The sequence below is a fragment of the Mesorhizobium sp. M0088 genome (genome assembly GCF_040322895.1).
Classification (GTDB): Bacteria; Pseudomonadota; Alphaproteobacteria; order Rhizobiales; family Rhizobiaceae; genus Mesorhizobium.
The window spans coordinates 228,660-343,484 of the sequence record NZ_JAMYUI010000001.1 but is presented as its reverse complement, the minus strand read 5'-3'; the positions used below and the strand labels follow the sequence as shown (position 1 = coordinate 343,484).

The 114,825-nt window shown below is 62.8% G+C and carries 103 protein-coding genes and 1 pseudogene (2 of these 104 running past the window's edge); 48 read left to right on the top strand and 56 right to left on the bottom strand.

Annotation, left to right across the window (positions count from 1 at the left end; genetic code table 11):
* The 5 genes and pseudogenes from NKJ67_RS01565 to NKJ67_RS01545 form a co-directional block, all read left to right on the top strand.
* Window positions 1–595, top strand: a pseudogene (locus NKJ67_RS01565) (ABC transporter permease); it begins 384 nt to the left of the window's first position.
* The gene (locus tag NKJ67_RS01560; protein WP_127276927.1) at window positions 595–1,437 is read left to right on the top strand and encodes an ABC transporter permease; all 843 of its coding nucleotides are present in this window, start codon (window positions 595–597) and stop codon (window positions 1,435–1,437) included. Before NKJ67_RS01565 ends, NKJ67_RS01560 begins: the two are co-directional and overlap by 1 nt.
* 3 nt (window positions 1,438–1,440) lie before the next feature.
* Window positions 1,441–2,517 carry an ABC transporter ATP-binding protein gene (locus NKJ67_RS01555; RefSeq protein ID WP_127328824.1) on the top strand — a complete coding sequence of 359 codons (1,077 nt, stop codon included), beginning with the start codon at window positions 1,441–1,443 and terminating at the stop codon, window positions 2,515–2,517.
* On the top strand, window positions 2,514–3,545 hold the full coding sequence (locus NKJ67_RS01550; RefSeq protein ID WP_127272704.1) for an ABC transporter ATP-binding protein: 1,032 nt from the start codon (window positions 2,514–2,516) through the stop codon (window positions 3,543–3,545). Before NKJ67_RS01555 ends, NKJ67_RS01550 begins: the two co-directional genes overlap by 4 nt.
* A gap of 35 nt (window positions 3,546–3,580) precedes the next feature.
* Complete coding sequence (locus tag NKJ67_RS01545) at window positions 3,581–4,852, top strand: CaiB/BaiF CoA transferase family protein (protein WP_127808158.1); 1,272 nt, start codon at window positions 3,581–3,583, stop codon at window positions 4,850–4,852.
* A 105-nt stretch (window positions 4,853–4,957) separates the two neighbouring features.
* On the opposite strand, the gene NKJ67_RS01540 is transcribed toward NKJ67_RS01545, so the two are convergent.
* Together NKJ67_RS01540 and otnK are read right to left on the bottom strand one after the other, a co-directional pair.
* Complete coding sequence (locus NKJ67_RS01540; protein ID WP_127322881.1) at window positions 4,958–5,596, bottom strand: class II aldolase/adducin family protein; 639 nt, start codon at window positions 5,594–5,596, stop codon at window positions 4,958–4,960.
* Complete coding sequence (gene otnK, locus NKJ67_RS01535) at window positions 5,596–6,969, bottom strand: 3-oxo-tetronate kinase (protein WP_127273327.1); 1,374 nt, start codon at window positions 6,967–6,969, stop codon at window positions 5,596–5,598. Before otnK ends, NKJ67_RS01540 begins: the two co-directional genes overlap by 1 nt.
* Before the next feature lie 146 nt (window positions 6,970–7,115).
* Between otnK and NKJ67_RS01530 the strand changes: the two genes are divergently transcribed.
* Window positions 7,116–7,853, top strand: a complete 738-nt coding sequence (locus NKJ67_RS01530; protein WP_127267755.1) for a GntR family transcriptional regulator — start codon at window positions 7,116–7,118, stop codon at window positions 7,851–7,853.
* Window positions 7,854–7,886: 33 nt separating this feature from the next.
* Here NKJ67_RS01530 and NKJ67_RS01525 read toward each other — a convergent pair whose 3' ends face one another.
* The 3 genes from NKJ67_RS01525 to NKJ67_RS01515 all read right to left on the bottom strand — a co-directional run bounded on the left by NKJ67_RS01525 (window position 7,887) and on the right by NKJ67_RS01515 (window position 13,053).
* Window positions 7,887–9,116 carry an aminotransferase class III-fold pyridoxal phosphate-dependent enzyme gene (locus NKJ67_RS01525; protein WP_128287583.1) on the bottom strand — a complete coding sequence of 410 codons (1,230 nt, stop codon included), beginning with the start codon at window positions 9,114–9,116 and terminating at the stop codon, window positions 7,887–7,889.
* Window positions 9,117–9,234: 118 nt separating this feature from the next.
* Window positions 9,235–10,797: an ABC transporter substrate-binding protein gene (locus NKJ67_RS01520; protein WP_352580331.1), complete on the bottom strand. Its 1,563-nt coding sequence runs from the start codon at window positions 10,795–10,797 to the stop codon at window positions 9,235–9,237.
* 84 nt (window positions 10,798–10,881) lie between these two features.
* On the bottom strand, window positions 10,882–13,053 hold the full coding sequence (locus NKJ67_RS01515; RefSeq protein WP_352580198.1) for an alpha-ketoacid dehydrogenase subunit alpha/beta: 2,172 nt from the start codon (window positions 13,051–13,053) through the stop codon (window positions 10,882–10,884).
* A gap of 279 nt (window positions 13,054–13,332) precedes the next feature.
* Here NKJ67_RS01515 and NKJ67_RS01510 point away from each other — a divergent pair, with 279 nt between their 5' ends.
* The 3 genes from NKJ67_RS01510 to NKJ67_RS01500 are packed head-to-tail and all read left to right on the top strand — an operon-like array spanning window position 13,333 to window position 13,911.
* Complete coding sequence (locus tag NKJ67_RS01510; protein WP_023811572.1) at window positions 13,333–13,614, top strand: type II toxin-antitoxin system ParD family antitoxin; 282 nt, start codon at window positions 13,333–13,335, stop codon at window positions 13,612–13,614.
* Window positions 13,611–13,826 (top strand): type II toxin-antitoxin system RelE/ParE family toxin, encoded by a 216-nt coding sequence (locus tag NKJ67_RS01505; protein ID WP_352580197.1) that lies wholly within the window; start codon window positions 13,611–13,613, stop codon window positions 13,824–13,826. The genes NKJ67_RS01510 and NKJ67_RS01505 overlap by 4 nt, the downstream gene beginning before the upstream one ends.
* Window positions 13,777–13,911: a hypothetical protein gene (locus NKJ67_RS01500; protein WP_352580336.1), complete on the top strand. Its 135-nt coding sequence runs from the start codon at window positions 13,777–13,779 to the stop codon at window positions 13,909–13,911. Before NKJ67_RS01505 ends, NKJ67_RS01500 begins: the two co-directional genes overlap by 50 nt.
* A 45-nt stretch (window positions 13,912–13,956) precedes the next feature.
* On the opposite strand, the gene NKJ67_RS01495 is transcribed toward NKJ67_RS01500, so the two are convergent.
* Window positions 13,957–14,736, bottom strand: coding sequence for a helix-turn-helix transcriptional regulator (locus NKJ67_RS01495; protein ID WP_352580196.1), 780 nt, complete (start codon window positions 14,734–14,736; stop codon window positions 13,957–13,959).
* Between the two features lie 112 nt (window positions 14,737–14,848).
* On the opposite strand from NKJ67_RS01495, the gene NKJ67_RS01490 reads away from it, so the two are divergent.
* From NKJ67_RS01490 to NKJ67_RS01470, 5 genes are all read left to right on the top strand, one after another.
* Window positions 14,849–17,008 carry a hydantoinase/oxoprolinase family protein gene (locus NKJ67_RS01490; protein ID WP_128307123.1) on the top strand — a complete coding sequence of 720 codons (2,160 nt, stop codon included), beginning with the start codon at window positions 14,849–14,851 and terminating at the stop codon, window positions 17,006–17,008.
* Window positions 17,009–17,021: 13 nt separating this feature from the next.
* Window positions 17,022–19,226 (top strand): hydantoinase B/oxoprolinase family protein, encoded by a 2,205-nt coding sequence (locus NKJ67_RS01485; RefSeq protein WP_352580195.1) that lies wholly within the window; start codon window positions 17,022–17,024, stop codon window positions 19,224–19,226.
* Complete coding sequence (locus NKJ67_RS01480; RefSeq protein WP_128364530.1) at window positions 19,223–19,717, top strand: acetone carboxylase subunit gamma; 495 nt, start codon at window positions 19,223–19,225, stop codon at window positions 19,715–19,717. Before NKJ67_RS01485 ends, NKJ67_RS01480 begins: the two co-directional genes overlap by 4 nt.
* Window positions 19,718–19,805: 88 nt before the next feature.
* Complete coding sequence (locus tag NKJ67_RS01475; protein WP_352580194.1) at window positions 19,806–20,633, top strand: SDR family NAD(P)-dependent oxidoreductase; 828 nt, start codon at window positions 19,806–19,808, stop codon at window positions 20,631–20,633.
* A gap of 201 nt (window positions 20,634–20,834) precedes the next feature.
* On the top strand, window positions 20,835–22,148 hold the full coding sequence (locus NKJ67_RS01470) for an O-antigen ligase family protein (RefSeq protein WP_352580193.1): 1,314 nt from the start codon (window positions 20,835–20,837) through the stop codon (window positions 22,146–22,148).
* A gap of 191 nt (window positions 22,149–22,339) precedes the next feature.
* Here NKJ67_RS01470 and NKJ67_RS01465 read toward each other — a convergent pair whose 3' ends face one another.
* Together NKJ67_RS01465 and NKJ67_RS01460 are read right to left on the bottom strand one after the other, a co-directional pair.
* On the bottom strand, window positions 22,340–23,605 hold the full coding sequence (locus NKJ67_RS01465) for a polysaccharide biosynthesis/export family protein (protein ID WP_164761652.1): 1,266 nt from the start codon (window positions 23,603–23,605) through the stop codon (window positions 22,340–22,342).
* A gap of 100 nt (window positions 23,606–23,705) precedes the next feature.
* Complete coding sequence (locus NKJ67_RS01460) at window positions 23,706–24,383, bottom strand: sugar transferase (protein ID WP_023811581.1); 678 nt, start codon at window positions 24,381–24,383, stop codon at window positions 23,706–23,708.
* A gap of 601 nt (window positions 24,384–24,984) precedes the next feature.
* Here NKJ67_RS01460 and NKJ67_RS01455 point away from each other — a divergent pair.
* A complete protein-coding gene (locus NKJ67_RS01455) occupies window positions 24,985–25,260 on the top strand; it encodes an exopolysaccharide production repressor protein (RefSeq protein ID WP_023811582.1) in 276 nt (91 codons plus the stop codon).
* A 97-nt stretch (window positions 25,261–25,357) separates the two neighbouring features.
* Here NKJ67_RS01455 and NKJ67_RS01450 read toward each other — a convergent pair whose 3' ends face one another.
* From NKJ67_RS01450 to NKJ67_RS01425, 6 genes are all read right to left on the bottom strand, one after another.
* Window positions 25,358–27,202, bottom strand: a complete 1,845-nt coding sequence (locus NKJ67_RS01450; RefSeq protein ID WP_352580192.1) for an ABC transporter ATP-binding protein — start codon at window positions 27,200–27,202, stop codon at window positions 25,358–25,360.
* A gap of 8 nt (window positions 27,203–27,210) precedes the next feature.
* Window positions 27,211–28,197: a phosphoenolpyruvate carboxykinase (ATP) gene (locus NKJ67_RS01445; RefSeq protein WP_352580191.1), complete on the bottom strand. Its 987-nt coding sequence runs from the start codon at window positions 28,195–28,197 to the stop codon at window positions 27,211–27,213.
* The gene (locus NKJ67_RS01440; protein WP_352580190.1) at window positions 28,194–30,116 is read right to left on the bottom strand and encodes a lasso peptide isopeptide bond-forming cyclase; all 1,923 of its coding nucleotides are present in this window, start codon (window positions 30,114–30,116) and stop codon (window positions 28,194–28,196) included. The genes NKJ67_RS01445 and NKJ67_RS01440 overlap by 4 nt, the downstream gene beginning before the upstream one ends.
* A complete protein-coding gene (locus NKJ67_RS01435; RefSeq protein WP_352580189.1) occupies window positions 30,113–30,691 on the bottom strand; it encodes a lasso peptide biosynthesis B2 protein in 579 nt (192 codons plus the stop codon). Before NKJ67_RS01435 ends, NKJ67_RS01440 begins: the two co-directional genes overlap by 4 nt.
* Window positions 30,675–30,989 (bottom strand): PqqD family protein, encoded by a 315-nt coding sequence (locus NKJ67_RS01430; protein WP_023811587.1) that lies wholly within the window; start codon window positions 30,987–30,989, stop codon window positions 30,675–30,677. Before NKJ67_RS01430 ends, NKJ67_RS01435 begins: the two co-directional genes overlap by 17 nt.
* Window positions 30,990–31,126: 137 nt before the next feature.
* Window positions 31,127–31,279 (bottom strand): lasso peptide, encoded by a 153-nt coding sequence (locus NKJ67_RS01425; RefSeq protein WP_013891488.1) that lies wholly within the window; start codon window positions 31,277–31,279, stop codon window positions 31,127–31,129.
* Window positions 31,280–31,791: 512 nt separating this feature from the next.
* Between NKJ67_RS01425 and NKJ67_RS01420 the strand changes: the two genes are divergently transcribed.
* The 8 genes from NKJ67_RS01420 (at window position 31,792) to NKJ67_RS01385 (ending at window position 40,275) form a co-directional block, all read left to right on the top strand.
* Window positions 31,792–32,922: a nucleotidyltransferase family protein gene (locus NKJ67_RS01420; protein ID WP_352580188.1), complete on the top strand. Its 1,131-nt coding sequence runs from the start codon at window positions 31,792–31,794 to the stop codon at window positions 32,920–32,922.
* 95 nt (window positions 32,923–33,017) lie between these two features.
* Window positions 33,018–34,040: a glycosyltransferase family 2 protein gene (locus NKJ67_RS01415; RefSeq protein ID WP_023811589.1), complete on the top strand. Its 1,023-nt coding sequence runs from the start codon at window positions 33,018–33,020 to the stop codon at window positions 34,038–34,040.
* A 281-nt stretch (window positions 34,041–34,321) separates the two neighbouring features.
* The gene (locus NKJ67_RS01410; protein WP_023811590.1) at window positions 34,322–34,717 is read left to right on the top strand and encodes a single stranded DNA-binding domain-containing protein; all 396 of its coding nucleotides are present in this window, start codon (window positions 34,322–34,324) and stop codon (window positions 34,715–34,717) included.
* Window positions 34,718–34,865: 148 nt separating this feature from the next.
* Complete coding sequence (gene exoK / locus NKJ67_RS01405) at window positions 34,866–35,723, top strand: endo-1,3-1,4-beta-glycanase ExoK (protein WP_352439757.1); 858 nt, start codon at window positions 34,866–34,868, stop codon at window positions 35,721–35,723.
* A 67-nt stretch (window positions 35,724–35,790) separates the two neighbouring features.
* The gene (locus tag NKJ67_RS01400; protein WP_352439756.1) at window positions 35,791–37,122 is read left to right on the top strand and encodes a UDP-glucose dehydrogenase family protein; all 1,332 of its coding nucleotides are present in this window, start codon (window positions 35,791–35,793) and stop codon (window positions 37,120–37,122) included.
* Window positions 37,123–37,214: 92 nt separating this feature from the next.
* Complete coding sequence (locus NKJ67_RS01395; RefSeq protein WP_352439755.1) at window positions 37,215–38,657, top strand: GMC oxidoreductase; 1,443 nt, start codon at window positions 37,215–37,217, stop codon at window positions 38,655–38,657.
* A 13-nt stretch (window positions 38,658–38,670) separates the two neighbouring features.
* Window positions 38,671–39,120, top strand: a complete 450-nt coding sequence (locus NKJ67_RS01390; protein WP_023811594.1) for a hypothetical protein — start codon at window positions 38,671–38,673, stop codon at window positions 39,118–39,120.
* 75 nt (window positions 39,121–39,195) lie between these two features.
* A complete protein-coding gene (locus NKJ67_RS01385) occupies window positions 39,196–40,275 on the top strand; it encodes a glycosyltransferase (protein ID WP_023811595.1) in 1,080 nt (359 codons plus the stop codon).
* 142 nt (window positions 40,276–40,417) lie between these two features.
* Here NKJ67_RS01385 and NKJ67_RS01380 read toward each other — a convergent pair whose 3' ends face one another.
* Window positions 40,418–41,440, bottom strand: coding sequence for a phosphoribosyltransferase (locus NKJ67_RS01380; RefSeq protein WP_352439754.1), 1,023 nt, complete (start codon window positions 41,438–41,440; stop codon window positions 40,418–40,420).
* A gap of 52 nt (window positions 41,441–41,492) precedes the next feature.
* Window positions 41,493–42,989: a lipopolysaccharide biosynthesis protein gene (locus NKJ67_RS01375; protein WP_023811597.1), complete on the bottom strand. Its 1,497-nt coding sequence runs from the start codon at window positions 42,987–42,989 to the stop codon at window positions 41,493–41,495.
* Between the two features lie 184 nt (window positions 42,990–43,173).
* Between NKJ67_RS01375 and NKJ67_RS01370 the strand changes: the two genes are divergently transcribed.
* The 6 genes from NKJ67_RS01370 (at window position 43,174) to NKJ67_RS01345 (ending at window position 50,880) form a co-directional block, all read left to right on the top strand.
* A complete protein-coding gene (locus tag NKJ67_RS01370; protein ID WP_352439753.1) occupies window positions 43,174–44,346 on the top strand; it encodes a glycosyltransferase in 1,173 nt (390 codons plus the stop codon).
* Between the two features lie 40 nt (window positions 44,347–44,386).
* Complete coding sequence (locus NKJ67_RS01365; RefSeq protein ID WP_292563527.1) at window positions 44,387–45,382, top strand: glycosyltransferase family 2 protein; 996 nt, start codon at window positions 44,387–44,389, stop codon at window positions 45,380–45,382.
* Entirely contained in the window at window positions 45,382–46,332 is a 951-nt protein-coding gene (locus NKJ67_RS01360) for a glycosyltransferase family 2 protein (protein WP_127321007.1), read from the top strand. The genes NKJ67_RS01365 and NKJ67_RS01360 overlap by 1 nt, the downstream gene beginning before the upstream one ends.
* Window positions 46,322–47,290: a glycosyltransferase family 2 protein gene (locus tag NKJ67_RS01355; RefSeq protein WP_352580187.1), complete on the top strand. Its 969-nt coding sequence runs from the start codon at window positions 46,322–46,324 to the stop codon at window positions 47,288–47,290. The genes NKJ67_RS01360 and NKJ67_RS01355 overlap by 11 nt, the downstream gene beginning before the upstream one ends.
* A 74-nt stretch (window positions 47,291–47,364) precedes the next feature.
* The gene (locus NKJ67_RS01350; RefSeq protein ID WP_127328794.1) at window positions 47,365–48,261 is read left to right on the top strand and encodes a UTP--glucose-1-phosphate uridylyltransferase; all 897 of its coding nucleotides are present in this window, start codon (window positions 47,365–47,367) and stop codon (window positions 48,259–48,261) included.
* Window positions 48,262–48,492: 231 nt separating this feature from the next.
* Window positions 48,493–50,880, top strand: coding sequence for a polysaccharide biosynthesis tyrosine autokinase (locus NKJ67_RS01345; RefSeq protein ID WP_127328793.1), 2,388 nt, complete (start codon window positions 48,493–48,495; stop codon window positions 50,878–50,880).
* 76 nt (window positions 50,881–50,956) lie between these two features.
* Here the strand turns inward: NKJ67_RS01345 and NKJ67_RS01340 are convergent, their stop codons facing one another.
* From NKJ67_RS01340 to NKJ67_RS01330, 3 genes are all read right to left on the bottom strand, one after another.
* Window positions 50,957–51,715: a metallophosphoesterase family protein gene (locus tag NKJ67_RS01340; RefSeq protein WP_352580186.1), complete on the bottom strand. Its 759-nt coding sequence runs from the start codon at window positions 51,713–51,715 to the stop codon at window positions 50,957–50,959.
* A 247-nt stretch (window positions 51,716–51,962) separates the two neighbouring features.
* The gene (locus NKJ67_RS01335) at window positions 51,963–53,045 is read right to left on the bottom strand and encodes an acyltransferase family protein (RefSeq protein ID WP_352580184.1); all 1,083 of its coding nucleotides are present in this window, start codon (window positions 53,043–53,045) and stop codon (window positions 51,963–51,965) included.
* 112 nt (window positions 53,046–53,157) lie between these two features.
* On the bottom strand, window positions 53,158–55,065 hold the full coding sequence (locus tag NKJ67_RS01330; RefSeq protein ID WP_352580183.1) for a propionyl-CoA synthetase: 1,908 nt from the start codon (window positions 55,063–55,065) through the stop codon (window positions 53,158–53,160).
* A gap of 143 nt (window positions 55,066–55,208) precedes the next feature.
* Between NKJ67_RS01330 and NKJ67_RS01325 the strand changes: the two genes are divergently transcribed.
* The 4 genes from NKJ67_RS01325 to NKJ67_RS01310 all read left to right on the top strand — a co-directional run bounded on the left by NKJ67_RS01325 (window position 55,209) and on the right by NKJ67_RS01310 (window position 58,204).
* Window positions 55,209–56,057, top strand: a complete 849-nt coding sequence (locus NKJ67_RS01325; protein ID WP_352580182.1) for a DUF2259 domain-containing protein — start codon at window positions 55,209–55,211, stop codon at window positions 56,055–56,057.
* Between the two features lie 442 nt (window positions 56,058–56,499).
* Window positions 56,500–56,787, top strand: a complete 288-nt coding sequence (locus NKJ67_RS01320; RefSeq protein ID WP_032898709.1) for a PqqD family protein — start codon at window positions 56,500–56,502, stop codon at window positions 56,785–56,787.
* Window positions 56,787–57,221: a lasso peptide biosynthesis B2 protein gene (locus NKJ67_RS01315; RefSeq protein ID WP_352580181.1), complete on the top strand. Its 435-nt coding sequence runs from the start codon at window positions 56,787–56,789 to the stop codon at window positions 57,219–57,221. Before NKJ67_RS01320 ends, NKJ67_RS01315 begins: the two co-directional genes overlap by 1 nt.
* Window positions 57,218–58,204, top strand: coding sequence for a phosphoenolpyruvate carboxykinase (ATP) (locus NKJ67_RS01310; RefSeq protein WP_352580180.1), 987 nt, complete (start codon window positions 57,218–57,220; stop codon window positions 58,202–58,204). Before NKJ67_RS01315 ends, NKJ67_RS01310 begins: the two co-directional genes overlap by 4 nt.
* 217 nt (window positions 58,205–58,421) lie before the next feature.
* Here NKJ67_RS01310 and NKJ67_RS01305 read toward each other — a convergent pair whose 3' ends face one another.
* The 17 genes from NKJ67_RS01305 to NKJ67_RS01225 form a co-directional block, all read right to left on the bottom strand.
* On the bottom strand, window positions 58,422–59,381 hold the full coding sequence (locus NKJ67_RS01305) for a glycosyltransferase family 4 protein (protein ID WP_352580179.1): 960 nt from the start codon (window positions 59,379–59,381) through the stop codon (window positions 58,422–58,424).
* Window positions 59,378–60,235: a glycosyltransferase family 2 protein gene (locus NKJ67_RS01300; protein ID WP_236383302.1), complete on the bottom strand. Its 858-nt coding sequence runs from the start codon at window positions 60,233–60,235 to the stop codon at window positions 59,378–59,380. The genes NKJ67_RS01305 and NKJ67_RS01300 overlap by 4 nt, the downstream gene beginning before the upstream one ends.
* A 122-nt stretch (window positions 60,236–60,357) precedes the next feature.
* Window positions 60,358–61,383, bottom strand: a complete 1,026-nt coding sequence (locus NKJ67_RS01295) for a nucleotidyltransferase family protein (protein WP_256746725.1) — start codon at window positions 61,381–61,383, stop codon at window positions 60,358–60,360.
* Window positions 61,384–61,447: 64 nt separating this feature from the next.
* Entirely contained in the window at window positions 61,448–62,434 is a 987-nt protein-coding gene (gene dhaK, locus NKJ67_RS01290) for a dihydroxyacetone kinase subunit DhaK (protein ID WP_352580178.1), read from the bottom strand.
* A gap of 147 nt (window positions 62,435–62,581) precedes the next feature.
* Window positions 62,582–63,004: a hypothetical protein gene (locus NKJ67_RS01285; RefSeq protein ID WP_256746727.1), complete on the bottom strand. Its 423-nt coding sequence runs from the start codon at window positions 63,002–63,004 to the stop codon at window positions 62,582–62,584.
* Window positions 63,005–63,013: 9 nt separating this feature from the next.
* A complete protein-coding gene (gene ptsP / locus NKJ67_RS01280) occupies window positions 63,014–64,600 on the bottom strand; it encodes a phosphoenolpyruvate--protein phosphotransferase (RefSeq protein ID WP_352580177.1) in 1,587 nt (528 codons plus the stop codon).
* Window positions 64,584–64,886 (bottom strand): HPr family phosphocarrier protein, encoded by a 303-nt coding sequence (locus NKJ67_RS01275; RefSeq protein ID WP_256746729.1) that lies wholly within the window; start codon window positions 64,884–64,886, stop codon window positions 64,584–64,586. Before NKJ67_RS01275 ends, ptsP begins: the two co-directional genes overlap by 17 nt.
* Before the next feature lie 21 nt (window positions 64,887–64,907).
* Window positions 64,908–65,297: a dihydroxyacetone kinase phosphoryl donor subunit DhaM gene (dhaM, locus tag NKJ67_RS01270; protein WP_256746730.1), complete on the bottom strand. Its 390-nt coding sequence runs from the start codon at window positions 65,295–65,297 to the stop codon at window positions 64,908–64,910.
* Window positions 65,294–65,896: a dihydroxyacetone kinase subunit DhaL gene (gene dhaL, locus NKJ67_RS01265; protein ID WP_352580176.1), complete on the bottom strand. Its 603-nt coding sequence runs from the start codon at window positions 65,894–65,896 to the stop codon at window positions 65,294–65,296. The genes dhaM and dhaL overlap by 4 nt, the downstream gene beginning before the upstream one ends.
* A gap of 72 nt (window positions 65,897–65,968) precedes the next feature.
* The gene (locus NKJ67_RS01260; protein WP_256746731.1) at window positions 65,969–67,612 is read right to left on the bottom strand and encodes a dihydroxyacetone kinase subunit DhaK; all 1,644 of its coding nucleotides are present in this window, start codon (window positions 67,610–67,612) and stop codon (window positions 65,969–65,971) included.
* A 55-nt stretch (window positions 67,613–67,667) separates the two neighbouring features.
* Window positions 67,668–68,681 carry an ABC transporter ATP-binding protein gene (locus NKJ67_RS01255; RefSeq protein ID WP_352580175.1) on the bottom strand — a complete coding sequence of 338 codons (1,014 nt, stop codon included), beginning with the start codon at window positions 68,679–68,681 and terminating at the stop codon, window positions 67,668–67,670.
* Entirely contained in the window at window positions 68,674–69,786 is a 1,113-nt protein-coding gene (locus NKJ67_RS01250; protein ID WP_127320731.1) for an ABC transporter ATP-binding protein, read from the bottom strand. Before NKJ67_RS01250 ends, NKJ67_RS01255 begins: the two co-directional genes overlap by 8 nt.
* 2 nt (window positions 69,787–69,788) lie before the next feature.
* Window positions 69,789–69,995, bottom strand: a complete 207-nt coding sequence (locus NKJ67_RS01245; RefSeq protein WP_127320730.1) for a hypothetical protein — start codon at window positions 69,993–69,995, stop codon at window positions 69,789–69,791.
* Window positions 69,992–70,942 carry a carbohydrate ABC transporter permease gene (locus NKJ67_RS01240; protein WP_013528079.1) on the bottom strand — a complete coding sequence of 317 codons (951 nt, stop codon included), beginning with the start codon at window positions 70,940–70,942 and terminating at the stop codon, window positions 69,992–69,994. The genes NKJ67_RS01245 and NKJ67_RS01240 overlap by 4 nt, the downstream gene beginning before the upstream one ends.
* On the bottom strand, window positions 70,939–71,886 hold the full coding sequence (locus tag NKJ67_RS01235) for a carbohydrate ABC transporter permease (protein WP_032901495.1): 948 nt from the start codon (window positions 71,884–71,886) through the stop codon (window positions 70,939–70,941). The genes NKJ67_RS01240 and NKJ67_RS01235 overlap by 4 nt, the downstream gene beginning before the upstream one ends.
* Window positions 71,887–72,012: 126 nt before the next feature.
* The gene (locus tag NKJ67_RS01230; protein ID WP_127269189.1) at window positions 72,013–73,344 is read right to left on the bottom strand and encodes an ABC transporter substrate-binding protein; all 1,332 of its coding nucleotides are present in this window, start codon (window positions 73,342–73,344) and stop codon (window positions 72,013–72,015) included.
* Window positions 73,345–73,620: 276 nt separating this feature from the next.
* The gene (locus NKJ67_RS01225; RefSeq protein WP_127273168.1) at window positions 73,621–74,310 is read right to left on the bottom strand and encodes a PIG-L deacetylase family protein; all 690 of its coding nucleotides are present in this window, start codon (window positions 74,308–74,310) and stop codon (window positions 73,621–73,623) included.
* A gap of 28 nt (window positions 74,311–74,338) precedes the next feature.
* On the opposite strand from NKJ67_RS01225, the gene NKJ67_RS01220 reads away from it, so the two are divergent.
* The 5 genes from NKJ67_RS01220 (at window position 74,339) to nhaA (ending at window position 81,328) form a co-directional block, all read left to right on the top strand.
* The gene (locus NKJ67_RS01220; protein WP_127397038.1) at window positions 74,339–75,229 is read left to right on the top strand and encodes a DMT family transporter; all 891 of its coding nucleotides are present in this window, start codon (window positions 74,339–74,341) and stop codon (window positions 75,227–75,229) included.
* A 47-nt stretch (window positions 75,230–75,276) separates the two neighbouring features.
* Window positions 75,277–77,736, top strand: coding sequence for an ATP-dependent helicase HrpB (gene hrpB, locus NKJ67_RS01215; RefSeq protein WP_352580174.1), 2,460 nt, complete (start codon window positions 75,277–75,279; stop codon window positions 77,734–77,736).
* A 118-nt stretch (window positions 77,737–77,854) separates the two neighbouring features.
* Complete coding sequence (locus tag NKJ67_RS01210) at window positions 77,855–79,186, top strand: ActS/PrrB/RegB family redox-sensitive histidine kinase (RefSeq protein WP_127383477.1); 1,332 nt, start codon at window positions 77,855–77,857, stop codon at window positions 79,184–79,186.
* Window positions 79,187–79,271: 85 nt separating this feature from the next.
* Window positions 79,272–79,835: an ActR/PrrA/RegA family redox response regulator transcription factor gene (locus NKJ67_RS01205; protein ID WP_013528072.1), complete on the top strand. Its 564-nt coding sequence runs from the start codon at window positions 79,272–79,274 to the stop codon at window positions 79,833–79,835.
* Between the two features lie 296 nt (window positions 79,836–80,131).
* The gene (gene nhaA, locus NKJ67_RS01200; RefSeq protein WP_127271565.1) at window positions 80,132–81,328 is read left to right on the top strand and encodes a Na+/H+ antiporter NhaA; all 1,197 of its coding nucleotides are present in this window, start codon (window positions 80,132–80,134) and stop codon (window positions 81,326–81,328) included.
* Between the two features lie 29 nt (window positions 81,329–81,357).
* Here the strand turns inward: nhaA and NKJ67_RS01195 are convergent, their stop codons facing one another.
* Window positions 81,358–81,858 (bottom strand): MmcB family DNA repair protein, encoded by a 501-nt coding sequence (locus tag NKJ67_RS01195; protein ID WP_050596738.1) that lies wholly within the window; start codon window positions 81,856–81,858, stop codon window positions 81,358–81,360.
* 76 nt (window positions 81,859–81,934) lie between these two features.
* Window positions 81,935–82,468, bottom strand: a complete 534-nt coding sequence (locus tag NKJ67_RS01190) for a hypothetical protein (RefSeq protein ID WP_352580173.1) — start codon at window positions 82,466–82,468, stop codon at window positions 81,935–81,937.
* Window positions 82,469–82,626: 158 nt separating this feature from the next.
* Between NKJ67_RS01190 and NKJ67_RS01185 the strand changes: the two genes are divergently transcribed.
* On the top strand, window positions 82,627–82,830 hold the full coding sequence (locus NKJ67_RS01185; protein ID WP_352580172.1) for a hypothetical protein: 204 nt from the start codon (window positions 82,627–82,629) through the stop codon (window positions 82,828–82,830).
* 965 nt (window positions 82,831–83,795) lie between these two features.
* Here NKJ67_RS01185 and NKJ67_RS01180 read toward each other — a convergent pair.
* Window positions 83,796–84,227, bottom strand: coding sequence for an OsmC family protein (locus tag NKJ67_RS01180; RefSeq protein ID WP_127382669.1), 432 nt, complete (start codon window positions 84,225–84,227; stop codon window positions 83,796–83,798).
* A 55-nt stretch (window positions 84,228–84,282) separates the two neighbouring features.
* A complete protein-coding gene (gene cueR / locus NKJ67_RS01175; RefSeq protein WP_128307715.1) occupies window positions 84,283–84,708 on the bottom strand; it encodes a Cu(I)-responsive transcriptional regulator in 426 nt (141 codons plus the stop codon).
* Between the two features lie 226 nt (window positions 84,709–84,934).
* On the opposite strand from cueR, the gene NKJ67_RS01170 reads away from it, so the two are divergent.
* Window positions 84,935–85,552 (top strand): L,D-transpeptidase, encoded by a 618-nt coding sequence (locus NKJ67_RS01170; protein ID WP_013528066.1) that lies wholly within the window; start codon window positions 84,935–84,937, stop codon window positions 85,550–85,552.
* A 113-nt stretch (window positions 85,553–85,665) separates the two neighbouring features.
* On the opposite strand, the gene NKJ67_RS01165 is transcribed toward NKJ67_RS01170, so the two are convergent.
* The 6 genes from NKJ67_RS01165 to NKJ67_RS01140 form a co-directional block, all read right to left on the bottom strand.
* Window positions 85,666–86,235 carry a NifU family protein gene (locus NKJ67_RS01165; protein ID WP_023811631.1) on the bottom strand — a complete coding sequence of 190 codons (570 nt, stop codon included), beginning with the start codon at window positions 86,233–86,235 and terminating at the stop codon, window positions 85,666–85,668.
* A 155-nt stretch (window positions 86,236–86,390) separates the two neighbouring features.
* Window positions 86,391–86,882: a universal stress protein gene (locus tag NKJ67_RS01160; protein ID WP_013528063.1), complete on the bottom strand. Its 492-nt coding sequence runs from the start codon at window positions 86,880–86,882 to the stop codon at window positions 86,391–86,393.
* A gap of 93 nt (window positions 86,883–86,975) precedes the next feature.
* Complete coding sequence (trpS, locus tag NKJ67_RS01155; RefSeq protein WP_027039719.1) at window positions 86,976–88,043, bottom strand: tryptophan--tRNA ligase; 1,068 nt, start codon at window positions 88,041–88,043, stop codon at window positions 86,976–86,978.
* Window positions 88,044–88,215: 172 nt separating this feature from the next.
* On the bottom strand, window positions 88,216–89,823 hold the full coding sequence (gene murJ / locus NKJ67_RS01150; RefSeq protein ID WP_127271141.1) for a murein biosynthesis integral membrane protein MurJ: 1,608 nt from the start codon (window positions 89,821–89,823) through the stop codon (window positions 88,216–88,218).
* 46 nt (window positions 89,824–89,869) lie between these two features.
* Window positions 89,870–92,671: a [protein-PII] uridylyltransferase gene (locus tag NKJ67_RS01145; protein ID WP_352580171.1), complete on the bottom strand. Its 2,802-nt coding sequence runs from the start codon at window positions 92,669–92,671 to the stop codon at window positions 89,870–89,872.
* Between the two features lie 78 nt (window positions 92,672–92,749).
* A complete protein-coding gene (locus NKJ67_RS01140; RefSeq protein ID WP_352580330.1) occupies window positions 92,750–93,568 on the bottom strand; it encodes a glycosyltransferase family 25 protein in 819 nt (272 codons plus the stop codon).
* A 187-nt stretch (window positions 93,569–93,755) separates the two neighbouring features.
* On the opposite strand from NKJ67_RS01140, the gene NKJ67_RS01135 reads away from it, so the two are divergent.
* From NKJ67_RS01135 to NKJ67_RS01125, 3 genes are all read left to right on the top strand, one after another.
* Window positions 93,756–96,260 (top strand): heavy metal translocating P-type ATPase, encoded by a 2,505-nt coding sequence (locus NKJ67_RS01135; RefSeq protein WP_352580170.1) that lies wholly within the window; start codon window positions 93,756–93,758, stop codon window positions 96,258–96,260.
* A gap of 43 nt (window positions 96,261–96,303) precedes the next feature.
* Entirely contained in the window at window positions 96,304–96,696 is a 393-nt protein-coding gene (gene copM / locus NKJ67_RS01130) for a CopM family metallochaperone (protein WP_127321683.1), read from the top strand.
* 84 nt (window positions 96,697–96,780) lie between these two features.
* Window positions 96,781–97,626 carry an aldo/keto reductase gene (locus NKJ67_RS01125; RefSeq protein ID WP_352580169.1) on the top strand — a complete coding sequence of 282 codons (846 nt, stop codon included), beginning with the start codon at window positions 96,781–96,783 and terminating at the stop codon, window positions 97,624–97,626.
* On the opposite strand, the gene mutS is transcribed toward NKJ67_RS01125, so the two are convergent.
* Window positions 97,627–100,356: a DNA mismatch repair protein MutS gene (gene mutS, locus NKJ67_RS01120; RefSeq protein WP_352580168.1), complete on the bottom strand. Its 2,730-nt coding sequence runs from the start codon at window positions 100,354–100,356 to the stop codon at window positions 97,627–97,629.
* 213 nt (window positions 100,357–100,569) lie between these two features.
* On the opposite strand from mutS, the gene NKJ67_RS01115 reads away from it, so the two are divergent.
* Window positions 100,570–102,849 carry an NADP-dependent malic enzyme gene (locus NKJ67_RS01115; RefSeq protein ID WP_352580167.1) on the top strand — a complete coding sequence of 760 codons (2,280 nt, stop codon included), beginning with the start codon at window positions 100,570–100,572 and terminating at the stop codon, window positions 102,847–102,849.
* 150 nt (window positions 102,850–102,999) lie between these two features.
* Here NKJ67_RS01115 and NKJ67_RS01110 read toward each other — a convergent pair whose 3' ends face one another.
* Window positions 103,000–104,049, bottom strand: coding sequence for a DUF4062 domain-containing protein (locus NKJ67_RS01110; RefSeq protein ID WP_352580166.1), 1,050 nt, complete (start codon window positions 104,047–104,049; stop codon window positions 103,000–103,002).
* A gap of 49 nt (window positions 104,050–104,098) precedes the next feature.
* Here NKJ67_RS01110 and NKJ67_RS01105 point away from each other — a divergent pair, with 49 nt between their 5' ends.
* Window positions 104,099–104,428, top strand: coding sequence for a hypothetical protein (locus tag NKJ67_RS01105; RefSeq protein ID WP_352580165.1), 330 nt, complete (start codon window positions 104,099–104,101; stop codon window positions 104,426–104,428).
* 512 nt (window positions 104,429–104,940) lie between these two features.
* On the opposite strand, the gene NKJ67_RS01100 is transcribed toward NKJ67_RS01105, so the two are convergent.
* Complete coding sequence (locus NKJ67_RS01100) at window positions 104,941–105,558, bottom strand: hypothetical protein (protein ID WP_352580164.1); 618 nt, start codon at window positions 105,556–105,558, stop codon at window positions 104,941–104,943.
* Between the two features lie 594 nt (window positions 105,559–106,152).
* Here NKJ67_RS01100 and NKJ67_RS01095 point away from each other — a divergent pair.
* A complete protein-coding gene (locus NKJ67_RS01095) occupies window positions 106,153–107,217 on the top strand; it encodes a diguanylate cyclase domain-containing protein (RefSeq protein ID WP_352580163.1) in 1,065 nt (354 codons plus the stop codon).
* A 48-nt stretch (window positions 107,218–107,265) separates the two neighbouring features.
* Here the strand turns inward: NKJ67_RS01095 and NKJ67_RS01090 are convergent, their stop codons facing one another.
* Both NKJ67_RS01090 and NKJ67_RS01085 read right to left on the bottom strand, forming a co-directional pair.
* Window positions 107,266–107,967: an antitoxin Xre/MbcA/ParS-like domain-containing protein gene (locus tag NKJ67_RS01090; RefSeq protein WP_352580162.1), complete on the bottom strand. Its 702-nt coding sequence runs from the start codon at window positions 107,965–107,967 to the stop codon at window positions 107,266–107,268.
* A 392-nt stretch (window positions 107,968–108,359) separates the two neighbouring features.
* Entirely contained in the window at window positions 108,360–109,352 is a 993-nt protein-coding gene (locus NKJ67_RS01085) for an adenosine kinase (RefSeq protein WP_013528052.1), read from the bottom strand.
* Window positions 109,353–109,574: 222 nt separating this feature from the next.
* Here NKJ67_RS01085 and NKJ67_RS01080 point away from each other — a divergent pair, with 222 nt between their 5' ends.
* Together NKJ67_RS01080 and NKJ67_RS01075 are read left to right on the top strand one after the other, a co-directional pair.
* Window positions 109,575–110,492, top strand: a complete 918-nt coding sequence (locus NKJ67_RS01080; protein ID WP_352580161.1) for a DMT family transporter — start codon at window positions 109,575–109,577, stop codon at window positions 110,490–110,492.
* Between the two features lie 90 nt (window positions 110,493–110,582).
* Window positions 110,583–111,293 carry a sulfate transporter family protein gene (locus tag NKJ67_RS01075; RefSeq protein ID WP_352580160.1) on the top strand — a complete coding sequence of 237 codons (711 nt, stop codon included), beginning with the start codon at window positions 110,583–110,585 and terminating at the stop codon, window positions 111,291–111,293.
* Between the two features lie 7 nt (window positions 111,294–111,300).
* Here NKJ67_RS01075 and NKJ67_RS01070 read toward each other — a convergent pair whose 3' ends face one another.
* The 5 genes from NKJ67_RS01070 to dut all read right to left on the bottom strand — a co-directional run.
* Window positions 111,301–112,299: a proline racemase family protein gene (locus tag NKJ67_RS01070; protein ID WP_352580159.1), complete on the bottom strand. Its 999-nt coding sequence runs from the start codon at window positions 112,297–112,299 to the stop codon at window positions 111,301–111,303.
* Window positions 112,300–112,313: 14 nt separating this feature from the next.
* On the bottom strand, window positions 112,314–113,117 hold the full coding sequence (locus NKJ67_RS01065; protein WP_292133651.1) for an isocitrate lyase/PEP mutase family protein: 804 nt from the start codon (window positions 113,115–113,117) through the stop codon (window positions 112,314–112,316).
* A gap of 80 nt (window positions 113,118–113,197) precedes the next feature.
* Window positions 113,198–114,052 carry a hypothetical protein gene (locus tag NKJ67_RS01060; protein ID WP_127266630.1) on the bottom strand — a complete coding sequence of 285 codons (855 nt, stop codon included), beginning with the start codon at window positions 114,050–114,052 and terminating at the stop codon, window positions 113,198–113,200.
* Between the two features lie 72 nt (window positions 114,053–114,124).
* Complete coding sequence (locus tag NKJ67_RS01055) at window positions 114,125–114,787, bottom strand: HAD family hydrolase (protein ID WP_292693527.1); 663 nt, start codon at window positions 114,785–114,787, stop codon at window positions 114,125–114,127.
* Window positions 114,787–114,825, bottom strand: the 3' portion of a protein-coding gene (gene dut / locus NKJ67_RS01050) for a dUTP diphosphatase (protein ID WP_128309672.1). Its footprint extends 447 nt past the window's final position; only the last 39 of its 486 coding nucleotides appear in the window; its start codon lies beyond the right edge, outside the window — the gene reads right to left on this strand; it ends in the stop codon at window positions 114,787–114,789. The genes NKJ67_RS01055 and dut overlap by 1 nt, the downstream gene beginning before the upstream one ends.

Below are 114,825 nucleotides of genomic sequence, written 5' to 3'. Positions count from 1 at the left end.
CGGCTCTTCGCTGCCGGTGTTCTGGTCGGGGCTCGGCCTGTTGTTCATCTTCTCCGTCATGCTGAACTGGCTGCCGGGGCCGGGCAGGGTCGATGCCCGCCTGGCATTGCCGCCCGGCATCACCGGCTTCCTGACCATCGATTCGCTTCTGGCTGGCGACTGGACCGTCTTCAAGGACGCGCTCTGGCACCTGCTTCTGCCGGCCTTCGTCCTCGGCTGGACGGTTTCCGGCACCATATCGCGGCTGGTGCGCGCCAACATGCTTGATGTGATGAGCCGCGAGTTCGTCCTCACCGCGCGCGCCAAGGGGGCGAGCGAATTCCGCGTCGTCATCGTCCATGCGTTGCGCAACACCATGGTACCGACCCTGACCGTCATCGGCTATTCCTTCGCCTATCTGATCACCGGCGCGGTGCTGACAGAAACCATCTTTTCCTGGCCCGGCATGGGCTCTTATGCCGTCGAGGCGGCGCGCGCGCTCGACTTCCCGGCGATCATCGGCGTCACCATCGTCGGCGGCCTCGCCTTCCTGGTCACCAACCTCATCACGGACATCCTCTACGTGGTGGCCAATCCGCGCGTGAGGTTGAGCTGATGTCGGCGGTCACAACCAAATCCCATTCCGCCGCTGTTCCCGAATGGCTGACCGCGCCATTGGTCATCGGCACGGTCGTCATCCTGTTCTGGCTGTTCATGACCGTCTTCGCCGCCTTAATCGTACAGTTCGATCCGCTCGAAATGGTCGCGCGCCGCTTGCAGCCGCCGAGCTGGGCGCACTGGCTCGGCACCGATGCTCTCGGCCGCGATGTTCTCGCCCGCACCTTGCACGGGGCGGCGCATTCGCTGCCGATCGCGGTTCTGGTCGTCGTCTCGGCTGTGGTGATCGGCTCGCTGCTCGGTGCCATTTCCGGGTTCGTCGGCGGGCTGACCGGTGCGGCGATCATGCGGCTTGTCGACGTCACTCTGTCCTTCCCGCCGATGCTGCTGGCTATGGCCGTCGCGGCGTCGCTTGGGCCGGGCCTCGGCAATGCCGCCATCGCCATGGTTCTGGTCTGGTGGCCGGTCTATGCCCGGCTGATGCGGGCGCAGGTGCTGGAGGTGAAGGAGCGTGAGCATGTCGAGGCGGCGATCGCCGCCGGCGCCAGGCCGCGCCGCGTGCTGTTCACGCACATATTGCCGCTTTGCTGGACCCCGGTGCTGATCAGCGCGACCATGGATCTTGGCCAGGTCGTGCTGCTTGCCGCGTCGCTCAGCTTCATCGGACTCGGCGCCACGCCGCCGACCCCCGAATGGGGGTCGATGATCTCGGATGGCGCCGTCCATTTCTACCAATGGTGGATCGCCTTCGGTCCGGGCGTCGCCATCCTCACCATCGTGCTCGGCTTCAACTTCATCGGCGACGGCTTGCGCGACATTCTCGATCCAAGGTCGGATTAAGCGATGAGCGCACAGATATCTACAGCGCCGCCGGGTGCAGTCGACAAGGCGGGCAAAGGTGAGCCGCTGCTGTCCATACGCGGCCTGCGGGTAGGCTTCCGGCGGGCAGGCGATCAGTTCGAAGCGGTGCGCGGCATCGACCTCGAAGTCGCCAAGGGCGAAGTGGTCGGCATTGTCGGGGAGTCCGGCTCGGGCAAGTCCGTCGGCATGCTCGCCGCGCTCGGCCTGACGTCGAAGAACGCGGTCGTCACCGGTTCGGTCCGCTTCAACGGCGACGAACTGGTCGGCAAATCGTCACGCGAAATGCGCAAGATCAGGGGCGCGCGCATCGCCATGATTTTTCAGGACCCGCTGTCCTCACTAAACCCGGTGATGACCGTCGGCGCCCAGATCGCCGAGGCGGTCAGGCTGCATCAGCGCGTCACCCGCAAGCAGGCCATGGCGCGGGCGGTGGAATTGCTCAATCTGGTGGCGATCCCGCAGCCGGAGCGCCGGGTGAACCAGTATCCGCATGAATTCTCCGGCGGCATGCGCCAGCGCGCGGTCATCGCCATGGCCGTCGCCAACGATCCCGATTTGCTGATCGCCGACGAACCGACCACGGCGCTCGATGTGACGGTGCAGGCGCAGATATTGGCAGTGCTGCGTTCGTTGCAGGAGCGGCTCGGCCTTGGCCTGGTGCTGATTACCCATGACCTCGGCGTCGTCGCCGGTCATGCCGACCGCGTCGCGGTCGTCTATTCCGGCCGTGTCGTCGAACAGGCTGGCGTATCCGAGCTGTTCGCCGACCCGCGCCATCCCTATACGCGCGGCCTCATTGCCTCGATCCCCAATCTCGAGGAAAGCCGCGAGCGGCTGTTTTCGATCGATGGCTCGCCACCCGCACTTGGGCGCTTGCCGGGCGGCTGCGCCTTCCATCCGCGCTGCATCTATGCCGAGGCACGCTGCCGGACCGAGGATCCGCCTTTGCACGACATAGGCGGCCGCTTCTCGGCCTGCCATTTCGCGACGACCTTGCCGCCCTTCCATAGCGCCTCGCTGGCGGCGGCAGAACTGGACAGTGGAAGCATGGCCCCATGAGCGCAGTGGAGCAAACTCAAGTCGAAACCAAGCCGGCGGCGGCGCTTTCCGTGCGCCATCTTGTCAAGGATTTTCCGGTTCGCGGTGGCCTCGTCTTCGACCGCGCGGTTGCCCATGTGCGTGCGGTGGCCGATGTGTCCTTTGACTTGGCGCCGGGCGAAACGCTGGGCCTCGTCGGCGAATCCGGTTGCGGCAAGTCGACCCTCGGACGCTGCCTGATGCGGCTGATCGAGCCGACCAGCGGCGAAAGCTGGTTCCGGGGCCAGAACCTGCTCGCCCTCAACCACGAAGACATGCGCCTGATGCGGCGCTACATCCAGCTGGTCTTCCAGGACCCGTACGGGTCGCTGCATCCGCGCATGCGCATTGCCGACAACGTCGCCGAGCCGCTGCGCATGAGCGACATGTCGGCGGCCGACCGCCGCGCCCGCGTCGCCGAACTGCTCGAACTGGTGCGGCTCAATCCCGAGCATGGCAAGCGCTATCCGCACGAACTGTCAGGCGGCCAGCGCCAGCGTGTCGTCATCGCCCGGGCGCTTGCGCTGAACCCGCAAGTGGTGATCCTCGACGAACCGGTTTCGGCGCTCGATGTTTCGGTGCAGGCTGGCGTGCTCAATTTGCTCAGGGATATCCAGCAGTCTTTCGGCACATCCTATCTGTTCATCGCACATGATCTTTCGGTCGTGCGCCACATCTCGCACCAGGTCGCGGTGATGTATCTCGGCAAGATCGTCGAGATCGCACCCGCGGCCGAACTCTATTCGAGGGCGCTGCATCCCTACACGCAGGCGCTGCTGTCGGCGGTGCCGCTCGCCAATCCCGAGAAGGAGCGCAAGCGCGAGCGCATCGTACTGACCGGTGACGTGCCGAGCCCGCTCAACCCACCATCCGGCTGCCGCTTCCGCACGCGCTGCTTCAAGGCGCAGGCGATCTGCGCTGCCGTCGAACCACCGCTCGATCCGGCTGGCGGTTCGCATCGCGTCGCCTGTCATTTTCCGGAGCCGGTCAACACGTTCAAGACTGTGTGATTGGCCTGCCGAATTCACCCGAAGGAATCTTGATCGTGACTGAGGACCATTCCGAGAATGCCGGTACGGCAGGATCCGCGCGCCTGCCGCTCGAAGGCATCAAGGTTCTCGATCTTTCCCGCGTGCTCGCCGGTCCTTGGGCAACGATGAGCCTTGCCGATCTCGGCGCCGAGGTCTGGAAGATCGAGAACATAGATGGCGGCGACGACACCAGGGCGTGGTCGGTGCCGAGCTACAAGGGTGTCTCGACCTACTATCTCTGCGCCAATCGCGGCAAGCAGAGCATCGCGCTCGACATGAAAAGCCCGCAGGGGCTGGCCATCGTGCGCGAACTGGCGGCGAAGGCCGACATCGTCGTCGAGAATTTCCGCTCCGGCACCGCCGACCGCCTCGGCGTCGGTTTCAAGGAACTCAGCGCGCCAAACCCGCGGCTGATCTACTGCTCGATCTCCGGCTACGGCCAGACCGGACCCGATGCCGGACGGCCCGGCTATGATTTCGTCATGCAGGCCGAAAGCGGCCTGATGGCCATCACTGGCGAGAGCAATGGCGAGCCGATGCGCGTCGGCGTCGCCATCACCGACATCGTCTGCGGCATGGTCGCGACGCAGTCGATCCTGGCAGCGCTTTACGAGCGCGCGACGACCGGCAAGGGCCAGTTCCTCGACCTGTCGCTGATCGACTGCGCGCTCAGCCTGCTGATCAATGTCGGCAGCGGTTATCTCAACACCGGCCGCGAGGTCGCCCGCTACGGCAATGCGCATCCGACGGTTGTCCCCTATCAGATATTCGAGGCCTCCGATGGCGGCTTCGCGCTGGCCGTCGGCAATGACCGCCAGTTCGCGGCGCTGTGCGAGAAGGTCCTTGATCTGCCACATCTGGCTGGGGATGCGCGCTTCATCAAGGCAGGCGCGCGTGCCACCAACCGCGAGGCTTTGATCCCCGAATTGGCGGCTGCCTTCAAGACCAAGCCACGCGACCACTGGATGGCAACCTGTGCCGCCGCCAGCGTGCCGGCCGGCACGGTAAAATCGATACCGGAAGTCTTCGATAGCCCCAATGTGCGCGAACGTGGCCTCGTCCAGACCTTGCCGCATCCGCATCTCGGTTCCGTCGCCATGGTGCGCCCGGCACAGGGACTTGCCGCGCAGCTGACCGCCGACTTTACCGCGCCGCCGATGCTGGGCCAGGACACAGCTGCCGTGCTGGCCGACGTGCTCGGCTACAGTGCCGAGACCATCGACCAACTGATCGGCTCCGGGGCTGTCAGCGTCTATGCGCCTGCAGCCGAACCGATCCCCGCCTGATCTTCCACGGAACGTGGCAGCCCTCGTCTCGCATTTGCGGGTCGACGACTGAGTGGTTCTTCACTTCAAGAGCGCGAAGAGCCGTTCCCGGAATTGCTCGGCCGGCTACTTCTGCTGGCCGTAATTCTTGTACCGCCCCCGAATGGCGGCTATCTCGCTGCCCTCGATGAGCACCGGTGTACCGGCGCTGCGCGCCAAAAGGTATTGCCGCGCCAAGGTCTCGAGCTTGATGGTGCGGATGAGCGCCGTGTCGAGATCGCCGCCGAAAGCGATCATGCCATGATTGGCGAGCAGGCAGGCCGACCTGTCCTTGAGCGCGACGACGGCAACCTTGGCCAGTTCGCTTGACGCGAACAGCGCATAGTCCGAACAGCGCACATCATCGCCACCGAAACCAGCGACCATGTAATGGAACAGCGGCAGTCCCTCGCGCAGGCACGATAGCGCCACGCAATGGTCGGGATGGGCATGCACGACGGCACCGGCCTCGGGGAAAGCCTTGTAGATCTCGGCGTGCATTTCCCATTCGCTCGACGGCCGGAACGCCCCCTCCCAGCTGCCATCGAGTTGCATCGGCACCATCTGCTCCGGCCGAAGCGCGCTTGTAGCTATTCCCGTCGGCGTGATCATCATGCCGCTTGTCGTCCGCACGCTGATGTTGCCGGTGGTGCCGACATTCATCCCGCTGGCGTCCAGCGTCTGCGTCGCGGTGATCAGGCTGGCGCGTGCAGTCTCGGTGTCCATCACGATGCTTTTCCTGTGGTTGGCCGCATGACAGGTTTTGCCGGTGGCCATATATCGATCGCCGGCGCGACGGTGGTCGCCCGTGTCATGTCTTGCAGGACGTCGGCGAAAATATCCGGGCCGCCGAGCTTCCCCGATTTCAACATCAGCGCCAGCGGCTCGGATGGCAGGCCGGGGAGGTGGGCAGTGGCACGCGACAGTCCCGGCCCCTCATAGGCACCCATGGCGATGCGGTCGATGCCGAGCGCCTTGACCACCGAACCGGCGGTCTCGCCGCCGGCGACGACCAGCCGCCGCACACCGAGTTCGAGCACAAGAATGTGTGCAATCCCGGCCAGCATCTCTTCCGCCTTTGCCGCCACCGCGTTGCGGCCATGCGCCTGCTGCAGCGCTTCGACCGTCGCTTGCGGCGCCGTCGTGGCAATGGCGATCATCGTGCCGGGCAAATGCCGCTGGGCGAAGGCACGCGCTTCGGCCACTACATCGGCGCCGGCGAAGGCGCTGGCCAGATCGATCGTCAGCAGTGGATTGTTTTGCGCAAAGCGTTCGAGCTGTTCGATGGTGCGGTCGGCAACGCTGCCGGCCAGCACCGCCGCTGGGCCGTTTATGGCCGGCAGGCTGGCGGTAACGAGATCGACTGAATTCAGCAGCCCATGCGTGAGCCAGGCCGGTGGCAGATGCGCGGCGACCGAGGAATTGCCGGTCATCAGCGGCAGGTCGAAGGTCGCTTCCGCGATCGCAACCAGGTCGCGCTCGCGGATCGTGTCGGTGACCAGCAGCGTCTCGCCGCCCGCGCTGTGCTCTCGTATGGCGTTGCGGATGGCCTCCGCCCCGGCATCGACGACGAGATAGGGCACCAGCCCGACCTTGCCTTTGCTCTGCGCCTGCAGCACGCGAACCAGATTGGAATCGGTCATCGGCGTCAGCGGATCGAAGCGCTTGGGCGATTCACCCAGCAATTGGGCGCCGCCGAACATGTGTCCCTGATAGACGGTGCGGCCGGTCTCACACAGCGCCGGGGTGAACAGCGTGACGCCGCCGCCGAGCCGCTCGAGCAGCGCCTCGGCGCAAGGACCGATGTTGCCGGCAGGCGTCGAATCGAAAGTGGCGCAATATTTGAAGAAGATCTGCCGGGCACCAGCTTCAAGCAGCCGGTCCGCCGCCTCCAGAACCTGGCGCACCGCATCGCTGGCCGCGATGACGCGGGTCTTCAGCAGGATCACATGGGCAAGATTGCCTGGTGGGATCGGCGCACTCAGTCCGACCGTGCATCCCGTTGGAATGCCGCGCGCCACCAGCATCGACGCCAGCTCGGTGCCGCCGGTCAGATCGTCGGCTATGGCGCCGAACAGGAGTGAAGGCGTCGCGGTCATGCGCCCCGTCTCATGTCCGTCTGCACCATGGCTGCCCGTCTCGCAGTTGCCTGTCTCATGTCGGTGGTCAGGCCATTCGTGGTATCATATACACAGCCCACGCGACGCAGGCGACGCCGGCGCCGCTGCAAGAACGGAGAGCGGATGTGACTGCTTCTATCGCGCCGATCGCGCGCGACAATCTGACGACGCGCGTCTACGAGGAGCTTCGCCGCGCCATGATGGAGGGCCGCTTCTGGCCGGGCCATCGCTTCAAGATCCGCGACCTTGCCGCCAGCCTTCAGGTGTCTGAGACGCCAGTGCGCGAGGCGCTGATGCAGCTGGTCCGCGAAAAGGGTCTGGAGATGGAGGCCGGTCGTTCGATCACCGTCGCCCAGCTGTCGCTGGCCCAATATCTGGAACTGCGCAGCATCCGGCTGCATCTCGAAGGCATGGCGGGGGCGGCGGCAACAACGCGCATCGAGCCACGGGAGATCGACCGTCTGGCCGAGGTGCATGACAGGCTGATTGCCAACGAGGACAATGGCCATTGGTTCGAAGCCGTCCGCGACAATTGGGAATTCCATCACTCGATCTACCAGGCGGCGCAAATGCCGGAGTTGCTGGCCATCATCGAGGGCATCTGGCTGCGCAACGGACCACTGGTGAACTATCAATACCCGCACGCGAGGCCGACCTACGACGGCCGCCACCGGCACCTCGACATTCTCGACGCGTTGCGGGCGCGCGACGAGAACGGCGTGCGCAAGGGCATTCAGCAGGACATGATCGAAGGCGGCCGCCTGCTGGTCAAGGTGCTCGAACGGCTGAACGACGGTGCGGTCACGCCCGAGGAACTGCGCCGCGCGGCGCAGAACGGTCGACTGGTGTCGGCCGTCGGCTGAGCGATTTGTTACTTCCCACCGCATCGGCGCTGGTCACGCCACCTGCGCGGCTGCGGCCATGCCGGCATCGGCAGCCTGCAGGGCGAGATCTATGTCTTTTGCGGTATGCGCGGCACTCAGGAACATGTTGTGCCGGGGGTGGAAATAGGCGCCCTCGCGCAAGGCGGCCGAGCAGAAGGCGTCGGCCTTTTTGAATTCGGCATCGCCGTCGAAGAGCACCATCGGCATCGACACCGGGCCGGTCTGGCGAAGCGACAGGCCATGCTTCTTCGCTGCGGCATCGAGGCCTGAGCGCAGCCTGTCGCCGGCTTCAGTCATCCTGGAGATTGCGTCGGTGTCGCGCAGCGTGTTGATGGTGGCGATCGCGGCGGCCATGGCGACGGCGCCATACCAGAACGACCCCGTCACATAGACCTTGGTCGCGGCTTCGCGAAACCGGTCGGTGCCGGTGATCGCGGCAAGCGGATAGCCATTGGCGATCGCCTTCGAGAAAGCGGACAGGTCCGGCCGTACGCCGAGCGGTTCCCAGCTGCCGGCGAGATCGATGCGGAAGCCGGCCCTGACATCATCGACGATCAGCGCCGCGTCGGCGGCGGTGGTCAGCTCGCGCGCCTGTCTGGCGAAGGCGGCGGTCGGCAGTTCCTGGTCGCGGGCGATATCGTGGCGGAAAGCGGTGACGACGACGGCGGCAAGATCGCTGCCGGCCTGCTCGACGGCTGCCTCGAGGCTGGCAACGTCATTGTAGTCGAAATGGATGATATGGGCGCGGTCCTCGGCGGTGACGCCGGCGAGCGAAGGCGTGCACCACGGCACGGCGCCGTGATAGGAGCCGCGCGCGACCAGCACCTTGCGCCGGCCGGTGCCGGCGCGTGCGATCGTCACGCAGGCCGTGGTGGCGTCGGTGCCGTTCTTCTGCAGCATCGCCCAGTCGGCATGCGCGACGGTCTTGACCAGCAGTTCGGCCAGCTCGACCAACACCTCGCCAGGGCCGTTCATCGCATCGCCCAGGCGACGCTGCCGCTCGGCCGCTGCCTCGACCGCCTGATGATGGTGGCCGAGGATATTGGGGCCCCAACTGCACATCAGGTCGATGTACTCGCGGCCATCGACATCCCAGACCCGGCAGCCGTCGGCGCGCTCGAAGAATTGCGGATAGGCGGAGCCGAGATAGCGCGTCGCCATGTGTCCCCACATGCCGCCCGGAATGACCGAGGCCGCGCGCTCGCGCAGCAACTGGTCCTTGGAGTTGATCAGGGAAGGCATAGCGAGTTCTCCGCACATTGATATATCATATATTGATTTTGGTGCTGGAAGAACAGGATTTGTGATCGTCCAGGATGAGGAAGCGGGAGGCAGCTGGGCCGCCTCCCGCTTTTTTCGCTCAGTGGCTGAGTTCCGCCAGCGGGAGGTTGCAGCAGGCGCTGTAACGCACGCCCTTGACGTCCGACTTGTAGGCCAGGATCAGGTTCGGGCTGATCAGCGGCAGGATGATCCTGTCCTTGATCATCTCCTCGCCGGCCTGGTGCCACAGCTTGGCGGCCTCGTCGCCGCTCGCCGCAAGGGCTGCCTTGTAGATATCCGCTTCCTTCGGATTGAGCACCGACGGATCGCGCTCCGCGCCGGCGCGGCGCGCCCACGGGCTGCCCTTGGTCATGGCGAAATAATCGACGTATTGCGACGTGCCGTAATAGTCCGGCGCGTAGAACACCGCCGTCATCGGGATGCCGTCGCCATTGACGCGTTCGCGCCAGTTGGCGAAGGGGATCGGCTGCAGGTCGAGCTTGATGTTGATCTTGGCCAAATCCTGCTGAACCTTCTGCATCAACAGCGACAGATCGACGCCATAGACGTTCATGCCGGGAAACGCCGCTTCCATCTCGAAGCCGTCGGCATGGCCGGCCTTGGCCAGAAGTTCCTTTGCCTTGGCGACGTCATAGGGTTGCGCCTCGAAGCCCGAACCGCCGGGGAAGCCGAGCGGGATCGGTGCGCTGATCAACTGGCCCTCGGAGCCGATGGTGAAGTCCAGGATGCTCGGACGGTCGAGACCGAGCGAAATGGCCTCGCGCACTTCGGGCGTCAGCGGAACCTTGTTGGCCTTGGCGCCGGGCGACAGCGCCACATAGATGAAATTGTAGGACGGCACGGTCTCGATTTTCACGTCGCTGCCGGTCATCGTCTTGGCCGTGTCCGGGTCGATCTGCATGGCGATGTCGGCGGTGCCGCTCTGCAGCATCTGTGCCTGCGCCACCGCATCCTTGGTCTGGCGGATGACGACTTCGCTCAGCGCCGGCGCCGTGCGCCAGTATTTGTCGTTGCGTGCCAGCCGCAGTTCCGAATTGGGCTCATAGGATTTCAGCACGAACGGCGCGCTGCCGGCCGAATGCGCCAGAAACCAGGCCTCGGCATTGTCTGTCGTGGAAGCGTCCGCATCGGCCTTGGCGCCGGCTTCGGAAGCAACCTTGCTGTTGACGACCGCCGCGTAGGGCGCCGCCGCGATGTTGAGGAATTCGGAGCTCGGCGCGACCATCTTGACGACCACCGTATGCGCGTCCGGGGTCTCGATCGAGGCGACATTGTCCATCAGGAACGAGGCGCTGCCCTTGAGGTTCTTCAGCCTCTCCCAGGACCATTTCACGTCCTTGGCTTCGACCGGCAAACCGTCCGAGAATTTGGCGGCCGGGTCGAGCGTGAAGGTGAAGCTGCTCTGGTCGGCATTGCCTTCCCACTTCGAGGCGAGCAGCGGGATCAGCTTGTTGTCCTTGTCCAGCGTCAGCAGCGATTCATAGACGCTGGAATTGTAGATCTGGCAGGTGTCGCAGAAGGCGCGGTGCGGATCGAGCGAGTTGAGGTCGATGTTGCGCGCAATGACCAGCGGCTTGCTGTCCTGCGCGAACGTGGCCGGCGCCCAGAGGGCGCTGGTGGCCAGCAGCACGGCTGCCAGCATCTTCGCCCTGGTCTTGTTTCTCTGTAGGATGCTCATGTCAGTTCTCCCATTTTCTTGTCGGATCTTTGTGGCAATGCGTTCGCTCTATCCACCCACGGCAGTGAGGGATTGAAGCGCGGCCTTGAGCTTTTCAGCGCCGCCCAGTGCGGCGCGGTTGAGCGGGGCCGATACGACGGGAGCCGAGAGGCTTCCCGTCACATGCAGGATCTCGTGATCGAGATAATCGAACACGCGATCCTGAATCTCCTGTGTCAGTCGTCCGCCAAGCGATAGCCCACGCTGCACCTGTTCGATGACGGCTACCCGGTTGGTCTTGCGGATCGAGGCCTCCACCAGCGGCCAGTCGAGCCCGGTCGGGTCGAGGCTGCGCAGGTCGATGATCTCGGCATCGACGCCGGTCTCCTCGACCACCTGGCTGGCGACGGCAACCATGCTGGCGCTGGTGAGCAGTGTACAGGCGCTGCCCGGCCTGACGATCTTCGCCTTGCCGAGCCGCACGCAATAGTCGCGGTCGTCCGCAGGCACAGGGCCTTCGCTCGGGAACAGCTCGACATGCTCAATGACGACGACCGGATCGTCGCATTTCAGCGCTGAATTCATCAGGCCGATATAGTCGAAGGGCGTCGTCGGCGCGACGATGCGCCAGCCGGGAAACAGGGCGAACAGGCCGGACGGATCGCCCGAATGCTGCGAGCCGTAGCCGGTGTGCGGCGAGACGCGCACCCTGACCACGATTGGCACCGGAAAGCCGCCGCCGAACATGTGGCGCACCTTGCTGACCGCGTTGAACAGCTGGTCGGCGGCAACCAGGCAGAAGTCGCCGAACATGATCTCGACGATCGGCCGCAAGCCGCAAAGCGCTGCACCCAGCGCCACGCCGACAAAGCCATTCTCGGCGATCGGCATCGCCAGCACACGCTCCGGCCAGCGCTCCAGCGCGCCCTTTGTGGCGCCCGAAACGCCGCCGCGCAGCCGGTGCACATCCTCGCCCATGATGATGATGCGCGGGTCCTGCTCCATGGCGCGAGCGATGACCTCGGACGCGGCAACCATGAACTTGACCGGCCTGGTGTCGGCCGGCGCGTCCTCGATCTCGAGGAAGCGCTCGCCCTTCAGTTCGGAAAGATCGCCGCGGATCTGGTTGTCGACGTCGCTTGGGTCCGGCCACAGATGATCAGGAATGCGCAGCGCGTTGCCGCTCATCTCGGTCAGGGAATCGGCAGCGGTGTTGACCACCTCCATGACGCGCTGGTCGAGTGTACCGAGGTCCGAAGCGTTCAGGATGCCCATCGTCTTCAGGCGAGCCGCCATCGTCGCAAGCGGGTCGCGCGCTTTCCAGACGTCTTCCTCGGCGCGCGTGCGGTAGCCGAATTCGCTGCCCGGGCGGGCGCCGCTCTGGTGTAGAAACCGATAGCAGAGCGCCTCGACCAGCACCGGGCCGCCGTCTTCCTCAATCGTCCGGCGCGCCTCGCGCATGGCATGGTGGACTGCCACCACATCCATGCCGTCGCATTCGATGCCACGAAAGCCGAGCATAGGTCCGCGCGAGGCCAGCCGCGTCTCTCGCGTCTGCTCATTGATGTGCGTGGAGACGGCATAGAGATTGTTTTCGGCGAAAAAGATCACCGGCAGCCGGTAGAGCGCGGCGATGTTCATCGCCTCGTAGGCCGGTCCCGCCATCATCGTGCCGTCGCCGAAGAAGGCGACCGAGATGTTGCCGGTGCCGAGCAGTTTGTCGGCGAGCGCATAGCCCGCCGCGTGCGGCAGGTTGCCGCCGATAATGGCGCTGGTGCCTGGGATGCCGGAGGCATCGTCGCGCATATGCATCGAGCCGCCACGGCCGCCGCAATAGCCTGACTTGAGGCCCATGATCTCGGCCATCAGGCCGCGAACCGATCCCTGCATGCCTGGGTTGAAAGCATCATGCAGCGGGTCGAATCCGCCGGGCGTCTGCGCGTTGACAAGCTTGGCCAGCACCTGGTGATGGGCACGGTGGGTGCCGTTGATGCGGTCGCCGGTGCCGAGCACGGACATGGCGCCGACCGCCGTGGCCTCTTGTCCGATGCTGGCGTGGGCCGGACCATGCACCAGCCCGGCATTGGCCAGATCGAGCACCTTTTCCTCGAAACGGCGGATGAGCAGCATCTGGTGATACCAGCGCACCAGGCTCGACACCTCGGCGTCGGTCCAGTCCGAATCATCGACATCTAGCCGCAACCAGGGCGCCGATGGCTGGATCGATGTCTGCTGGACCATGTCAGCTATTTCCGTTCTGGTAGATGATATATCAAATATTTTCTCAGTCGATTGGGCCGTTCATTTTTCCTGGGGCACGACGCTGGCTAGAAGGTTGCCGGCAAATGGAATTAAATTTCATTTTTGCGAGAAGGCAAAGATTAAGCCGGGACGGCGCGGTTCCGCAAGAGGAATTTTGAGACTGCTAGCAGCGCCGATGTCGGTTTCTTCGGCCGACAGGTCTTCTAACGTTATTCGATATTGGTATGATATAATCACACCGACATTATAGGAGAAATCATGGCTGCCACCGAAAAGCGCACCTTCAGCCTGCCAACAGAGCAGGCTGCTTTCATCGACCGTCTCGTTGAATCAGGAACCTACGCGACCAGCAGTGAAGTGATCCGCGCCGGCCTTCGCGCCCTGCAAGAGCGCGACGCGGCCGTAGAGCGCTGGCTCCGCGAGGAGGTTGTGCCGACCTATGACAGGTGGAAGGCGGATCCTTCCCGAGTTATCCCAGCCAACCAGGCTTTTGACGACATCCGCGCTCACCACGCCGCCCGCTTTAAGAGGGATGTGTGAAGCGCCGGCATATTGTTCTGTTGCCGGAAGCCTTAGCGGACTTAAGATGGATATACGACACCATCGAGATCGCCGCCGGCAACGTCACGGCCACACGCTATATCGAGCGTATCGAAGCCTACTGCCAGGGTCTCGACTACGCCTCGGAGCGCGGAACACGCCGTGACGATCTGCGGCCATGGCCTTCGGGTTGTCGGTTTCGAGCGCCGTGAAACGGTGACCTTTACAGTGGAATCCGACCAAGTGGTGATCTTCCGTGTGTTCTATGGCGGCGCCAATTGGGAGGATGAGCTCTAACCTGCAACGGGAAAAGCGTAACCCGCTTAGCTGTCCGAACCCGGGCTAGCGATCGGCCCGATGCTGGAAGAACTGCAAAAACAATTCCCGCTCCGTGGTGATGTCGAGCTTCTCGTAGATGCGCCGGCGATGGTTCTTGACCGTGCCGACGGTGATAACGAGGCGTTCGGCGATGTTGGCCGTCGGGTGACCGGCGAGGATCAGTTGGACCAATTCCCGCTCGCGCAGTGACAGCTCCGGCCACAGGCTGGCTGGAATGGTCGGTTCCCGCCGGGGCGAGGCGCCGGGGCCTGTCGGCGCTGACGTGCGGGAGAATTCCGTTCCGCGCGCCTTGATGTCGAGCGCATGCAGCGCCTCGAACACCGGCAGCCGTTCATCCAGCAGGGCGATTTCGCTGTCCTTGAATGACGTGGTCGAGCGGTCGAGGAAGATGCCGAGGCACCAGTCGCCGCCGTCCGCCAGCATGATGCCAACCTCGTCGCAGATCTCCGACTGCGCCAGGAAGCCGGCTATGTACTGGCCGCGCTTGGCCTCGTCGTTGGCAAGCCGTTTCAGCGGCATGATGCCCAGCCTTCGCTCGCGTCGCCACGACGCATAGAACGGGTCGAAGACATAGTAATTGTCGAGATAGCGCCGGACCATTTCGTCCGAGAAGCGTCGGTGCTTGATGAATTCGGGTGTCTGCGTCGTCGAATAGCGCGTCACCGTGACGAGGTCATGCTCGATATCCGCGCCGATCAGGTCGATCAGGCAGTCGACATGCCTGTCCGTGCCAGTGGCGGCGATCGCTTTGGCGAGCGGCGCCCAGATGGTCTCCATGCGCATGCCCTTTTCTCGGCGATGTCAGCTCAGCCGTCATTATGTCTTTAGGCATATGGCGCGAAGCCGCCCATCGAATCTAGCCTTGCGTCAACCTAGACCAGATCCCGAGGCGACCGTGACCCAACCCAATCTCACCGGCCCCATCGTCGGCAATCCAATCGTCATCGGTATCGACGCCGGCGGCACCATGACCGACACGATCCTTGTCGATCAGGACGGCCACTTCAAGATCGGCAAGTCGGCGACCACGCCGAAGAACGAAGCCGAAGGTTTTCTCGCGTCTGCCGAGGACGCGGCGGATGCCTGGGGCATCTCGCTGGAATCATTGTTTTCCGGCGTCAACGTCGTGCTCTATTCCGGCACCGGCATGCTCAACACACTGTTGTCGCGCACCGGCCGCCGGCTCGGCCTGATCACCACCAAGGGCCTCGAGGACATGATCCTGATGGGCCGGGGGCTGCAGGCCTGGGCCGACTATTCCTATGCCGACCGGCTGCATGCCGTCACCCATCACCATCCAGATCCGCTGGTGCCGCGCCGCCGCACGCATGGCGTCACCGAGCGCATCGACCAGTTCGGCGACATCGTGCTGCCGCTCTACGAACACGAGGTCTCCATCGCCGCGAAAAAATTGATCGCCGACAAGGTCGAGGCGATCTGCATCATGACCATCTTCTCGCATGTCAATCCGGTGCACGAGAAGCGCATCGCCGAGATCTGCCGCGCGGAGGTCGACAAGGCCGGCGCCGACATCATCGTCTACACCAGCCATGAGGTCCGCCCGGTCATCCGCGAGCAGTCGCGGCTGAATTCGGTGCTGATCGAGGCCTACGCCACCTCGCGCGGCCGCAAGCAGCTTAGGGGTATAGAGGACGTCTCGAAGAAATACGGCTTCAAGTATGGCGTGCAGACGCTGCTCTCCTTCGGCGGCCTGACCTCGATCAACCACCCGCGCCTGCATGAAACCATGATCTCCGGCCCGATCGGCGGCATTCTGGGCGCTGCCTATGTCGGCAAGCTGATCGGGAACGACTCGCTGATCTGCTCGGACATGGGCGGTACCTCCTTCGACATGGGCGTCATCACACGCGGCCAGACGCGGATCGAGAACGAGCCGCTGATGGACCGTTTCAAGCTCAACGTGCCGACGCTGCATCTCGACACGATCGGCGCCGGCGCCGGCATGATCCTCAAGGTCGATCCCCTGACCAAGAAGGTCTCGCTTGGGCCGGAAAGCGCCGGCTCGGATCCCGGTCCGATCTGCTTCGATCGCGGTGGCACCGAGCCGACCATCGCCGATTGCGACGCCATCCTCGGCCGCCTCAACCCACACTATTTCCTGGGCGGCAAGGTCGTGCTGCAGGTCGAAAAGGCGCGCCGCGCCTTCGAGGAAAAGTGCTCCAGCGTGCTCGGCGTTGGTGTCGAGGAAGCCGCGGAAGGCATGATCGACATGCTGGAGTCCGATGCCAACAACGCGCTGCGCCGGGTCATTTCCGGGCAAGGCATCCATCCCTCCGAATTCACGCTGCTGTCCTATGGCGGCTCGGGACCTTTGCATCTGGCCGGCTGCTCCAGGGGCATCGGCTTCAAGGACATCATCACCTTCCAGTTCGCGGCCGCCTTCTCCGCCTTCGGCTGCACCACGGCCGATTTCATGCGGCGTCATTCCGTCTCCACCCAGCACGACATCCCGTCACGCGCCGACGAGGCTACGCTGGCCGCCTTCGGCGCCAAGGTCACCACGGTCTGGAACGACCTGACCAAGGCAGCGGTCGACGAGATGATCGCCGACGGCCATACCAGGGAGAAGATCAGGACCGTGCCGTTCCTGATGATGCGCTACACCGGCCAGCTCGAGGACGTCGAAGTCATGGCGCCGCTTGCCAAGGTCGGTTCGGCCGACGACATGCGCAGGGTTATCGACGAGTTCGAGGCGGTCTATGCGAAGGTCAACCATCGCGTGTCACGTTATGGCGAAGCCGGCTTCACCATCACCGAACTCGGGCTGATCGCCACCGCCGACAAGGTCAAGCCGGTGCTGCTCAAGCGACCGCTCGGCGCCTCCAACCCGGCAGCCGCCCACAAGGGCGTGCGCGAGGCCTATATCGGTGGGCGCTGGCACAAGGCCAATCTCTACGAGATGGATCTGCTTCAGCCAGGCCACGAAGTCATCGGCCCGGCCATCATCGAACATCCCGCCACCACGCTCGTCGTTCATCCGCAGGACCGTGTCCATGTCGATGAATGGACGCTGCTGCACTACACCCACGCTTGAGAGGGCGACCGCCATGTTGGACAAACCTGCCTCGGCCCTGCGCCTTCGCGAAAGACTGCTCGATTCCGAGCGGCTGATGGAAGAGACCGGTTGCTATGACGGCATTACGGAACTCACGCTGCGCAACCAGGATCCGCTGAAATTCGAGACGCTGCACACCAAGCTGCGCGCCTATTGCGTCTCGGCGCGCGAAATGGCGCGCCGCATCTCGGCCTCGCCCGGCGTGCGCGAGGTCGGCGAAATGGTGGTCGCCATCTACACGCCCGAGGGCGACGCCATCGCTCTCTCCAATGGCATCATGGTGCACGTCCATACGATGAGCCGCTTCATCAAATGGATGATCAAAAACGGCTACGAGGACAACCCGCGCATCCGCGAAGGCGACATCTTCGCCAACAACGACGCCTTCATCGGCACCGTGCAGGTGCCCGACGTGATGGACGTGGTGCCGATCTTTCATGAAGGCACGCTTGTCGGCTGGGCGGGCGCCGTCTGCCACGAGCTGGAGGCTGGCGGCATTACCCCAGGCGGTGATGTGTGTCTCGCGCAGGAGCGCTTCACCGAGGGTCTGTTCGTCTGCGCCGAGAAGATCGGCGAGAACGACGAGATCCGCCGCGACTACGTCATCCGCTGCGAGCGCAATCTGCGAATGCCGATCTACTGGGTGCTCGACGAGAAGGCCAAAGTCGCATCCTGCATCGACATGCGCGAAAGCGTCAAGCAGCTGATCTCCGAGATCGGCCTCGACTACTGGATGAAGGTGTCGAAGGAGTTCATCGAGGAAGGCCGCCGTGCCCAGCTCGCCCGCACCCGCCAGCTCACCGTCCCCGGAATCTATCGCGGCCACACTTTTTACGGCCACGTCACCGCAGGCAAACCCGGCTTCCAGCTGCTCGGCGATCCGGACTGGCTCTACAACATCCCGATCGAGATGGAGATCACCACCGACGGCAAGATCACCATGGACTTCGAGGGCACGCAGCCCTGGGGCTACCATTCGATGAACTGCACGCCGGCCGGCATGGATGGCGGCATGTTCGTCACCTTGACCCAGCACATGAATTTCGAAGGGCTGGTCAATGACGGCGCCTGGATGGCGACCGAACTGAAACTGCCGCACGGCACCTGGACCAACCCCGACAACGAGATGGTGGCGACCGCCACCTCATGGGCTTTGCTGCTGCCGGCCTATGGCGTCTTCCAGCGGCTTTTGTCGCGCAGTTTTGTCGCCCGCGGCTTCGTCGAGGAGGCCTTCGTCGGCCAGGTCAACAGCCCGATGATCGAGATGGGCGGCGAGAGCCAGTACGGCACGCCGTTCGGCATGGCCCATTTTGAATGCGCCGCCGCCGGCTCCGGCGCGCTCGCCATCAAGGATGGTCTCGACACCGCCTATGTCGGCTGGAACCCGGAATCCGACATGGGCAACATCGAGGTCTGGGAACAGTCGATGCCGATGGTCTATATCGGCCGCTCGATCGTGCCCAACTCCGGCGGTGCCGGCAAATATCGCGGCGGCTGTTCCTTCGTCTCGACCTGGCTGATCAACAAGACGTCGCATCTGCGGCTCCACACCTCCGAACATTCTTCGCGCGTGTTCGACAATGGCGGCATGTGCGGCGGTTATCCGGCGCCGACCTGCCAGAAGCATCGCGCCGTGCGCAACTCAGACATTCACGAACTCGCGGCAAAAGGCGAACCGCTGGCGCATGCGCCCGGCATCGATCCTGACGTCTCCGACTACGAGCGGAACATCGGTGGCGACCATGTCGTGGTCGAGGGCCCCTACATCACCTCGCCGCACAAATCCGGCGACATCTTCAGCCATTCCTACAATGGCGGCGGTGGTTACGGCGACGTACTGGAGCGCGATCCGATCAAGACCGCCTGGGATGTCGAGAACGGCTTTCTCACCCGGCAAGCGGCGGACCAGGTTTTCGGCATTGTGCTGAAGGACGATGAAGACGGCTATCCCATCGCCGATATCGACGCCACGGTCGAGCGCCGCGCCGCCATGCGCAAAGAGCGTCTGGCCAAGGCGGTCCCTGTGGCGGACTGGATCGCCAAGGAGCGTGGTCGTGTCGAAAAGGCCGATTTCGCCCCCGAGGTGAAGAAAATGTACGCCAGCGCGATCAAGCTGTCGCCGCGCTTCACCAGCGAATTCAGCGAGTTCTGGAACGTCGATGCCAGATCGATCTTCATGCCGGGAGCAAAGCCATGACCTCGTACAGCAAGGAAGTCCTGGGTGATCTGGCCGCAGGCAAGCTGCCCTGGCCACAGACAAGGCGCATCATGAGTGCCTACAAGGACGATGACCGTTTCTTCAAGATGGTTGCCGTCTATCAGGATCGCGTTGCCTGGAAGGACCCGATCCTGCTGCCGGTCTCGGACCATCTGTTCATCTGCCAGAGCGGCGATGAGCGCATTACCCGCTGCGAATGCGGCCACTCCTTCGGCGACTATCGCAAGAACTGGAAGCTCAACGCCGCGATCAACGTCCGCAACACCGAGGAGGCTTTGCGCGAAATCTATCCCAACAGCGATCTCCCCGATCCCGAATGGATGGAGATCCGCGAATTCATCTGTCCGCAATGCGGCACGCTGCACGAAGTGGAAGCGGCGGCACCTGGCTATCCCATCGTCCACGATTTCGAGCCCGACCTCGAAGGCTTCTATCGCGAATGGCTAGGCAAGCCGCTCCAGCAAACATGAAATGCTGGCGATGGAGGCTGCGCCGGTGTGATTGCCAAATCCGGTCAGGCCTGATTGCCTGCCCGGAACGAAGCGGAGATCGTGCGCCATGAACAACCTTTCCGGCCGAAGCGCCATCGTTACCGGTGGGTTCTCGGGCATGGGCTTCGCCATTGCCACGGCTTTGGCTGAAGCCGGCGCCAATGTCGCCGTCGGCTCCTACATCGCGCCGGCCGGCGCCGACAGGTCCGATGCCGCCTATTATCCCGGCGCGGACGAGATCGAGCGCGTGCGTGCGGCCCTTACCGTCCACGGAACGAGGGTTCACGCCGCACACCTTGACGTTCGCGACAGCGACGTCGCCAATCGGTTCGCAGCTGACGCCGAGGCGGCCATCGGCCCCGCCGATATCCTGGTCAATGCCGCTGGGACGACCGCGGAGCAGCCGGTCTGCGGCCATTCCGACGCGCTATGGGACAAGATCGTCGATACCAACCTGACGGGCGCCTTCCGCGTCACGCGTGCGGTACTGCCGGGCATGATCGAACGCGGCTGGGGCCGCATCGTCAACATCGGCTCAACCGCCGCCTCGGTCGGCTGGAAGGACAACCCAGCCTACTGCGCGTCCAAAGCGGGGCTTCTCGGCCTCACACGCTGCGTGGCGCTGGAGGGGGCAGCGCATGGCGTCACCTGCGTCATGATCAGCCCGACCTGGGTCGAGACCGAACTGATGCGCCGCAATGTGGCGCAGGTCGTCGAGCGCGAAGGCAAGGGGCGCACCGCTGAGGAAGCGATGGCCGAGATCGCCAAAGGCAACCCGCAGCAGCGCATGCTGCAGCCGCAGGAGATTGCCGCACTGGCGGTCTTCCTGTGCTCGGATCTCGCCAAGGGCATCACCATGGAGAACATCCAGATCACCGGCGGAGCGCTTTGGTAGCGTCTCGGACGCGCAACCTGCTGATCTCTCCGCAGATGCCTCGCTGTAAGACAAGGTGACCGGATTTGCCATTGAGCACAGGGCGCAATAGGTTATATTGCACTGCACAATGGAGACGCCGTTTATTGCACGCCCATATTTGCGAAGATTCCGGCCGGCTCATGGCTTGCCGGCCCCGGGTCGTGTCGGCGGGACCCTGAGATGAAGATTCCAAAGTCACTGCTGATCGATCCCGAGAAGAACTCGGTCTATGGCGCCTTTGCCGTAGCCGTTTCGATCTGGGCGTTTTCCTATTCGGTCATCTTCGGCCAGATCTTGATCCTGGCCTATTATGCGGTCTGGCTTCCGCTCATCCTGGTCGACTACCGGCGGTTTCTGCGGCATCTGTCCAGCGCCTGGCTGCCGCTGCTGTTTGCGGCCTATATCTGCTTCTCGGTTTTCTGGTCGCAGGCCCCCGGCGTCACCGCGAGGACGTCGGTCCAGTATTTTTCCCATATCGCCTGCGCCTACATAGCTGCGCGCACCGTCAGCGTGCGCACGCTGACCATAGGGGCGCTGGTCGGGATATTCGTCGTCCTCATCTATTCGCTGAAGGTCGGGAACTATTCCGAGGATGTCCTCGACGGCACCGTGAACTTCGTCGGCGCCTTCGCCTCCAAGAATCAGATCGGCTTTGTCGGCTCGCTCGGCATCTATTTCTGCGTTGTCTTCCTTGCCTTCTACAGGCGCGGCCGGCTCAGCTTCATCCTGGCGGTGCCCGTCGTGCTGCTGTCGTCCTATGTGCTGGTCGCTTCGCATTCCGCCACCTCGATGGCCTCGATACCCGCGGTGCTGGCGCTGGTGGCGCTTCTTGCGATGAGCAAACTTCTGTCACGCCGCTATCGCCGGGTCATCTTCCTGATCGGCGCCGGCCTGCTGGTCGTGACGGCCTTCGTCGCCTTGAATCTCGGGCTGATGGACTTCGTCCTCGGCCTCTTCGGCAAGGATTCGACGCTCACCGGGCGAACCTATCTGTGGGAGCAAGGCTGGAACACGGTCCAGAAATCGCCGATTCTCGGCGTCGGCTATGCCGCCTATTGGGTGCAGGGCTTCGCTGAAGCCGAGCGGCTGTGGAACGAATTCTACATCACCACCCGCACCGGCTTCCACTTCCACAACACCTATATCGAGGCCCTCGTCGAACTCGGCTTCGTCGGAGCGGCGCTGGTGTCGCTGATCATGCTGCGCACGCTCTACGGCCACGTCTCGGCGGTGATTTTCAAGGCATGGCAGGCGGACTCGGTGATCCTTTTCGGCGTGATGGTCCTGCTGCTGATCCGCTCCTTCGTCGAGGTCGAGATACTGAACCCCTACATCATGGGTTCTTTCCTGATGTATTTCAGCTTCTTCAAGCTGGCGCGGCTGCCCGTTACCCGCAGGCGGCGGTCACCGGCTCTGGAGCCGGCTGACGCGGCCGGGGGCGAGACTGACTGGCCTCGGTATGCCGGCCGTCCGGCGGGCGCCGGTCCCTCATAAACTATCATCTCGCGGGCTGAAGGGAGCGGCCTTCCTTTTTTGAGCAAGCATGTGCTCGGACGGGAAGCCTCGATCCCGAGACGGCTATTATGGTTTCCGCAGGGAGATGTTCAAACAACCGAGTCAGAGCCTCATCCCGATTTGTCGGGTGAGGCTCTGGCTCGAAACACTGGATCGTGTTGGAAGTCGGTCTACTGGCTGGCCAGCGGCGCCAGCTTGATCTTGATCACATCGCCAGGCAGCACCGGGGTTTCTTCCTTGGCGGCTATTTCGGTGGTCTTGCCGTCGACATTGCGCACCAGTGAATAGAGCAGGGTCGGCTGCTGATCATTTGTCATAGCGGCCGCCATCGCGGGATCGCTGGCCTGGGCTATCAGGCCTTTCTGCATGTTCACCTTCAACGCGGCCTCGTTCAGGTCGGCTTCGGTCTGCTGCCGGTCAGTGGCGAGACTTGAACTCAAGGTGTTCTGGGCATCGATAGCATCCTGCTTCGCCTTGCTGATCGCCTGCTTGGCGGTGAGGATGGCGGTTTCGTAGTCCAGGATCTTGCCCTGCAGGTCGGCCACGGACTGGCGCGAATCCAGCAGTCGGGCATTGGCGATCAGGCCTTTTTGCGCCAGCGGACCGATGCTGGCGAGTTGCTGCTGCGCCAGGTCGACCTGCTGCTGCTGATTGACGATCTTCTTCTGCAGCGACTCGATTTCAGATTCCAAAACCCCCTTCAGGTCGTCGAGCGCCTCGAGTTTCAGCTTCAGCGCCTTTTGGTCGGCCGTCAGAATCGTCATCTCGTCCGCCACGATGGCCGGCAGTCTCGGATCGCCCTCGACCTCCTTCGGCACGTCGAAACTCGCCTTGCCGGCCATATCCGCATCGATGCGGGCGCGCCTGACGATCAGTCGGATGCGCTGGTCGTCGGAGATGTCGAACATGCCCTTGGCGGTGACCAGGTCCTTGCCGAGCTGGGGGCCGTAATCGGCGTTGCGCCTGATGCCGCCGGCGACGCTGATCGCCTTCAACACCGTCAGGTCCGGGACATAAGGAAATTGGCCTGGGTTCTGGACTTCGCCCGAAATGTAGAATGGCCGGAACTGCGCCATCTCGACCGAGGCTTCCGGTCGGTCCGACAAAGCGAGCTTTTTCTGCAGCGCCTCGCCGATCGCCGCCGCGATTTCGGACGTGGTCTTGCCGGATGCCGGCAACTCGCCGGCGAACGGCACCGACAGCGTACCGGATGGACCGACCGTGTACTCGCCATTCACCGCCGACCAATCACGAAATGTGCCTTCGACTGTCTGCCATTCGGCGACGCGGATGGTGAGCTTGTCTTGCGAGCCGAGGCGATAGTCGCCGGCGGCGGCGATGTGCGGGACGACGAGCGCCATGGCAAGGCATGTGGCCAGCAAACGCGCCCGCCGCAGCCGGCCGGAATCCGGGCCGCTGCGAAAGGCTTCGAACAAATCTGTTTTCAACTCAACGTTCCGATCCGCTATAGCCCCATCGCCCGATGAGCTTGCGTCGAATGGCCGATGCCAATGTCTGGCATTGGCCACCGGCCGGTCAGTAAGAACCACGCGACATCCAGACGGCCGGGACGGTCTTGATGATGATGCGAACGTCCTCGAACAGCGACCAGTTCTCGACATAGTGGCGATCGAAGGCGACGCGGCTGTCATAGGACACATCGTTGCGGCCGCTGACTTGCCACAGGCCGGTCAGGCCCGGGCGGGATTTCAGGTAATAGACGGCGGACGTGCCATAGATCTCCAGCTCGTCGCGCACGACCGGACGAGGGCCGACAAGGCTCATGTCGCCCTGCAGGATGTTGATGATCTGCGGCAGCTCGTCGAGGCTGAGTTTCCTCAGCACAGCTCCGACACGGGTAACGCGCGGATCGTTCTTCAGCTTGCGGGTGGCGATCCATTCCGCGTTGGCGTCCGGGTTGGTGGCTAGATAGGTTGCCAATACCCTGTCGCCGTCCGGAACCATGGTGCGGAACTTCAGGCAAGGAAAAATCCGCCCGCCGCGTCCAATTCGCCTGTGACCGTAGAAAATCGAGCCGCCGTCGGAAAACTTGACCAGCAGCGCTATCATGACAAACAGCGGGCTGAGTGCGATCAGTCCAATCAGTGAACCGGCGATATCGAAGCTGCGTTTGAGCAAGCCGCCGATCGGTGGCGGAAAATCGATGTCAGCCTGCGAAAAGCTCGCCGTGGCCGACTTGGCAACGTCCCTCATGCCGTAAACTCCATGCGTTGAACGAATGGTTCAGCGCACGATACCAAAAAAATGTTGCAGCGCAACACACAATTTACCACCCCATTGAAATAGTCACGTCATGAATTGACTAAATAATAAGCTTGTCATGCACAAATTTCGGCGTATTTAGCACATTTGTGACAATAAATGGGCACGGCCGAAAAAATAGAGGCCTTTGTGGGGCGGTTTTTAGGCCGCCCTACCTATTTGCCAAGGCAAGCTGAAAATTAGTGCTTTATCATGCCCTGATGCTTGGTGAAAACCGTATAAAATACTACTTAATATTGTCTATCTTACTGGAAAATGCCGAGGAGAGGAGATCGGCTTAGCTCCCGTTGCGTGCATTGCAGCATGGCAGAGTCGATCGCAAAAGCTCGATCAAAAATATCCGAAGTTGCCCTTGCCGCCTATTGCTCGCCTTAATAGAATTGCAAATTATACCTGTCACGGTGACGACAGGTGGAAAAGGCCGGAAGCAACCGGTCGAGAGTGGGCGACCTTAACAAGCCCACATGACAAGGGACGGCGCTCGGGTGGGGCAATCGTGATAATACCCGAGCCGGTTTATGGGCTGTTGGGTATGGCACTTCCAAAATTCATCCTCGGGATGATTTTCGCTCTGGCGATCGTCGTCGGCTGGTCCTGGCTGGGCGGAGCGTCGATAGGCACGATATTGGTGCGCGTCATCATCTGCGCCGTGATCATTCAGGCCGGCTATTTCGTGCTCATCTACACCATGATCGCCAGGAGCGCGCCGACGCCTGCCGACATAGCCCGTGACGCCGAGCGCAAACTGAACGCACCAGAGGTCGCCGAAAGCGAGAAGCTGGGCGGTGCCAGGCGCGGCCTGCATTGATGCAGATTGCTCAAACCTGCCCCCGGTTTGTAGGCATGCTTCGAAACAAGAGACTAGGCGCCGCGTGAATCCGTTTCGGCGCGACTTGGTCGCCGGCTCACGCGACATCGGCGGGTTCGCCCTCTGACTGTTCCCCCGACAGCATCCTCGACAACCGGCTGCCGGTTTTTTCCTTCAGCCGCTGATATTGGCCGACCTCGACGATATGGCCGTTTTCCATCGCCACCACCCAGTCGGCGAAGGCAATCATCGACGGCCGGTGCGCGATGGTCAGGATCGTCATCGTGCCGCGCAATCCGTCGATCGACCTGGCGATCAGCGACTGGTTCTGCCAGTCGAGCGCGCTGGTCGCCTCGTCCAGGATGAGCAGTGACGGCTTGCGCAGCAGCGCGCGCGCGAGCGCGATGCGCTGGCGTTCGCCGCCCGAGAGCCGCACGCCGCGATCGCCGACCACCGTCTCGAGCCTGAGGTCGAGCCGTTCGACAAACTCGCCGGCGTGCGCCTGATGCAGCGCGGCCCACAGGTCGCCATCGCTGGCCCGTGGCGCGGCAAGGCGCAGGTTCGCCGCGATCGTGTCGTGCAGGAGGAACACGTCCTGCGGCACATAGGCCACCTGGTCGCGCCAGCGACGGCGATTGCTGGCATCGATCTCGACGCCGTCGACAAGCATCATGCCGGTGGTGGGCTCCAGCAGGCCAAGCAGCATATCGGCGATCGTGCTCTTGCCCGATCCGGACGGGCCGATCAGGGCGGTGACCTTGCCGGCGGGCAGGCCGAAGGTGATGCCGCTCACCACCACCTTGTCGCCAGCATCTCCATAGGCGAAGGAGACACCGCGAATATTCAATCCCGTATTGAGGGAGAGTGTCCCGGCGTCGGCGAACTCGGTATGGCCTGGTTCGCGTTCGGCATCGAAACGTGCCTGCAGGCTGCGCATTGCCGTAAAGGCGGGCAGGTTGATCAGCACTTGCTGGGCTTGCGTCTGCATGTCCATGAAGCGCGGCGCGATGCGCATGAAGACCAGGAGCAGGACGATGATCTCGGCCAGCGACAGGTTGAAGCGAACCAAAGCCACATAGATGAACAGGCTCAGGCCCACCACGCTCGCCACTTGGAATACCGCGGTGCCGATGGTGCTGTTGCGCACATAGTCGATATTGTCGGCCTTCATCTTCTCAAGCGTCGACCGCAGCTGCGCGAAATAGCTGTCCTCGACGTTCAGGCTCTTGGCCACCTTGATGCCGCCGAGAAATTCCGAGACCGTCCGGTACTGATCCTGTCGATTGGCGGTCAGCACACGGCCGAAGGCAGTGGCCCGTGTCCGGAAGGGCTGCAGCGCCACGAACATCAGCATGCCGATGACGACGGCAAACAGCGTCATGACCGGCGAGATGAACATGGAAACCAGGAGATAGCCAGCCAGAAGAACGGCGATCTGCACCAGCATCAGCAGTGAGAACGCCGCGCCCTGGACGCGGTCGATGTCGCCGGTCAGGGCATGATCGAGGTCGGAACTGCGCATGCGGGTAAAAACGCCCCAGCGCGCCTTGCCGATGCTTTCGAACAGGTTCATGCGAACGCGGTTGACGAAATCGAACAGCAATCTGGCCATGTAGACCGACTTGAAGCGATTGAACGCCGCCTGCGCTGCAACCAGCCCGACCAGCGCGCAAAGCACGGTCGTCAGCTGCAGCGTGCCGTCAGGCACCAGCCAGCGCACGAAATCATTGTTGGGCAGCCGAACAGCGAAATCCTGGTCGGCGCGTCCGACCAGATGCAGCAGCGGGATGAGCAGCAGGATGGAGATGCCCTCGGTCAGGCTGCCGAGGATGAGGAAGAAAAGCGCCGTCCATGTTCGCCGGCCGCCGATCCGGGCAATGGCCGCGCCGAATGCGGCAATTTCTCGAAACAGCGACAGGCGAAGGATTGGGGGCTTCGACATGGTTGCGCTCACGACCGCCGGCTGCCAGCCGACAGATCCTTTTCGATCAGCTCCACGGCTTCGCCGATCCTGTCCAGGCCCGTCGGGACTTCCAGCCGGTACACGCCGATATGGTTAGCAATCCATGAACATTGCTGAAGATGCGCCGCCGCGAAGTCGCCGGGGAGGGCCGCGCGGCCGAAGCGCGTCACATAGGAGAATTTGATGATGGCCGGCAGGGCGGCAATGGCGGGCAAGGGCGTGATGTCAGCCCTTTCGCCGCGCTCGAGGATATAGATCCTGGTCGCCGGCACCTTGTCGCCCGAAAAGTCACCGTTCAGGCGATGCTGCATCTTGTCGATCGCCGGATGCACTTGCGGCCGCACTTCCGCTTCCCCGAGCGAGATCGCCGCCGCGGCGTCGGCCGCCAGCTTGATCTGCGGAAAGCCCGGAACGGTCATTGGCTCACTCGGATTGGCGAGGTCCAGCGCCACCACGTCATCGGTAAGCAGTCGATGCCCGGCCCGGATCATCGCACTTGCGGTCGTCGACTTGCCGGCACCCTTGTCACCCATGAAGATGGCGCTCGTGCCGGCGGCGGCGATGGCACTGGCATGCAGGACAAGCAGGCCGCGCCGGTGCAAAAGCAGCGCCATGACCGGACCGAGCAGCGGAAACGCGAGCAGCGCGTCATCGACGCCGGGCGCCGGTTCAATGTCGATACGGTTGGAATCGGTGATCAGGAACGCACCCACGGCATGCCAGGCCAGATATTGCCGGTCCGCCTCGAAGCGAAAGTCGGTCGCGGCTTCGGGCGCCGGCTTTGGCAGGTCGATCGCGCCGACGGCGATCACGACATCCGCCGCCCCGGGCGGCGCCGGCTGCAGTTCGGGTAACATCACCTCCGACGCGATGGTCAGACCATAGGCGCGGTAGAAGCGGCGTTCTCGCATTGCCCGGCCATGCGGACGGGGATTATCACTGTATGCGGCCATCGGCTCGTTGCGCGGCATCACGTGGGGCTCCCGCCGTGCTGGAGTTGCCGCAGCCAGAGCGACAGCGAGGCCGAGCGCCAGACATACTGGACATCCAGGGGGGCTGCCTGATCGGGCTGGCGCAGCAGTCGCGCATAGGCAGCACTCACTTGCGGCAGATTGACATAAGGCGCGATGCGGCCTGCATCCGAGACCAGCAGCTGTTCCAGGAGGTCGCGATGATTGCGCAGCATGCCGTTGACGAGATTGGCGGTGAAGTCGATCTTGTCGCGTCGCCACTGCACCGCCTCCGGCAATACGCCTTGCATGGCGCGACGCAGCACATAGCGACCAAAGCCGTGGCTCAGCTTCTCCTCGCCCGGCAATGCCAGGCAGAACTCGACCAGCGGCTTGTCCCAGAAAGGGTATCGCGGCTCGACGCCGAAATTGGCGGCGGCCTTGTCGAGAACCTCGAAAGCATGCGGGACATAGCCGTTCGACAGGATCCAGCGATGGCTCAAGGCGTCGCTGGCCTGAACGCCGGGCGGCATATAGCCGGCCCGGTGAAACCGGTCGACAAGCTCGGTGCGCTTGGCAAGGTCCGGATTGATCAGGTCGCGCCAGCTTCGTGCGCGCTGCACGTGCGCGGGCTTGCGGATCCTGTTCAGGGCACGGTTGGCCAGATGCCTCAGCTTGGCGATGCGCCAGGCCGGCCCGTAGAGGGTCAGGAACTGGAGATAAAGGCCAAGCGTGCTGTCGCCATAGGTATTGGAGGCGCTGCGGACCTCGCGCCACAGATCCATCCATCGGCCGCCATTCGCAAGCTCGTGCAGGTGACCATGGCCTTGGGAAACGACCTCGTCGCCGCCATGGCCGTCCAGCAGCACCTTGATGCCCTTGGCGCCGGCAGTCCGGTAGATACCGCGGGTGAGCGTCAGGCCCGGCGCCAGGAACGTTCCTTCCTGTTCTTCCAGCACGCGTTCGAATTCGGCGAATGGGGCATAGTTGCCGACCGGGATCAGCGTCGCGTCGACCTTCTGCTGGTCGAGAACGGCATCGATGAAGGGCCGCTCGTCCATCGGCGAGCCCCTCTCGAAAATCAGCGAGAAGGTCGGCAGCTTCGGCCTGCGCGCAGCGGCATTCTGCAGGCCGGCGACACAGGCGATAGATGAGGAATCGAGGCCGCCGCTCAGCATTGCGCCGACTGCCGAGGTCCCTCGCATGCGGCTGCGCACCGATTGCGAGAACAGATGGGCGAATTCCTCCGATGCATCCGACCGCAAGGGCCGCGCCGACGGCTCGATCTGCCAGTATCGACGCAACATCACCTGTTGCGCGGTAACGGTCAGGCTGTGGCGGGCCGGCAGGCTGAATATATCGCTGTAGGGGGTCGACTGCGGGTCGTCGGGAAGCCCGGCCAGGAAACCGGAGATCTGGCGCTCGCTGACACGCGCGCGGATACCTTCGACGCCCAGGATCGGCCCGATCTCGGACGCAAAGGCAAAACGCCGGTCCGCCGCGTGGTAGTAGAACGGCTTGACGCCAAAATGATCTCGCGCGCAAAACAGCGATTGCCGCTCGTCATCCCAGATGGCGAACGCGAAATCGCCTTGCAGATGCTCCGGACAGGCTTCGCCCCAACGCAGATAGGCCCGCATCAGCACGATCGCGTCGGCCACCGACTGGTTGCGGATACCGAGCCTGGCCAGCAACTCGTCACGGTTGTCCAGCCGGCAATCGGCGGTGATGGCGAGCCGGCCGCCAGCCATCGTCAAAGGGCCTGGACCGACCTCATCCGATGTGTTGAGCCAGGCGTGGCCAAGGGCGATGCTGGTGTCCAGCCACCATGAACCGCCGTCGGGACCGCGATGGCGCATGCGCGCCAGCATTTGCTGAATGTCTGCCGCCGCGACCGCTGGTGCGTGTGCTCCGCGCAGCAGGATTCCGGCGACGCCGCTCATCGGCTGCCGTGGTCGACGAGATGGGCGAAGCCGTCGATCGATCCGCCAAGCACGATATGGTTGTCGCTGACCAGCCAGGCATGTGCTTTCAACTGCTCGCCCGTACCACGTTCGATGCCGATGCGTATCGTCGATTCATTGCCTTGGCGGGCGAGAATATACTGGCCGGAGAGCGCCTGGGTCAGGCACGTAGCGTAAGGGACGGAACGGGCCGCGGCGGCAACACCCCAGGCGACACGCCGCAGTTCGCCCATCGAGGCGCACTGCCGCGCGTCGAGCCGCGTCACCAGGCTGCGTACACGATTGTAGGACAGCAGGGTCAGCCCCAGCCGAACTGTCGCCACCACCAGCAGGCAATGGCCAAGGAAGATCATTTCCGAGCCGCTCAGGGAGAAAATCCTGACCAGCCCGTGCCGGCTTCCGCCGCGCTTCGACTGCTTGAGGCCTGTTTCCCTCGCGGGTTTCTGCCGTAAAGCCGTTGCCCGCGAAACCAGGGCCCGCGAAACCAGGGCCCGCGAAACTATGGCCTGCCAAACCAGCGCCTTGTGCTGGGTCGGCTTAGACAAGTGCCTCATGATGCCGTCTCGCAAGCCCATTTTCGGCCAGGCCCTTCAGCAATGCGTCGACATCGGCCTGGCAGCGCACCGGGTCGACATTATAGCGCGCAAGAACGGCGCTGCGGATGTCCCCGAGCGACCGGGGCTCCTGGATCAAATCCCAGATGAAGGCGCCGACGCCATTCAGGCTGTAGTAGACATTGGATTTGAGATTGAGCAGCGCCAAGCCATCGCCGAACTCGCAAGCCACGGCATCCTTGGTCGCACTCACGCTATCGTGGTCGGCCAGATCATGGTCGGATTGCTTCCAGTTCATCCCCGCACCTCACTGACAAAACGCTTCGACATCTCCGGTTGGCGCAGGAGAAGTCGGGAGGCTGGCCCCCCGACCCCTCTTACGTCTGCTTTTGAATCCAGAGTCCCAAAATGTCACTCTGGAAACGGCTATAAGTCTCAGGAGAACGTCAGGTCGCCGATCGGCGTGTGCGCGGGGAACGATGCGTCGATCGCCGTGTTGCCGCCGCCACCCTGGGTGATGGTCTCAATCGAACCATGAACCGTCAGGCTTGGTGTCTCGTATTCATGCTTTTCAACATTCTGTTCCATTTTACTCTCCGATTTAGGACTGGAAACGGCCTGTCGAGTGCCGTCAGCACTTTTATGCTGCAATGCAATAGCTGCACGGCAGCATTTATGAGTCAAGACTGTTTTACCTTCCGTTAATCAATTACGTTGCTGGCGTCAGGACATGAGCGGCCATGCCTAAAACTTGTCACTTTTTAGCCGATTCCTTGGGCACGATGGCAGCGCCCGCGCTGATTCTTTAAGCATGTGATTTTGCTTGCATAAGTCGTTTGCTTTGTGCCTATTTTTAGGCCTCGCTAATGGAAAGAATTTTCTGTTTGGAAAATTCGGCCGGGGATCGGCAAAAGACCTGACAAGCATATTTCAGCCGCGGTTCTCACTTCTTTCCGACGCGATCTCGATAGGCGCTCGGTTGCAAAAATTCGCACTGCAAAAGGAAAGGCTTTACGGCACCGAGGTTTTTGGTGATGTTTGCTTCGCACATGCAGCATAAGTGTTCGCGCAAACCGCTTTCTTTGGAGATTGTGCGCTAAATGGCCTTGCCTGACGGCTCATACGAACGATTGCGCGCTGCCGGCTGTGCCGACGAGGTGGCCTACGTGCAGGCCTGCCTGCGATTGTATTTTGCCGGGCCGCACGCCGGCGCGGGCGACATTTCGATGCGTGATCTGGACGGTGCCAAAATTGCCGACATCGCCAGGCTGAACAAGGTCGCCACCTTTGTCCTCAAGGCCCTTTCGCGCGCACCCGCGCTTGAGAGGCCGCCTGAGCTTTTCCGATGGCTCGACACCTACCGCAGGAGAACGGTTTCGATGAACGCGTCCTGCATCATGGATTCCATGGCGGTCCATGATGTGCTGCGCGCCAACGAGATCGATTTTGTTTTTCTGAAGGGTCCGTTCCAGCAGCAGCTTCTCTACGACGACCATTTCATGAAGCCGTCCGGCGATGTCGACATTCTGGTTTCGCCGCTCGGATTTGTCAGGGCGCGTGATGCCCTTCACAAGATCGGTTATGAGGTATCAGGCAAGTCGAACTCCGTCTGGTGGGTCCGCTTCCTCGGCGAACAGCACATGACCCGGGACGACGGGCCGAGGTCGTCCACGGTAGATCTCCACTACCGCCTCCAGCAGCCCGGCTCGCCAAGCCCGCGCGACGCGGACGGGTTCCTGCGGCGCAAACGACAGGTCGAAATCGCCGGCGCGACGGTGCCGTTCACCTCGGTTGCCGATACTTTGCTTTTGTCCTGCATCAGCGTTGCCAAGGCACTTTTCAACCGGGAACCCTGCGCGGGCTACGTCTGTGATATCGGCGCCAGCGCCGGCCGGCTCGACGAGGCGGATCAGCAGCGTTTGCTCGATGCCGCAACCGTGCAAGGTTTGGACGACACGCTGCTGCTTGGCCTGCGCGCCGCCGATGTGCTACTCGGCGGTGCTGGCACGCTGCTGTCGCAGCGCGCGACCAGGATCCTGTCGCGCATCGGCAATGAGGATCTGCTCAGCATGGTCATCGCGCCGTGGCTGCCGTCGCTCCGGTGGCCACAGCGGCGAACGGTGCTGTGGGAACTGTGCGGCCGCGCGCCGGTCCGCTATCTGGCCGAAGCCGGCTGGGCGGCGTCCGCCGATATCAGCCGCCGTATCTTCGAGCGGCCGGGGAGTCGCTGAATGAAGGCAAATCGGGTGCTGATGGCAATTCTGTAGGGCATCGAAGGAGTACGGGGCGAGGGCAAATCGATATTACCTGTACGAGAGGCAAATCCATGTCGATGACGAAATCCGAGGTCTGCGTGATCATCGCGGCAAAAAACGCCGCAGCGACAATCGCCGTCGCCATCGCATCCGCGTTGCGCGAACCGGAAGTGGCGGAGGTCGTCGTTGTCGATGATGCCTCCACCGACCACACCGCCGATGTCGCACGATCCGCCGATGATGGCAGCGGGCGGCTCTCCGTGATGCGCCTCGATGTCAATCGCGGCCCCTCCTTTGCCCGCAACGCAGCCATCGCCGGCTCGAAATCGCCGTTCATCAGCATTCTTGATGCCGACGATTTCTTCCTCGAAGGCCGGTTTCGCAACCTGTTTGCCGGCGCCGATTGGGATTTCGCAGCCGACAACATCATGCTGATCAGGGATGATGCGACGGGCGACGCGACGAAAATCGTCGCGCCGCAATTTGCCGCCGATCCGGAATTCCTCGATTTCGAGCGCTTCGTCGAAGGCAACATCTCCAGGCGCCGCGTGCAGAGGGGCGAACTGGGCTTTTTGAAGCCGGTGATCAGCCGTGCCTTCCTCGACCGCCACGGGTTGAGCTACGACGAGAGCCTGCGGCTGGGCGAGGACTATGAACTCTACGCCCGCGCGGTCGCATGCGGGGCACGGTTCAAGGTCATTCGCTCCTGCGGCTACGGCGCCGTCGTCCGCGCCGATTCTCTGAGCGGCCGCCACAAGACCCAGGACCTGAAGCGTTTGGCCGATGCGGATCTGGCGCTGCTGGCGATAGACAGTCTGCCAGAAGGCTCGAAGGCGGTGCTAAGGCGGCATGAACGGCACGTGCGCGACAAATATCGGCTGCGCAATTTCCTTGACGTCAAGGCTGAGCGGGGGCTGGCATCGGCTGCGGCTTACGCTTTCGCCAGCCTGTCCAACCTCGTCCCCATCGTCCAGGGCGTGGCTTCCGACAAGCTCGAGGCGCTGTTTCGTCGCGTCGGCCTTATGTCCAGCCAAAAACATGTCCCGCCGCGGCGTTTTCTGATGGCCGGAACCAGCATGGGCAAGGAACGCTGAGAGCGGACCCCGGTGCTTGCAATTTGTCCTCGCGGCACGTCATCACGGAAACCATTTCGGCCGGATTTATGAGTTTACGAATTGGGTGGTTGCCTCGCGGCTCCGACGATGGCAGTCTATGTTGCGGTGCAGCATAGTGGACGACCAGCCGAACTGGCCCCCGATCGGATTGGTCTGATGTCTCTCCGGAGCAGGACAACGCAACACGAGTTTTTGAGCCCCGGCTGCGGGGATCGGCCAGAAGCCCGGCCCACAAGCCGGCGATGACAGGAACTGAGTCCATGGCCTCGATATTCGGTTTCAGATCAAGGGATCCGGCCCGCGACCGGCAGGCCGATGTTTCACGTCTTGATCGTCTGGCAAAGCTGTTCGAGCAGATTGCGGCCGAGATCGAGGCCGAGAGAACCGGGCTTGAGAATCGCTACCGGACAACGTCGACCAACGCCGCCTTCCTGGTCGAAGCCATGGAAAACGGCTCAGCTTCCGACAAGCGGTCTTCGGAAGTCAGCGCACTGACACAGTCGATCCTGAATTGCGAACGCCGCATCGCGGCGCTGTCGCGCCAGGACGGCATGATGAAAGAGCTCCGTCATTCGCTGGATATGGTCTTCGACGAGAATGCCGATTCGGCCACCTCGGCGGAATTCGCCTGGCCGGCAGGCGCAGGCAGAGGTTGAACGTGAAGGCTCGGAACTGTTGCAACAGATTTGATGCAGGGCGGGAAGCAATCGAGAGGGTCACAAGGGAGGTCAAGGTTGGCCCGTTCAGGAGCGGTTCGAACGTCGACTTTGGGTTGGGGACACACAGCGCAAAGGTGAGTTTGGTATGAATTCGAATCCGAAACCTACGACAGCAATTGACGCACCGTCTCTCTCATATCGGGCCGGGCAAGCCGCCCGGCGGCGGCTGGGGTCGCTCGGTGCCTTGCTGCTGGCTGCTCTCGCTGGTTTCCTGGCAACCCCTTCCTACGCCCAGGACATTCCGACATCGCCGTCCTTCGTCGATGATTTCAAAAGCTTCGATCGTGCGCGCTGGTATGTTTCCGACGGCTGGAACAACGGCAGCCATCAGAATTGCACCTGGTCGAAAGGCATGGTCGAACTGTCGAATAATGTGCTGTCGCTCGGCTTCGAAAAGCAGACGCTGAAGGATCGCGACTACGTCTGCGGCGAGATCCAGACCAAGCAGCGCTTCGGCTACGGCACCTATGAGGCACGGCTGAAGACCGATACCGGCTCCGGCCTCAACGCGGCGTTCTTCACCTATATCGGTCCCAGCGACAAGCAGCCCTGGGACGAGATCGACTTCGAGGTCCTGACCAAGGACACCTCCAAGGTGCAGGTCAATGCCTATATCGCGGGCAAGGGCAAGAACGAGAAGCTCGTCGACGTGCCGGGCGGCACGGAGAACGCCTTCAACGACTACGCCTTCGTCTGGCAGAAGGACAGCTTGCGATGGTACGTCAACGGCCAGCTGGTAAACACGATTACCGACCCGGCGAAGCTGCCCAGCCATGCACAGAAGATATTCTTCAGCTTTTGGGGCAGCGATACGATGAAGGGTTGGATGGGAGCGTTCGCGGATCCGGGCCGCAAGCTTTCCCTGCAGATCGAGCGGGTTGCCTTCACGGCGCTCGGCGAACCCTGTCAATTTCCGGAATCGCTGGCATGCAGTGTAAAGTAGTTGGGAAAGTCGATTTGAACCGGCGGGACCGAAAACGGTCCGCTGCCTTGCATGGGAATGAAACCGAATGAATTTGACGGTGTTTGGAATTGGCTATGTCGGCCTCGTGCAGGCTGCGGTCCTTGCCGAAGTCGGGCACCAGGTCGTGTGCGTCGACATCGACGCCGCCAAGGTCGAGCGGCTCAACCAGGGCCTGGTTCCCATTTTCGAACCCGGTTTGGAAAACCTCGTTAAGGAAAACCATGCTGCCGGCCGCATCAAGTTCACCACCGATGCCGCCGCCGCGGTCAGGCATGGCGAGATCCAGATGATCGCGGTCGGCACGCCGCCGGGCGAGGACGGCTCGGCCGACCTCAAATATGTGCTGGCCGTCGCCGAGACCATCGGCCGCGAAATGGACAAACCCAAGATCGTCGTCGGCAAGTCTACGGTGCCGGTCGGCACCTGCGAAAAGGTGAAAGCTAGGATCGCCGACACGTTGAAGAAAAGAGGCCGCGAGGACCTGGCTTTCGATGTCGCTTCGAATCCCGAGTTCCTCAAGGAGGGGTCCGCGGTCGCCGACTGCATGAAGCCGGACCGCATCATCGTCGGCACCGACAGCGAGGACACCGAGGCTGTGATGCGCGAACTCTACGCGCCGTTCAACCGCAACCACGAGAAGATGATCGTGATGGACGTGCGCAGCGCCGAATTCACCAAATATGCCGCCAACTGCATGCTGGCGACCAAGATCAGCTTCATGAACGAGATGGCCAATTTGGCCGAACAGCTCGGCGCCGACATCGAGGAGGTCCGCAAGGGCATCGGCAGCGATCCCCGCATCGGCTACCATTTCATCTATCCGGGTCTGGGTTATGGCGGCTCGTGCTTCCCCAAGGACGTGCGGGCGCTGATCAAGACCGCCGAAGGCGTCAAGTTCGACGCCAAGCTGCTGCGCGCCGTCGAGGAGCGCAACAACGCACAGAAATCGGTTCTCTTCGACAAGGTGGACCGCTATTTCAAGGGCAACCTCAAAGGCAAGACCTTTGCGCTCTGGGGCCTGGCCTTCAAGCCCAACACCGACGACATGCGTGAGGCGCCGGCGCGCGTCCTGATGGAAGCGCTCTGGAAGGCCGGCGCCAATGTGCAGGCCTATGATCCCGAGGCGATGCAGGAATGCCAGTCCATCTACGGGCTGCGCGACGACCTGCTTCTGTGCGGCACCAAGGAGGCGGCGCTGCGCGGCGCCGATGCGCTGCTGATCGCCACGGAATGGAAGAGCTTCCGTGCGCCCTCCTTCGATGCGGTAAAGGATGCGCTGATTACGCCGGTCATCTTCGACGGCCGCAACCTCTATGACCCCAAGGTCATCGCCCGCCACGGCATCGAATATCACTCGATCGGCAGAATGGCGGCATGAGACCAGGTCCTGGCAGACGGATGCAAGACCGGTCCGCACATGGCCTGCGGGCGCTGGGACTGAGCGCGTATTTCTGTGTGGAGTTGTAGCCGATGGTGCTGGACGTAAAGCCGGGGCAAATCACCAAGGACCATTTCGATCTCGTTGCGATCGGCTCCGGCTTCGGTTCGGCCTTCTTCCTGCATGAGTTCGCCAAGCGCCGAAAGGCGCGCATTCTGGTGCTGGAGTGGGGACGCCACAACACCCATGAATGGCAGCTCGAGCAGAACGTCAACACCGACATCGAAGACGAGACGACCTACAAGACCAATTCCAACAAGCCGTGGAACTACACGATCGGACTGGGTGGCGGGACGAACTGCTGGTTCGCGCAGACGCCAAGATTTCATCCCAATGATTTCCGGCTGAAAAGCACCTACGGCATCGGCAATGACTGGCCGATCAGCTATGACGACGTCGAGCCGTTCTATTGCGACGCGGAAGACATCATGTCGATCTCCGGCGATCCCGACATGGCGGCGATGCTGCCCCGCTCGAAGCCGTTTCCGCAACCGCCGCATCGCATGTCGACACCGGACAGGATGATGAAGGCGGCGCAGCCCGGCCAGCACTTCGTCATGCCAACCGCGCGGGCGCGGCTGCCGACATCGCAACGCACCTCGTGCTGTGCCAATCTGCGTTGCTGGCTGTGTCCGGTCGACGCCAAATTCACCGTCAACAACGGCTTGATGCACGTCTTCGAGCATCCCGACGTTTCGGTCTGCCTCGGTGCGGAAGTGCGCCGGCTCGATCACGTCGGCGGCGCTGTCCGTTCGGTCACGTTCAGCCATGACGGCAAGGAATACCAGGTCAGCGGCGATCTCTTCATTCTCGGCGCCAATGCCATCCAGAGCGCGGCGATCATGCTGCGATCCGGCCTGGGCGGCGAATTTGTCGGCAGCGGCCTGCACGAATCCTACGGCTGGAATTTCGAGGTCTATCTCGACGGCGTCGACAATTTCGACGGCAGCACCATCACAACAGGCCTGAATTTCGGCCTCTATGATGGTCCTCACCGATCGGAGCATGCGGCGGCACTGGTCTATTTCGAGAACCGCTGGCAGCACGGACTGCGTGCCGAAAAAGGGCGGCTACGCCAGGCGCTGCCGCTTGTCGTGGTCACCGAGGACTTGCTCGATCCCGAGAACTTCGTCACGCTGGACGAGGATGAGAATGCCTTCGTCAGCTTCAAGGCGCCATCGGACTATGCGGTGAAGGGCATGGCGCGCGCTCTGGAGAAATTGCCTGGCCTTCTGGCGCCGCTGCCGGTCGAAAAGCTCTTCGATCGCGGCATCCGGCCGACCGAATCGCACGTCCAGGGCACGCTGAGGATGGGTACGGGCCCAGCCGATTCGGTCATCGACAGCGGCATGATCCACCACCAGCTCAGAAATCTGGTCGTCGTCGGCACCAGCACCTATCCGAGCTGCTCCTGCGCCAACCCGAGCCTGACCGCGGCAGCGCTGTCCTTGCGGGCGGCGAGCCGGATCGCGTGAAAGGAGGTATCGCATGATCGAGATTTCCAGACGCTCGGCCCTGGCCGTCATGGCTGGCGGAGTGGTTTCGACAGGGGTCGCCTACGCCGCCGTTTCCTCGTTCTCGGACGAGGATCTGGTGCGCGTCACGCTGGAAAAATACCTTGGCAAGTTGAACATCCGCATAGAGCATCTGCAGCAGTTCGTGCTGGCGTTCCGCGACAGGAATCCATGGAACTTTCCGAGCGAAAAACTGAGTGACGCCGTCACCTTGGTGGAGGAGCTCAAACTGGGGGCCGCGCGCCGCTTGCTGCCCCAGCGGAAGCGGGAAGATCTGCTGCATTTCGACCGCTGGGTCGTCGCCGAATTCCATATGCTGACGGACTACGCCTGGCGCAGTTCGCCCAACGACCCGATCCGATTTACCGGCTGGCAATCCTGTACCAATCCCTTCGCCAATCTGGAGCCGCCGAAACTTGCCTGACGTCGAAAAGAGAGGCGGCGGACTTTGCCTGTTGTCTCCGAGCAAGGAATACGAGATGCGACAAGGAGCCCGATCATGAAAGTTCTCTTTGCAGGCGGCAACGGCTACCCGCCCGAGTTCAGTGGCGGCGTTCAGTCGAGCACGCATCATCTGGCCGAACAGCTGATCGAGCACGGTCATGAAGCCGCTGTGCTCGCCGCCCTGTTCGGTGACGGTGTCTTCGGCTTCAAGGCGCGCGCCAAGATGAAGCTGTTGCGGCAGCCGGCGGTTGTCGACAGCTATCCCGGCTATCCGGTGGTGCGGGCCTGGTTTCCCTGGGAAGCGGCGGGCTATGCCGTCGACAGGCTGAAACCCGATGTCGCCGTGGTCCAGTGTCACAAATCGGTTCCGATCGGCAAGGCGCTGCAGGCGGAGGGCGTGCCTCTGGTCGTTTATCTCCGCAATGTCGAGTTCCATGAATTGGGCGGCGATCTGCGCGAATTGCATTCAGCGCTTTACATCGCCAATTCGGACTTCACCGCACGTACCTACAGACAGGAGTTCGGCATCGAGGCGGTGGTAATCCCGCCCACCATCAACCCGGCGCACTACTCGACGCCAACGACGGGCCAGTTCGTCACGCTGATCAACCCTTATGAGGAAAAGGGGTTTGAACTCGCGGTGCGGATCGCCGGCGCCTGCCGCGAAATCCCCTTCCTGTTCGTCGAAAGCTGGAAGCTCGACGACGATCACCGGGCGCGGATCGAACAGACGATCGCTCCCTTGGGCAATGTCGTCCTGGAGAGCCGCACCAGCGACATGAAGACGGTCTATGGCCGCACGAAGATCCTGCTTGCTCCCAGCAAGTGGGAAGAGGCGTGGGGCCGCGTCGCTTCGGAGGCCCATTGCAGCGGAATCCCGGTTGTCGGCTCGCGGCGCGGCGGTCTGCCCGAGGCTGTCGGCTCCGGTGGCGTGGTGCTGGATTACGATGCTCCGCTGGCCGATTGGGTCGCGGCCGTCAGGCGGCTGTGGAACGACAACCAGGAATATGACCGGCTTTCAAGCCTCGCCCGCAGCTTCGCCGGGCGCCCGGAACTCGATCCCGATCGCCAGTTCATCACCTTCTTCTCGATACTGGACAGGGCGATGCAGCAACGCGCGCGACAGGCGGCCTAGAGGAGTTCGCCGTGTCACGGAAACGGCGAACTCCTCTAACTCTTTGTTTTGATCAATTCCCAAGGGAAAGCGCTATGCGCTTTTCCCGGGAAAACCGTTCACACTTTTCCTGGAATTGCCCTAACGGCGCCGCCTGAGCAGGTCAGGCCGGGCGTTTGACCCGGCTTTTCAGCGTCTCGTAGCCGCGGGCGCCAAGCAGGGCGCGGGCAATGGTCTTGGCAGCGCTCTTGCGGCCCTCTTGCGACTTGATCTGCCGCAGCCTTGCCGGCAGGTTCCTGGCCGCCTGACCAAGTGCCGGCAGCGACAGCGTGTTGGGAAAGCTGACCATATGCGTTTCGACGCACAGCACCGGCTTGCCTGACAGTTCGGTGATCCTCAGCGCCTGTTCGTGCTCGCTCTCGATGAACAGGATGGCATCGGACTTGCGGTAGAAGTCGGCCTTGAAACTGCCATGCGCGCCGAGCCGTTGCCGTTCCGCCTTGCTCGGCAGATCGAGCATGATCAACTGGTCGTATTTGATCTCATGCTTGGCGAGCCATGCCTCGGTGAGCGCGCGGTATTTCTCCAGCCGGCTGGTGACCAGCCAGCCGATCCTGTGGGTCGCGACATGGAGCGGCCGCGCTTCGCTGAGGAATTTCTCATAGGCCGGGCCGTCGTCGTTTTCCGCCTCTGTCGGATCGAGGCACAGCACGCCGTCAATATCGACGCAGCATTGCGCCAGGAATTTATGATGCATGAAGTTCCACTGGAACATGCGCGGATGCGGCACGACTTCGAAGACGAGGTCGGTTTCCTGGTGCTGGGGCTCAAGGCCGAACACGGCGGCAAAGGTGAACTCCGCCTCGATGCCCGAAGCCTGGATGCGGGCGCGTGCGTCGCGCATGGCGTTGCCGCCGGCGACGCTGTCGTCGATCACCAGCACCTTGCGCATCTCGGAAACCTTGCGGTCGAGAGCGGCACGGCGCTTGGTGACGCCAGACGTATAGATCCGCCCTTCCAGGAAGCTGTCGAGATCGGTCATCGGGATGTTCGCGGCAAGGCTGACCAGCGTCGCTGCCAAAACGCCGCTTCTCGGCACACCGACCACGAGGTCGATATCGCGCGGCAGCCGGTGCAGGCCCCTGACGATGGCGTCGTTCATATCGGAGATCGATCGGTAGTGCATGGTTCAGACCTGGTCCTGGAGGAGATGTCCGTAGCAGTCGAAGACGCCCAAATTATTGCGCTTCGCGCGCCGCCGCCGCAGGCAGCCTTGCCGGCAGCATCTTGAGGGCCTCGCGCAAGGCTTCGCGGCCGGAGGCGAATGCCAGTGCGATGACGATGGTGATGAGGTAGGAGAGCACGGCGCCGCTGGCCAGGGCGACGACATGCTGCTGGGGCAGCAGGGGCTTGATGAACCAGATCACGGCCAGCGCCAGATGGGCGCCAAGCACGAACGGCGTTGCCGCGCGAAGCACATGGTGCGCCTGCAGCGGCCCGCTCCTGCCGACATAAAGCCACAGGAACGGCGTCCGCAGATATTCGCTGATCGCATAGGCGATCGCCACGCCCAGCGCGCCATAGGGCAGGCCGAGCATGAAAGCCAGCACCGACGTCACGGCCGTTATGATGCCCCAGCGCATGAAATCGCCGGAGCGGCCCTGGCTGACGAAAAGCCACCCGGCCGGATTGTTGAGCGGCTGCAGCAGCCCGGCAAAGCCGAGCGCCAGGAAAATCGAGGCGCTTGCGCGCCATTGCTCGCCGAGCACGAAGGGGATCAGCACATCCGACATCGCGGTGGCGAAGGCGACGCCGGGAAGCGCCACCAGAAGGATCAGCGGCATGACGCGCAGATAGGCGCTGCGGTAGCGATCCGGCTCGTCCTTAAGCCTGGAAAGCGCCGGAACCATCACCTTCGACAGCGGGTTGGTGATCTGGCTCAACGGAAACAGAAGCAGCTTGTAGGCGCGGTCATAGAGGCCGAGTTGCGCCTCGCCCCAATATTTGCCGATCAGCACATTGTCGAGGTTGCGGGCAAAGAAATTGGCGAAGTTGAAGCCGGTGATGCCGGCGCCGAAATTGATCAGCTCGCCGATGCCGGCGACCTTGCGCGGCAGGCCCGGACGCCAGCGCGAGCTCGCCCAATAGCAGAGCGTCGGCAACACGGCACCGGTCAGCGTACCGGCAAACAGGGCCCAATAGGAGCGATCGATAAAGGTCCAGGCGATCGACACCGCAAGCCCGGCAATGGCGCTGGCGACGTCGATGACGGCCAGCCGGCCGAACTGCATGCGGCGTGTTAAGAGCGCCAGATGCTGGGCGCCCAGCCCATAGGCCATGATCTGCAGCCCGAACGCAGCCACCAGGCCCGTCACGCGCGGCTCGCCGTAGAAGGCAGCAACCAGCGGCGCCGCACCCGCAAGCACGCAAGCCAGGATAGCGCTGACGGCGACATTGATCCAGAAGAGGTAGTTCACCTCCTCATGCCGGATGCCTGATTTCTGGATCGTCGCCTGGGTCAGGCCGAAATCCTGGAACAGGGCGATAAAGGCAAGCACCGGCGCGCACATCGCCACGACACCGAAATCCTGTGGCGACAATAACCGCGACAGCACGATGACGGACAGGATCTGTGTCGCGACCCGCACCGATTGCGCCATGGCCGTGACAACCGCGCCGCGCCCAACCGATTTGCGCAAGGAGCCTTCTGGCGGATCGAATGCATTGGCTTCCAAATTCAGGATTCCTGATTTTTTACGTGGATTTCCGAGCCCGAAATCCACGACCGCCGCCGACTACAAACTACGGCAATAATTTTGCAGTGCAACAGAAAACGTCGATGCGTGCAGCAAAAATGTTGCGATGCAGCAAGAGCTGTACTAGCATTCCCTCGGGTGGGCCAACAGCGGTCGAGTTTTTATGCTGCATGTCTTGTACCTTGTGCACGACGTTTCCGACCCGGCGGTGCGCCGGCGGATCACGATGCTCAGGGCAGGTGGGGCCCAGGTCACTTTGGCCGGCTTCCGTCGCACCGCGAATCCGATTGCGGATATCGAGGGACTGCGGCCGATCGACCTCGGCGCGACGCGTGACGGGCGATTCGGCCAACGCCTCGCGGCCGTCGCCAAAGCAGCCGTTTCGATAGGCTCGAAGCTTGGCGGCATGCCAAAACCGGATCTCATCATCGCGCGCAACCTGGAAATGCTGGCGCTTGCCCGCCGCGCCAGGTCAGCCTTCGGTGCATCGGTCCCGATCGTATACGAGTGCCTCGACATTCATCGGCTTGTGCTGCGCAACGATGTCCTGGGCAAGGCGCTGCGCGCCACCGAACGCTTTCTGGCCAGGGATGTGAAGCTGCTGGTGACCAGTTCTCCTGCCTTTATCGCCAATTATTTCAAGCCGTTCGGCCAGGTCGCGGCACCCATCGAGCTGGTCGAAAACAAATATTTCGAGGCCGCGACGATCTTGCCCGGCGCTCCGGAGGCTGAAGAGAGCCCGGCCGGTCCGCCATGGCGGATCGGCTGGTTCGGTGCGCTGCGCTGCCGCCGCTCGCTCGAGCTGCTGGCCGATTTCTCCCGCCGCATGGAGGGCCGCTTTGAAATCGTGCTGCGCGGACGTCCGGCTTTGTCGGAATTCCGTGACTTTCACGGCTTTGTCGAAGCCGAGCCGTGGCTGTCGTTTCTCGGGCCCTACCGCAATCCGGAAGACATGGCGGCGATCTACAACGATGTCCATTTTTCCTGGGCGATCGATTTCTTCGAAGCGGGGCAGAACTCCGAATGGCTTCTGCCCAACCGGCTCTACGAAGGCTGCCGTTTCGGAGCGGTGCCGATCTCGATGGGCAACACCGAGACCGGGCGGTTCCTCAAACAGCAGGATATCGGCGTGCTGTTGCCGCAGGCGTCGCCCGAAGCGCTCGAAGCCGTGCTCGGCAAGATGGAAGAGCATCGCTTCGCCAGGCTGAAGGAGCGCGTTCTGGCTCGCAATCCGAGGACCTGGAGCTACGATCGCAGCGATTGCCGGGCGCTTGTCGAGCGGCTGCGCAGCCTGACGGCCGTGCCCGGCTCCTTTGCCGCCGAGGCATTGGCATAGGATGGCCAAGGATGGACAGAGGCAAGATGGACAGAGATTGATGACGCAGACGGACAAACCCTCATCCAGCCTGATCGTCATTCCGTGCCTGAATGAAGCCGCCCATATCGGTGCGCTGCTCGATCAATTGCGGCCCGCGGCCGCCCGGCTTGGCGCCCGGATCATCGTCGCCGACGGCGGCAGCACCGACGGCACGCTTTCCATCGTCGAGGATGTGATTGCCAAGGACCCGCGGGTTATCCTGCTCCACAACAAGCGGCGCATCCAGAGCGCGGCGATCAATCTCGCCGTCGGTACCTTCGGCGATGGTGCCGACTATCTCATCCGCATCGATGCGCATGGCGGTTATCCCGACGATTATTGCGACCGGCTGGTCGAGGAAGCCTTGGCCACGGGCGCGGATTCGGTTGTCGTTTCGATGCTGACCAGCGGCAGCGGTGCCGTGCAGAAGGCGGCCGCCGCGGCGCAGAACTCCAAGCTCGGCACCGGCGGCTCGAAGCATCGGCATCTTTCGCAGGGACAGTGGATCGATCACGGCCATCATGCACTGATGCGGATATCGGCATTCGGCGCCGTCGGCGGCTACGACGAAGCGTTCAGCCATAACGAGGACGCCGAACTCGATTATCGCCTGCGCAAGGCCGGCTACAAGATCTGGATGAGTGGCAAGACGCAGATGGTCTACTATCCGCGCGCCTCGCTCTCAGGCCTCTATTTCCAGTATCTCGGCTACGGTCGCGGGCGTGCCAAGAATGTGCTGAAGCACCGCGTCATCCCAAAGATCCGGCAGATGGTGCCGCTGGCGGTCTTCCCAGTGGTTCTTCTTGCGGCCTTCTCCTTCGTGCATTGGATTGCGGCAGTGCCTTTGTTGCTGTGGGTGTCGGTGTGCCTGGGCTACGGACTGGTGACGGCTATCCGCCAGGGCAAGGCTGACGTTGCGCTGGCCGGTGTCTCGGCCATGGTCATGCATCTTGGCTGGTCGGTTGGCTTCTGGCTGCAGCTTCTCGGCCTCGGCTCGCGACGCGGAGTGGCCTGATGGCGGTGTCGGCAAAGAACCGCAGCATCGACATCGGCGTCTGCACGTTCCGCCGGCCGGAGCTGGCTGACACGCTGCGCTCGCTCGACGCGATGGAGATGCCGGCGGGATTCGATATCCGCATTATCGTCGCCGACAATGACGACACCCCGACGGCCCGTGACCTGGTGGCGGCGCTGTCGCGGGAATTGACGGTGCCGATCCACTATCGGCATGCCCCGGCGCGCAACATCTCGATCGCCCGCAATGCCTGCCTCGATGCGAGCACAGCGGATTTCGTCGCCTTCATTGATGACGACGAGACGGCCACGCCTCAATGGCTCGCCGAATTGGTCGCGATGGCGCAGCAAAGCGGTGTCGCCGTCGTGCTCGGCCCGGTCAGGGCGCGCTATCGCCCGGATGCGCCGGACTGGATGCGGCGCGGCGATTTCCATTCGACCTTGCCCGTCTGGGTACGCGGCGAGATCCGCACCGGCTACACCTGCAATGTTCTGCTGCGGATGGGCTCGGACAGCCTGCGCGGCCGCCGCTTCAGCCTGGCGCGTGGCCAGACCGGCGGCGAGGACACCGAATTCTTCGACCAGATGCACAAGGCCGGCGGCCGCATCGCCTTCGCGCCCGAGGCGTGGGTCGACGAGGTGGTGCCGCGCTCAAGGGCGGCATTCGAATGGCTCGGCCGCCGCCGCTTCCGCGTCGGCCAGACGCATGGCCATCTCCTGGGCAGCAGCGCCAGCGGCATCGGCCTGGTCAAGCAGGTCGGCCTGGCCTCGGCAAAGGCCATCTATTGCTTCGCCTCGGCACTTCCGGTCGTCGTCAGTCCAGTCCGCAGGAACCGCAGCGTGCTGCGCGGCATTATGCATGTTGGTGTCGTCAGCGGCCTCGTCGGCATCCGCGAAATTCGCCTCTATGGCCAGCCGTCGCCACAGGAGGGAGGCAAGCGTGCAGCCTGACGTCAGCTCTGTCCCGGATGTTTCCTTCGTTATTGCCGCCTACAACGCCGAGGCGACCCTTGATCGGGCGATTGCCAGCGCCATCGCCCAGAAGGGTGTCAGCGTCGAAATCATCGTCGTCGACGACAAGTCGCGCGATGCGACGCTCGACGTGGCGCGGGCCTACCCCGGGGATATCGTCCGTGTCGTCGCCCTGGCCAGCAACCGCGGCCCTGGCGGCGCCAGGAATGCCGGCCTCGACGCCGCCCGCGGCAGATGGATCGCGGTTCTCGATTCCGACGACGCGGTCTTTCCCGGCCGGCTCGCGGCCATGATCGCTCGTGCCGAAAGCGCGGATGCCCAGATCGCCGTCGACAATCTGCAGGTCGTTCGCGAGGATGGCGTCATCGAGGACGCGATGTTTCCGCGGCAGTATCTGGAAGGCTTGCGCGAGATTTCGCTGGCCACCTACATCGCCGGCAACGTCGTCTTCGAATCCAAGTTCAACCTCGGCTATCTCAAGCCGATCTTCCAGCGCGAGTTCCTGAACGAAAACCGGCTTCGCTACGACGAAAAGCTGAGGATCGGCGAAGACTACATCCTGTTTGCCGGCGCCCTGGCCAAGGGCGGAAAATGCGTCGTCGAGCCCGATATCGGCTATGCCTATCATATCCGCAGCGGCTCCATCTCGCGCGTGCTCGAGCTTCACCACGTCGAAGCGATGCGCAGGGCGGATGCCGTGTTCGCTCAAACCCATCGGATGGATGAGGCCGCGCAGGCCGCGTTCGCCCGGCGCGGCCGCAGCCTGCGCAAGGCGGCATCGTTTCTGTCACTGGTACAACACATCAAGGCGCGGTCCCCGCTCAAGGCGATCCGGACTGCGCTCAGCGACCCGGCGGCGGTCAGGCATATGGGCATGCCGATCGCCGTGCGGTTGCGAAGAATGGCGGCACAATTTGCCGTTGGGGCGGGGAGGTGAAGATGCAGGCACATGGAGGGATTTTTCGTGGCCTGTGAATGGACTGAAGTCGATCTCCTCAGAAGGAATTTGCGATGAAGAAAATCAGGAAGGCCGTGATACCGGTGGCGGGGCTTGGAACAAGATTCCTGCCGGCGACCAAGTCGATGCCAAAGGAAATGCTTCCCGTGGTCGACAGGCCTGTCGTGCAATATGCGGTGGACGAGGCCTTCGAGGCGGGCATCGAGCACATCGTCTTCGTGACTGGCCGCAACAAGGCGGTGATCGAGGACTATTTCGACCTGCATCCGGAATTGATCGGCACCCTGGAGCAGACCGGCAAGAAGACCCAGTTGGAGGCGCTCGAAAGCATGCTGCCTGTGGCCGGTGCCACCAGCTTCATCCGCCAGCAATCGCCGCAAGGCCTCGGCCATGCCGTCTGGTGCGCGCGCGAGGTTATCGGCAACGAGCCCTTCGCCTTGCTGCTGCCGGACATGGTGTCCTTCGGAGGGCGCGGATGCCTCGCCGAAACCGTCGATCTTTATGAGCGCACGGGCGGCAACGTGATCGCCGTCGAGCGTTGCGAACCGAGCGAGACCAACAAATACGGCATCGTTGGCCGTGGCGCCGAGATCGGTGGCGGTTTCGAGGTGACGGCCATGGTCGAGAAGCCGGCGCCGGCCAATGCGCCGTCGAATTTCTACATCAATGGCCGCTACATCCTGCAGCCCGAGATTTTCGCGCTTCTGGGCAATCAGCAGCGCGGCGCCGGCAACGAGATTCAATTGACGGACGCCATGGTTCGTCTGTCGAAGGATCAGTCGTTCTTCGCCCAGCCTTTTAAGGGTCGCATGTTCGACTGCGGTTCCAAGGAAGGGTTCATCCAGGCCAACATCGCCTTCGCGCTGGCGCGCGACGACATGAAGGGTCCGGTTTTCGAGATGCTTCAGGAGTTCGTCCGGTCGCATGAACGCCAGGAAGAAGCCGCATAATGCCCATCTTTCGGGAGCATGGTCAGATGGCCGGCGAAGAGAGGGGCCGGCAGGTTCTCGCCGTCTGGCACGACGCTTGCTTGCTTCGCTTCTGGCGATGCTCCCGATCTTCGAGGCGCCTGCAAGCCAAGGCATGATCCCGGAAAGTGGGTCCCGGTTTCCGGAAAAGATCATGTTGAAACAGTGAGATAGAGCCCATTGCGATGGACCGGCTCTAGAATTGGACCGAAGATGAATTATGCCAACTTTCCTCTCGACAAGAGGATGCCATTGCCGAATTCGGACGCAGGAGACGGCGAAGACTTCATCGATATCGAGCGGCTGCTTGGCATGGCCGCACGGCAGGCCAAGGTGGTTGCCGTGTGTGCCGTCATCGGTCTCTTCCTGGGCTTGCTCTATTTGCAGACGACGCCGCCTAAATATCAGTCGGTCGCCAGCGTGCTGATCGATGAGGGCTTGAACAAGATCGTCGACGACATTTCGGCGACGTCGACAACCATGCAGACCGATTCCGCCATCCTGAGCCAGATCGAGATCCTGACCTCGACGCGGCTTGCCGCCGTGGTCGTCGACAAGCTGAAGCTCGACCAGAACGACACGTTCATGAATCCGCCCCAGTCGGCGCTTGCCCAAGGCATAGGCCTCATCCGCGGCCTGATCCAGTATGTCCGACCCAGCTCTTCCATGCCGGGTGGCACTGACTTCAGCAAGCTCGACCCGGCCGCCCGCGATGCACTGATCGCCACGTCGCGCCGCGACTACGCGATCCTCAAGCTGCAGAGCGAGGTGCGGGCAACGCGCATCGGGCGAAGCTACGTCATCGCGCTCGGCTATCAGGCGACGGACCCGGCTTTGGCAAACGCGATCACCAAGGCCTACGCCGATGCGTATCTCGCCGATCAGCTCGACGCCAGCTTCGATGCCACCGAGCGGGCTGCGGTCTGGCTCCAGGGCCGGTTGACGGAGCTGCGCCAGAGCTCGCAGGCAGCTTCGCTTGCCGTTGAGAAATTCAGGGCCGAACATGGGCTGGCCGCCAACAGCGACGGCCAGTTGATGAGCGACAAGCAGCTTTCCGACCTCAACGCCCAGCTTATCGTGGCGCAGGCCGACACCGCGCGCGCCAGCGCCCGCTACCAGCAGTACAAAGCCATTGTCGACAGCGGCTCCGAAAACGCCTTCAAGGATGCCGCCATATCGAGCGACCAGCCGAGCAGCTCGGTCATATCGGCGCTCAAGACCCGCTACCTCACGGTGGCCAAGCGTCTGCAGGACGTCGAGGCGAATTTCGGCCCCGAGCACCCGCAGGCGGTGGCTCTCTCCAAGGAGAAGGCCGACATATCGACGCAGATTTTCGGCGAGCTGAAGCAGCTGACCGAAAGCTATCGCAACGAATATGAGGTGGCGCAGGCACGCGAGACCGCGCTCCGGGCCAACGTCGCGGCCGCACAGGGCAAGAGTTCCGTGGACAACCAGACGCAAGTCAAGCTGCGTGAACTCGATCAGCAGGCGACGGCACTCACCACGCTCTACCAGACATTCCTCGGCCGCTATGAGGAAGCCGCGCAACAGCAATCCTTCCCTGTCGGCAAGATCCGCATCATCTCCGACGCTTCGATGCCGATGGCGGCCTCGAGCCCGCGCACCATCGTCGTGCTCGGGCTTTCGCTGGTGCTTGGCCTGCTGATGGGCGCCGGCTTCGGTGGCCTGAACGAGTTCAACGAACGCTTCTTCAGGACCGGCGAGGACGTGCGCGACCGCGTCAACCTGAAATTCCTCGGCTATCTCCCCACGATCGGCGGCAAGCTCGGCAAGGAAGAAAAGCCGGGCGAGACCCAGGTAGACGCCAAGACCACCCAATCGCTGTCGGCGGCCGAAAGGCGGGCGCGCATGCGGGTCAGCATCGATTCTCCAGCCTCGATGTTCTCCGAAACGCTGCGCAGCGCCAAGATCGCCTTCGACGTCGTGATGGAAGGGCAAGGCAGCCGCGTCATCGGCGTCATCTCGGTGCTTCCCGGCGAAGGCAAGTCGACGGTCGCGGCAAATCTCGCCGGCTTGCTCGCCGCCAATGGCTCCAAGACGCTGCTGATCGACGGCGACTTGCGCAATCCCGGCCTCAGCCGGGGCCTTGGCATGGAAACCGAGCAGGGCTTGATGGAAGCGGTGGTCAGTGGCCAGACCTGGCAGTCCGTCGGCAAGATCGACAGGCAGACGAAGCTGGCGATCATCCCGGCGGTGCTGCGCGGTCATTTCTCGCATACCAGCGAACTTCTCTCCTCGGCCGGCATGCGACGCTTCATCGAGAACGCCAAGGAGACATTCGAATACATCGTCGTCGATCTGCCGCCGCTCGGACCGGTGGTCGACGCCAAGGCCTTCGCGCCGTTGGTCGACGGTTTTGTACTGGTCACCGAGTGGGGGCGCACCCCGCGCGCGATGGTCAGGTCGATGCTGGAATCCGAACCCTATGTCGCCAACAAGATCATCGGCGCGGTGCTGAACAAGGTCGATTTGAAGAAACTGGCCAAATACGGATCGTTCGGCGGGTCGGAAAAATTCTTTGATAAATATTCGAGCTACTATCTGGAAAAGTCAGAAGTGCGCGGCAAGGCGCCGGTGTGACGTCGACCGTTGCGCGAGTGGACCCTCTCTGAGGTGTATCGATCTTCAGGTCAGCACACTTGGATATCGATGCGCGTCAGGAGAAGATCAGCCTGCCTTGCTTGTCGGCGATCCTGACGGCGGTCAGGCGTCCGCTCTGGAAGGCGGCTGTGTCGATGCCGAGCCGGCGCCCTTCGAGCTTCGGGACGTCCACCGGAGTATGCCCGTGCACCACCCAGCGGTCGAGCAGGTGCGTTGCCTCGAAGAAGTCCGAACGGATGTTGGCCAGGTCGTGGTCGGTTTGCGCCGCAAGGTCGACGCCGGGCCTGATGCCGGCGTGGACGAACACGAACTTCCGCGAACGGACCATGATCGGCAGCCCGCGCAGGAAGCTGACGTGATCGTCTGGGATGATCTCCCTTATGCGTCGGTCGATCTGCGCGCTGCTCCCGTAGAGGCTGGCGAGGCGCGCCGGATCGATGCCATAGGAAAACAGGGTTTGCAGGCCGCCCGTCGCCAGCCAGGGCTCGCGGGACAGATTTCCGTCGAGATAGTTCAGCATCGCCACTTCGTGGTTGCCGGCAAGACAAATGCGCTGAAACCCTTTCGGCGGCGGCGCCACGAGGTGATCCAGCACCCGGGCCGACTGAAGCCCCCGGTCGATGTAGTCGCCAAGCATGACGATGATCTTGCGGCTCTGGAAGCGCAGCGAATCGAGCAGGATCTTCTGCTCCAGGGCACGGAGTTCCTTGTAGCAGCCATGCACGTCACCGATCGCATAGACGACGGCGTCCTGCATGTCGATATCGAGGCGCGCACGCGCCGCGATGCGGGGTTTTCGCTGGAACAGGGTCACGTGCGGGGCGTCTCGAGGCAAGCTCTCATACGGAAGGCATAAGTGCCTGTTATCATGCCCGAAACGGAGAATTCCGCAATCGTGGAAAATGCAGCCCCGCCGGGTCGGGACCGCAAATGCATGTTGCTCAGAAATGAGCTCGGTTTTGGGAGAACGATCTGTGGAAACAAAGGCCTGAAGCGGGCCTGAATCCGCTCAGGCGCGATATGCTTTAGGTCGGCAGCCGGCCCGGTCTGCCGGATCGTCGTCAGGCTGCCTTGAGCCGATAACGGAAAACGGTGTGGTCGAGCAGCAGCCGGATGCGTGGTTCGGCCTCGATCGCCACCAGCCAGCTTGCCGCGATCATCGTCGCGCCGACGACCGCCATCGAGAACAGATGTGGCAGACCGGCGCGAACCAGGATGCCGAGCAGGGCCGCGCCGACGACATCGTGCAGCAGGTAGAGCGGGTAGGTCATCAGCCCGATCCGGCGCCAGCCGCTCCAGGAGAGGTTGAGCCGCAGAGACCATGCCATCAGCGCGATGCCAATGAGGAAGATGAGGATCGGCGGCGCGAACGGCATATCCCGCCCGACCTTCAGGATATGAACGTCGACCGAACTGGCGATCTGCAGCACACCACCGGCCAGGAACAGGGCGCAGAAGGCAAGTCGGGCGCCTGTCACCGCCTTGAAGCGCATCAGCCACAGCATGACGCCGGTGGCGAAGAAAACGCCGTGATGCACCAGCAGCAGGTCGAGTGTGCGTGTTTCGGCAAGATCGGCCCAGCCGAGCGGGTAGTAGAGGCACCAGAACAACGTGCTGACCAAGCCGATGGCGACGGCCACAATCTCCATCAGATGGAAGCGGCCAAAGCTGAGCAGGATCCAGACGATGGCATAGAAGGCGATCTCGATGCCCAGCGTCCAGTAGACGCTGTCCACCCATGGCGCGTACGGAACGAACAGGCCGGTGCGTAGGAGCCTGATGACGGCATCGGTCGGCCAACTGAGCCCGACAAGCAGCAGCACCACCGCCGTGACCGGCGCACAGATCCACACGGCCGGCGCCAGCCGTTTCACCCTTGCTTCGAAAAACTGCAGGGGTGTCGACCTTTCGGCGCTGAAGGCGATGACGAAACCGCTGATGACGAAGAAGATCTGGACGCCGACCCAGCCGGATTCGACCCAGGCGCCTATTGCCGGCTGCGGGGGAACGGCGCCCGTGGCGCGCGCCGAAACACCGTCCGGATACGCCCACACCCAGAAGCCATAGTGGTAGACCATGACCATGACGGCGGCGAGAAAGCGCAGGATGTCTACGCCACCAAATGTAATCTTCTGCTGAGCCATGCGACCTTTGTCGATGTCCCCCCGCGAACGACTTTAGGGTGCATTGCTGCGTCGCACAATAAAAGTATTGCTTGCCGATCGAAAAGTCGTCCGCGGCCCACCCTTCAGTGGCTCAAAGTCCGATTCCGCGTTCCTTCAGGGCCTTGGTGATCTCGTCGAGGATGACCGGATCGTCGATCGTCGCCGGCATGGTCCATTCTTCCTTGTTGGCGATCTTCTGCATGGTGCCGCGCAGGATCTTGCCCGAACGCGTCTTGGGCAGGCGCTTGATCGTCACCACCGTCTTGAAGGCGGCAACCGGGCCGATGCGTTCGCGCACAAGGCCGACCACTTCATTCTCGATCAGGCCGACGTCACGCGTCACACCCGCATTCAACACCACGAAGCCCAGCGGAACTTGGCCCTTCATGGCGTCGGCAATGCCGATCACCGCGCATTCGGCGACATCGGGATGGGCCGAAAGCACCTCTTCCATGGCGCCGGTCGACAGCCGGTGGCCGGCGACGTTGATGATGTCATCGGTGCGAGCCATGACGTAGAGATAGCCGTCCTCGTCGACCATGCCGGCATCCGCCGTCTTGTAGAAGCCGGGGAACTCGTCGAGATAGGCTTGGCGGAACCGTTGATCGGCATTCCACAGCGTCGGCAGGCAGCCGGCCGGCAGCGGCAGTTTGATCACCACATTGCCCAGCGTGCCCCGCTGCACCTCATGGCCACCATCGTCGAGCACGCGGATGTCGTAGCCGGGCATCGGCACGCCGGGCGAGCCGTATTTCACCGGCAGCAGGCCAAGGCCGGCGGGATTGATCGTCATCGGCGAGCCGGTCTCGGTCTGCCACCAATGGTCGACCACAGGCACATTCAGCTTCTGCTCCGCCCATTTGATGGTTTCCGGGTCGGCGCGCTCGCCGGCAAGAAACAGCGTGCGGAACCTCGAGAGGTCGTATTTAGCAATGAACTCGCCCTTCGGGTCCTGCCCCTTGATGGCGCGGAACGCGGTCGGTGCGGTGAAAAGGGCTACGACACCATGCTCCGCTATCACCCGCCAGTAGGTGCCGGCATCGGGCGTGCCCACAGGCTTGCCTTCGAACAGGATGCTTGTGCAGCCATGCAGCAGCGGTCCGTAGACGATGTAGGAATGGCCGACCACCCAGCCGACATCGGATGCCGCCCAGAACACCTCGCCCGGCTTGACGCCGAACTCGTTTTCCATCGTCCATTTCAGCGCGACCATGTGGCCGCCATTGTCGCGCACGATGCCCTTGGGCTGGCCGGTCGTGCCCGATGTGTAGATGATGTAGAGCGGATCGGTGGCCAGCACCGGCACGCAATCGACATTGGCGCCCGCTGCCCGTTCGCGGGCGACGGCATCGGCGTAGTCGATGTCGAAATGCTCCTTCAGCTCGCAGCGCAATTGGTCGCGCTGCAGGATCAGGCAGGCGTCCGGCTTGTGGCGGGAAATCTCTATCGCCTTGTCGAGCAACGGCTTGTAGGCGACGACGCGGCCTGGCTCCAGGCCGCAGGATGCCGAAATGATCAGCTTCGGCTTGGCGTCGTCGATGCGGGTGGCAAGCTCATGCGAGGCAAAGCCGCCGAAGACCACCGAATGCACGGCGCCGATGCGGGCACAGGCCAGCATGGCGATGGCCGCCTCGGCCACCATCGGCATGTAGATGATGACGCGGTCACCCTTGCGAATACCCCGGTTCTTCAGCACCGAGGTGAGTGCAACCACCTCGCGCTTCAACTCGGCATAGGTGAACTTCCTGATCGTTCCCGTGATCGCGCTGTCATGGATCAGTGCGATCTGGTCGGCGCGCCCGTCGGCGACATGGCGGTCGATGGCGTTGTAGCAGGTGTTGCAGGTGGCGCCGGTGAACCAGCGGCCATAGACGCCAGCCGTGGCGTCGAACACCTTGTCCCAGGGCGAATACCAGTCGATGGCGCCGGCTGCGTCCGCCCAGAAGCGTTCCGGGTCGCGTTTCCAGCCTTCATAGACTTCGTGATAGCGTGAAGCCATCCATACCTCCCCAGGAATGATTTTCTTCCCTCCAGATAGCGCGCTCTACCCTTGGCCGCAAATGCACGCCATTGTACGGCCGATATCGACCTGGCGCTTGGGGGCAAGCAGCTATGAAATTGCGATTCGAGATTGGAGTGGGGATGTTTGCTGCTGTGCGGATCATCGGGCGCCTTGCGCTCCCATTGGTCATGGGTGTCGTGCTCGCGATCTCCGCTGGAACCGCTCAGGCTGGCGATGCCGCGGCACGGCACATCATCGGCTTTTCGCCGGATGGCGCTTATTTCGCCTTCGAGCAATATGGAACGCTCGACGCCGGCGCCTCGGACTCTGGCTGGTCGCAGATAGACATCATCGATACCCGCACGGATCAGCTCGTTGGCGGTAAGCCGATCCTCGTCGTCGACGAGACGGAGGAGGCGACACTGACGCTGGAGCAGGCGAGGGCGCAGGCCGCCGCTCAGGCGGCGCCCATTCTCGCCCAATATGCCATCACATCCCCAGCCGAGCAGGCGGCTTCCGACAAGTTCACCTTTCCGGGCGAAATGGTTGCCTACAACGACATTTCTCGCCTCGAGCAGGTGTCGCAGAAATGGCTGTCGCCGCTCCATGGCGAAACAGGCATTTCGACCATCCAGCTCGACGAAATCCTGGCGGCCAGCATGAGCGATTGTTCGGCGAGTTTCGATGTGACGCGGCAAGGCGACCAGCTACTTCAAGGGGAAAAGCCACTTCAGGGTGAGAAGGCGGGCAAGGCGCTCGGCTTCCGGCTGACGCTGCAAGGCCAGGATGGCAAGCCGTTCAAAATCCTGCACGAGGACAAGACCGTGCCGGGCTCAAGAAACTGCCCGACCTCCTACAGCCTGTCGGAATCCTACGAACTCACCCCGGCCGGCAAGCCGGCGGTGATCGTCGTGCTGGTGCAGCGTTTCAGCCAGGGTTTCGAGGGGCGCGATCGCCGCTTCCTCGCGGTGACCGGGCAGCCACGCTGAGAGGTCACGCCCAAGCGCCGGCAGCCACTGTGTCTGAAGGTTGTTTCTAGATCGGCAGGGCCACAAGCATGAGGCCAATGCCGCCAGCGATCAAAATGGCTGTGGCCAGCGCTTTTCTGTGACGTTCGAAGCTCGTCGGAGCCCGCTCCCAATTGTAACGCATACGCTATCTCCCCAATACCCGGACAGGTTTTACCTTACTTAGGGGAAGAAATGCAACGTCCGCTGCCGGCAGGCCCGCTGCTTGTCACATTTCATCGATGACTATTTCTGGGACGAATGCGGCCGGGAAGACGCAACCGAGCAGGTTCTAACGCGACTGGCGCGGAGAATCCGTCAGCAAAGCCGTTGGTCCCGTGCACTGGGCTCCCATGATCGGCTGATAGACAGCGCTCCACCTCCGCGCTATCTGATTTCCGGGATGAGCGTGGCTTGGAGGGGCGTGGTGGAAATAGTCTCTGGAACCGTTCTGCGGCTGGCCGAGGATGCCTCGGTGCAGCATGTGGGCGATGGCGCAGTCGTGCTTTTGGCGCGCAGCGGCCAGCTTTATACATGCAACGGCACGACCGAAGCCTTTCTCGACAAGGTGGACGGCGCGCGCAACCTCGACCAGATCGTCGACCTGCTTTGCGAGGAGTTCGAGGTCGACAAGGGGACGCTCGATCAGGACATGGCGGCACTGGCCACGGATCTGATCTCTGAAGGTATCCTCGCCGCGCCAGGTGCTTGATGACTGACGGCCCGCTCCTGCGCGCTCTGTTTCGCTGCCATCTCTGGGCAAGCGCGCGGCTGATGCCGGTCTTGGTCATCAACCGGAGCTTCGAGGAGGTGCTCGAATGGGCGCCGCTCGCCTCGTCGACGCCCTATCGCGGTCTGCCGTCCGCCTACATAGTCGCCAGCGTCAACCGCGCCGTCCGCCATCCCTGGCTGATGCGTGACCGCAGGTGCCTGAGGGAGGGTCTGCTCGGTCATCGTTTCCTGCGCCTGGCCGGCTTCGATCCGGACCTGCGCTTCGGCGTCGATCCGCAGTCGATGCAAGCGCAGCGCCTGGCAGCGCATTGCTGGGTCTGCCTCGATGGCAGGCCGGTGGTCAGCGACAAGCTTCCCGGCATGGTCGAAATCTATCGTCATCATGCCGATGCCGTTAAGGCGCGTCCCGCTTGACCAGACCTTCAGCTTGCTATGGCCTCAACGGCCTGATCCTTGGCATATCGGCCGAGCGCCCGGAGCTGTGGCAGGATTTCGACCGGATGCTGGGCAGCCTGCGTATCGCGGAACCCGTCGAGCCGGACTTTCGTCTCGAGATCGCCGAGACAGACACCTTGGACGAGGCACCCAACGGATCCCTCGTCTTCGATGGCGAGGTGCCGGAGGATGGTCCCTGCCGGATGTTCGAGGATGGTGGTATCATCCATCTGGTCTTTCCCGGGCGTCAGACCGTTGCCATCAATGGCGTGGCGGGATGGGCCGAACTCCGGATCCGCCCTGGCGCGAAAGCCGCGTGGACACCGGCAATGCTGGTGCTCGACGCCGCGCTCGACGCCGGTGGCCAGCATATGCTGCACACTGCCGGCTTGACGTTGCCGGATAGCGATGCGGTGGTGCTGATCCATGCTCCGAGCGGCACCGGCAAGACCACGACGTCGCTCGCGCTGGCAATACAGGGCTTTGGCCTCTGCTCCGACGACGCCATGATCCTGAAAGCCACTTCGGGCAAGGTCGTCGCCTGGGGCTTGCCGCGCGCCGTCAAAATCCACCAGAAGACTGCGGAGATGATCCCGCAGGTGGCGCCCTGCCTTGGCCAGACATGGGATCGCAACGGCGAACAGCCGGTCTCGCTAGAACGGCTGGAGGATATCATCCGGGTGGAAAACGCGTCCGCCCGGCCGGTGGCGGCCCTTCTGCACCTGGCGCGTTCCGCCGGAAGCCAGACCCGGCTAGTCGACATGGCCGGCACCGACGCAATGGTGGCGCTGGCAGTGGACAATGTCCGCACCGGCATGACCGGGCTGCTGCCGATGCAGAAACACCGGCTGGCGACCATCGCCGGGCTGGTCAATGCGGTGCCGACCTTCCGGTTGGAGGTGGGCGCGCGCCCGGCTGACGCTGCGGCACTGATCAGCGCCGCTCTGACGACGCGGGACTGAATACCCCAGGCAACGTGGGGCCGCTATTCCTTGTTCCCAAGGGCGTGGGGATAGCGTGTTTCGGAGTGCTTCTACTTCGCAGTTTTGCGCAAAAACAACGATTTAAGCGCAGCGCCGCCTCGTTATCCTTGCTGCGCGAGGTACGGAAGAGCAAGGGTCCGGGAAAACTCGAATGGCGCTACAAAGGTCAGGTTTGGCAGGGCACACCCGAAGCCGCTCATCTCACGGGCCCGACAGATCCGCCCGCAGTAAGCAACGAGGCAAACATGCGCGCGTAGTTCTCCGCCTGCACGCCCCAATCCCACTCTTGGATCGTCTCGATCATGCGGGCGGCCATCCTCGACCGGAGCGATGGCGTGTCCCGCAACAAGGCTAGCTTGTTCGCAAGCCCCTCCGCAGTTCCATCGAAGAACAGCCCGTTGTCGCCATCCCGAATCAGCTCGGGCATGTTTCCCACACGGGTGGTCACCAAAGGGACACCGCACGCCGCCGCCTCCAAGCAAGGATTGGGAGTGCCTTCGCTGAGGCTGGCGCAGACATAAACGTCGAGATCCCGATAGAAGCCGGGCATCTCGTCATGGCTACGCCAGCGTTGCTCGCGAATCGCCGTCAGTAGGCGCGCGCCCGGCACGGCCGCTACCGCGGGCTCGATGACGTCGTGGAAGCCGCGATGTGCTGGACCATGGTTGCCGAGACTTCCCGCCCATCCGACACGGAGCTCGCCAGAAACGGGTTGCGGCTCTTGTGCGGGACAAAAGAACGTCGTGTCGACTCCATTGGGCGTGTAGTGGACCGGAACACGCAGTAGAGGACCGTATTCGTGCTCGAGCTGCCGATTGTTGACAAAGACAGCGCGCGCCAGCCGGTGCAGGGCGGCGAGCCCGGGCTCGCGGAATTCGCCCTCCAGCTCTCTGTGGCTGCAGATCCCGATGAGCAGCCTGTCAGACCGCCTGGCGAGGGCCGATTCCGGCAGGGGCAGCTTCGAGATCTGGAGCCAATAGAAGATGAGCACGATGTCCGCCGTGTTCACGTCCGACTCAGTCACATCATGTTGAAATCGTTGGACGATCTCGAACCTTCTTTCCAGCGCGCGCCGGAGATTTTGGGTCTTGCGATCAATCGCCCAGCCGGGTCGATCCGCGATCGCCAGGACGCGGGGGAGGTGTACCTCATTCACGAGGCGTACCGCTCAAGCCAGTGCGCCGACCATGGATTGGCCTCGTCCAGATCGTCGTCCGTCGCGCTGGCGCGCACCTGGCTGGCATCCGGCAGCAGAATATCCTCTGATCGCAAGCGGGGTCGCCATCCGTGCCAGCCACGACCAATGACCTCTTCGCTCAGAAACCGGCGGCCAGCATACTTGCATGCGGCGTGCTCTGCGCTAAGGAACAGATAGTGCTTCATGCGAAAACGCTCGGAGTAAAGCCTCACCGGACCCGCGAACCGTACGAGATGGCCGCCTGACCACGCAATCTCCATGGGGCCGTCCTGTTTCTTGTAGGCACGGACGCAGTGTGGGGAGGTTGGCCGGAACGGGTAGTAGGTGCGCAGCGTGTGTTGATAATCGGGATTGTCGTGATCGGGAGCTTCTCTGGTAGGAATGAACGTAAACTCGGAAGATTCGATCGCATTGAAGCCGAGTGCGTCGGCTGCCGCAATGGCGGAGACCAACGATGAGTACGAAGTCGGCGGAAGGTGGATCTCGTCAGCGTCAACATGCATGAACCAGTCTGCTTCGAGCGACTGAAACAGTTCCTCTTTGCGACGAAGAAGGTGCTCCCAGCAATACCAGCCGTTATGCGGGATGGTTTCGAATCCTATCAATCCGGCTCCGCAGTAGCGTTGGGCAATCTCAAGCGTTCGGTCCGTCGACTGATTGTCGCAGATGTAGACCTGTACGCCTTGACGAAAGAGGTTCTCGAGACATCCGGCGACGAACCGTTCTTCGTTCCGTGTCGTAAGGACCGCGACGACTCGCGGGGAACTCCGATCACGCGCAGCATTCGCAATGTGGGTATTGAGATCGGCCAAATTCCTCAATCCTTCGTCGTGTGCTTCCCGACGCAGGCTAAAGACTCAGAGCGGCCAAGCCAAGAGCGCCATCACTTTCCGACCTGAGGTGATGGCGCGACGCGTTTCCGGGGGAGAACGTCTCACACTTTTCCTGGAATTGCTCTGGCCCTGGCCAGCCGTTGGATCCAGCGGAAGGCGTCGCGGCGTAGGCGCGAACCAAGCTTATCCCTGGAATTGACGCCGAGCAGCGTATTCGTGGTGATCAACCGCCTGGCCAGCCGTATGGAGAGATCGGGCTTGATCTGGCCGGCGAGGTCGAGCGCGCGGCTCTCGTCGAACAACCGGCCGGTCACATCGAGCACGATTGCCAACTCGAGCTCGATGCCGGTGGTACGGGCAGCATCGAAGAGGCGTGCTTCCGCTTCGGGTGATTGCAGCGCCCGCACACCTTGCAGCACGTCGACGCAAAGCTGCAGCCGGTGGAATTTGTGGCCGCCGGCGGCGTGCACGATGGCGATTGTGAGAAGAGCCGCCGGCGTGTCTGTCGCGTCGCCGTCGATGGCGCGCAATTCAGGGAAACCCAGCGACAGGCGCCGCCGCATGCCGGTGTTATGCACGAGGTCGCCATGCAGTTCGACCAGCAGGCTGGAATTCTCCTTTTCGAGCCATTTGAATTCCTGCAATTCGTAGGATTCGGCCTCGTCGCTGCCAAGCTCGAAGCCGCATGCCGCGATCACCTGGTTTGCCCTGGCCAGATTGGCGGGTTCGACCAGGATGTCGATGTCGGTGAACGGCCTGTCGGCGACGTTGCGGTAGAGCTTGCGCGCGAAGACCGGCCCCTTGACGATCCGCGCCGGAACATTGTCCGCCGCCAGTCCCTTCATGATGCGGTCGCCATGATACTTCAACAGCATCGACTGGCCGGTGGCGATCGTCGCTTTCTGGCGCAGGTCCTCCAGTTTGTCTCGCAGCTCCTGATCCGACGGCAGTTGCGCGTCGCCGCTGAGCTTGCGCAGCATGATCGGCAAGACGCCATGGAATTCGGCGTTGTCGAGCAGCGACATCAGCGTCTTTGCCGACAAATTATCGACGTCGACAGTCGGCGCCTCCGGATCTGCGTAGCGCAGCAGCAGCTTTTCTTCGGCAGGGGTAAGCGGTGGCAGCATCAACCTGGACAATGTTGCGATTGAAGGGAAAGATGTTGCAGAAAAGCAGGGTGGAAGCCAGCTTTTACATGCCCCAGCGCAGCGCCGCAGTGTGTACCGGCGCGTCCCAAAATCCGGTCGTCTCGTCGTCGAGCATGGTCAGCGTGATCGAGCAGCCGGCCATGTCGAGCGAGGTGACGTAGGAGCCGACCAGCGAACGGGCCACCGTCACGCCATGCTTCTCGAAGATCAGCCGTGCGCTGTTGTACATCAGATAGAGTTCCATCAGCGGCGTGCCGCCGAAGCCGTTGACGAACAGCAGCGCCGAACCCTTCGCCCTGTCCCCGAGATCGCCCAGGATCGCGGCACAAATCTCCTGCGCGATCGCATCGGCGCTTTTCAACATGTCGCGCCGGCGTCCGGGTTCGCCATGGATGCCGACGCCGAATTCCATCTCGCCATCGCCGATGTCGAAAGTCGGCCTGCCCGCCGCCGGTACGGTGCAACTGGTCAGCGCCACGCCCATCGAGCGGGTAGCAGCGTTGACGCCGTCGCCCAGCGCCTTCAGCGGCGCCAGCGCCAGGCCATGTTCCGCGGCCGCGCCGACGATCTTTTCCACCACCAACGTGCCGGCGACGCCGCGCCGGCCCGTCGTATAGGAAGAATTCTCGACGGCGACATCGTCATTGGTCACGATCTGCAGGATGCCTTCCGACATTTCGGCCGCCATCTCGAAGTTCATGACGTCGCCTTCATAGTTCTTGACGATGAACAGGCAGCCGGCGCCCGTGTCGACGGCTTGCGCCGCCGCCAGCATCTGGTCCGGCGTCGGCGAGGTGAACACCTGGCCGGGGCAGGCGGCGTCGAGCATGCCGTGCCCGACTAAGCCGCCATGCAGCGGCTCGTGGCCGGAGCCTCCGCCGGAGATCAACGCCACCTTGCCCGGCCGCAAGGTCTTGCGGCGGATGAATTTGTGCTCGTCGCCAAGCACCAGGATGTCGGCATGGGCGGCCACGAAACCGTCGAGGCTCTCGGTCAGCACCGTGTCCACCGAGTTCATGAACTTCTTCACGATCGTCTCCTCCCGAAATAGGCCTTCCAAAGCAATTCCAGGAAAAGTGTGTCGCGATTTTTCGTCCGGAATTGCGTAAAACAAAGCAATTCCAGGAAAAGTGCGTCGCGGTTTTCCGTCCGGAATTGCGTAAAACAAAGAGTTCGATCAGCTACCCTTGCCGGTGATGCTGGTGATCTTCTGGATAAAGTCGTTCACCGCTTTGTCGAGTGCGGCGTTCTGCTTGTCGTCGCCGAAATCCGGCACCACAAGCGAGACATGCCGCGTCTTGCGCATGCCTGCCGCGACCGAAATTTTCCCCGGATGCGCCTGATGGTAGGCGGCGAGAAACTGATCGCGCTCACCCGGACTGAAATGGCAGACCGAAAATATAGCCGGCAAATGTTTAGACGGGATCGGAATTGAATAGGCAGGACTGGAAATCTGTGTGACGAAGCTGCGGTGTTTGCCGAGCGCGTCGGCGAGGCGCTGGCGCATGCCGGACGGGCGCTGGTCGATGACGTGCGACAGGATCGTCTTGTAGGCTCGGATCGCCTCTTCGGAACCGGGTTCAGGTGTTTTTTCGACCATGCCCGGCGCCTAGACCGAGATATCCGCGATGGCCGCCTTGGCCATGGCGAGTTGCGCCGGAGCGACGGAAAGATCGCGCAGGCCGGCCTCGAGCAGTGACGGGATCGAGGCGGGATCGCCGCCTGCATCGCCGCACAGGCTGACCGGGATTCCTTCCCGCTGGCCAAACGCGGTCACGGCAGCGATCAGCCGCAGCACGGCCGGATGACGGACCGAATTGAGATGTGCCACGGCAGCGTTATCGCGGGCAGCCGCCATGACATACTGGGTGAGGTCGTTGGAGCCGATCGAGAAGAAGGCGGCATCAGCAAAGGCTTCCGGCAGGATCGCCACCGACGGCACCTCGACCATGATGCCGAGCGGCGGCATCTTGCTCGCGATGCCGCGCGCGGCAAGTGCGGTCTGCTCCTCGGCGAACATCGCCGCTGCCTGTCGGTATTCCTCCACAATGGCGATCATCGGAAACATCACTTTCAGATTGCCGTGCACCGCGGCGCGCAGCAGTGCCCGGATCTGTACACGAAACACCTCCGGCCTTGCCAGCGACAGCCTGATTCCGCGCAGGCCGAGGAACGGATTGCTCTCCTCGATGGTGAAGCCGGGCACCGGCTTGTCGCCGCCGGCATCGACGGTGCGGATCGTCACCGGTTTTTCACCAGCCCATTCCAGCACCTTGCGATAGGCGCGATACTGTGTCCCCTCGTCCGGCAGCGTCTTGCCGAACAGGAATTCGGTGCGCATCAGCCCGACGCCGTCGCAGGTGGCGATATCGATGCCGTCGACCTCGGACGGGTCGGCGATGTTGACCTGCATCCGCACCGCCGTGCCGGCCTTGGTGACCGCCGGTCGCGCCAGGAAGGTCCCGGCCCGATCGCGGCGCGCCCGGAATGATGAGGAGGATTGCCGAAAAGCGGCGATTTCGGTCCTGGAGGGCGACACCACGATGCCGCCATGTTCGGCGTCGAGCAGGGCGATGCCGGCGAGATGAGCCGGCGAAGCACCGAGACCGACGATCATGGGTACGCCGCGCGAGCGCGCCAGCATGGCGACATGGCTGGCCGTGCTGCCCGCCCTCAGCGCGATGCCGCCGCCGCTGCTCCAGTCGGTTTCGAGAAAACGCGTCGGCGCGATATCCTCGCCATAGAGGATGGCGCCGGCGGGCGGCTCGACGTTGCCAACCTCCGACAGAGCCCGCAGCACCTGGTCCCTGATATCGCGGATGTCGGCGGCGCGCGCGCGGAAATAATCCTGGTCCGAAGCATCGTAGCCGGCGATTTCAGCGTTAAGCGCCTGCCGCCACGCCGTGTCGGCCGGCAGGCCGGTGCGGATCGCGGTATAGGCCGGGCTGCTCAGCGCATCGTCTTGCAGCATGGCGATCTGAAACTCGAGAATGTCGGCGGCATCGCCCTCGGCCATCCCGATTATTGCAGTGAGACGGCCCGTGGCAATGCCGATTGCGGTTTCGAGCGCGGCCTTCTCATCGTCGGCTGTTTCTTTGCCGACATAGGAGCCGACAGTCTGGTCGAGGTCGAAGAGCGGCCCTTCGGCATAACCGGCCGAGGCCGAAATGCCTTTAATCCTAAGCGGTTCGCGCATGGTCCGCGCCTTCGTCGAAATCGCGCCGCACCAGTTCGACCAGCGCGTCGACGGCATCATTGGCGCCGTCACCGCTGGCCCTGATGCGCAGCACCGTGCCCTTCGGCGCCTTGGCCGCCATCACCTTGACGATGCTCTTGGCGTCGAACCATGGTCCGTTGGCAGCCAGCGCGATTTCCACCTCGGCGGCAAAGCTCTTGGCCAGCTTGGTGAACTTCACCGAAGGACGCGCGTGCAGACCCACCTCATGGGTGATCACAACGGTCGCTTCGGCGGATGCGGACATGTCTTCAAACTTCCCGTTCACTCACGACGGCGACAATTCATGCGCCGTCGCCGCCACTTCCCTGAGCGAGGCGCCGCCGGAGGCCTCGGTCGCCGCCATCACCGCGCCTTCGACGATCGGCGCGTTGCAGACGATGATCTTGTGCGAGCGTGGCTCGCCGATCATCTCCACCGCCATTTCCGAGTTGGTCTCGGCACCGCCGAGATCGACCAGAATGGCGACACCGGCTTCCGACCAGGCCTTGTCGATGGCGCCCATGATCGCCTCGACATCGGTGCCGAGCCCGCCATGGCCGTTTCCGCCGCACCATGCAAGCGGCACTTCGTCGCCGACCATCTGCCGCACCATGTCGGCCGTGCCCTCGGCAACCAGCGGCGAATGCGAAACGATGACGATGCCGACATTGCTCATGGCTGACCTTCCAGCGTTTCGACGATCGTGCGCACCAGAAGCGCGGTCGAACGTGCACCGGCATCCATGTGGCCGATCGACCGGTCGCCAAGGAACGACGCACGGCCGCGCAGGGCCTTCATCGGCACGGTCGCCTCGGCGGCCGCATCGGCGATACCTGCGATTTCCGGCGCCGTCTTTCCCTGCAGCAACGCGTCATGCACCGGCTGCAGCACGTCGAGCATGGTTTTTTGTCCAACCTGCGACTTGCCCCGTGCTGCCACCGCTTCGATCGCCTTGCCGAACGCCGCCGTCAGATTGGCGCGATCAGGCGCCGCTGAAATCTCCTTGCCGAGTGCCAGGAAAAGGGTGCCGAATAGCGGGCCGGAGGCGCCGCCGACCGTCATCACCAGCTTGGTGCCGATCGCCTTCAAGGCATCGGGCAGCGGCTTGGCCGAAAATGCTTCGGCTTCCGCGCGCACGGCCTCGAAGCCGCGCTTCATGTTCAGCCCGTGGTCGCCGTCGCCGATCGCCTGGTCGAGCGCCGTCAACTCCTCGGCGTGAGCGGCAATGGTATCCGCAGCGGCCGCGATCAGCCTGGCAAGGTTCAACGCCGCCATGTCACCCGCATTTCCGGTTTCCATGCCGCCCGCAGTATCGAAAGAACGCTCATTCGACAACTGGAGCATGAATCAGGCCGCTTCATGCAGCGCGGCCGCCGCCGCGAAAACCTCGGCCACTGCATAGGCGCCGGGGTCGGCCACGCCTTGCAGCTTGCTGCCGACATAGGCGGACCGCCCGGATTTTGCCCTGTCCATGGCAGCGGTGGCCTCGGCGCCACGTCGAGCCGCGATAGCCGCTTCGTCCAGGCTCCTGGCATCGAGCGCTCTGAGGGCTGGCTCGAGGGCATCGACCATGGTGCGATCCCCCATCCTGGCCCCGCCATAGAAAGTCATTCGGTCGAGGCCGGCAAGCAGCGCCTTGGCTAAGCTCGCGCCGCTCTCCAGAGCTTGCGCTGCGGCGGTGAAGAAGATCGACAGCAGCACGCCGCTGGAGCCGCCCATCGACGCGCTCAGAATGTCACCTATCGCGCCAAGGGTCGCCGCCGGCTCGGCAAGCGGCAGCGCATCAAGCCGCTCGAGAACACTGCGCGCGCCGGTCGCCACCGTCGAGCCGGTGTCGCCGTCGCCTGTTTTGGCGTCGAGCCCGTTCAACGTGGTTTCCAGCGCGATCAGCCGTTCGCAGGTGGTGACGAGAAGAGAGCGGGTCCGCGCATCCTGGCTGGGCTTGCGTGCCGCGCTCTGTCCGGCCGCTTTCGCCATCGGCACGACGGTAGGTGAAACAACCGGCTTTGCCGGCATCCAGGCGTGCGGACCGACCGGCGCCTGCAAGGCGGTTTCGCGCGCCGCATCCAGCCGGATCAGCGACAGCGAGAAGCCGTTCATGTTGAGCGCCGTCATCAGCGGGCCCGGGCCGATCGTCAGCTTGATGGTCTTGGCGAGCGGCGATGCAAGCACCGCATTGGCGACGACAGACATTTCGAGCGGCGGCACGGAGCCGAGATTGTTGATCAGCAAGGCGTAGGTGGCCTCGGGATCAAGCCGTGCCGCGAGGCGCTCCACCATGATCGCCACCAGTCTGTCGGCACTCTGCACCGCAATCCTTTCGACGCCCGGCTCGCCATGAATGCCGAGGCCGAGTTCACCATCGTTCTCGCCAAACCTGTCTTCGTGCGGCTGGCCGGGGATCGAGCAGGACGACAGCGACATGCCGAGCGAAACGATATCCTTCGCCGCCGCGCGAGCGGCCGTTGCGACGAATGCCAGATCATGGCCGGCCTCCGACAGATGGCCTGCGATCTTGTGCACGAACAAGGTGCCGGCAACGCCGCGCGGCTGGTTGATGTCCGGCAGCGCGATGTCGTCGGCGACGATCACCATCTCTACATGAAATCCTTCGGCGCGCGCCTTCTCGGCGGCCAAGCCGAAATTGAGGCGGTCGCCGGTGTAGTTCTTGACGATCAGCAGGCAGCCGGCCGGACCGCTGACCGCCCGGATGGCCGCCAGCACGGCTTCGACGCTTGGCGAGGCAAAGATCTCGCCTGAGACCGCCGCCGTCAGCATGCCCTTGCCGACGAAGCCGGCATGTGACGGTTCGTGCCCGGCCCCGCCGCCCGAGACGACGCTGACTTTCGTCTTGTCCCAGTCGGCGCGCAGGATGACCTTGATCTCAGGATAGCCGTCGAGGCGCGCGAGATCGCCTGATCCGATGGTCCGCAACAGGCCGTCCAGCGCCTCGGTGACGATCGTTTCCCTGCGATTGAAAAAGTGCTTCATCGAATTCGTCCCGTACTGGCAAAGTCAAAACCGGTGCTGAATCACCGAAAACCGCTCACATCAATCGCTGTCCATCGGCGCCGAAATACAGCGGCGCCCGGTAGCGGATCACCACTTTGTCGCCCTGCGCCAGATCCGTGTCGGGATCGGTCAGCGTCACCAGTTTCTTGGTCCCCACCGTCACATGCAAATGGTTCTGATCACCGAGATGCTCGACCCAGTCGACGATGCCGTCGGCATGACCATTCGCGGCCTTCGCGATCGTCAGATGTTCGGTGCGCGCGCCGATCGTCTTGGTGCCGGCCGGTGCGCCGCCGTCAGGCAGCAGTCCGGTTGGCAGAAGATTGATCGCCGGCTGGCCGAGCCTTGCCGCGACATGCAGGTTTGCCGGCTCTGAATAGATGGTGCGCGGCGAGCCGATCTGCACCAGCACGCCCTCGGTGAGGATGCCGATGCGGTCTGCCATCGTCATCGCCTCGATCTGGTCGTGGGTGACGTAGAGCATAGTGGCGCCGAGTTCGGTCTGGATGCGCTTCAGCTCGAGCCTGAGATCGCCGCGCAGCTTGGCATCGAGCGACGACAGCGGCTCGTCCATCAGATAGATCGAAGGCTTGCGCACCAGCGCGCGACCGATGGCAACGCGCTGCATTTCGCCGCCCGAAAGCTTGGTCGAGCGATTGGCGAGCTTGTGATGGATGCGCACCATCCTGGCCACCTCCTCGACCCGGCGGCGGATCTGGTCCTCCGGCATTTTCCGCGCCGGCGAGCGCAGCGGGAAGGCGAGGTTGTCGAATACCGACAGATGCGGATAGAGCGAGTACTGCTGGAAGACGAAGGCGGTGTCACGCTCGGCCGGCGACAGCGTCGTGGCATTGTGTCCACCGATCTCGATCGTGCCGGTATCCGGCCGTTCCAACCCGGCGATGAGCCGCAGCGTCGTTGTCTTACCGGCCCCGGTCGGCCCGAGCAGCACGACGAATTCGCCATCTGCTATGTGCAGGTCGAGGCCGTCGACGGCGACATGGTCGCCGAAACTCTTGGTCACGTTTTTGATGTGCACCTCAGCCATGCTGGGCTCTCCGCTCCGAGGCGACATCGTGGATCGCGGTTCTCACCGCGCGGCCCGATCCCTTCTCGAACAGCGACAGCCGCGCGCTGCTCAGCGTCAGGCCGACATGGTCGCCGGTGGAGAGCCGGATTTCGGCCGGCACGCGTGCCTTGATGATACCGTCCGCCGTCTCCACCGCGACGATCTGCGTGGTGCCGAGATATTCGGTGCCGTAGATGGCACCGCGCAGCTTGGAAGCATCGTCGAAGCGTATGTGCTCCGGGCGGATGCCGAGGGCCATGTCGCTGGGTGCGATATCCTCGCGCACCTCCGGCACCGCGACCTTCGCACCTTGCACGATGATCTCCCTGGCGCCTTTGGCCAGCCCGCCGCCAAATCCCAAAAAGTTCATCGGCGGCGAGCCGATGAAGTCGGCGACGAACATGGTCGCCGGGCGGTCGTAGATTTCGCGTGGACTTCCGAACTGTTCGATGACGCCATGGTTCATCACCGCGATCTTGTCGGCCATCGACATCGCTTCCATCTGGTCGTGCGTGACATAGACCGTCGTGGCACGGATGCGGTTGTGCAGTTCGCGCAGTTCATGGACCATCAAATCGCGGAATTCGGTGTCGAGCGTGCCGAGCGGCTCATCCATCAGGAAGCATTTTGGCCGCCGCACGATGGCGCGGCCGAGCGCGACCCGCTGGCGGTCACCACCGGCAAGTCCGGAGACGGATTTGTTGAGCAGATGATCGATGCGCAGCAGTTTTGCTGTTTCCTCGACACGGGTGCGGATCTCGGCCGAAGGCATGCCTTGCGCCAACAGCGGGAAGCCGATGTTCTTGCGCACGTTCATGTGCGGATAGAGCGCGAACAGCTGGAAGACGAAGGCGATGTCGCGCTCGCGTGCCCGCAGCATGGTGACATCGTCGCCGCCGAGCAGGATCTGGCCGCCGGTCGGCAGTTCGAGCCCGGCTATCATGCGCAAGGTCGTCGTCTTGCCGCAGCCCGACGGCCCGAGCATGACGAAGAACTCGCCATCCTCGACGACGAAGTTGGAATCCTGCACGGCGACGAAATCGCCGAAGGCCTTTCTCAGGTGCTGGACGCGGATTTCGGCCATGATTATTCCGGGAATTTCGAGACGATGATGAACATCACGGTGCCGGCGAGCATGGTGATGAAGGAGTAGGTGTAGAGCGACAGCGCGAAGGGCTGGAACAGCATCAGGAAGCCGATGGCGATCAGCGCCGTGGCGATGTTTTCCATCAGCCCGCGCCTGGCCCAGACCGGCCAGCGCGACTTGCGTTTCTGAGGCTTGGTCATGCTCATTTGCGCACCGCGCCGAAGGTGATGCCGCGCAGCAATTGCTTGCGGAGCAGAATGGTGAAGACCAGGATCGGCACCAGGAAGATCGTCGTGCCGGCCGCGACCGCCGGCCAGTCCTGGCCGCCTTCGCCGATGATGGTTGGGATGAAGGGCGGCGCGGTCTGCGCGGTGCCCGAGGTCAGGAGTGCCGCGAACGCATACTCGTTCCAGGCGAAGATCAGGCAGAAGATCGCGGTCGCTGCAATGCCGGTCGTCGCTTGCGGCAGCACGGTGCGCCAGAAGGCCTGCAGCCGCGTATAGCCGTCGATCATCGCCGCCTCTTCGTACTCGCGCGGGATTTCGTCGATGAAGCCTTTCAGCAGCCACACCGCCAGCGAAACATTGACCGCCGTGTAGAGCAGGATCATGCCGAGCGCCGTGTCCGACAGGCCAAGCTCGCGGTACATCAGATAGATCGGAATGGCGACGGCGATCGGCGGCATGAAGCGCGTCGACAGGATGAAGAACAAAAGGTCGTCGGCGAGCGGCACCTTGAAGCGCGAGAAGCCATAGGCCGAGAGCGTGCCGAGGAACACGGCGCAGAAGGTCGAGCCGAAGGCGATGATCAGCGAATTGACGAAGCGCGGCAGGAAGTTGGACGGGCCGGCGATCACCATGTTGCGCTTGCGCGTGGTCTCGTCGCAGAAGCCTGTCGCCGGGCCCAGCGAGTTGATGTATTCCGGCGTCTGCCGGGTCCGCGTCGTGAACAGATTGCAGTAGCCCTCAAGGCTTGGCTGGAACAGGATCTTGGGCGGATAGGCGATCGAATCCGGCGGCGTCTTGAAGCTGGTGGCGAAGATCCACAGCAGCGGCACGATCGAGATCAGCGCGTAAAGTACGATGATCGTGCCGGCGATCCGTTTCGAGTTGCTGCTCGGTGCGACGACCGAATGGGCTGTGGTCAGGCTCATCTCTGCTTCACCTTGTTCAGCGCCTTGACGTAGATGTTGGCGAGGCCGAACACCGCCACGAAAAGAATGATTGCGAAGGCCGAGGAATAGCCGGTGCGCCAGCTTTCGAAAGCCTGCCGCTTCAGCGTTATCGAGGCGACCTCGGTGGTCGAGCCCGGCCCGCCGCCGGTCAACAGATTGACCATGTCGAACATCTTGAAGTTCTCGATGCCGCGAAACAGCACAGCCAGCATGATGAAGGGCAGCGCCATCGGCAGCGTGATCGACCAGAATTGCCGCCAGTTGGAGGCGCGGTCGACCTCGGCCGCCTCGTAGATGTATTCGGGGATGGAGCGAAGGCCCGCGAGGCAGATCAGCATCACGTAGGGTGTCCACATCCAGGTGTCGACGATGATGATCGACCAGGGCGCCAGCGACACGTTGGAGAGCATCTGGATATCGGTCGGCGGGATCCTCGTGACGAAGGATATGGCGTAGGCGAACAGGCCGATCTGCGGCTCATAGAGGAAGCGCCAGAAATTACCGACCACCGCCGGCGACAGCATCATGGGCACCAGGATCAGCGTCGTCCAGAAGGCGTGGCCGCGGAACTTCCTGTCGATCAGCCAGGCCAGGGTGAAGCCGATCAGCGTCTGCAACAGGATGGTCCAGAACACGAAATGCGCCGTCGTCTGCATGGCGATCCAGATATCCTTGTCGCCGAGGATGCGCTGGTAGTTGGCAAAGCCGAGGTTCTTCACCACCTCGTTCGGGCGGTTGGCGCGGTAGTTGGTGAACGACAGATAGATCGCCCAGAACAGCGGAAAGATGTTGATGGCCAGCAGCAACAGGATCGTCGGCGAGATGAACAGCCAGGCGAGGCCCTTGTCGCTGATGCCCCGGACCTTGCGGGCCAACGGCTCCGGAGTCGCCCGGGCAACGTTCTCCGCGGTCCGATTGAGCATGGTGAGTCCTGCTTCGGTCACTTGGTCGTCTCTGTCATGGAATTTATCTGAACTGCGTCCCGTGCCAAGGGCGGCACGGGACGCATGGGTCGAGCTCGGGAGGAGCCGGGTTACATCTTGCCCCAGTTACATCTTACCGTCGTCCTGGAAGACCTGCGTCCAGTCCTTGACCAGGCCGTCCAGCGCATCCTTGGCCGAACCTTGGCCGGCGACGACATAGTCGTGGAAACGCTTCTGCGAGGCCTGCAGCAGCGGGGCGTAGCTCGGCTCGGCCCAGAAGTCCTTCACGATGGCCATCGAGTCGAGGAAGGTCTGCGCGTAGGGCTGGCTGGCCGGGAAGCCCGGGTCCTTGACCACCGCGTTGAGGCAGGAATAACCGCCGAGCGACCACCATTTGGCCTGCACCTCCTTGTTGGCGAACCACTTGATGTATTTCAGCGCCGATTCCTGCTTGTCGGAATAGGACACCACTGAGATACCCTGGCCGCCGAGCTGGGCGAACTGCTCGCCGTCAGGCCCCTTCGGGTTGACGAAGTAGCCGATCTTGTCGCCGCCGACATTCTCGTCCTTCTGCAGGCCCGGCCACGTGAAGGCGAAGTTCATGTGCATCGCCACCTGGCCGGATTTGAAGGCGTCGACCCCTTCGCCCATGTAGCTGTTCGACGCGCCGGGCGGGGTGCAGCAATCATAGAGCGCCTTGTAGAACTCCAGGCCCTTCACCGACTTGTCGGAGTTGACGAAGCCTTCCATTTCGTAGGGCTTCTTGGGGTTTTCGTACTGGAAGCCATAGCTGTAGAGCACGTCCATGGCGCCCATGGTGATGCCTTCCGAGCCGCGCTCGGTGTAGATCGAGGCGCCGTAGACGGTCTTGCCGTCGATCTCACGCTTCTGGAAGAACTCGGCGACCTGCTTCAACTGGTCGAAAGTGGTCGGCGGGCCGAGATCCCAACCGTACTTCTCCTTGAATTCCTTCTGCAGTTCCGGCTTGGAGAACCAGTCCTTGCGATAGGTCCAGCCGACGACGTCGCCCATGGCCGGCAGCGCCCAGTAGTTCGGCGTGTTCTTCGGCCATTCCGAATAGCCGACGACGGTTGCCGGCACGAAATCGTCCATGCTGATCTTCTCCTTGTCGAAGAAGTCGTTCAGCTTGACGTAATGGCCGTTCTCGGCAGCGCCGCCGATCCACTGGCTGTCGCCGATGATCAGGTCGCACAATTTGCCGTGCGAGTTCAGCTCGTTGAGGAAACGGTCGGCATAGTTGGTCCATGGCACGAACTCGAATTTCATGCCGATGCCGGTTTCCTTGGTAAAATCCTTGGACAGTTCGACAAGCGCGTTGGCCGGGTCCCAGGCGGCCCAGCACAGCGTCAGGTCTTCAGCGTGCGCGACGTTCGAGACGGCTGTCGACGCTGTGATCGCCGAGGTCAGTCCCAACGCCAGTTTCAAGCTCGATTTCATGACTTCCTCCCATTTGCGAAACGCGCCCGGATGACGGTTTCAAAAAGCCCTCAACCCCTCTCCTCAGGGGCCCAAACATGGCTGCGCGGTACGCTGCGGATGTTTAGTAATTTGTTTAGTGATGCAATTTTTACTAAACAAAGCAAGCGAATTCGTTGCTGCGCCGCAGCATGTTTGTCGCGATGTCTGAAAACGTTGGAGAAGCGCGGCTCGCTGGTCGGCTTACCGAAGCTGTTCAGGCCGATTGTGACCAGGACGTGGGGTCGCCTCGGCTTCTCAACCGACCCTTCTGGTGCTCACCATCACCTTCCGGATCGGCGGTGCCGGCGGCAGCAGCATACGGATATCGGCGAACGGGAACGACGGTTCGAAGCGGAAGGCTTCGGCCGAGGAGCCTTGCGCGCCGTTGCACTGGCCGGCGCGAAAGGCGTTCTGTGTCCGCGCGATGTCGACGAAGCGGTCGGGATCCTGCGACTGATGCATTCGGATCGCTTCGGCCTTGACGTCGGCATGGGCGGAAATGTCGACATAGTGCGTCGGCGAAAAACCGGTGCCTCCCATCGTGTCGGCATGCAGCACCGGGACGGCGAAAGACGCCGCGATGCGCACGCCGTCCGACAGCGCGCGATGGTCGGCATGATAGTCGTTGGGCGCATGCGTGATCACCAGATCCGGGCCGGTTTGACCAATCAGTGCTTTCAGAGCTCCGATCAGCGCTGCATCGGCCACCAACTCGCCGTCCGGGAAGTCGAGGAAGCGTGGCATCGCGCCTACCAGCGCAGCCGCGGCCGTTGCTTCATCGCGACGGACACGAGCGAGAACAGCGGGATCACTCGTGCCGCCCCTGGCACCATCCGTGGCCATGGCAAAAGTGAGCTCTGCGCCTTGCGCGGCATAGGCGGCCATCGTACCGAACATGAAGATCTCGATGTCGTCCGGATGGGCACCGAGCGCCAGGATTTTCAAATCACTCTCTCCCCGGAACTGGAACAACGTGACGAACGGAATCCTGCTCGCCCTGATCGCCTACGCAAGCTATTCGGGCAGCGATGCCGTTGTCAAAAGCCTGGGCGGTCAACTCACGATCTTCGAGATCGGCTTTTTCATAACTTTGTTCGCGGGCTTCTTCCTGTTCTTCACGCGACCTGCGGGCGAACGCTGGCGCGATTTCTGGCGTACCAAAAGACCATGGGCGGTGCAGGCGCGCGCCTGGGCGGGCATCGCTTCCGGCGTGCTCAGCGTCTACGCCTTCACCACCATTCCTCTGGCCGAGTCCTATGCGCTGATCTTCCTGGCGCCGCTCTGCGTCACCATTCTCTCCACGGTGATCCTCAAGGAGAAGGTCGGCCCCTGGCGCTGGCTGGCGGTGGTCGCCGGTTTTGCCGGCGTCATGCTGGTGGTGCGGCCTGGCTTTCGCGAACTCAATCTCGGCCATCTTGCCGCCTTCGGCGTTGCTTTCCTCGCGGCCACCAGCGTCATCCTGATGCGCTCGCTGGCGCAGCAGGAAAAGCGCACCACCATGCTCGGCGTGCTGGTCGGTTGCGGCCTGCTGTTCAACGGCATCGGTGCCGCCGCCACCGCCTTTACTGTTCCCAGCGGAAAGCAGTTGCTGTGGCTGGCAATGGCCGGTGCCTTCACCGCGGGTGGACAATTCCTGCAGCTGCTGGCCATGAAATACGCGCCCGCCAACCGCGTCGCGCCGACGCATTATTCGCAGATCGCCTGGGCGGTGATCCTCGGCGCGTTGTTCTTCCAGGAATATCCGGACGGGCTGTCGCTGGTTGGCCTGGCGGTCGTTGGCGGCGCCGGCCTTTTGACCATGGTTCGTGAGGAAGCGCGGCTGGGCACCGTGCGCTGGAACCCGTTTTCGCGCACCCGGCTTTAAACCGACTCTGGTTGCGCCTTGGCCGTAACCGCTGATATGCGGGCGCCATGACCACAAAACCCCTGCCGGAGCTTCCTGTATCCGCCGTGCTGCCGGCGCTGACGGAAGCGCTCGGCCATGGCAACAGCGCCGTGCTGGTGGCGCCGCCGGGCGCCGGCAAGACGACGCTGGTGCCGCTGGCGCTGCTTGACGCGCCTTGGCTCGGCGCCGGCAAGATCATCCTGCTTGAACCGCGCCGGCTCGCCGCCCGCGCCGCCGCCCGCCGGATGGCTGAATTGCTTGGTGAGGAACCTGGCGCCACCGTCGGCTATGCCATGCGCATGGAAAACCGCATTTCGGCAAAGACCAGGATCGTGGTCGTCACCGAAGGCGTGCTGGCGCGCATGATCCTCGACGATCCCGAACTGCCCGGTGTTTCGGCTGTCATTTTCGACGAATTCCACGAGCGCTCGCTCGACGGCGATTTTGGTCTCGCTCTGGCGCTCGACGTCCAAGGGGCGCTCAGGCCGGATCTGCGCTTGGCAGTGATGTCGGCGACGCTCGACGGCGCGCGTGTCGCCAAACTCATGTCGGGCGCGCCGGTCGTCGAAAGCGAGGGTCGCGCCTTCCCCGTAGACATCCGGTATGACGAACGCCCCGCCGGCATCGCCATCGAGGACGCGATGGCCAAGGCGATCCGCGCTGCCCTTGCCGACGAGAGCGGCAGCGTGCTTGCCTTCCTGCCCGGCCAGCGCGAGATCGAGCGCACCGCCGAACGGCTGGCCGGCAAGGTCGGCACCGATACCGACATCGTCCCGCTCTACGGCATGCTCGACGGCAAGGCGCAGGACGCGGCGATCAAGCCGCCGCCGGCCGGCCGCCGCAAGGTGGTGCTGGCCACCTCGATCGCCGAAACCTCGATCACCATCGACGGCGTGCGCGTCGTCATCGATTCGGGCCTGTCGCGGCTGCCGCGCTATGAGCCGGCCAGCGGCCTCACCCGGTTGGAGACCGTGCGCGTCAGCAAGGCTTCCGCCGACCAGCGCGCCGGCCGTGCCGGGCGCACGCAGCCAGGCGTCGCCATCCGGTTGTGGCGGGCCGAGCAGACGGCTGCACTCCCCGCCTTCACGCCGCCGGAAATCCTTGAGGCCGATCTGTCCGGACTGCTGCTCGATTGCGCTGCCTTCGGCGTTGCCGATCCGGCAGGGCTCGCTTTTCTCGATCCGCCGCCTGTTCCGGCCCTTAATGAGGCAAGGGGGCTACTACGCGCGCTGGATGCCATCGACGAGACGGGGCGCCTGACGGAGGCGGGTGCAGCGATGCGCAAGCTCGCTCTGCCGGTGCGGTTGGCGCACATGGTTGCCGAGGCAGCCCGGAGCGGCCATGCCTTCGAGGCGGCGATGCTTGCCGTGCTGCTCACCGAACGCGGCCTTGGTGGCGACGGCGCCGATCTGGAGCGACGGCTGATGCGCTTTCGCGGGGAAAGATCTCCGCGCGCTACCGCCGCCAAGCAGCTCGCCGAAAGGCTGGCAAGGCAGGCTGGCGGGGCGAAGGGCAGCGAAGCTGCGGCCGCCGGTCCCCTGCTCGTCCACGCCTGGCCGGATCGGGTGGCGAAGGCGCGTGGCGAGCGTGGCCGTTTCGTGCTGGCCAACGGCTCTGGCGCCATGCTCGACGCCGCCGACCCGCTGGCGGGCGAGCCCTTTCTGGTCGTCGCCGACCTGCAGGGCAAGGCACAGAATGCGCGCATCACGGCGGCGGCAGCGATCGGCGAGGACAATGTCCGCGCCGCGCTGGCGGACAGGATCGAGGTCCGCCGTGAAACGAGCTTCGACCGCGACAAGCGCGCCGTGCGCGTCCGCGAAACCGTGCGCCTTGGCGCCATCACGCTTGCCGAGCGCATGCTGCCGCCGCCAATCGGTGCTGACGCCGACCGCGACGTCCTCGATGCGGTGCGCCAGCACGGGCTGTCGCTGCTGAATTGGAGCAAGGAGGCGCAAACGCTGCGCCAGCGGCTTGGCTGGTTGCATCGCGGCCTTGGCGCGCCCTGGCCCGACATGGCGGATGACGCCCTCATCGAGCGCCTCGACGACTGGCTGCTGCCTTACCTGTCCGGCGCGGCATCCTTTGCCGCCATCGATGCGGGCGTTGTCTCGGCCGGGCTGGCCAGCCTCGTGCCACACGATCTGCAGCGCAGGATCGATACGCTGGCGCCGACCCATTTCGGTGCTCCGTCGGGCAGCCATGTGCCGATCCGCTATGACGGCGAATGGCCGGTGCTGGCGATTCGCGTGCAGGAGCTGTTCGGCCTCGACCGCCATCCTTCGATCGCCAATGGCGCCGTGCCGCTGACGCTCGAACTCCTGTCGCCGGCACACCGGCCGATCCAGACGACGCGCGACCTGCCCGGCTTCTGGCGCGGCTCCTGGGCCGATGTGCGCGCCGACATGCGCGGCCGCTATCCCAAGCATGTCTGGCCGGAAAACCCGCTGCTCGCGACCGCCACCGCCCGCGCCAAACCCAGAGCATGATCCCAAAAAGTGGAAGCCGGTTTTTGGAAAAGATCATGCTCAAACAAGAAGTAGAGCTCCGTTCCGACTCCTCGGATTGGGGCTGTACCTAGCGTTTGCCGCTTCGCGGCTGTAATTCATGGCCATGATCAACGTTTTGCGTTCGCCCGATTTCCAGCAGAGCCAGAGACTGCGCCTCAACACGCTGATCCGGTTGCGCTGGCTTGCCATTGTCGGTCAGAGCCTGACGGTGCTCGTCGTCGCCTATGGGCTGAAGTTTCCGCTGCCGGTCAGCCTCTGCTTTGCCCTGATCGCCTGTTCGGCCTGGATGAACCTGTTTCTCGCCTTCCGATTTCCGGCGGCGCACCGGCTGACGCCGCTTGCCGCCTTCGGCATCCTCATCTTCGACAGCCTGCAGCTTGCCGGCCTGCTCTACATGACCGGAGGCCTCACCAACCCGTTCTCGTTGCTGATGACCGTGCCTGTCGTCATTTCGGCGACATCGCTGCCCCTGCGCCTGACCGCCATCCTCGGCGGGCTGGTCATGTCGGCGGCGACCTTTCTGGTCTTTGTCCACCTGCCGCTGCCCTGGCATGAGGACGCGCCGCTGGCGATGCCTTTTCTCTATGTCGCGGGCATGTGGATGGCGGTGCTGTCCTCGATCGCCTTCACCGCCATATACGCCTTCCGGGTGGCCGCCGAAGCCCGGCTTCTGGCAAATGCGCTCGCCGCAACCGAGCTGGTGCTGCAGCGCGAGCAGCACCTTTCGGCCCTCGACGGGCTGGCCGCGGCGGCCGCGCACGAGCTCGGCACGCCGCTCGCCACCATCGCGCTTGTCGCCAAGGAGATGGAAAAGGCGCTCGGCAAGGATCCGAAATATGGGGAAGACGTAACGCTGTTGCGTTCGCAGAGCGAGCGTTGCCGCGAGATTCTCAAGCGGCTGACCAGCCTGTCCTCCGAGGGCGAAGCGCATCTTTCTCGGCTGCCATTGACCTCGCTGGTCGAGGAGGTCACCGCGCCGCACCGGGACTTCGGCATCTCGATCAAGCTTCGGCCCGGCGAACGCATCGGCCCCGAGCCGGTCGGGCGACGCAATCCGGGCGTCATCTACGGCCTCGGCAATTTGGTCGAGAACGCCGTCGATTTCGCCCGCAAAAGCGTCACCGTGCACTGGAGCTGGGACGAGGCCACCGTCACCTTCTCGATCATAGATGACGGCCCCGGCTTTCCGGCCGAGATCATCGACCGCATCGGCGAGCCCTATATGTCGACGCGTCAGGGCAATGAAACCGGCGGCGGTCTGGGCCTCGGCCTGTTCATCGCCAAGACCCTGCTCGAACGCTCCGGTGCCGTGCTCGATTTCCGCAATTCGAGCGGCCTGGGCGAGGGCGCCATGGTACAGATATCGTGGCCGCGTGGTGTGTTCCTCAATCCGGAAATCACTTCGGCCAGCATGTTCGACACCGCCTGAGAGCCTTGAAGGACCTCTAAAAATTGGACAATCGGGCTCAGGAACTATATTTGCGTAAAATTAAGGCAGCAGGAATTTTGAGACTATGACAGGCGACGAGAATATTGGCGCAATGGTTGAAGGCGAGGACACCTCGCTGCTTGTCGTCGATGACGACAAGCCGTTCCTCACGCGTCTGGCCCGCGCCATGGAAGCCAGGGGCTTCGTGGTCGAGACGGCCGAGAGCGTCGAGGAGGCGGTTGCCAAGGCGCGCGCCAATCCACCCGCCTACGCCGTGGTCGACATGCGGCTCGGCGACGGCAACGGCCTCGACGTGGTCGCGGCCATCCGCGAAAAGCGTGAGGATTCCCGCACCATCATCCTGACCGGCTATGGCAACATCGCCACCGCGGTGACCGCGGTGAAGCTCGGTGCGGTCGATTATCTCTCCAAGCCCGCCGACGCCGATGATATCTTCGCTGCACTCACCCGCACCGCCGGCGAGCGCGCGGCGCCGCCTGAAAACCCGATGTCGGCCGACCGCGTCCGTTGGGAGCATATCCAGCGCGTCTATGAGATGTGCGAGCGCAACGTCTCCGAGACAGCGCGCCGGCTCAACATGCACCGCCGCACCTTGCAGCGCATACTGGCCAAGCGCGCGCCACGTTAGGATCGCAGGGTGTCGCTTGGGGCCAAGTTTGTAACCAGCGGCGGAGAGGGCCCAATCGCCGAAGTCAGCGCCGCCCCTCATCGCCCTGCCGGGCACTTCTCCCCGTATAGTGACGGGGAGAAGGGGCTAGCCGCAACCTAGGCGTAATTTCTGTAACGTTGGTGATTGGCGAAATCATAAATGACGGCATCCTCTCCCCGTCACTATACGGGGAGAGGATGCCGGCAGGCAGGTGAGGGGCGGCGCTAGCGCTTGGACAATGAAGCCCGCCAAACAGGCGGCTTAACGGAGGCGACATGCAGGATCTGAAGCAGCGGCCGGTTTCCGTCTTCCGCGAATTTCTCGATAGCGAAGCGGCCGGCGGCATCATCCTGATGGTGGCGGCGGCACTGGCCCTGATCGTCGCCAATTCGCCGCTCGCCGAAACCTACTTCTCCGCGCTCCACGCCTATCTCGGCCCGCTCAGTGTCTCGCACTGGGTCAATGACGGGCTGATGGCGGTGTTCTTCCTGCTCGTCGGACTGGAGATCAAGCGCGAGATGCTGGACGGCCAGCTCTCCACCTGGCCCCGGCGCGTGCTGCCCGGCATCGCCGCCGCCGGCGGCATGCTGGTTCCGGCACTCGTCTATGTCGCCGTCAACCGCAACAATGCGGCAGCCCTATCCGGCTGGGCGATCCCGACCGCCACCGACATCGCTTTCGCACTCGGCGTGCTGTCGCTGCTCGGCAGCCGCGTGCCGGCTTCGCTGAAGGTGTTCCTCACAGCACTCGCCATCATCGACGACCTCGGTGCCGTCATCATCATCGCCATCTTCTACACCAGCGGCCTTTCGCTGGCTTATCTGGGTGCTGCCTTCGCCGTCATTGCCGCGCTTGTCGTGCTCAACCGCATGCGGGTGATGACGCTGGTTCCCTATCTCGTGCTCGGCGTCATCCTGTGGGTGCTGGTTCTGAAATCCGGCGTCCATGCCACGCTCGCTGGCGTGGCGCTGGCGCTGACCATCCCGCTTGAGCGTTCCGCCGGGATCGGCCACGATCTCGACCGTTCGCCCCTGCACCGGCTCGAGCACGGCCTGCACAAGATTGTGGCCTTCGTCGTCATCCCGATCTTCGGCTTTGCCAATGCCGGCGTTTCGCTCGCCGGTCTCAGCGTCAGTGCGCTGATTGAGCCGTTGACGCTGGGTGTCGCCGCCGGCCTGGTGGTCGGCAAGCTGGTCGGCGTGTTCGGCTCCTCGGCACTTGCCATTAGGCTCGGTCTTGCCGACCTGCCCGCCAATGCCGGCTGGACGCACATGATCGGCATATCGCTGCTGTGCGGCATCGGTTTCACCATGAGCCTGTTCATCGGCCTGCTCGCCTTCGCCGGCGATGTGGCGTTGCAGGACGCGGTCAAGGTCGGCATCCTCGCCGGTTCCTTCATCGCCGCTATCCTGGGCGCTGCCGTGCTGCTCATGGCGCCCGCCAGGGGTGGCGTGGAGGACGGTGAAGAGTAGAGGCAGTCTTAGGACTTGGGGGACAATCGCTACTCGCTCTCACCCTCCAGCGCCGGCACCGACACGCCGGCAAGCTCTGCCGCCAGCAGCCGCGAAGCGCCGGCCCGCGCGATCCGCAGCATCAGCGCTTTGCGCGTTGCCGCTGCCATGCGGTGCTCGGGCGCATCGCGCAGGATCTCGGCGCCGTAGCCGTCGGAGAGGATGAAGCCGCACTCCTGGGGAAATATCTCCGAGGGCACGCCGGGATGGGTGGCGAAGAAGAAGCGGTCGGAATGCAGCCGGTAGTCGGGCCATTTGCGGTCGACCCTGAAATCCTCGATCGAGGATTTGATCTCGATGATCCAGATATCGCCCTGCCGGGTCAGCGCGACGAGGTCGGCGCGGCGGCCCGTGGCCAGCGACAGTTCGGGCAACACATGTGCGCCCATATCCATGAGCAGCCGCTGTACGCCGCGCCGCACCAGCATGGCGCGTTCGGACTGGCGGCCGTCGATGAGAGGATTGATGAGGATGGGGGAGATGATCGGCATGCCAGGCACCATGCCAGATTTTGTTCACGGTTTGAACCTGTTTTTGTTAGCGTGCCGACAGGCGTCCTAAGTGGTGTTATTTTGGTCGCGGCGTTGGAATGGGGATATGTGGCAGCGACGTTGAATCTCGTAGCGAGTTTGTCCGGGTCTCAATAATGTTCTCAATGACAATTGGAGGCTGATCGCCCCCGCCTGATGAGGACATCTTGGCGGCCGCGACCAAAGCGATAGCTCCAATGATGGATGCGTAGAGCGTGGCTTTCGCACCGTCCGACCAGTCAGCGACATCAAAGAGCTTGCCGGCCTTTGGGGTGATGCTTTCCGCCTGCACTGTAGCTTGGGCTGGGGTGATCTCGTTACGCTGAAGCCGCCTTACGATCTCGCGCAACGCACCAAGCGCAGCCGGGGAAATGCTGTCGTCAAGTAAGATGTTCATCCGGTCGCCTGTCGTCTCGTATCGGCCCGGAAGAATTTCCGACATCGCACCACATTGCGGGCAATTGGTTCGGGAGTGAAGAAAAGTCCCTGAGGAATTGCCAGTGATGGCAATTGCGGTCGCTTGGAAAACACCATGAACCGGGCAAAAGGCAATCGGATGATGCACTGCCAAAACGAAATCCCCGCCCTGTGGTGAGGTCAAAAACCTAGCACATGGCAGCGTATGTTCGCAAAGTACATAACCGCCTTTATGCAAGCGACTATATATTCGATATACCCGGATATACCCAAAAGAGGTCAGGCATTAATCCTTGAAAGATTGAGCTTGTGGTGCACACCATCGTTCTCATGGGGACGGGCGGCGCAAAATTGAACAGCACTGATGGTGAACAAATGTGGGCCTTTGACCTTGACGCTCTGCGCAAGGCTTTCAGAAAGTCCGTTCAGGAGCACAAGGTCACGGCGGCTGATTGGGCGGAACACGCCAAGCAGTTCCTCGAAAAACAGAGAGATCGTCAGCGCGAATCGACCTGATGTGCCGCGCCGGGCAACTTCCAATTGGCAGCTTTAAGATAGCAGGAAAAAAGTCTTTGCGCGTTACCAACCAAAGTCAGATGCAACCGCTTTAGTTCCGCGAATGTCGAATTGCATAAGCAGGGAGACGTCACTTCGACATTTCCGTGAAGGCGCAACCCATCTGCGGGTGGCGCATGGCTTTCTGTAAATTAGCTAAAGCTAATTTAAGTGAAAGGTGATATTTTGGAAGCAGCCGGGGCTCCCCCAATACACCCCGCTCCGGTCAGGCCCGGTGGCGGTCCACCCAAAGGAAGACTACCGGGCCGATCCCTGCAACCAACCGGTGATCCGCTCGTTGATCCCATGCCGGGTTGATCCCCCGGCACTCCAGGACCTGCCCGCTGCCGAGGGGCGGCGGGCCTTTTTTGCCGATTGGATTCAAGCCCGCAGCGATAGCGAAGGCTCCGGCGGATGCCGGAGCCTTCGCGTTTGGTGATCCCGTCAGAAGTGGATCCAGAAGGATCTGCGGAAACATCTGCGGCGCCAAGAACCATTGCGCCAATAGCGACGGCAAACCCGCCTCCACCCGCGTCGGCGACGGCGGCGGTGCCATCTGCGGTGCCGCACGAACTCGACGCCGTCCTGAACATCGGGACCATCCGGGCCGAGAATGTCGTCGGATGATTTGTCGAGTTCATCGAGAATGCCGGGCCCCGTATCAGGGATGCCGGCCAGGGCGGTGGCAGGACGCGCGATTGCGACGACGGTCGCAGCCCCTGCAAGCCCAAGCATTCCAGTCAGAAACAATCGCCGATCCATGCCAACCTCCATCGTTGATCATTGCGACAAGGGAAGACATAGAGCGGCAGATTGACGCGCCCAGATGCCGAAGAAAATTGGGTCAATCCCCCTGCCGTGCCGGCGGCGGATCTTTTTAGCGGTCTCCGACAATCCACGCGGCCAAATGCGCCTGTTCCCAGGGATCATTCCTCCGACAAGCCGGTCGCCGTTGCGTCCGTTTCGATGCTCACCGGCACGCCCTGGCGCAGGGAGTTGCTGACCGTGGAAATCGCCGCGGCCCTTGTGATGATCTCCGCCGGGTCGGAGCCGTCCAGCGTCGTGCATGAAACCTTCATGATTGACGAGGTCGCGAGCAAAGGCTTGCCTTCGAGGTTCAGCGTGACGGTCACCGCGATCTTGTTGAGCGTTACACCCATTTCCTCGGCGACGTAGCGAAGGTCGTTGCAGAAGCAGCCGCCGATCGCCAGGGCGAGCAGTTGGCCGCCATTGAAGCCCAGGCCCATGCCGCCAGCCTTGCCTTCGGGCCGGTCGACGATGATCGTGTGGCCGCCGGCCCAGCCCATGGCGGCTTGCGTGTCCTCCACATTGCGCAGTTCGACGGTCATCGAGACCATTGCGGATGTCCTTCCGGCAGGAGTCGACCAAGCGTCGGGCCTCGTCGACGTACGGTCATTGTGCAGGCGCAGAGGCGCCCTTGTCGTTGGGCAACGCCGCCCCCGCCATGTCATCAAGGATCGGACAATCCGGCCTCTCGTCGCCGTGGCAGGCATGGATCAGTTTCTGCAGCGTCGAGCGCATCGACTGCAACTCGCGCACTTTCTCCTCGATCGCCGTGACATGGGCGGCGGCGATTTCGCGCACGTTCTGGCTGGCGCGGCTGCGATCCTGGTAAAGCGCCATCAACTGGCGGCAATCGTCGATGGAAAAGCCCAGATTGCGCGCGCGGCGCAGGAAGGCCAGCCGATGGATGTCGTCTCCGGAATAATCGCGGTAGCCGTTGGCGGCCCGCGCCGGGGCGATCAGGCCGATCTCTTCATAGTAGCGGATAGTCTTGGCCGGCAGGCCGGAGCGGTGGGCGGCGTCACCGACATTCATGACGGTTCTCCTCGATTTCCAGGAGCCCATGGAGCAGGCCCCTTGAATTTGCTTCACAATCCTGTGAGTCCTGTTGCCAAAATGCCATAGTGATACGCTTACCGGTACGTCAAGGCAGGCATATAGGCATCGCGCGCTTGGCAAGCAAAGCAAATGCCAGCATGAATGACGATGAGAGAGCGGCCGACTCGTGCCGCCGAAGTTGGGCGGGGCACCGGATCACCTGATGCGCATGAAGTCGTTTGCAATCATCGCCGCACTGGCGCTCTCCACTGCTATCGCCGGTTGCAGCACCATCGGCTCGCAGATCTTCTCCAACGACTACGGCGCGGTCACCGACGCCGGTTATCAGCTGCCGCGGATCCCGATCGAGAAAGTGCCGATGAAGTACCATCGGCAGGAAGTGAACTACGACAGCCCGGAAAAGCCGGGCACGATCATAGTCGATACGCAGAACAAGTTCCTCTACTTCATCGAGGGCGACGGCAGGGCCATTCGCTACGGCATCGGCGTCGGCCGCGAGGGCTTCGAGTGGCATGGCACCGCCCACATTGCGCTCAAGCGCGAATGGCCGACCTGGACACCGCCGAGGCAGATGATCCAGCGCCAGCCGGAATTGGAAAAGTTTGCCGGCGGCATGGAGCCGGGCCTGAAGAACCCGCTCGGCGCGCGCGCCATGTACCTGTTCAACAAGGGCGGCGATTCGGGCTATCGCCTGCATGGCAGCCCGGAATGGAATTCGATCGGCAAGGCTATGTCGTCTGGCTGCATCCGCCTAATGAATCAGGACATTATCGACCTCTATGACCGCGCCTCGGTCGGCGCCAAGGTCATCGTTCTCTAGAGGCAGTTTTCGTACGCGGACCGTCTAGGCAACAACGGACGTCCCAAGCAGAAAACCGGGCAATTCGGCCCGGTTTTTTGTTGTTTGCCTCTAATGCCTCGAGAAGGAGGTCTCTACGAGACCTGCTCGACCTGCTGCACTTCCGGCACGAAATGGCGCAGAAGGTTCTGGATGCCGTGCTTCAGCGTCGCCGTCGAGGACGGGCAGCCGGCGCAGGCGCCCTTCATGTGCAGGAACACCGTGCCGTTCTCGAAGCCGCGGAAGGTGATGTCGCCTCCATCCTGGGCGACCGCCGGGCGCACCCGTGTATCGAGCAGTTCCTTGATGGTGATGACCAGCTCCTCGTCGGCCTTGTCGTAGAACTCACCGGTCTGGCTGGTCTCTGCGGCCGGGCCAGCCTTGGCCATGACGGGCGCGCCGGACATGAAATGCTCCATGATGGCGCCGAGGATCGCCGGCTTCAAATGCTGCCAGTCGGGGCCATCCTTGGTCACGGTGATGAAGTCATAGCCGAAGAAAACGCCGGTGACGCCAGGAATTTCGAACAGCCGGCCGGCCAGCGGCGAGGCGACGGCGGCGCTGTCCGCATCGCGGAAATCGGCGGTGCCTTCCAGAAGCACTTCCTTGCCGGGCAGGAATTTCAGCGTCGCCGGGTTTGGCGTCGATTCGGTCTGGATGAACATGGCCGTCTCCGTGCCCGTTTGGGCATCTAGTTTGGAACAATTCTAAATAGGCTCAATTGGCTGGACATTCAAGCGAAACGCATCGCCGGAACAGCTGGCCGGCGGAATGTTTTTTCGCGCCATCATCGGACCAGCATCACCTGAAGAGCAGAATCTCAGGCCAGGCTGTCGATTTCCTCGTCCGACAGGTTCTGCGGCACGACAGTCACCGGGATCGGGAAGGCGGCACCCTTGCCGGCCACGGCGCCGACCAGTGGCCCCGGGCCTTCCTTGCCCGCACCGGCGGCCAGCACCAGGATGGCGATGTCCTGGTCTTCCTCGATCAATTTGTGGATCTCTTCCGTCGGCTTGCCTTCGCGCACCACCATCTCGGGCTCGATGCCGAGCTTCTGGCGCACCTTGTTGGCATAGCTGTCGAGCGCGGCGCGCGCGGTGGCGTTGGCTTCCTCGCGCATGATCTTCTCGACACCCAGCCAATGCTGGAAATCGTCCGGCACGATGACATAGAGCAGCACCAGCGTGCCGCTGGTGCTCTGCGCCCGTTTCGAGGCATAGGCGACGGCGCGCTCACATTCCGGCGTGTCGTCGATGATCGTCAGGAATTTCCTGCGATGGCCGGCTTCGCGGCTGAGGCGTTTGGAGACCATGTCTATCTACTCGGTGTCTTGCGGCCGCAATCTGCCACTGCGGGGGACCGGCGGCAAGCCGCCGGCCTTGTGCCAGTGCACCCGATGTCGCGATCAGCCCTGCAGCAGGCCGATAATGTCGCGCACCGTCTTCATCGTCGCTTCGGCCAGCACGCCGGCGCGCTCGCCGCCATCCTTGAGCACCGCGTCGACATAGGCGCGGTCATCCGAAATGCGGCGCATCTCGCTGGCGATCGGCGCCAGTTTTTCCACTGCAAGATCGGCCAAGGCCGGCTTGAACACGGAAAACTGCTGGCCGGCGAATTCCTTGAGTACATCCGCCTTCGACATCTCGGCGAGACCCGCATAGATGCCGACCAGGTTCTCCGCCTCGGGTCGGCCGGCCAGGCCGTCCAGCTCGCTCGGCAACGCTTCCGGGTCGGTCTTGGCCTTGCGGATCTTCTTCGAGATGTCGTCGGCATCGTCGGTCAGGTTGATGCGCGACAGATCCGACGGGTCCGATTTGGACATTTTCTTGGAGCCGTCGCGCAGCGACATGATGCGCGCCGCCGGCCCGCCGATGACCGGTTCGGTCAGCGGGAAATAGCCGTTCACGGTCTCTTCGCCGACCTGCATCTCGACGCCGACGCCAAGGGCCGCGATGCGGTCGGAGAAGTCGTTGTTGAATTTCTGTGCGATGTCGCGGGTGAGTTCCAGATGCTGCTTCTGGTCCTCGCCCACCGGCACGTGGGTGGCACGGTAGAGCAGGATGTCGGCAGCCATCAGCGAAGGATAGGCAAGCAGGCCGAGCGAAGCGTTCTCGCGATCCTTGCCGGCCTTGTCCTTGAACTGCGTCATGCGGTTCATCCAGCCGATGCGCGCCACGCAATTGAAGATCCAGGCAAGCTCGGCGTGCTGCATGACCCGCGACTGGTTGAAGACGATGTGCTTCTTCGGGTCGATGCCCGAGGCAAGGAACGCAGCGGTGATCGACCGCGTCTGATCGGCTAGGTCTTCATAAACGAGTTGGGCTGTCAGCGAATGCAGGTCGACGACGCAATAGATGCAATCGGAGGTGTCCTGCAGGGCAACGAATTTCTTGATGGCGCCGAGATAGTTGCCGAGATGCAGATTGCCGGTCGGCTGGACACCGGAAAAGACGAGTGGCTTGAAGGCGGTCATGATTGTCCTCATGGCTTGTGGAGGGCCGTATAAGCGTGATTCCGAAAAGCTGCAGACTTTTCGGAGCCAATCGCGCGGCTGGAAACCGCGCGCGGCGAAAGTCTTGCGACGGCGCGCTTATGGACGAAGACGGCGCTGCGATCAAGACGGCGCTGCGGGCGTGTCGGGCGCTCTACTCGTCCAGGTCGGTCTTTGCGACCGGTGGCGCCGACTTGCCCGATCCCCGCTTGACGTTGCGTCGGATCATGCCGAAATCGGCACCGCCTGTGGCGAAGGCGGTGATGAAATAAAGCAGCGCTCCGCCGGCAACCAGCGACAGCAGCGTCGTCGCCTTGACCACCAGCGGCGAGCCCGGCCCGAGCCTGACGGCGAACCAGTGCTCGGCAAAATAGAGTGCCGCCCCCATTACGGCCGCCGACAGCACCAGCCGTGGAATGCGCTTCATCAGCGGCACGTCGCGCCCCCAATGGCCGCGCCGGATCAAGACGCCGAGCAGCATCACCGCGTTGACCCAGCCGGCGACTGCCGAGGCCACCGCGATGCCGGGCGCGCCCATCCGTGGAAACAGCGTCAGCGCCGTGGTGACGTTCACCGCCACCGAGATGGCGGCAAAGATCATCGGCGTGCGTGTGTCCTCGCGGGCGAAATAGCCTGGGGTGAACGCCTTGATCAGCACGAAGGCCGGCAGGCCGAGGCCGAAGATCGCCAGGATCGCCGCCACCGTCGGCGTCGAGCCGTTGGCGGCGAACGCGCCGCGCTCATAGACCAGCCGCACGATCGGCTCCGACATCACCCAGAGTGCCGCGGCTGCCGGCAGGGTCAGGAACAGCGTGAACTCGACCGAGCGGTTCTGCAGATTGGCCGCCTCGATCAGATTGCCCGACTTCAGCGCCCGCGACAATTCGGGCAACAGCACGATCGCCACCGCAACACCGACCACGCCGAGCGGCAATTGGTAGATGCGGTCGGCATAGGCGAGCGAGGATACCGCGCTGTTCTGCGCCGAGGCGATCGCCGTGCCGATCAGCTGGTTGATCTGGGTGATGCCGCCGGTGATGGCCGCCGGCAGCGCCAGGATCAGCAGCCGCTTGACCGCGGGCGTCATTTTCGGCCGGCGGAAGCCGATCGAGATGCCGGCGTGGCGCACCGCCACCCAGACGATCGCCAGTTGCACCAGTCCGGCGGCAAGCACGCCCCAGGACAGCCCGTAGCCGACGGTGAGGGCATCCGAGCCCTTGTACCAGGCATAGGCGAGCACGCCGATCAGGATGATGTTGAGGAACACCGGGGCCACCGCGGCGGCGAAATAGCGGCGCAGCGAATTCAGCATGCCCGCCATCATCGCGCCCAGCGACATGCAGATCAGATAGGGAAACATGATCGTTGCCAGCGTCACCGTGGTGTCGAACTTCCCCGGCGTGCCGGCAAAACCCGGCGCCACCAGATAGCGCACGATCAGCGGCATCGACAGTTCCATGATGATCGTCAGCGCCAGCAGCGCCGTGAACAGCACGCCGAACACTTCCTCGGAAAAGCGCTTGGCGCCTTCGGTACCGTGGGTCTCGATCTCCTTGGCGAACAGCGGCACGAAGGCGGCGTTGAAGGCCCCCTCGGCAAACAGCCGGCGAAAGGTGTTGGGAAACTGGAAAGCGGCGTTGAAGGCATCGGCAACCGGTCCGGTACCGAGTGCAGCAGCCATCAGCATCTCGCGGCCGAAACCGAGCGCGCGGCTCATCAGCGTGCCGGAAGCGACCGTTGCGAATTTCTTGACGAGGCTCATGCTTTTGGGAACTGCCTGCGCAATTGGGACAAAGTGATGGTCGTTGTCACTCGGCCGCCGCCCTGGGCTTGCCGCCGCGTTCGGGCACGATGCCTTCGAGCGTTGCCATCAGCCGATTGCGGATGGTGGCGATGCGGGCCGGGCTATCTATCTTCTGGCCAGTGAGATCGGTGACATAGAAAGTGTCGATGACCTTTTCGCCGAAGGTGGTGATGTGGGCCGATGCGATGTCGAGCGACAGGTCGGAAAGCGTTCCGGTGATCTCCGACAGCAGTCCCGGCCGGTCGAGGCCCTCGACCTCGATGACCGAAAAACGGTTCGACAGCGTGTTGCGGATTTCGGCGCGCGGTGGGATCTTGAACACCTTGGAGCCGCGCCGCGGCTTCGTGCGCTTCTCGATCATTTCCGGCAGCCAACTCTTGCCCGACAGCACGTCCTCGATCAGCCGGCCAACACGCTCGGCACGCCGGCGCTCGTCCTCGTCGCGATCGAATTCTCTGCTGATCAGGATCGTGTCGAGGGCGCGGCCATCCGACGTCGTGAAGATCTGCGCGTCGACAATGTTGCCGCCGGCTCCGGCGCAAGCCCCGGCGATGACCGAGAGCAGACGGGGGTGGTCCTGCGCCAGCACGGTGATTTCGGTCACCGCCTCGAACTGGTGGGTCTTGACCATGGTGGCAAGCTTGTTGCCTGACACGTCGGCTTCGCGGATGAACTCGGCATGGCGCAACTGGTCTGCGAGATCGACGGTCAAAAGGTAATTCTCGTAGTGTTGGCCGACATAGCGCTTGCGGGCTTTGTCCGGCCAGTCGGCAAGCGCCTCGGCCAGGCGCTCGCGCGCCGCCGCCGTGCGCTGCGCGCGCGACACTTCCGAAAACCCGCCGGTCAGCAGCAATTCGGTCTCGTAGTAGAGCGTGCGCAGCAGCTGGCCCTTCCAGCCGTTCCAGACACCGGGTCCGACGCCCCTGATGTCGCAGACGGTGAGGATCAAAAGCAGCTTCAGCCGCTCGACCGACTGCACGATCGCGGCAAAATCCTCGATGGTCTTGCGGTCGTTGAGGTCGCGGGTCTGCGCCGTCATCGACATCACGAGGTGGTTCTCGACCAGCCAGGCCACGGTTTCGGTATCGGCAGGCGACAGCCCCATATGCGGGCAGATCCGACGGGCGATCCTGGCCCCCGCCTCGGAATGGTCCTCCGGCCTGCCCTTGGCGATGTCGTGCAGCAGTACGGCGACATAGAGCGCTTCGCGGCTCTTCTTCAGGCTCGGCATCAGCGTGTGCGAGAGGGGGTGGACCTTTTCGCCGTCGCCGCGCTCGATCTCGGCCAGCACGCCGATGCAGCGGATCAGATGCTCGTCCACCGTGTAGTGGTGGTACATCGAGAACTGCATCATGGCGACGATCTTGCCGAAATCCGGGATCAGCTTGCCGAGCAGTCCGGCTTCGTTCATGCGACGCAGATTGAGTTCGGCATTGCGATCCGAGGTCAATATGTCGAGGAACAGCCGGTTGGCCTCCTCGTCGCGCCGCAGCGACTTGTTGACCAGGCCGAGCGAACGGGTCAGCAGCTTGAGCGCGTCAGGGTGGAATTCCAGACCGTGCTTGTCGGCGAACCAGAACAGCCTGAGCAGATTGACCGGATCGCGCTCGAACACCTGGTTGTCGGCGATGTTGATGCGGTGGTTGTCGACAATGAAATCGGAGGTGCCGGCCAGCTTGCGTTTGCGCCTGGAGAAAGTCAGGAAGATGCGGTTGAAGCCAGGAACGTGCTTGGCCTGCTCCTCCTCGAGCGCCGCGCAGAAGATGCGGGTCAGGTCGCCGACGTCCTTGGCAACGAGGAAGTAGTGCTTCATGAAGCGCTCGACCGCCGACAGGCCGGGGTGTGTGGTGTAGCCGAGCCGTTCGGCGATCTCGCGCTGGATGTCGAAATGCAACCGCTCTTCGGCCTTGCCGGTGAGGAAATGCATGTGGCAGCGTACCGCCCACAGGAAATCCTCCGCCTTCTGGAACTCGCGGTATTCGCCCTCGGTGAAGACGCCCTTGTCGACCAGTTCCTCGCCGGTACGCACCCGATAGAAATATTTGCCGATCCAGAACAGCGTCTGCAGGTCGCGCAGGCCGCCCTTGCCGTCCTTGACGTTGGGCTCGACCAGATAGCGGCTTTCGCCGGCCTTGGCATGGCGGTCATCGCGTTCGGCAAGCTTGGCCTGGACATATTCGGGGCCGGTCGTGCGCACCACCTCATGATCGAACCGCAGCATCAGTTCATCATAGAGCTTTTCCTCGCCCCACAGGAAACGTGCTTCGAGGATCGAGGTGCGAATGGTGACATCGGTGCGCGACAGGCGCAGGCATTCGTCGATGTTACGGGTGGCGTGGCCGACCTTCAGCCCCAGGTCCCACAGCATGTAGAGCATGTATTCGACTGTCTGTTCGCCCCACGGCGTCTGCTTGTAGGGCAGCAGGAACAGAAGGTCGATGTCGGATCCGGGCGCCAGCGTTCCACGGCCGTAGCCGCCGACAGCGACGACGGCCATGCGCTCCGCCGAGGACGGGTTCTTGACCCGGTAGACATGGGTGACGGCGAAATCGTAAAGCGCCCGGATGATCTCGTCCATGAGATGCGACAGCCGCGCCGCGCAGGCGCTGCCGCCGCCATCGTCCATCAGCATTCGTTCGGCAATGGCGCGCCCTTCCGCCAGTCGTCCCTTGAGCAGTTGGAGCACGCCATTGCGCGCGGCCTGCCCTGAGCCATCATCCGCCGTGGCCGCGGTCAGCGCGGTCATCTCGCGGCGCAAGGCTTCGCCGTCGATCAATTCGTCGAGCTTCAGGGAGATTCTTGCCATATATCCAGTCGGCCTTGCCGTTCGGCGGCGTCTATAGCGCGTTTTCGTGGCGCTGGGTATGGGGCGTTGAAAGCCGGTTCAAGGCCCGGTTGAGCTTTGGCTCGGATAAGTAAATGGAATAACCATTCTCCGCTTCAGTCGACAGAAATCGACAATGCGCTTGCCTATCCGCCGAGCCTCGGCTTTGACCTTCGCTATGGCTGTCTTTCTGCGTTTCCCGGTCCCGGCGGCGCACTGGATATCCCGCTTTTCCCTGAGCAGGCTTGGCAATTGGAGCGCCCTGTCGCCAAGGAACTGATCTTGCGCGCAGAGCGCAGGAACAAGCTGATAGATTGTCTCGCCTCGCAAAACCGAAAACTCGGGGTTGAAGACAAGGTCGTCGACAGCGATGCCGATCTCCTCGGTGGCCTTGATCAGGTCGAGCGCGGTTTGCCTGGAGATGATGTAGCCGGCGGTTCCTATATGTCCAGCGTCGAGTTTGGATGTGGAAAAGCCGTGACCGATGTCAATGCGCTTGCGTCGGATCACGGTCTTGCAAAAATAGCTTTCGAGCTTGACGACTTCGGCATCGGCTGGAATCCAGTTGCTGTCGCGAAGCAATGCGCCGGCTTTCGCGGCAAAGACGATGTCGTCCTCGAAGATTGCCCCGTAGCGAGCGTCGCCTTGCGCTATGGCGGCCCAGCAGGCCCGGTGACTGAGCAGGCAGGCGATCTCGCCGTCAGTCAATGGCAGCCTGTTCCGATATCCGACATTTTGCGGCAGCTGGTCCAGGTCCGGCCGATCCCGTGCGTCGATGGCCTGAACGCGTTCGAACGGGACGCCGATGCGGGCAAACTCCGCCGTCACACGGGCAAGGCGATCGGGAGACCGATCGAGATTGATGACCAGACGCTTCATTGCCAAAGAAAATCTCACCCCCGGGACGCTCGCTCTCTAGCAGGCGTGGTGTTGCCGCGTGAGACTTTTTCTGGGGGAGGATGGACGCGCCGTGGACCGGAGAAGAAAAGTCGAAACAGCCCTTGACCTTCCAGTTACTGGAAGCCCTATCTCCACGTCACACGCCGATAAATCAAGGCATTTTCGAATGACGCATTCCGATCACGATCATCACGCGCATAGTAGCTGCTGCTCGACAAAAGGCGCCGTGCCCACCACGAAGAGCGTCGTCCGCGATCCGGTCTGCGGCATGACTGTCGATCCGGTCGCCGGCAAGCCGACGACCGAGCATGATGGCCATCCCTATCATTTCTGCAGCCAGGGCTGCCGCACGAAATTCGTCGCCGAGCCGGAAAAATTCCTGACGGCCACCGATCCGGTCTGCGGTATGAGCGTCGATCGCGCGACAGCCAGGCACTTTGCCCGCCACGAAGGCCAGGGCTTTTACTTCTGCTCGGCCGCCTGCCAAGCGAAATTCGAGGCGGAGCCGCAAAAATATCTCGGCGACAGGCCGGCACCGCAGCCGATGCCCAAAGGCACGCAATACACCTGCCCGATGCATCCCGAAATCATCCGCGACAAGCCAGGATCCTGCCCGATCTGTGGCATGGCGCTGGAGCCGATGGGCGTGCCGACGGGCGATGAAGGGCCAAATCCCGAGCTGGTCGATTTCACCAGGCGGTTTTGGGTGAGCGCTGTCCTTTCGGTCCCCCTTCTGATCATCGCAATGGCGCCCATGATCGGCTTGATGTTTGAAGGCCTGGTCGAGGACCGGACAAAGGTCTGGATCGAACTGGTCCTGGCAAGTCCGGTGGTGCTTTGGGCCGCCTTTCCCTTCTTCCACCGCGGCTGGGACTCGCTGGTCAACCGCAGCCCCAACATGTGGACCCTGATCTCGCTCGGCGTTGGCGCTGCCTATCTCTACAGCGTCGTCGCCACGCTGTTTCCGGACATTTTCCCGCATCAGTTCCGCGGCCATGGCGGTGCGGTGCCCGTCTATTTCGAGGCTGCCGCCGTCATCGTTGCGCTGGTCTTCCTTGGTCAGGTGCTGGAGCTCCGCGCCCGTGAAAAGACCGGCTCGGCAATCCGCGCCTTGCTTGATCTCGCGCCGAAGACCGCGCGGCTGATCGCCGCCGACGGTTCCGAAAGCGATGTGCCGCTCGATGCCGTCAAAGCCGGCGATCGCCTGCGCATACGCCCCGGTGACGCCGTGCCGGTCGATGGCACGGTGCTGGAAGGGCGATCCTCGATCGACGAATCGATGATCACGGGCGAGCCGTTGCCGGTCGAGAAGGTCGAGGGCGATGCGCTGACCGGCGGCACGCTCAACAAGAATGGTGCGCTGATCATGCGCGCTGAGAAGGTTGGCGCCGAGACGACGCTGGCGCGCATCGTCGAGCTCGTCGCCAAGGCGCAGCGCTCGCGCGCCCCGATTCAAGGGTTGGCCGATCGCGTTTCTTTCTACTTTGTCCCGGCCGTCGTCCTTGTCGCGATTGTCGCTTTCACCGCCTGGGCCGTGTTTGGACCCGAGCCCAGCCTGATCTTTGCCATCGTCTCGGCGGTGTCGGTGCTGATTATCGCTTGCCCCTGTGCGCTCGGCCTTGCCACGCCGATGTCGATCATGACCGCCACCGGGCGCGGAGCGCATGCCGGTGTGCTGATTAAGGAGGCCGCAGCACTCGAACGCTTCGCTTCCGTCGACACGCTGATCGTCGACAAGACGGGGACGCTGACCGAAGGCCGGCCGAAGCTGACCGATGTCGTTGCGGCAAACGGTTTTTCTGAGGAGGAATTGCTGGCGCTTGCCGCCGGTCTGGAGAAGGGGTCGGAGCATCCTCTGGCTGAAGCCATCGTCGACGGCGCCGCTACGCGCGGCGTGACCGTTGCCGAGGCCAGCGCCTTCGAGGCGGTCACCGGCAAGGGCGTGTCCGGTTCGGTCTCGGGAAAGACGGTCGCGCTCGGCAATGCCGCGATGATGGCGGACCTTGGCGTCGACATCGCATCCATCTCGGCCAAGGCCGAGGCGTTGCAACTCGAAGGCAAGACGGCGATGTTCGTCGCTGTCGACAAAAAACTGGCCGGCATCGTCGCCGTCGCCGACCCTATCAAGGCAACGACGGCCGAGGCGATCAAGGCGCTGCATGAAAGCGGCTTGCGGATCATCATGGCAACCGGCGACAATGAACGCACGGCCAACGCGATCGCCAGAAGCCTCGGCATCGACGAGGTCCGCGCCGGCCTGCTGCCGGAACAGAAGGCAGCCCTTGTCGAGGAACTGCGCGCAAAGGGCGCCGGCGTTGCCATGGCCGGCGACGGCGTCAATGACGCACCGGCCCTTGCCGCCGCCGATGTCGGCATCGCCATGGGCACCGGCGCCGATGTCGCCGTCGAAAGCGCCGGTATCACTCTGGTCAAGGGCGACCTCAACGGTATCGTGCGCGCCCGCACGCTGGCCCAGGCGACGATCCGCAACATCCGCCAGAACCTGTTCTTCGCCTTCCTCTACAATGTGCTTGGCGTGCCGGTCGCCGCCGGCGTGCTCTATCCGCTCACCGGCACGCTTCTGTCGCCGATGCTGGCGGCCGCGGCGATGAGTCTGTCTTCGGTGTCGGTGATCGCAAACGCGTTGCGGCTGAGAACATTGAAACTCTGATCCAAGCCCCCAAATACGAAACCCATCCAACAGGAGACCATGAATGACCTTCGCCAAAAAACTCGTGCTGCTGCTGATGGCGGCCGGAATGCTGGTTGCCGTCTTCCTCGAAAGCGTTCCGGCGCAAAGCGAAGAGATGAAACACGACATGGGCGCTATGGCGGCGGATGCGACCAGCCCTTCGACCGAAGGCTACAAGGCGGCGATGGACAAGATGCATGCCGACATGATGGCGTCCGACTATACCGGCAATGCCGACGTCGATTTCGTCAGAGGCATGATCCCGCACCATCAGGGTGCGATCGACATGGCCAAGGTCGAACTTGCCAATGGCAAGGACCCGGAAATCCGCAAGCTCGCCGAAGGCGTCATCGCCGCGCAGGAAGCCGAGATCAAGCAGATGCAGGCCTGGCTCGCCGCCCATCCGGTGAAGTAAGTCTTCAGCCATCGCCAGCGCGGCGAGAGCGCCTCTGGATTTCTCGTCCAGCCTGTGATGCGATCGGCCCAAATGGAGCCCGCAATGCCGTCGACCATCAGAACCACCAAACTGCCCTCAGGCGAAGCCGTTCAGGTGCTTGGCCAGGGCACATGGAAGATGGGCGAGGATATCAGTCGCCGCGCCGATGAGGTGAATGCTCTGAAGCTCGGCCTCGACCTCGGCATCACGTTGATCGACACCGCCGAAATGTATGCCAGCGGCGGCGCCGAGGAGGTGGTGGCCGAAGCCATTGCCGGGCGCCGCGACGAGACCTTCCTGGTCTCGAAAGTTCTACCGTCGAACGCTTCACGCGCGGGCGTGCAGCGCGCCTGCGAAAACAGCCTGAAACGCCTGCGCACCGACCGCATCGACCTCTATCTCTTGCATTGGCCCGGCAGCGTGCCTCTGACCGAAACGGTCGCGGCTTTCGAGACCTTGAAAAAGGCCGGCAAGATCCGCCACTGGGGCGTCAGCAATTTCGACACCAACGAGATGGAAGAGCTGATTGGCGTGCCCGATGGCGGCAATGTCCAGACCAACCAGGTGCTTTACAATCTGGTCCGGCGCGGCCTCGAATTCGACCTGGCGCCCTGGAGCCGGCAGCGCAACATTCCGCTGATGGCCTATTCGCCGGTTGAGCAGGGCGCGTTGGCGCGCAATGCCAGGCTCGACGCGGTCGCCGCTCGCCACGATGCGACCTCCGCGCAGATCGCCCTGGCCTGGGTGGTGCATCAGGAGGGCATCATCGCCATCCCGAAGGCCAGCAGCCGGGAGCATGTCCGCCAGAACATCGCGGCGCTCGACATCAAGCTGACGCCGCAGGACATCGCCGATCTCGACCGCGCCTTCCCGCCACCAGCGCGCAAGCGCGGGTTGGAGATGATCTGACTATGTCCCCGCCAGCCCCTTCAGCCGGTAGAGCGCTTCCAGTGCCTCGCGCGGCGTCATCTCGTCGGGATTGATCTCGCCGAGCGCCGCCCCCAGCGCATCGCTTTTGGGCGGCCTCAGTGCTTCCCGCTTCACCGCCACCGAAAACAGCGGCAAATCGTCCACCAGCCGGTTCGTCTTGCCCGAAACCTCACCTTCCTCAAGCTGGTGCAGCACTTCCTTGGCCCGGTGGACCACCGCTTCCGGCAGGCCGGCCAGCCGTGCCACCTGCACGCCGTAGGAGCGGTCGGCGGCCCCCTTGCCGACCTCGTGCAGGAAGACGACGTCGTTTTCCCATTCCTTGACCCGCATGGTCACGTTGGAGAGCCGCGCCAGCTTGCCGGCCAGCGAGGTCATTTCGTGAAAGTGAGTAGCGAAGATCGCCCGGCAGCGGTTCTTCTCATGCAGATATTCCACGGCCGCCCACGCGATCGACAGGCCATCGAAAGTGGCGGTGCCGCGGCCGATCTCGTCGAGGATCACCAGCGCGCGTTCACCAGCCTGGTTGAGGATCGCCGCCGTCTCGACCATCTCGACCATAAAGGTCGAGCGGCCGCGCGCCAGATCGTCCGAGGCGCCGACCCGCGAGAACAGCCGGTCGACGACGCCGATATGGGCCGATGTCGCCGGCACGAAGGAGCCGGTCTGGGCCAGGATGGCGATCAGTGCGTTCTGCCGCAGGAACGTCGATTTGCCGCCCATGTTCGGGCCGGTCAGGAGCCAGATCGCGCCGTTCTTGGCGCTGCCCTCCGGCGACAGGTCGCAATCATTGGCAACGAACGGGCCTTCGCCCGAACGGCGCAAGGCCTGTTCGACCACCGGATGCCGCCCGCCCGCAATCTCGAAGGCAAGGCTGGAATCCACCACCGGCCGGCACCAGGCTTCGCTCTCCGAAAGCAGCGCGAGCGCCGCCGAGACGTCGAGCACGGCCAGCGCATCCGCGCCGGCGCGGATATTCTCCGCTTCACCGACCGCTTCCATCGTCAGCGCGTCGAAGGCGGCAAGCTCGATGCTGAGCGCCCGGTCTGCGGCATTGGCGATCTTGGTCTCGAGTTCGGCGAGCTCGGTTGTGGTGAAGCGCATGGCGTTGGCCATGGTCTGGCGGTGGATGAAGCGCGCCTTGGCGCCATCGCTGCCGGTCATCACCGCATGATGGTTGGCGGTCACCTCGATATAGTAGCCAAGCACATTGTTGTGCCGGATTTTCAGCGAGCGGATGCCGGTCTCGTCGATCAGCGAGCGCTCCAGCCCGGCGATCACCTTTCGCGATTCGTCGCGCAGCGCCCGCATCTCGTCGAGATCGGCATGGTAGCCGCCGCGCAAGAAGCCGCCATCGCGCTTGAGCAGCGGCAGGTCATCGCCAAGCGCCTGCGTCAGATGCTGGGCCAGCGCCTGGGGCAGCGCATGGATGGCGGCCAATGCCGCCGCGATTTCCGGGGGCAGGGCGGTCGCGGCAAAGATTTCGGCGATCGCGCCTGCCGCCTCGAAGCCGGCGCGCAGCGCGCCAAGGTCGCGCGGCCCACCCCGGTTGAGCGCCAGCCTGGACAGCGCGCGCGGCATGTCGGCGACGCTCTTCAGACTCGACCGCACCGCCTGGCAGAGCCGCGTCTCGGAGCGGAAGAACGACACCGAATCCAGCCTGGCGCCGATCGCAGCCGGATCGGTCAGCGGCGCCATCAGCCGGTCGGCGAGCAGCCTTGCGCCGCCGCCGGTCACCGTGCGGTCGATCGCCTTGAACAGCGACCCTTCGCGGCTGCCCGACAGCGTGCGCAGCAGTTCCAGATTGCCCCGTGTCGCCGGATCGATGAACAGGGTCGAGCCCTGCTCTTCGCGCTCGGGCCGCGACAGCGGCGGGCGCTCGGCCTTCTGCGTCTTCTCGACATAGGCGATGGCGCCGGAGATCGCCGACAGTTCGGCGCGCGAAAAGGCGCCAAAGCTATCCGGCGTCGCCACATCGAAGAAGCGGGCGATGCGTCCCGTGGCCGATGCCGAATCAAACAGCGACGGCGGCTGCGGGCTGGCGACGCGGCCGAGCACCTCGAACACCGGCTTCAACTCCGGATCGTGGAACACCGGCTCGGCGACGATCAGCTCGCGCGGATCGACTCGGAAGATGTCGGCCAGCAGCCGGTCGGCGGTGGTGTCGGTGACGCGGAAGGCGCCGGTCGAGATGTCGATCCAGGCCAGCGCGAAGGAGTGGTCCGCTCCGCCTTTCACCCGCCCCAGTGCCATCAGGAAGCTCGATTCCGAGGGGGCCAGCAATTTGTCCTCGGTGATGGTGCCCGGTGTCACCAGCCGCACGACGTCGCGGCGCACCACCGATTTGCCGCCGCGTTTCTTGGCCTCGGCCGGATCCTCGATCTGTTCACAGACGGCGACGCGGAAACCCTGGCCGATCAGCTTCTGCAGATAGTCGTCGGCGGCATGCACCGGCACCCCGCACATCGGGATGTCGAGCCCTTGATACTTGCCGCGCTTGGTCAGCACGATGCCGAGCGCCCGGCTCGCCTTCTCGGCATCGTCGAAGAACAGCTCGTAGAAATCACCCATGCGATAGAACAGCAGCGAATCGGGGTTCGCCGCCTTGATCTCGATAAATTGCTCGATCATCGGCGTGGCACCGGCATGGACGGTCGGCGCCGGCGTCATCGCCTCGGGGGCGTCTGGCTCGTTCGGGCTGTGCATGTTCATGCGCGGCACGCTAGCAGATGTGATGATGCGGTTTAATGCCAGCGCCTCGAAAAACAGGGGACGACGGGACGGCAGCTTGTCCGCAATTGCCGATGCGGACGGCGATTCCGGCGCACTGGCGGTTTACACGCGGCGGCGCGTGGTCTTAATTCGGACCGAAACAAAGCACCCGCTTCAAGGAGGTGCTGCACCGGCGAGGAAATCAAGAACATCATGGCCAGGAAAACCGAGAACAGCGGTCCGTCCGTCAGTGCGCAGGAAGCGCTCGAATTCCACGCCATGGGGCGGCCGGGCAAGCTGGAGGTCGTCGCCACCAAGCCGATGGCGACGCAACGCGACCTCAGCCTCGCCTATTCGCCTGGTGTCGCGGTTCCGGTTCTAGCCATCGCCGAAGACCCCTCGCGCGCCTTCGACTACACGACGCGCGGCAACATGGTCGCCGTCATCTCCAACGGCACGGCCATCCTCGGTCTCGGCAATCTCGGCGCGCTGGCCTCCAAGCCGGTGATGGAGGGCAAGGCGGTGCTGTTCAAGCGCTTCGCCGATGTCGATTCCATCGACCTCGAGGTCGACACCGAGGACGCCGACGAATTCATCAACTGCGTGCGGTTCCTCGGGCCCTCTTTCGGCGGCATCAACCTCGAGGACATCAAGGCGCCGGAGTGCTTCATCATCGAGCAGCGCCTGCGCGAATTGATGGACATTCCCGTCTTTCACGACGACCAGCACGGCACCGCGATCATCTCGGCCGCCGGCCTGATCAACGCGCTGGAGATCACCGGTCGCGACATGAAGACCACAAAAATGGTCTGCAACGGCGCTGGCGCCGCCGGCATCGCCTGCATCGAGTTGATGAAGGCGATGGGCTTTGCGCCGGAAAACATCATCCTGTGCGACACCAAGGGCGTCGTTTTCCAGGGCCGCACCGAAGGCATGAACCAGTGGAAATCGGCGCATGCGGTCAAGACCGAGGCGCGCAGCCTCGCCGAGGCGCTCGACGGCGCCGACGTCTTCCTCGGCCTCTCCGCCAAGGGCGCGCTGACCACCGCCATGGTGCAGTCGATGGCCAAGAACCCGATCATCTTCGCCATGGCCAATCCCGACCCGGAAATCACGCCGGAGGAGGTCGCCGAAATCCGCACCGACGCCATCATGGCCACCGGGCGTTCTGATTATTCCAACCAGGTCAACAACGTGCTCGGCTTTCCCTACATCTTCCGCGGCGCGCTGGATGTCAGGGCAACCACCATCAATGACGACATGAAGATCGCCGCCGCGCAGGCGCTGGCGGCATTGGCGCGCCAGGATGTGCCCGACGATGTAGCCGCTGCCTACCAGGGCAACCGGCCGAAATTCGGCCCCAACTACATCATCCCGGTGCCGTTCGACCCGCGCCTGATCTCGGCCATTCCGATCGCGGTCGCCAAGGCGGCGATGGATTCAGGCGTCGCCCGCAAGCCGATCCTCGATCTCGACCGTTACGCGCAGGAGCTGTCGGCCCGCCGCGACCCGATCGCTTCGACCCTGCAGCGCATCTACGACCGCGTGCGCCGCCAGCCCAAGCGCATCGTCTTCGCCGAGGGCGAGGAGGAACAGGTCATGCGTGCCGCCGTCTCCTATGTGAACCAGCGGCTCGGCACCGCCATCCTGCTCGGACGCGACGACGTCATCAAGGAGAACGCCAAGCACGCCGGCATCGACCTCAACAAGCAAGGCATCGAGATCATCAATGCAAGGCTGTCGCGCCGCAACGGCATCTACACCGACTATCTCTACGAGCGCATGCAGCGCAAAGGCTTCCTGTTCCGCGACTGCCAGCGCCTGATCAACAACGACCGCAACCATTTTGCCGCCTGCATGGTGGCGCTGGGTGATGCCGATGGCATCGTCACCGGTGTCACCCGCAACTATTCGACCGCGCTCGACGACATCCGCCGCGTCATCGACGCCAAGCCCGGCCACCGCGTCATCGGCGTCTCGATCGTGCTGGCGCGAGGCAGGACCGTGCTGGTCGCCGACACCGCCGTGCACGACATGCCGAACGCCGAGCAGATCGCCGACATCGCCGAGGAGGCCGCGGGCTTCGCCCGCCGCATGGGCTATGAGCCGAGGCTTGCCATGCTCGCCTATTCCACCTTCGGCCATCCACAGGGCGAGCGCTCCGAACGCGTCCAGGAGGCGGTGCGCATCCTCGACAAGCGCCGCGTCGATTTCGAATATGACGGCGAAATGGCCGCCGACGTCGCGCTCAACGCGCGCGCCATGGCGCAATACCCGTTTATCCGGCTGACCGGCCCGGCCAATGTGCTGATCATGCCGGCGTTCCACTCGGCCTCGATCTCGACCAAGATGCTCCAGGAACTCGGCGGCTCGACCGTGATCGGCCCGCTGCTGGTCGGGCTGAACAAGCCGGTGCAGATTGTTTCGCTGAACGCCAAGGACAGCGATATCGTCAACATGGCGGCGATAGCGGCGTATACGGCGGGTACCTAAGAAAGGCAAAAAAGTGTACCCTATCGGATAGAATGGTGTGCAGAGGGCGACGGTTGGCTCTGTATCCGACGAACGAATGGGAGCTAGGGAGCTTGCCTTAGGCGTAGGGTATGACAACGGAGGGCGCTATTGCGAGGCAATGGGCGGACTTTATGCCAATATATCAGCGAGGTTGTTTGGATCGGTCGGCTTTCTTTGAGCCAAAAGGCCAACCAGCGCTTTGTCGCCTTTGGCCGTAATGCGCCAATAGCTTCCCTTGTCATTTACCCCGCGCTTTTTTATACCCTGATCAATCAAACCCAGAGCCCGGAATTGAATCAGTACTTCGTTCCATGACTCTAGATTTATGCTCGGATTGCCAACTACGCTGTAACCTGACGGAACAGAGACCAATCCATTGAACCGAGATAATATCTCTTGAAGATCGACTTCTGTCGTTTCGTTAATTAGGGCAGGGCCGATATCCTTAAATAGCTCGTCCCATGTGGTTTTTGCTCGCCATCTATCTTCTGATCTTGAGTAGCTAGAATTGTCAAATAACGTCCTCATGCCATAAACTACAATCATGTTGCTCCCAGAGGCTAGCGAGTCGTCAACGTCATCTCCGGGTTTATTTGCAAGGACCTCTTCTCGAAGCTTTGCATTTTCTTCGGTCAGCTTGCTGATCGTTTCCAGTAGCGCAACTGGAGAAGAGCCATCGTTTCTGATCCATCCAGGTCGCGGATTGACCTTAATTTCGCGGACGAGCGACCGCGAAACGAGACCGCCGAGTTCAGAGGCGCTTGCCCATATTCCAACCGGATGATCCTTCTTTACCTCGGCTCGGAACACTTCTAGCTTCCTGCGCAATTGCTCATCCTTTTCGCTCTTGCCGGCTGGTATCTGGTCCGGATTTCCATGAACAAAAGCGAGTACCGGCAGCCCTATTTTCTTTGCGTATCTATACTCTTTCTCAGTGTAACTGATGCCCTCGTCAGCAACGGACCCATAACGACCACCTATAATCAAAACGTAGTAATCGCATTCGTCGATGACTCGCTTTATGACACTCCATTGGCTTTCATTGGATGCAACGAACGCCTCCATCCCAGTTGGGATACAGTCCAGCTCCCATAGAGCCTGAATAACTTCCGCACGCTCCTCGATCAGGTCAGTAAACGTCGAACTGACAAATATTTGGTGCCGAATTGAATAGGACAACTTTGACTCTCCCCATGCTGGCGGAGACAGTTATCGGATCCTGCAATAATTGACCAGAGCACCTACAGCCCGGTCGTTCCGCGCTCCCAACAAGCGCGTTGCGAGGGCGCCGCATGTCGCGCAAAGCCCTGAAATCGACTATACGCCCGCGTATGATGTGAACAGCCGCCATTCGCCACGATGTCGAGCGCGCAACCTTACCGTCAACTTTTCTCGTATCGTGTTCGCGCGCTTCTCCGTCGATGAGCGCATTGCGCGCCATTTCGCTGAGTTCGATGAGCCGCAAACGTCTTTGTCGAGTTTTCTGCGCCGCACTGCGCCAATCCTTTTGCAGGTGTTTGCGGCGCACTGTGACGGCCGATTTCCTCGGAAAATTTGATCGCAAAATCGCCGAAAAATAGATCGGAATTAGTTGCGGAATTAATCGTGGAATTAATCGCGTATTCTATCGTGGAATTGCCCCGGAGATGACAATGGTATTAAGCCTGGAATTAATTGTGGAATTGATAGCGATGATTATATCGCTATTATCATTTAGATTATCATCAGTTGTTCAAATAGATAATTAGATAAGCTACAGAACGTGCGCACGAATGAAGTAACGGTATGAATTTTTCTTGACTCAAGGCTGGCAATCTGGAATCTTTATGGGGTCGCTCCAAAAGCGAACGCCCCGACTGCGAATCGGGGCGTAACGGCAGGTGGTGCCTGCTAACTCTCAAGGACCTTTGCCAGGTAGATCGAGAGGTGTTCAATGCGAAAAGGTCGCATTATAGGTAGTTAGTGGTCGGTTGCGCTTCTCAGATTCACCACCTGCGGAGCGCACCCGCCACGTTGTCTATTAATACTAGATCTAATTGCTTCGTCAATTATTATCTGGTCTTTATTATGTTAGTCTGGCTTAGGCGTTGACGGAGACCTGTACCGCTTGATGACGGCAGCTAAGTTGCCGTAGGCCTCCTTTGAGACTTCATCAAAAGCCTTTATCGCATCCTCTTTGAGTTTACTGCGCTCAAGTATCATGGCCATAAGGTGACCAACAATGTATTGGCTGAATATGTCCAGGTCTGAATTGAATGTAGTCAATTCTTCTTGCGTGATCGGCTGCTCCGATCGCGTAAAGAGCTCCTTCTTAAAGCTCTGAATGCCGACCACTTTAGTCCTAAATATCTTTCTGGTGTTCTTCCCTGTAAAGAAGCTATAGGAATCATGCACGTAGCGGTTTCGAGTCGGTCTCAGATCGTTGTCAAGAAAATGCAATGCCTTTTCTAATTTGGCGTATGATTTTCGATCTTCGACGATAAAAGCCAGTGCCTTTATCAGTTCGCACTTTCTGGACAGATCGAGGATACTAGTTGCAACATCTAAATGAGCCGACGGCGCTTTTATGTATTTTCCTAAGATCATGCCGAGATGCGCGTCGATCTGAGACCAGTTCACGCAGATTGCCCCGATCTGGAACGTAATCATCCGGGATTCGGCTGTCGGATAAACAAAGTCGTCAATCACGGCATCTGCCCCCGAGATTCGCCCGCCAGCACGTTACACCATCATTGGCGCAAACTAGCACAGGGTTCGTTGCCTATCGCCTGAATGCCTACTCCTGTGGGTCCAGCGCAGGCGCGCGCCTGCGCTTTTTCGCTCAACGATTCTGTTCGGCCCGCAAATAATCGCGCCGATGTTACCTCGAACTAGTGGCAGCAGGTCCTGCGCCATGAGGTTGTCGACCGACGCCATGCCGCCGTCATTGACCGCTTCGCGGACTGCCCGCCCCGGATGGTGGAAGATTAGGCTGGATTTCGCGTCGACCTTTAGGCCTTCGTTCTCGAACCGTTCCTCCCATCAGGCGGTGGTGTTCTCTAGCAGCAGCCTATGCCTGGCGAGATTAGCTAGCCGCACCCCTGCCTGGATGTCTGCAATCGCAGGAATCCTGCGATTCAAGCCGAATTTGCGGGTAGATCACCGCGATCCATAAGAGATTGATAATATCCGGTTGTTATACCAGGGAGCTGTCGTCGATGTGCCAGAGCGGCATTTCGGACAGACTGGGGTGGTGACAATCATGGATTTGCAGCCGTGAAGCACGATACGAGTCCGGCATCAATGGTCGGTCAGGGAGCCTATCACGACGAGCGCCTGGATGCGCTTCTCAGCATCACCGGGCGCATGGACGGCTACCTCTACCGTTGCCGCAACGATGCGTCCTACACCATGCTCTACATCAGCGACGGCATTCTCACCGTCAGCGGTTATCGGCCAAGCGATTTCATTCACAACGCCGTGCGCGACTATGTCTCGGCCATCCACCCGGATGACCTGCCTTCGGTCTATGCCGCCGTCGACGCCGCGCTCGAAGCGCGCTGCAACTGGAACGTCGACTACCGCATCGTGCCGCGGGTCGGCGAACCGCTCTGGGTCCGCGAGATCGGCGGCGGTGTCTGGGACGATGCCGGCGAACTCGAATTCCTCGAAGGCTTCGTCGTCGACATCAGCGACCGCAAGGTTGTCGAAGACCTCAATTCCCAGCTGCTGCTGGATCTGAAAACCGCCAACGAGGAGCTCTCGGCGCAAAAACGCGAGATCGAACTGGCGAAGCTGCAGAGCGACCATTCGGCCAACCACGACGCATTGACCGACTTGCCCAACCGGCGCGCCTTCCACGACGAACTCAAATCGGTGGTGGCCCGCTGCGGCGTCACCGGCGAGGCGGCGGGTCTTCTGTTCATCGATCTCGACCGGTTCAAGGAAGTCAACGACACGCTCGGCCACGAGGCCGGCGATGCACTGCTGCAGCGGGTGTCAAGCCAGCTTCGCTCGATCCTGCGCAGTGCCGATTTCGTCGCCCGGCTTGGCGGTGACGAGTTCGCCTTCCTGTTCTCGGGCGACGCCGATCTGGCACAGCAGAAAGCCGTGCGCGTCGCCGAACGCATCCTGGAACGGTTGCGGATAAAGGTTCCCACCCCGAATGGCGCCATCCAGGTCGGCTGCACCGTTGGCGTGGCCATGTATCCGGCGGAGGCCGCCGATTCCGAAGCGCTGATCGCGCTCGCCGACCGGCTGATGTACATCGGAAAAAAGAGCGGCCGCAACCGGCTGGTCACCGCCAAGGAAATGGCGCCGCAACAGCCGTCGTCCAGGCCCCGCCACCCGATCCGCAAGACTGCCTAGGCGCGGCGTACACAAGGCCTCAAATCCGAGCGCCTGGGACGAAGGCACTCAGCCCGGCGCGAATACGCGCGCGGCTTCGATCACCTCGTCGACCTGATCCTGTCGCAGCAAGTCGATTGGGACGCGGCCGTCGAGCTGCGCCGAGGGCCGCGTCAGCCACAGCCATGCGAGCCTTGGATTGGTGATCAGCGACAGCACGTCGCGAATGCCTGCAACCGGCCGTCCATCGACGAACTGCGCCAGCGGGAAGACATGTTTGCGGCCGCCCTTGCGCAAGGCGATGACCTCGCCCCGCCGCTGCCAGCGGTGCAGGGTCGAGCGGGCGATACGCAAATTTTCCTCCAGATAGGTCGAGCCGGCGACGCGGCCCGCCCAGTCCTCGATCAGCATCGATTCGAGATCGTCGGATTTTGGCAGCGAAGGAGGCTCGACATCGACCAACGGGGTCGCCGGCGGATTGATCACGCCGGCTATACCGGCTTCGCTGCGGCGCGCGGCTTCCGCCGCCAGCGCGCGCACGAATTTCGAGGCCAGGCCGGGCAGGTCGGCATGGATGGCGTCGATAGCGCGCTGGTGCTTCGGTGACAGCAAGGTGACGGCGGACGCTATGCTGCCGGCGATTTTGCCGACCGAGACCATGGTGGGCTTGTTGATGGCCTCGTCATAGTGGGCAAGCGCGCGTTCGACGTCTTCGGCGACCATCTCGGCGAAGTCGTCCTGCTTGAGGCCCTGGATCTGAAATCTGTTCATACATCTGTCTTCTGGGCCGCGCTCTCCTCCCACGGATGCGGCCGGTTTGTTGGACTTCTAGAGCGGAAAGCGGAAATCGCGGCGGCAACAGATGCTGCGGCCCGACAGCTCGCTGTCTTGCATTTCTTGACATCCCAACTGGCTGTTGGCGCCCCGAAAGGTCAGTCGCGGGGCGCCAGATTGCGTGTAGGTGCGATGTGTGACAGCCGCGCGACGGTGAGAAGCGGAGGCGGCCTTCCCTTCTCCCCCTGTGGGAGAAGGTGGATTGGCGCGCAGCGCCAAGACGGTTGAGGGGTGTTGGACGGAGTACCGTCAGTGCCAAGCTGGAGCACCCCTCATCCGTCGCCTTCGGCGACACCTTCTCCCACAGGGGGAGAAGGGAAGAGCTTTCTCTACAGCAACCCCGCCTGCTCAGCCTCGCGGCGCAGATTCTGCCGTGGCCTGGGGCCGATCTGCTGGATCACCAATCCGGCCGCCAGTGAGCCAAGGTCGCCGCAAGTCTGCAGGTCGCGGCCTTGCGTGTAGCCATGCAGGAAGCCGGCGGCATAGAGATCGCCGGCGCCCGTCGTGTCGACCAGTTCCTTGATGGCGGTCGCCTTGATGACCACGGTCTCGTCGCCGCGCACGATCACCGAGCCTTTTTCCGAGCGGGTCACGGCGGCGATCCGGCAATCCTTGCGGATCTGGGCCAGCGCCTCGTCGAACGACGATGTCTGGTAGAGCGACTTGATCTCGTGGCTGTTGGCAAAGACGATGTCGACCGTGCCCGAACGCATCAGCTCAAGGAATTCGTCGCGGTAGCGGTCGACGCAGAACGAATCCGACAGTGTCATCGACACTTCTCGGCCTGCCGCGTGCGCCAGCTTCGCCGTCTGGCGGATTGCCTCCTTGGCGCGCGGCGGGTCCCACAGATAGCCTTCGAAATAGGTCACCTTGGCGCCAGACGCCTTGTCCGCTTCGACATCCTCAGGGCCAAGCTCGACGCAGGCGCCGAGATAGGTGTTCATCGAGCGCTCGCCGTCGGGCGTGACGAAGATCATCGAGCGCGCCGTCGGCGGCTCGCCCTTGAGCGGCGTGGTGTCGAAGGCGACGCCCTGCGCGTGGATGTCGTGCGCGTAGATTTCGCCCAGCGCATCGTTGGAGACCTTGCCGAAGAAGGCGGCGCGGCCCCCAAAGCTGGCGACACCGGCCGCCGTGTTGCCGGCGCTGCCGCCGGACGCCTCGATCGCCGGACCCATGCGGCTGTAGAGCAGTTCGGCGCGTTGTGTGTCGATGAGGTTCATCGCGCCCTTGATGATGCCGTTGGTCTCGAGGAATTCCTCGTCGCACTGGGCGATGATGTCGACAATGGCATTGCCGATGCAAAGCACGTCATAATCCGGCATCAAAATCTCCGCCAAAAACCCGAGCCGGCTTCTTGCCACGCCGGCCCGGCGCGGGTCTAGCGATTTGAAACCGGTTTGCCTAGGGCGTGACACGCAACTTTGGCGGAACAGGCAAAAGGCGCATCAGCCGCGAGGCGCTATGACAATTCGACCGTGGCCGAAGCATTTCATCGCCGGACCGCCTACAAGCATGGCTCACCCGATCCCGTTTGAAGGCGAGCCATGCCGACAAAGAACGAGCCTGCAAAGAACGACATGACCACCGACCTTGCGCTGCTCGTCGTGCTGGCGGTGCTCTGGGGCGCCTCCTACACCTTCATCAAGATCGGAGTCGAAACCATCCCGCCGGTCACCTTCATCGCCGCCCGCACCCTGATTGCCGGTGGTATCTTGTTTGCCATCCTCCGCTGGCGCGGGCTCGCCATGCCGGGCGATGCGGCAAGCTGGCGCCGCTTCGCCTTCCAGGCCTGCCTCAACAGCGTCATCCCGTTCACCCTGATCGCCGCGGCGGAACGTTCGGTCGATGCCGGCCTCGCCACCATCCTGAATGCGACCTCGCCGATCTTCACCTTCCTCTTGACAGCGCTCATCACCCGCCACGAGCCGGTCACGGTGCGCAAGCTGATTGGCGTCGGCGCCGGCATTGCCGGCATCTGTCTCATCATAGGCACGCAGGCACTGGGTGGTCTCGGTCATGAATTGTGGGCGCAGTTGGCCATCGTAGCGGCAACAATCTGCTATGCCGGGGCCGCCATTTTCGGCCGCGGCTTCAAGGGTCTCGATCCGATGCTGCCTGCCGCCGGTTCGATGCTGTGCGGCGCCGTCATCCTCGTGCCCCTCAGTCTGGTGTTCGACCAGCCATGGACGCTGGCGCCATCAACGGCGTCGATCCTGGCCCTGCTCAGCCTGTCGGTCTTTTCCACCGCACTGGCCTTCGTCATCTATTTCCGCCTCATCCACACGTTGGGTTCGGTCGGCACCACCTCGCAGGCCTATCTGCGCGTACCGATCGGCGTCGGCATCGGCGCTCTCTTCCTCGGCGAAAGCCTTGGTTCGACGGCATGGCTGGGCATGGGTTTTGTCGTGGCCGGGGTCGCTGCCATGACCATACCGGTTCGCAAGCCGGCGTTTGCACGGTAAACACCCGCCGGCTTGTGCTCATGGGCTGCGCTGCCTATCTCGGAAGCATCCGCCTTCTAGGCGGCGTCCGCTAACCGGGGGGGTGACAAGGTGATTTTCGACGCTGCCCGCACTGCCGCTCTCGAGCTGCTTTCGCCTCCCTTTCGGGCCGTGTTCCTCAAGACATTGGGTCTGACACTGCTGGCGCTGGTGGCTCTGTGGTTCGGCTTGACCAGCCTCGTCGAGTGGCTGGCGTTGCCGTGGCTGCAGACGCTGTTGCCTGGCATGCCGTCCTGGGCCGGCTGGCTCGGCGGCATCATCGCCGCAATAGCGCTTGCCTTCGGCATGGCGTTGCTCATCGCGCCGGTGACGGCTGTTGTCGCCGGCCTGTTCCTGGACGATATCGCCGAAGTGGTCGAGCGCACCGACTATCCCGGAGATCCGACCGGTCGCGCCATGCCTGCGCTGCGCTCGCTGGTGCTGTCGGCGCGATTCCTCGGCGTCGTCATTCTCGGCAACATCGTCGCGCTGCTGCTTCTCCTGGTGCCGGGCGTCAACATAGCCGCTTTCTTCATCGTCAACGGCTATCTGCTCGGGCGCGAGTTCTTCGAATTTGCCGCCATGCGCTTTCGCGGGGAAGATGAAGCCAGGGCCTTGCGCAGGCACTATGCCGGCACGGTGTTTCTCGCCGGGTTGCTCATCGCGGCTTTCCTCGCCGTGCCGTTGCTCAACCTGCTGACGCCGCTCTTCGCCGCCGCCATGATGGTGCATCTGCACAAGGCGATCTCGGTGCGGGAAGTGGCTCGCTCCTCGCGCCGCTGAGCATTCTTCAGCGCAACAGGAATCCGCGTCCGAGCTCGTCGTCCGCTTCGACGATAAACTCCGTCCTGCCACTATAATAGGCGCGGCCGCCGACGCGGGCGATGATGGCCTCGTGTGGGCCGGCCTTCGCCGTCCGCACCACGGCTCCGGAAAAACGCGAGCCGGCAATGCTCTCGAACATGCGCGTCTGCCCGATCGCGATCTCACCCTTGGCATGCATGGCCGCCAGCCTTGCGGTGACGCCGGAGCCGGTCGGCGAGCGGTCGACCTCGGCCTCGGCGAAGACGCAGATGTTTTTGGTCACCTCGGCGGAAAACGTGTCGCGGCCATCGGTCAGGATGGTGCCGTAGAGGAAGGCAAGGTCGCCGTGGTCTGGATGCGACAGCGGAAATTCAGCCTTGAGCCTGTCCGTCAGCGCGGTTGCCGCATCGACGAAATCGCGCACCCGGCTTCTGCCGAATTCGAGCCCGAATTGGTGACAATCGGCCAGCGCGTAGAAAGCGCCGCCATAGGCGACGTCGAAGCCGATCGTGCCGTGGCCCGCCAGCTCTATCGTCTGCCCGCCGGCGAACAGAAACGCCGGCACGCTTTCGAACGCCACCGCACCGGCCTTGCCGTCCCTGACCTCGACCGAGGCGACGACCAGCCCGCACGGCGCCTCGATATTGACTGTCGTGATTGGTTCCTGTTTCGCCACCAATCCTTCATCTACGGCGTAGCGGCCGAGCGCGACGATGGCGTGGCCGCACATCGTCGAATAGCCCTCATTGTGCATGAACAGCACGGCGAGGTCGGCGCCGGGCAGGTCGGGTTCGACCAGCAGGGCGCCATACATGTCGTAATGGCCGCGCGGCTCGAACATCAGGATCTTCCTGAGATGATCGAGATGGTCGCGCACATAGGCGCGCTTTTCCAGGATCGTGCCCTTGGGGACACTGGGATAGCCGCCGGTGACGATCCTGAGCGGCTCGCCGCCGGTATGCATATCGACGACGGTAAGCGTCATGCGATGGGCCCCGTTCAAGCTGAAGACTTGCCGAAGAGGGCTTGCAATTTGCCGAACGGCATGGCGGCGCGGGTGAAGCCGAAGGTGCCGTCCTGCTGGATCTCGCGCGCCGCCGTTTCCAGCATGCCATAGGCGAAATTGGTCAGCCACGGCCCGAGCGAGATGCGCTTGACGCCGGCCATGGCGAGGTCGGCGATGGTGAAGCCAGGCTTTGCCATGACATTGACCGGCTTGTTGACCGCCGAGCAGAGCGTGCGGATCATCTCGACGTCGCCGATACCGGGCGCATAGAGCACGTCGGCGCCGGCCTTCTCGAAGGCCTGCAGCCGCTTGATGGTGTCGTCGAGGTCGGACTTGCCCCACAGGAAATTCTCAGCCCGCGCCGTGAAGACGAAATCGCGCTTCAGCGCCCGCGCCGCCTCCGCCGCCGCCGCAACGCGCTCGACGGCGTGCGCGAAATCATAGATCGGCTTGTCCGGATCGCCGGTGTGGTCCTCGATCGAGCAGCCGGCAAGACCGGCCGCTTCCGCCGCGAAGATGGTTTCGGCGGCCTGCTCGGCGCTGTCGCCCTTGCCTTTCTCGAGGTCGGCGGAGACAGGCAGGCTGGTCGCCGCCGTCACCTCGCGGCAATGGTGGATCATCTGGTCGAAGGTCACGGCGCCATCCGGCAGGCCGCGTGAAAAAGCAAAGCCGGCGCTGGTCGTCGCCAGCGCCGTGAAACCGAACGAGGCCAGCAGCTTCGTCGTGCCAATATCCCAGGGATTGGGCATGACGAAGGTCGAGGCATGCAGGTCGCGAAAGATCTTGCCCTTGTCCATGGTAGTTCCCCCATCATGTGCGGTGTGGCTAAGCGGATTTTATCCTGCCCGATTTGACCGGGCAAACGAATGCGGTTGGTTCAGAAGCGATTGGCGTTCTCTCCTGCCAATTTGTCCAGCGCGTCGGAATCCTTGGTGTAGCGCGATGTCTTCTTGTCCCAGTGATAGGTGACGGAGATCTCGTGGGACTCTGGTCTGGGCGGAGTGTCGTCGCAGCTTTCGCCGTTCAGCACAGTAGAGTCGGTCACGGTCACCTTGATGGCGGCATAAGGCTGACCATCGGCAATGCCCTGAAAAGCTACATCTTGCTTGCGGCTGTAGGCGCACAGGTTTTCATCGAACGTATAGATCATGTCGATCGGTTCGAACTTGTCGTCGCGGATCATGATCAGCGGCGTGATCACATAGTTCTGGCTCGAATTGAAATGCGCGCTCATGGTGATGAGGACGTCATCGTTGGCGCCGACGGAAAGCTTGCCCGGTTCGCGGAAATAGGTGCCGCGGTCGAGCGCGACATTGACGGCGTCGAGCAGCTTCGGCTTGGCCGTGATGTCGTAGAGCGCCAGCACAGCATAGCCTTCGGCGCTGTCGGGAGAATCGCCAAGGTCGAACAGCATGGTCAGCCGATCCTTGCCGCCGGCCTTGATGGCGAGCACCGCGGCATTGGAAAAGCCCGAAGTCTCGGGCGGCGAACCGCCGCCGTCCGGTCCCTCGATATGACGCATCTCGATCGGCAACCCACCCCTATAGAAGCCGTCCTTGTCCGCAGCGAGATCCGGAATGACCATCCTCGCGAGGTCGAGATAGGTGACATCCGTGCGGCCGGGCAGAGCGCTGCCGAGCTCCGGAAAGCTGATGGCTTGCGCGCCGGCCGCGGTCCATAGAAACGGCGCCAGCATCAAGGCGAGGATGAGGCGGAGCAGGCTGGGGTTCATGCGTGGCCTCGAGTTGGCGGTGCCAAGCTAGCACGGACAATCGAGGCGTACAGCTGCAGGCTGAAGATCAGGTCAGTGGATCGGCACCAGCCCGGCCAGCTCGCGCATGTCGTCGAACAGGATGCCGCCGGCCTGGATCAGGCCGGCGCGGTCGGAATAGGGATCGGCATGGTAGGAAAACACCCGCATGCCGGCGGCGATCCCGGCCTGCGTGCCGGCGACGCTGTCCTCGATGACGATGCAGTCGGCAGGCGCGAAGCCCATGGTCTTGGCCGCATGCAGGAACAGGTCCGGGAACGGCTTGCCACGGCTTACCATGGTCGAGGAAAACATCGCGTGTTCGAACAGCGGCAGCAGCCCGGTCTGGCCAAGTGTGATGTGCATCTTCGACACCCGGGCCGAGGTGGCGACGCAATAGGCGATACCGGCTGAACGCACGGCTTCGACGAACTCGCGGACGTAGGGGATCGCTTCGACGCCGTGGGCGAACAGGTCCGGCAGGCCGGCATTCCAGCGATCGACAAAATCGACGCCGAGCCTGACGCTGGTCTCTTCTTCGATCTCTTTCTGCACCGACGCCATGCTGCGGCCGGAGAAATTCTTGCGGCAATATTCGAAGCTCGTCGGATAGCCGGCAGTGGTCAGCCATTCGGCGAGACGCCGATTGGCCAGATTCTCTGTATCGACCAGGATCCCGTCGCAGTCGAAGATGACAAGCTTAGGCAGTTCAGACATCAGGCGGTGCCGGTCGATCCGAACCCGCCCGCGCCACG

Coding starts and splice junctions, on each gene's coding strand:
- NKJ67_RS01560 (WP_127276927.1), top strand. CDS start 595: ATGTCGGCGGTCACAACCAAATCCCATTCCGCCGCTGTTCCCGAATGG.
- NKJ67_RS01555 (WP_127328824.1), top strand. CDS start 1,441: ATGAGCGCACAGATATCTACAGCGCCGCCGGGTGCAGTCGACAAGGCG.
- NKJ67_RS01550 (WP_127272704.1), top strand. CDS start 2,514: ATGAGCGCAGTGGAGCAAACTCAAGTCGAAACCAAGCCGGCGGCGGCG.
- NKJ67_RS01540 (WP_127322881.1), bottom strand. CDS start 5,596: ATGGACACCGAGACTGCACGCGCCAGCCTGATCACCGCGACGCAGACG.
- otnK (WP_127273327.1), bottom strand. CDS start 6,969: ATGACCGCGACGCCTTCACTCCTGTTCGGCGCCATAGCCGACGATCTG.
- NKJ67_RS01525 (WP_128287583.1), bottom strand. CDS start 9,116: ATGCCTTCCCTGATCAACTCCAAGGACCAGTTGCTGCGCGAGCGCGCG.
- NKJ67_RS01520 (WP_352580331.1), bottom strand. CDS start 10,797: ATGCTGGCAGCCGTGCTGCTGGCCACCAGCGCCCTCTGGGCGCCGGCC.
- NKJ67_RS01515 (WP_352580198.1), bottom strand. CDS start 13,053: ATGGTCCAGCAGACATCGATCCAGCCATCGGCGCCCTGGTTGCGGCTA.
- NKJ67_RS01510 (WP_023811572.1), top strand. CDS start 13,333: ATGGCTGCCACCGAAAAGCGCACCTTCAGCCTGCCAACAGAGCAGGCT.
- NKJ67_RS01495 (WP_352580196.1), bottom strand. CDS start 14,736: ATGCGCATGGAGACCATCTGGGCGCCGCTCGCCAAAGCGATCGCCGCC.
- NKJ67_RS01485 (WP_352580195.1), top strand. CDS start 17,022: ATGTTGGACAAACCTGCCTCGGCCCTGCGCCTTCGCGAAAGACTGCTC.
- NKJ67_RS01480 (WP_128364530.1), top strand. CDS start 19,223: ATGACCTCGTACAGCAAGGAAGTCCTGGGTGATCTGGCCGCAGGCAAG.
- NKJ67_RS01475 (WP_352580194.1), top strand. CDS start 19,806: ATGAACAACCTTTCCGGCCGAAGCGCCATCGTTACCGGTGGGTTCTCG.
- NKJ67_RS01470 (WP_352580193.1), top strand. CDS start 20,835: ATGAAGATTCCAAAGTCACTGCTGATCGATCCCGAGAAGAACTCGGTC.
- NKJ67_RS01460 (WP_023811581.1), bottom strand. CDS start 24,383: ATGAGGGACGTTGCCAAGTCGGCCACGGCGAGCTTTTCGCAGGCTGAC.
- NKJ67_RS01455 (WP_023811582.1), top strand. CDS start 24,985: ATGGCACTTCCAAAATTCATCCTCGGGATGATTTTCGCTCTGGCGATC.
- NKJ67_RS01450 (WP_352580192.1), bottom strand. CDS start 27,202: ATGTCGAAGCCCCCAATCCTTCGCCTGTCGCTGTTTCGAGAAATTGCC.
- NKJ67_RS01440 (WP_352580190.1), bottom strand. CDS start 30,116: ATGAGCGGCGTCGCCGGAATCCTGCTGCGCGGAGCACACGCACCAGCG.
- NKJ67_RS01435 (WP_352580189.1), bottom strand. CDS start 30,691: ATGAGGCACTTGTCTAAGCCGACCCAGCACAAGGCGCTGGTTTGGCAG.
- NKJ67_RS01430 (WP_023811587.1), bottom strand. CDS start 30,989: ATGAACTGGAAGCAATCCGACCATGATCTGGCCGACCACGATAGCGTG.
- NKJ67_RS01425 (WP_013891488.1), bottom strand. CDS start 31,279: ATGGAACAGAATGTTGAAAAGCATGAATACGAGACACCAAGCCTGACG.
- NKJ67_RS01420 (WP_352580188.1), top strand. CDS start 31,792: ATGGCCTTGCCTGACGGCTCATACGAACGATTGCGCGCTGCCGGCTGT.
- NKJ67_RS01415 (WP_023811589.1), top strand. CDS start 33,018: ATGTCGATGACGAAATCCGAGGTCTGCGTGATCATCGCGGCAAAAAAC.
- NKJ67_RS01410 (WP_023811590.1), top strand. CDS start 34,322: ATGGCCTCGATATTCGGTTTCAGATCAAGGGATCCGGCCCGCGACCGG.
- exoK (WP_352439757.1), top strand. CDS start 34,866: ATGAATTCGAATCCGAAACCTACGACAGCAATTGACGCACCGTCTCTC.
- NKJ67_RS01400 (WP_352439756.1), top strand. CDS start 35,791: ATGAATTTGACGGTGTTTGGAATTGGCTATGTCGGCCTCGTGCAGGCT.
- NKJ67_RS01395 (WP_352439755.1), top strand. CDS start 37,215: ATGGTGCTGGACGTAAAGCCGGGGCAAATCACCAAGGACCATTTCGAT.
- NKJ67_RS01390 (WP_023811594.1), top strand. CDS start 38,671: ATGATCGAGATTTCCAGACGCTCGGCCCTGGCCGTCATGGCTGGCGGA.
- NKJ67_RS01385 (WP_023811595.1), top strand. CDS start 39,196: ATGAAAGTTCTCTTTGCAGGCGGCAACGGCTACCCGCCCGAGTTCAGT.
- NKJ67_RS01380 (WP_352439754.1), bottom strand. CDS start 41,440: ATGCACTACCGATCGATCTCCGATATGAACGACGCCATCGTCAGGGGC.
- NKJ67_RS01370 (WP_352439753.1), top strand. CDS start 43,174: ATGCTGCATGTCTTGTACCTTGTGCACGACGTTTCCGACCCGGCGGTG.
- NKJ67_RS01365 (WP_292563527.1), top strand. CDS start 44,387: ATGACGCAGACGGACAAACCCTCATCCAGCCTGATCGTCATTCCGTGC.
- NKJ67_RS01360 (WP_127321007.1), top strand. CDS start 45,382: ATGGCGGTGTCGGCAAAGAACCGCAGCATCGACATCGGCGTCTGCACG.
- NKJ67_RS01350 (WP_127328794.1), top strand. CDS start 47,365: ATGAAGAAAATCAGGAAGGCCGTGATACCGGTGGCGGGGCTTGGAACA.
- NKJ67_RS01345 (WP_127328793.1), top strand. CDS start 48,493: ATGAATTATGCCAACTTTCCTCTCGACAAGAGGATGCCATTGCCGAAT.
- NKJ67_RS01335 (WP_352580184.1), bottom strand. CDS start 53,045: ATGGCTCAGCAGAAGATTACATTTGGTGGCGTAGACATCCTGCGCTTT.
- NKJ67_RS01330 (WP_352580183.1), bottom strand. CDS start 55,065: ATGGCTTCACGCTATCACGAAGTCTATGAAGGCTGGAAACGCGACCCG.
- NKJ67_RS01325 (WP_352580182.1), top strand. CDS start 55,209: ATGTTTGCTGCTGTGCGGATCATCGGGCGCCTTGCGCTCCCATTGGTC.
- NKJ67_RS01315 (WP_352580181.1), top strand. CDS start 56,787: ATGACTGACGGCCCGCTCCTGCGCGCTCTGTTTCGCTGCCATCTCTGG.
- NKJ67_RS01295 (WP_256746725.1), bottom strand. CDS start 61,383: ATGCTGCCACCGCTTACCCCTGCCGAAGAAAAGCTGCTGCTGCGCTAC.
- NKJ67_RS01285 (WP_256746727.1), bottom strand. CDS start 63,004: ATGGTCGAAAAAACACCTGAACCCGGTTCCGAAGAGGCGATCCGAGCC.
- ptsP (WP_352580177.1), bottom strand. CDS start 64,600: ATGCGCGAACCGCTTAGGATTAAAGGCATTTCGGCCTCGGCCGGTTAT.
- NKJ67_RS01275 (WP_256746729.1), bottom strand. CDS start 64,886: ATGTCCGCATCCGCCGAAGCGACCGTTGTGATCACCCATGAGGTGGGT.
- dhaM (WP_256746730.1), bottom strand. CDS start 65,297: ATGAGCAATGTCGGCATCGTCATCGTTTCGCATTCGCCGCTGGTTGCC.
- dhaL (WP_352580176.1), bottom strand. CDS start 65,896: ATGGCGGCGTTGAACCTTGCCAGGCTGATCGCGGCCGCTGCGGATACC.
- NKJ67_RS01260 (WP_256746731.1), bottom strand. CDS start 67,612: ATGAAGCACTTTTTCAATCGCAGGGAAACGATCGTCACCGAGGCGCTG.
- NKJ67_RS01255 (WP_352580175.1), bottom strand. CDS start 68,681: ATGGCTGAGGTGCACATCAAAAACGTGACCAAGAGTTTCGGCGACCAT.
- NKJ67_RS01250 (WP_127320731.1), bottom strand. CDS start 69,786: ATGGCCGAAATCCGCGTCCAGCACCTGAGAAAGGCCTTCGGCGATTTC.
- NKJ67_RS01245 (WP_127320730.1), bottom strand. CDS start 69,995: ATGAGCATGACCAAGCCTCAGAAACGCAAGTCGCGCTGGCCGGTCTGG.
- NKJ67_RS01240 (WP_013528079.1), bottom strand. CDS start 70,942: ATGAGCCTGACCACAGCCCATTCGGTCGTCGCACCGAGCAGCAACTCG.
- NKJ67_RS01235 (WP_032901495.1), bottom strand. CDS start 71,886: ATGCTCAATCGGACCGCGGAGAACGTTGCCCGGGCGACTCCGGAGCCG.
- NKJ67_RS01230 (WP_127269189.1), bottom strand. CDS start 73,344: ATGAAATCGAGCTTGAAACTGGCGTTGGGACTGACCTCGGCGATCACA.
- hrpB (WP_352580174.1), top strand. CDS start 75,277: ATGACCACAAAACCCCTGCCGGAGCTTCCTGTATCCGCCGTGCTGCCG.
- NKJ67_RS01210 (WP_127383477.1), top strand. CDS start 77,855: ATGGCCATGATCAACGTTTTGCGTTCGCCCGATTTCCAGCAGAGCCAG.
- NKJ67_RS01205 (WP_013528072.1), top strand. CDS start 79,272: ATGACAGGCGACGAGAATATTGGCGCAATGGTTGAAGGCGAGGACACC.
- nhaA (WP_127271565.1), top strand. CDS start 80,132: ATGCAGGATCTGAAGCAGCGGCCGGTTTCCGTCTTCCGCGAATTTCTC.
- NKJ67_RS01195 (WP_050596738.1), bottom strand. CDS start 81,858: ATGCCGATCATCTCCCCCATCCTCATCAATCCTCTCATCGACGGCCGC.
- NKJ67_RS01180 (WP_127382669.1), bottom strand. CDS start 84,227: ATGGTCTCGATGACCGTCGAACTGCGCAATGTGGAGGACACGCAAGCC.
- cueR (WP_128307715.1), bottom strand. CDS start 84,708: ATGAATGTCGGTGACGCCGCCCACCGCTCCGGCCTGCCGGCCAAGACT.
- NKJ67_RS01170 (WP_013528066.1), top strand. CDS start 84,935: ATGCGCATGAAGTCGTTTGCAATCATCGCCGCACTGGCGCTCTCCACT.
- NKJ67_RS01165 (WP_023811631.1), bottom strand. CDS start 86,235: ATGTTCATCCAGACCGAATCGACGCCAAACCCGGCGACGCTGAAATTC.
- NKJ67_RS01160 (WP_013528063.1), bottom strand. CDS start 86,882: ATGGTCTCCAAACGCCTCAGCCGCGAAGCCGGCCATCGCAGGAAATTC.
- trpS (WP_027039719.1), bottom strand. CDS start 88,043: ATGACCGCCTTCAAGCCACTCGTCTTTTCCGGTGTCCAGCCGACCGGC.
- murJ (WP_127271141.1), bottom strand. CDS start 89,823: ATGAGCCTCGTCAAGAAATTCGCAACGGTCGCTTCCGGCACGCTGATG.
- NKJ67_RS01145 (WP_352580171.1), bottom strand. CDS start 92,671: ATGGCAAGAATCTCCCTGAAGCTCGACGAATTGATCGACGGCGAAGCC.
- NKJ67_RS01140 (WP_352580330.1), bottom strand. CDS start 93,568: ATGAAGCGTCTGGTCATCAATCTCGATCGGTCTCCCGATCGCCTTGCC.
- NKJ67_RS01135 (WP_352580170.1), top strand. CDS start 93,756: ATGACGCATTCCGATCACGATCATCACGCGCATAGTAGCTGCTGCTCG.
- copM (WP_127321683.1), top strand. CDS start 96,304: ATGACCTTCGCCAAAAAACTCGTGCTGCTGCTGATGGCGGCCGGAATG.
- NKJ67_RS01125 (WP_352580169.1), top strand. CDS start 96,781: ATGCCGTCGACCATCAGAACCACCAAACTGCCCTCAGGCGAAGCCGTT.
- mutS (WP_352580168.1), bottom strand. CDS start 100,356: ATGAACATGCACAGCCCGAACGAGCCAGACGCCCCCGAGGCGATGACG.
- NKJ67_RS01115 (WP_352580167.1), top strand. CDS start 100,570: ATGGCCAGGAAAACCGAGAACAGCGGTCCGTCCGTCAGTGCGCAGGAA.
- NKJ67_RS01095 (WP_352580163.1), top strand. CDS start 106,153: ATGGTCGGTCAGGGAGCCTATCACGACGAGCGCCTGGATGCGCTTCTC.
- NKJ67_RS01090 (WP_352580162.1), bottom strand. CDS start 107,967: ATGAACAGATTTCAGATCCAGGGCCTCAAGCAGGACGACTTCGCCGAG.
- NKJ67_RS01085 (WP_013528052.1), bottom strand. CDS start 109,352: ATGCCGGATTATGACGTGCTTTGCATCGGCAATGCCATTGTCGACATC.
- NKJ67_RS01080 (WP_352580161.1), top strand. CDS start 109,575: ATGCCGACAAAGAACGAGCCTGCAAAGAACGACATGACCACCGACCTT.
- NKJ67_RS01070 (WP_352580159.1), bottom strand. CDS start 112,299: ATGACGCTTACCGTCGTCGATATGCATACCGGCGGCGAGCCGCTCAGG.
- NKJ67_RS01065 (WP_292133651.1), bottom strand. CDS start 113,117: ATGGACAAGGGCAAGATCTTTCGCGACCTGCATGCCTCGACCTTCGTC.
- NKJ67_RS01060 (WP_127266630.1), bottom strand. CDS start 114,052: ATGAACCCCAGCCTGCTCCGCCTCATCCTCGCCTTGATGCTGGCGCCG.
- NKJ67_RS01055 (WP_292693527.1), bottom strand. CDS start 114,787: ATGTCTGAACTGCCTAAGCTTGTCATCTTCGACTGCGACGGGATCCTG.